At 65.5% G+C, this 110370-nt stretch carries 111 protein-coding genes, 2 tRNA genes and 1 riboswitch (1 of these 114 only partly in view); of the genes, 53 read left to right on the forward strand and 60 right to left on the reverse strand.

Annotated features, from left to right (window positions below):
- Positions 1-65: 65 nt before the first annotated feature.
- Complete coding sequence (locus CXZ10_RS21550; RefSeq protein WP_180335961.1) at positions 66-593, reverse strand: hypothetical protein; 528 nt, start codon at positions 591-593, stop codon at positions 66-68.
- A gap of 226 nt (positions 594-819) precedes the next feature.
- On the opposite strand from CXZ10_RS21550, the gene CXZ10_RS11525 reads away from it, so the two are divergent.
- Entirely contained in the window at positions 820-1941 is a 1122-nt protein-coding gene (locus CXZ10_RS11525) for an AI-2E family transporter (protein WP_180335962.1), read from the forward strand.
- 56 nt (positions 1942-1997) lie between these two features.
- On the opposite strand, the gene CXZ10_RS11530 is transcribed toward CXZ10_RS11525, so the two are convergent.
- Complete coding sequence (locus CXZ10_RS11530) at positions 1998-2501, reverse strand: sigma-70 family RNA polymerase sigma factor (RefSeq protein ID WP_101289400.1); 504 nt, start codon at positions 2499-2501, stop codon at positions 1998-2000.
- Complete coding sequence (locus CXZ10_RS11535) at positions 2498-2707, reverse strand: NepR family anti-sigma factor (RefSeq protein ID WP_101289401.1); 210 nt, start codon at positions 2705-2707, stop codon at positions 2498-2500. Before CXZ10_RS11535 ends, CXZ10_RS11530 begins: the two co-directional genes overlap by 4 nt.
- A 220-nt stretch (positions 2708-2927) precedes the next feature.
- Between CXZ10_RS11535 and CXZ10_RS11540 the strand changes: the two genes are divergently transcribed.
- Together CXZ10_RS11540 and CXZ10_RS11545 are read left to right on the forward strand one after the other, a co-directional pair.
- The gene (locus CXZ10_RS11540) at positions 2928-3731 is read left to right on the forward strand and encodes a response regulator (protein ID WP_101289403.1); all 804 of its coding nucleotides are present in this window, start codon (positions 2928-2930) and stop codon (positions 3729-3731) included.
- 56 nt (positions 3732-3787) lie between these two features.
- On the forward strand, positions 3788-5173 hold the full coding sequence (locus CXZ10_RS11545; RefSeq protein WP_143741521.1) for a sensor histidine kinase: 1386 nt from the start codon (positions 3788-3790) through the stop codon (positions 5171-5173).
- Here the strand turns inward: CXZ10_RS11545 and CXZ10_RS11550 are convergent.
- The 8 genes from CXZ10_RS11550 to CXZ10_RS11585 form a co-directional block, all read right to left on the reverse strand.
- The gene (locus CXZ10_RS11550; RefSeq protein ID WP_101289408.1) at positions 5149-6522 is read right to left on the reverse strand and encodes an FGGY-family carbohydrate kinase; all 1374 of its coding nucleotides are present in this window, start codon (positions 6520-6522) and stop codon (positions 5149-5151) included. The genes CXZ10_RS11545 and CXZ10_RS11550 overlap by 25 nt on opposite strands.
- A gap of 25 nt (positions 6523-6547) precedes the next feature.
- Entirely contained in the window at positions 6548-7564 is a 1017-nt protein-coding gene (locus CXZ10_RS11555; protein ID WP_101289410.1) for an ABC transporter permease, read from the reverse strand.
- Complete coding sequence (locus CXZ10_RS11560) at positions 7561-8541, reverse strand: ABC transporter permease (RefSeq protein ID WP_101289785.1); 981 nt, start codon at positions 8539-8541, stop codon at positions 7561-7563. Before CXZ10_RS11560 ends, CXZ10_RS11555 begins: the two co-directional genes overlap by 4 nt.
- 55 nt (positions 8542-8596) lie before the next feature.
- The gene (locus tag CXZ10_RS11565; protein WP_101289412.1) at positions 8597-10120 is read right to left on the reverse strand and encodes a sugar ABC transporter ATP-binding protein; all 1524 of its coding nucleotides are present in this window, start codon (positions 10118-10120) and stop codon (positions 8597-8599) included.
- Positions 10121-10412: 292 nt separating this feature from the next.
- Entirely contained in the window at positions 10413-11408 is a 996-nt protein-coding gene (gene rhaS / locus CXZ10_RS11570; RefSeq protein ID WP_101289414.1) for a rhamnose ABC transporter substrate-binding protein, read from the reverse strand.
- A 51-nt stretch (positions 11409-11459) separates the two neighbouring features.
- Positions 11460-12272, reverse strand: a complete 813-nt coding sequence (locus tag CXZ10_RS11575; protein WP_101289416.1) for a DeoR/GlpR family DNA-binding transcription regulator — start codon at positions 12270-12272, stop codon at positions 11460-11462.
- Positions 12273-12349: 77 nt separating this feature from the next.
- Positions 12350-13195 (reverse strand): rhamnulose-1-phosphate aldolase, encoded by an 846-nt coding sequence (gene rhaD, locus CXZ10_RS11580; protein WP_101289417.1) that lies wholly within the window; start codon positions 13193-13195, stop codon positions 12350-12352.
- A gap of 6 nt (positions 13196-13201) precedes the next feature.
- Complete coding sequence (locus CXZ10_RS11585; protein ID WP_101289419.1) at positions 13202-14470, reverse strand: L-rhamnose isomerase; 1269 nt, start codon at positions 14468-14470, stop codon at positions 13202-13204.
- A 354-nt stretch (positions 14471-14824) separates the two neighbouring features.
- Between CXZ10_RS11585 and rhaM the strand changes: the two genes are divergently transcribed.
- Positions 14825-15139 carry an L-rhamnose mutarotase gene (gene rhaM / locus CXZ10_RS11590; protein WP_101289421.1) on the forward strand — a complete coding sequence of 105 codons (315 nt, stop codon included), beginning with the start codon at positions 14825-14827 and terminating at the stop codon, positions 15137-15139.
- Positions 15140-15145: 6 nt separating this feature from the next.
- On the opposite strand, the gene CXZ10_RS11595 is transcribed toward rhaM, so the two are convergent.
- Entirely contained in the window at positions 15146-15787 is a 642-nt protein-coding gene (locus tag CXZ10_RS11595; RefSeq protein ID WP_180335963.1) for a TetR/AcrR family transcriptional regulator, read from the reverse strand.
- 120 nt (positions 15788-15907) lie between these two features.
- On the opposite strand from CXZ10_RS11595, the gene CXZ10_RS11600 reads away from it, so the two are divergent.
- The 4 genes from CXZ10_RS11600 to CXZ10_RS11615 all read left to right on the forward strand — a co-directional run bounded on the left by CXZ10_RS11600 (position 15908) and on the right by CXZ10_RS11615 (position 21060).
- Entirely contained in the window at positions 15908-16900 is a 993-nt protein-coding gene (locus CXZ10_RS11600; RefSeq protein ID WP_244617141.1) for an HlyD family secretion protein, read from the forward strand.
- A 3-nt stretch (positions 16901-16903) separates the two neighbouring features.
- Positions 16904-18103: an ABC transporter permease gene (locus tag CXZ10_RS11605; RefSeq protein ID WP_101289427.1), complete on the forward strand. Its 1200-nt coding sequence runs from the start codon at positions 16904-16906 to the stop codon at positions 18101-18103.
- The gene (locus tag CXZ10_RS11610) at positions 18100-19218 is read left to right on the forward strand and encodes an ABC transporter permease (protein ID WP_244617142.1); all 1119 of its coding nucleotides are present in this window, start codon (positions 18100-18102) and stop codon (positions 19216-19218) included. The genes CXZ10_RS11605 and CXZ10_RS11610 overlap by 4 nt, the downstream gene beginning before the upstream one ends.
- Before the next feature lie 63 nt (positions 19219-19281).
- Positions 19282-21060 (forward strand): monovalent cation:proton antiporter-2 (CPA2) family protein, encoded by a 1779-nt coding sequence (locus CXZ10_RS11615; RefSeq protein WP_101289429.1) that lies wholly within the window; start codon positions 19282-19284, stop codon positions 21058-21060.
- A 2-nt stretch (positions 21061-21062) separates the two neighbouring features.
- Here CXZ10_RS11615 and thiM read toward each other — a convergent pair whose 3' ends face one another.
- The 5 genes from thiM to tpiA form a co-directional block, all read right to left on the reverse strand.
- Positions 21063-21869 carry a hydroxyethylthiazole kinase gene (thiM, locus tag CXZ10_RS11620; protein WP_101289432.1) on the reverse strand — a complete coding sequence of 269 codons (807 nt, stop codon included), beginning with the start codon at positions 21867-21869 and terminating at the stop codon, positions 21063-21065.
- Positions 21870-21929: 60 nt separating this feature from the next.
- Positions 21930-22032: riboswitch (TPP riboswitch) on the reverse strand.
- A gap of 63 nt (positions 22033-22095) precedes the next feature.
- The gene (locus CXZ10_RS11625; protein ID WP_342212716.1) at positions 22096-23283 is read right to left on the reverse strand and encodes a molybdopterin molybdotransferase MoeA; all 1188 of its coding nucleotides are present in this window, start codon (positions 23281-23283) and stop codon (positions 22096-22098) included.
- 24 nt (positions 23284-23307) lie between these two features.
- Positions 23308-23790 carry a cyclic pyranopterin monophosphate synthase MoaC gene (moaC, locus tag CXZ10_RS11630; RefSeq protein WP_101289436.1) on the reverse strand — a complete coding sequence of 161 codons (483 nt, stop codon included), beginning with the start codon at positions 23788-23790 and terminating at the stop codon, positions 23308-23310.
- A 1-nt stretch (position 23791) separates the two neighbouring features.
- Positions 23792-25123: a dihydroorotase gene (locus CXZ10_RS11635; protein ID WP_101289439.1), complete on the reverse strand. Its 1332-nt coding sequence runs from the start codon at positions 25121-25123 to the stop codon at positions 23792-23794.
- A 295-nt stretch (positions 25124-25418) separates the two neighbouring features.
- On the reverse strand, positions 25419-26162 hold the full coding sequence (gene tpiA, locus CXZ10_RS11640; RefSeq protein ID WP_101289442.1) for a triose-phosphate isomerase: 744 nt from the start codon (positions 26160-26162) through the stop codon (positions 25419-25421).
- Between the two features lie 159 nt (positions 26163-26321).
- Here tpiA and CXZ10_RS11645 point away from each other — a divergent pair, with 159 nt between their 5' ends.
- From CXZ10_RS11645 to trpC, 4 genes are all read left to right on the forward strand, one after another.
- Positions 26322-26816 (forward strand): TIGR00645 family protein, encoded by a 495-nt coding sequence (locus tag CXZ10_RS11645; protein ID WP_101289445.1) that lies wholly within the window; start codon positions 26322-26324, stop codon positions 26814-26816.
- A 152-nt stretch (positions 26817-26968) separates the two neighbouring features.
- Positions 26969-28861, forward strand: coding sequence for a peptidylprolyl isomerase (locus tag CXZ10_RS11650; protein WP_101289447.1), 1893 nt, complete (start codon positions 26969-26971; stop codon positions 28859-28861).
- A 128-nt stretch (positions 28862-28989) separates the two neighbouring features.
- Complete coding sequence (gene trpD, locus CXZ10_RS11655) at positions 28990-30003, forward strand: anthranilate phosphoribosyltransferase (protein WP_101289449.1); 1014 nt, start codon at positions 28990-28992, stop codon at positions 30001-30003.
- A 4-nt stretch (positions 30004-30007) separates the two neighbouring features.
- The gene (gene trpC, locus CXZ10_RS11660; protein WP_101289451.1) at positions 30008-30802 is read left to right on the forward strand and encodes an indole-3-glycerol phosphate synthase TrpC; all 795 of its coding nucleotides are present in this window, start codon (positions 30008-30010) and stop codon (positions 30800-30802) included.
- A gap of 48 nt (positions 30803-30850) precedes the next feature.
- On the opposite strand, the gene CXZ10_RS11665 is transcribed toward trpC, so the two are convergent.
- Positions 30851-31288, reverse strand: a complete 438-nt coding sequence (locus CXZ10_RS11665) for a glyoxalase superfamily protein (protein WP_101289453.1) — start codon at positions 31286-31288, stop codon at positions 30851-30853.
- 244 nt (positions 31289-31532) lie between these two features.
- Complete coding sequence (gene fabI, locus CXZ10_RS11670) at positions 31533-32351, reverse strand: enoyl-ACP reductase FabI (protein WP_101289455.1); 819 nt, start codon at positions 32349-32351, stop codon at positions 31533-31535.
- Between the two features lie 151 nt (positions 32352-32502).
- On the opposite strand from fabI, the gene CXZ10_RS11675 reads away from it, so the two are divergent.
- Complete coding sequence (locus CXZ10_RS11675; protein WP_101289457.1) at positions 32503-33930, forward strand: FAD-binding oxidoreductase; 1428 nt, start codon at positions 32503-32505, stop codon at positions 33928-33930.
- Here CXZ10_RS11675 and CXZ10_RS11680 read toward each other — a convergent pair.
- The 5 genes from CXZ10_RS11680 to CXZ10_RS11700 form a co-directional block, all read right to left on the reverse strand.
- Positions 33914-34549, reverse strand: coding sequence for a hypothetical protein (locus CXZ10_RS11680; RefSeq protein ID WP_143741522.1), 636 nt, complete (start codon positions 34547-34549; stop codon positions 33914-33916). The genes CXZ10_RS11675 and CXZ10_RS11680 overlap by 17 nt on opposite strands.
- A gap of 91 nt (positions 34550-34640) precedes the next feature.
- Positions 34641-34910, reverse strand: a complete 270-nt coding sequence (locus CXZ10_RS11685; protein ID WP_244617143.1) for a hypothetical protein — start codon at positions 34908-34910, stop codon at positions 34641-34643.
- 162 nt (positions 34911-35072) lie between these two features.
- The gene (locus tag CXZ10_RS11690; RefSeq protein ID WP_180335965.1) at positions 35073-35471 is read right to left on the reverse strand and encodes a TIGR02301 family protein; all 399 of its coding nucleotides are present in this window, start codon (positions 35469-35471) and stop codon (positions 35073-35075) included.
- A gap of 68 nt (positions 35472-35539) precedes the next feature.
- The gene (locus tag CXZ10_RS11695) at positions 35540-35977 is read right to left on the reverse strand and encodes an NUDIX hydrolase (protein WP_180335966.1); all 438 of its coding nucleotides are present in this window, start codon (positions 35975-35977) and stop codon (positions 35540-35542) included.
- Between the two features lie 4 nt (positions 35978-35981).
- Positions 35982-36476, reverse strand: a complete 495-nt coding sequence (locus CXZ10_RS11700; RefSeq protein ID WP_180335967.1) for a hypothetical protein — start codon at positions 36474-36476, stop codon at positions 35982-35984.
- Positions 36477-36647: 171 nt separating this feature from the next.
- On the opposite strand from CXZ10_RS11700, the gene CXZ10_RS11705 reads away from it, so the two are divergent.
- Positions 36648-37424, forward strand: coding sequence for an SOS response-associated peptidase (locus CXZ10_RS11705; protein WP_101289466.1), 777 nt, complete (start codon positions 36648-36650; stop codon positions 37422-37424).
- A gap of 3 nt (positions 37425-37427) precedes the next feature.
- Here the strand turns inward: CXZ10_RS11705 and purN are convergent, their stop codons facing one another.
- Both purN and purM read right to left on the reverse strand, forming a co-directional pair.
- On the reverse strand, positions 37428-38078 hold the full coding sequence (purN, locus tag CXZ10_RS11710) for a phosphoribosylglycinamide formyltransferase (protein ID WP_101289469.1): 651 nt from the start codon (positions 38076-38078) through the stop codon (positions 37428-37430).
- Between the two features lie 24 nt (positions 38079-38102).
- Positions 38103-39167, reverse strand: a complete 1065-nt coding sequence (purM, locus tag CXZ10_RS11715; RefSeq protein WP_101289471.1) for a phosphoribosylformylglycinamidine cyclo-ligase — start codon at positions 39165-39167, stop codon at positions 38103-38105.
- 185 nt (positions 39168-39352) lie between these two features.
- Here purM and CXZ10_RS11720 point away from each other — a divergent pair, with 185 nt between their 5' ends.
- The 5 genes from CXZ10_RS11720 (at position 39353) to CXZ10_RS11740 (ending at position 45569) form a co-directional block, all read left to right on the forward strand.
- The gene (locus CXZ10_RS11720; protein ID WP_101289474.1) at positions 39353-39898 is read left to right on the forward strand and encodes a CDP-alcohol phosphatidyltransferase family protein; all 546 of its coding nucleotides are present in this window, start codon (positions 39353-39355) and stop codon (positions 39896-39898) included.
- Positions 39895-41016, forward strand: coding sequence for an AI-2E family transporter (locus CXZ10_RS11725; RefSeq protein WP_101289476.1), 1122 nt, complete (start codon positions 39895-39897; stop codon positions 41014-41016). The genes CXZ10_RS11720 and CXZ10_RS11725 overlap by 4 nt, the downstream gene beginning before the upstream one ends.
- Positions 41013-41696, forward strand: coding sequence for an HdaA/DnaA family protein (locus CXZ10_RS11730; RefSeq protein ID WP_101289478.1), 684 nt, complete (start codon positions 41013-41015; stop codon positions 41694-41696). Before CXZ10_RS11725 ends, CXZ10_RS11730 begins: the two co-directional genes overlap by 4 nt.
- Before the next feature lie 161 nt (positions 41697-41857).
- The gene (locus tag CXZ10_RS11735) at positions 41858-44065 is read left to right on the forward strand and encodes an RNA degradosome polyphosphate kinase (RefSeq protein WP_101289788.1); all 2208 of its coding nucleotides are present in this window, start codon (positions 41858-41860) and stop codon (positions 44063-44065) included.
- Positions 44007-45569 (forward strand): Ppx/GppA family phosphatase, encoded by a 1563-nt coding sequence (locus CXZ10_RS11740; RefSeq protein ID WP_280178918.1) that lies wholly within the window; start codon positions 44007-44009, stop codon positions 45567-45569. Before CXZ10_RS11735 ends, CXZ10_RS11740 begins: the two co-directional genes overlap by 59 nt.
- Before the next feature lie 60 nt (positions 45570-45629).
- On the opposite strand, the gene rnd is transcribed toward CXZ10_RS11740, so the two are convergent.
- Complete coding sequence (gene rnd / locus CXZ10_RS11745) at positions 45630-46778, reverse strand: ribonuclease D (protein ID WP_101289482.1); 1149 nt, start codon at positions 46776-46778, stop codon at positions 45630-45632.
- 75 nt (positions 46779-46853) lie between these two features.
- Positions 46854-48293 (reverse strand): cryptochrome/photolyase family protein, encoded by a 1440-nt coding sequence (locus CXZ10_RS11750; RefSeq protein ID WP_101289484.1) that lies wholly within the window; start codon positions 48291-48293, stop codon positions 46854-46856.
- Positions 48294-48417: 124 nt separating this feature from the next.
- On the opposite strand from CXZ10_RS11750, the gene CXZ10_RS11755 reads away from it, so the two are divergent.
- On the forward strand, positions 48418-49803 hold the full coding sequence (locus CXZ10_RS11755; RefSeq protein ID WP_244617155.1) for an L-serine ammonia-lyase: 1386 nt from the start codon (positions 48418-48420) through the stop codon (positions 49801-49803).
- A 63-nt stretch (positions 49804-49866) separates the two neighbouring features.
- Here CXZ10_RS11755 and CXZ10_RS11760 read toward each other — a convergent pair whose 3' ends face one another.
- Positions 49867-50319: a MarR family winged helix-turn-helix transcriptional regulator gene (locus tag CXZ10_RS11760; RefSeq protein WP_244617144.1), complete on the reverse strand. Its 453-nt coding sequence runs from the start codon at positions 50317-50319 to the stop codon at positions 49867-49869.
- Between the two features lie 103 nt (positions 50320-50422).
- Here CXZ10_RS11760 and CXZ10_RS11765 point away from each other — a divergent pair, with 103 nt between their 5' ends.
- Positions 50423-51367 (forward strand): quinone oxidoreductase family protein, encoded by a 945-nt coding sequence (locus CXZ10_RS11765; protein ID WP_101289488.1) that lies wholly within the window; start codon positions 50423-50425, stop codon positions 51365-51367.
- Here CXZ10_RS11765 and CXZ10_RS11770 read toward each other — a convergent pair.
- The 5 genes from CXZ10_RS11770 to CXZ10_RS11790 all read right to left on the reverse strand — a co-directional run bounded on the left by CXZ10_RS11770 (position 51357) and on the right by CXZ10_RS11790 (position 56709).
- A complete protein-coding gene (locus tag CXZ10_RS11770; protein WP_101289490.1) occupies positions 51357-52607 on the reverse strand; it encodes an FtsX-like permease family protein in 1251 nt (416 codons plus the stop codon). The two genes, CXZ10_RS11765 and CXZ10_RS11770, sit on opposite strands and share 11 nt — an antisense overlap.
- A complete protein-coding gene (locus tag CXZ10_RS11775; protein WP_101289492.1) occupies positions 52604-53290 on the reverse strand; it encodes an ABC transporter ATP-binding protein in 687 nt (228 codons plus the stop codon). The genes CXZ10_RS11770 and CXZ10_RS11775 overlap by 4 nt, the downstream gene beginning before the upstream one ends.
- A gap of 3 nt (positions 53291-53293) precedes the next feature.
- Positions 53294-53743, reverse strand: a complete 450-nt coding sequence (locus CXZ10_RS11780; protein WP_101289494.1) for a hypothetical protein — start codon at positions 53741-53743, stop codon at positions 53294-53296.
- Positions 53744-53818: 75 nt separating this feature from the next.
- Positions 53819-55561 (reverse strand): alkaline phosphatase, encoded by a 1743-nt coding sequence (locus CXZ10_RS11785; RefSeq protein ID WP_101289496.1) that lies wholly within the window; start codon positions 55559-55561, stop codon positions 53819-53821.
- Between the two features lie 176 nt (positions 55562-55737).
- Positions 55738-56709 carry an SDR family NAD(P)-dependent oxidoreductase gene (locus tag CXZ10_RS11790; RefSeq protein ID WP_101289497.1) on the reverse strand — a complete coding sequence of 324 codons (972 nt, stop codon included), beginning with the start codon at positions 56707-56709 and terminating at the stop codon, positions 55738-55740.
- A 138-nt stretch (positions 56710-56847) separates the two neighbouring features.
- Here CXZ10_RS11790 and CXZ10_RS11795 point away from each other — a divergent pair, with 138 nt between their 5' ends.
- Positions 56848-57438 carry a TetR/AcrR family transcriptional regulator gene (locus CXZ10_RS11795; RefSeq protein WP_101289499.1) on the forward strand — a complete coding sequence of 197 codons (591 nt, stop codon included), beginning with the start codon at positions 56848-56850 and terminating at the stop codon, positions 57436-57438.
- Positions 57439-57545: 107 nt separating this feature from the next.
- Here the strand turns inward: CXZ10_RS11795 and CXZ10_RS11800 are convergent, their stop codons facing one another.
- From CXZ10_RS11800 to CXZ10_RS11820, 5 genes are all read right to left on the reverse strand, one after another.
- Complete coding sequence (locus CXZ10_RS11800) at positions 57546-58628, reverse strand: ABC transporter ATP-binding protein (RefSeq protein WP_180335968.1); 1083 nt, start codon at positions 58626-58628, stop codon at positions 57546-57548.
- A gap of 5 nt (positions 58629-58633) precedes the next feature.
- Positions 58634-59548 carry a carbohydrate ABC transporter permease gene (locus CXZ10_RS11805; protein ID WP_101289503.1) on the reverse strand — a complete coding sequence of 305 codons (915 nt, stop codon included), beginning with the start codon at positions 59546-59548 and terminating at the stop codon, positions 58634-58636.
- Positions 59548-60420: a carbohydrate ABC transporter permease gene (locus tag CXZ10_RS11810; protein ID WP_101289505.1), complete on the reverse strand. Its 873-nt coding sequence runs from the start codon at positions 60418-60420 to the stop codon at positions 59548-59550. Before CXZ10_RS11810 ends, CXZ10_RS11805 begins: the two co-directional genes overlap by 1 nt.
- Positions 60421-60490: 70 nt before the next feature.
- Positions 60491-61717, reverse strand: a complete 1227-nt coding sequence (locus CXZ10_RS11815; RefSeq protein WP_101289506.1) for an ABC transporter substrate-binding protein — start codon at positions 61715-61717, stop codon at positions 60491-60493.
- Between the two features lie 117 nt (positions 61718-61834).
- The gene (locus CXZ10_RS11820; protein ID WP_101289508.1) at positions 61835-63172 is read right to left on the reverse strand and encodes a GH1 family beta-glucosidase; all 1338 of its coding nucleotides are present in this window, start codon (positions 63170-63172) and stop codon (positions 61835-61837) included.
- Between the two features lie 287 nt (positions 63173-63459).
- Here CXZ10_RS11820 and CXZ10_RS11825 point away from each other — a divergent pair, with 287 nt between their 5' ends.
- The 3 genes from CXZ10_RS11825 (at position 63460) to CXZ10_RS11835 (ending at position 65354) form a co-directional block, all read left to right on the forward strand.
- Entirely contained in the window at positions 63460-64620 is a 1161-nt protein-coding gene (locus tag CXZ10_RS11825; RefSeq protein WP_101289510.1) for an ROK family protein, read from the forward strand.
- 96 nt (positions 64621-64716) lie between these two features.
- On the forward strand, positions 64717-64974 hold the full coding sequence (locus tag CXZ10_RS11830; protein WP_101289512.1) for a type II toxin-antitoxin system Phd/YefM family antitoxin: 258 nt from the start codon (positions 64717-64719) through the stop codon (positions 64972-64974).
- Positions 64971-65354: a type II toxin-antitoxin system VapC family toxin gene (locus CXZ10_RS11835; RefSeq protein WP_101289514.1), complete on the forward strand. Its 384-nt coding sequence runs from the start codon at positions 64971-64973 to the stop codon at positions 65352-65354. Before CXZ10_RS11830 ends, CXZ10_RS11835 begins: the two co-directional genes overlap by 4 nt.
- A 103-nt stretch (positions 65355-65457) precedes the next feature.
- On the opposite strand, the gene CXZ10_RS11840 is transcribed toward CXZ10_RS11835, so the two are convergent.
- Positions 65458-65533 (reverse strand) — tRNA-Asn (locus CXZ10_RS11840).
- A 262-nt stretch (positions 65534-65795) separates the two neighbouring features.
- On the opposite strand from CXZ10_RS11840, the gene CXZ10_RS11845 reads away from it, so the two are divergent.
- From CXZ10_RS11845 to CXZ10_RS11855, 3 genes are all read left to right on the forward strand, one after another.
- Positions 65796-66050: a hypothetical protein gene (locus CXZ10_RS11845; protein WP_101289516.1), complete on the forward strand. Its 255-nt coding sequence runs from the start codon at positions 65796-65798 to the stop codon at positions 66048-66050.
- 437 nt (positions 66051-66487) lie between these two features.
- Positions 66488-66724: a hypothetical protein gene (locus tag CXZ10_RS11850; protein ID WP_180335969.1), complete on the forward strand. Its 237-nt coding sequence runs from the start codon at positions 66488-66490 to the stop codon at positions 66722-66724.
- Positions 66725-66967: 243 nt separating this feature from the next.
- Positions 66968-67041 (forward strand) — tRNA-Cys (locus tag CXZ10_RS11855).
- A gap of 59 nt (positions 67042-67100) precedes the next feature.
- Here CXZ10_RS11855 and rpiA read toward each other — a convergent pair.
- The 6 genes from rpiA to CXZ10_RS11885 form a co-directional block, all read right to left on the reverse strand.
- Entirely contained in the window at positions 67101-67826 is a 726-nt protein-coding gene (rpiA, locus tag CXZ10_RS11860) for a ribose-5-phosphate isomerase RpiA (RefSeq protein WP_101289518.1), read from the reverse strand.
- 228 nt (positions 67827-68054) lie between these two features.
- The gene (locus tag CXZ10_RS11865) at positions 68055-68816 is read right to left on the reverse strand and encodes an SDR family NAD(P)-dependent oxidoreductase (protein ID WP_101289520.1); all 762 of its coding nucleotides are present in this window, start codon (positions 68814-68816) and stop codon (positions 68055-68057) included.
- Between the two features lie 7 nt (positions 68817-68823).
- Positions 68824-69645: an ABC transporter permease gene (locus CXZ10_RS11870; RefSeq protein ID WP_101289522.1), complete on the reverse strand. Its 822-nt coding sequence runs from the start codon at positions 69643-69645 to the stop codon at positions 68824-68826.
- A complete protein-coding gene (locus CXZ10_RS11875; protein ID WP_101289524.1) occupies positions 69645-70511 on the reverse strand; it encodes an ABC transporter permease in 867 nt (288 codons plus the stop codon). Before CXZ10_RS11875 ends, CXZ10_RS11870 begins: the two co-directional genes overlap by 1 nt.
- A gap of 8 nt (positions 70512-70519) precedes the next feature.
- Entirely contained in the window at positions 70520-71683 is a 1164-nt protein-coding gene (locus tag CXZ10_RS11880) for a polyamine ABC transporter substrate-binding protein (protein WP_101289526.1), read from the reverse strand.
- Between the two features lie 42 nt (positions 71684-71725).
- Positions 71726-72796: an ABC transporter ATP-binding protein gene (locus CXZ10_RS11885; protein WP_101289528.1), complete on the reverse strand. Its 1071-nt coding sequence runs from the start codon at positions 72794-72796 to the stop codon at positions 71726-71728.
- A gap of 193 nt (positions 72797-72989) precedes the next feature.
- On the opposite strand from CXZ10_RS11885, the gene CXZ10_RS11890 reads away from it, so the two are divergent.
- The 5 genes from CXZ10_RS11890 to CXZ10_RS11910 all read left to right on the forward strand — a co-directional run bounded on the left by CXZ10_RS11890 (position 72990) and on the right by CXZ10_RS11910 (position 77645).
- Entirely contained in the window at positions 72990-73790 is an 801-nt protein-coding gene (locus CXZ10_RS11890; RefSeq protein ID WP_101289790.1) for a helix-turn-helix transcriptional regulator, read from the forward strand.
- A 238-nt stretch (positions 73791-74028) separates the two neighbouring features.
- Positions 74029-74685 carry a protein-L-isoaspartate O-methyltransferase family protein gene (locus CXZ10_RS11895; protein WP_101289530.1) on the forward strand — a complete coding sequence of 219 codons (657 nt, stop codon included), beginning with the start codon at positions 74029-74031 and terminating at the stop codon, positions 74683-74685.
- Positions 74686-74977: 292 nt separating this feature from the next.
- On the forward strand, positions 74978-76384 hold the full coding sequence (locus CXZ10_RS11900) for a TolC family outer membrane protein (RefSeq protein WP_210199912.1): 1407 nt from the start codon (positions 74978-74980) through the stop codon (positions 76382-76384).
- Positions 76385-76632: 248 nt separating this feature from the next.
- On the forward strand, positions 76633-77307 hold the full coding sequence (locus tag CXZ10_RS11905) for a PopZ family protein (RefSeq protein WP_101289532.1): 675 nt from the start codon (positions 76633-76635) through the stop codon (positions 77305-77307).
- A gap of 5 nt (positions 77308-77312) precedes the next feature.
- On the forward strand, positions 77313-77645 hold the full coding sequence (locus tag CXZ10_RS11910; RefSeq protein WP_101289534.1) for a YnfA family protein: 333 nt from the start codon (positions 77313-77315) through the stop codon (positions 77643-77645).
- Between the two features lie 21 nt (positions 77646-77666).
- Here CXZ10_RS11910 and CXZ10_RS21350 read toward each other — a convergent pair whose 3' ends face one another.
- Positions 77667-78101, reverse strand: a complete 435-nt coding sequence (locus CXZ10_RS21350) for a hypothetical protein (RefSeq protein ID WP_143741524.1) — start codon at positions 78099-78101, stop codon at positions 77667-77669.
- Between CXZ10_RS21350 and CXZ10_RS21355 the strand changes: the two genes are divergently transcribed.
- Positions 78100-78507, forward strand: coding sequence for a hypothetical protein (locus CXZ10_RS21355; protein ID WP_143741525.1), 408 nt, complete (start codon positions 78100-78102; stop codon positions 78505-78507). The genes CXZ10_RS21350 and CXZ10_RS21355 overlap by 2 nt on opposite strands.
- A gap of 33 nt (positions 78508-78540) precedes the next feature.
- On the opposite strand, the gene CXZ10_RS11920 is transcribed toward CXZ10_RS21355, so the two are convergent.
- Positions 78541-79446 (reverse strand): LysR substrate-binding domain-containing protein, encoded by a 906-nt coding sequence (locus CXZ10_RS11920; RefSeq protein WP_101289538.1) that lies wholly within the window; start codon positions 79444-79446, stop codon positions 78541-78543.
- Between the two features lie 102 nt (positions 79447-79548).
- On the opposite strand from CXZ10_RS11920, the gene CXZ10_RS11925 reads away from it, so the two are divergent.
- From CXZ10_RS11925 to CXZ10_RS11935, 3 genes are all read left to right on the forward strand, one after another.
- Entirely contained in the window at positions 79549-79779 is a 231-nt protein-coding gene (locus tag CXZ10_RS11925; RefSeq protein ID WP_101289540.1) for a hypothetical protein, read from the forward strand.
- Between the two features lie 88 nt (positions 79780-79867).
- Positions 79868-82627, forward strand: coding sequence for a valine--tRNA ligase (locus CXZ10_RS11930; protein WP_101289542.1), 2760 nt, complete (start codon positions 79868-79870; stop codon positions 82625-82627).
- Between the two features lie 156 nt (positions 82628-82783).
- Complete coding sequence (locus CXZ10_RS11935) at positions 82784-83527, forward strand: metallophosphoesterase family protein (protein WP_101289544.1); 744 nt, start codon at positions 82784-82786, stop codon at positions 83525-83527.
- A gap of 37 nt (positions 83528-83564) precedes the next feature.
- Here CXZ10_RS11935 and CXZ10_RS11940 read toward each other — a convergent pair whose 3' ends face one another.
- The 5 genes from CXZ10_RS11940 to uvrA all read right to left on the reverse strand — a co-directional run bounded on the left by CXZ10_RS11940 (position 83565) and on the right by uvrA (position 89119).
- Positions 83565-84251: a (5-formylfuran-3-yl)methyl phosphate synthase gene (locus tag CXZ10_RS11940; protein WP_101289546.1), complete on the reverse strand. Its 687-nt coding sequence runs from the start codon at positions 84249-84251 to the stop codon at positions 83565-83567.
- A 16-nt stretch (positions 84252-84267) separates the two neighbouring features.
- Positions 84268-84738 carry a 2-amino-4-hydroxy-6-hydroxymethyldihydropteridine diphosphokinase gene (gene folK, locus CXZ10_RS11945; RefSeq protein ID WP_101289548.1) on the reverse strand — a complete coding sequence of 157 codons (471 nt, stop codon included), beginning with the start codon at positions 84736-84738 and terminating at the stop codon, positions 84268-84270.
- Entirely contained in the window at positions 84731-85102 is a 372-nt protein-coding gene (gene folB / locus CXZ10_RS11950; RefSeq protein WP_101289550.1) for a dihydroneopterin aldolase, read from the reverse strand. The genes folK and folB overlap by 8 nt, the downstream gene beginning before the upstream one ends.
- Positions 85099-85917, reverse strand: coding sequence for a dihydropteroate synthase (gene folP, locus CXZ10_RS11955; RefSeq protein ID WP_101289552.1), 819 nt, complete (start codon positions 85915-85917; stop codon positions 85099-85101). The genes folB and folP overlap by 4 nt, the downstream gene beginning before the upstream one ends.
- 289 nt (positions 85918-86206) lie before the next feature.
- Entirely contained in the window at positions 86207-89119 is a 2913-nt protein-coding gene (gene uvrA, locus CXZ10_RS11960; protein WP_101289554.1) for an excinuclease ABC subunit UvrA, read from the reverse strand.
- Between the two features lie 428 nt (positions 89120-89547).
- Here uvrA and CXZ10_RS11965 point away from each other — a divergent pair, with 428 nt between their 5' ends.
- Positions 89548-90075 carry a single-stranded DNA-binding protein gene (locus tag CXZ10_RS11965; RefSeq protein ID WP_101289556.1) on the forward strand — a complete coding sequence of 176 codons (528 nt, stop codon included), beginning with the start codon at positions 89548-89550 and terminating at the stop codon, positions 90073-90075.
- Between the two features lie 159 nt (positions 90076-90234).
- Positions 90235-90744: a GNAT family N-acetyltransferase gene (locus CXZ10_RS11970; RefSeq protein WP_101289558.1), complete on the forward strand. Its 510-nt coding sequence runs from the start codon at positions 90235-90237 to the stop codon at positions 90742-90744.
- A 3-nt stretch (positions 90745-90747) separates the two neighbouring features.
- On the opposite strand, the gene CXZ10_RS11975 is transcribed toward CXZ10_RS11970, so the two are convergent.
- The gene (locus tag CXZ10_RS11975) at positions 90748-91791 is read right to left on the reverse strand and encodes a zinc-dependent alcohol dehydrogenase family protein (RefSeq protein WP_101289560.1); all 1044 of its coding nucleotides are present in this window, start codon (positions 91789-91791) and stop codon (positions 90748-90750) included.
- Between the two features lie 91 nt (positions 91792-91882).
- The gene (locus tag CXZ10_RS11980; RefSeq protein ID WP_101289562.1) at positions 91883-92251 is read right to left on the reverse strand and encodes a winged helix-turn-helix transcriptional regulator; all 369 of its coding nucleotides are present in this window, start codon (positions 92249-92251) and stop codon (positions 91883-91885) included.
- 127 nt (positions 92252-92378) lie between these two features.
- Between CXZ10_RS11980 and CXZ10_RS11985 the strand changes: the two genes are divergently transcribed.
- On the forward strand, positions 92379-93221 hold the full coding sequence (locus CXZ10_RS11985) for an SDR family oxidoreductase (protein WP_101289564.1): 843 nt from the start codon (positions 92379-92381) through the stop codon (positions 93219-93221).
- A gap of 27 nt (positions 93222-93248) precedes the next feature.
- Here the strand turns inward: CXZ10_RS11985 and CXZ10_RS11990 are convergent, their stop codons facing one another.
- The 3 genes from CXZ10_RS11990 to CXZ10_RS12000 all read right to left on the reverse strand — a co-directional run bounded on the left by CXZ10_RS11990 (position 93249) and on the right by CXZ10_RS12000 (position 95689).
- Complete coding sequence (locus tag CXZ10_RS11990; protein ID WP_101289566.1) at positions 93249-94121, reverse strand: MBL fold metallo-hydrolase; 873 nt, start codon at positions 94119-94121, stop codon at positions 93249-93251.
- A complete protein-coding gene (locus CXZ10_RS11995) occupies positions 94118-94549 on the reverse strand; it encodes a metallopeptidase family protein (protein ID WP_101289568.1) in 432 nt (143 codons plus the stop codon). The genes CXZ10_RS11990 and CXZ10_RS11995 overlap by 4 nt, the downstream gene beginning before the upstream one ends.
- Positions 94550-94627: 78 nt before the next feature.
- Entirely contained in the window at positions 94628-95689 is a 1062-nt protein-coding gene (locus tag CXZ10_RS12000) for a PA0069 family radical SAM protein (protein WP_210199913.1), read from the reverse strand.
- 317 nt (positions 95690-96006) lie between these two features.
- On the opposite strand from CXZ10_RS12000, the gene CXZ10_RS12005 reads away from it, so the two are divergent.
- The 3 genes from CXZ10_RS12005 (at position 96007) to CXZ10_RS12015 (ending at position 98649) form a co-directional block, all read left to right on the forward strand.
- Complete coding sequence (locus tag CXZ10_RS12005) at positions 96007-96708, forward strand: glycosyltransferase (RefSeq protein WP_101289572.1); 702 nt, start codon at positions 96007-96009, stop codon at positions 96706-96708.
- A gap of 99 nt (positions 96709-96807) precedes the next feature.
- Positions 96808-97314: a DUF1993 domain-containing protein gene (locus tag CXZ10_RS12010; RefSeq protein ID WP_101289574.1), complete on the forward strand. Its 507-nt coding sequence runs from the start codon at positions 96808-96810 to the stop codon at positions 97312-97314.
- A 174-nt stretch (positions 97315-97488) separates the two neighbouring features.
- The gene (locus CXZ10_RS12015; RefSeq protein WP_101289576.1) at positions 97489-98649 is read left to right on the forward strand and encodes a site-specific DNA-methyltransferase; all 1161 of its coding nucleotides are present in this window, start codon (positions 97489-97491) and stop codon (positions 98647-98649) included.
- 307 nt (positions 98650-98956) lie between these two features.
- On the opposite strand, the gene mutY is transcribed toward CXZ10_RS12015, so the two are convergent.
- Positions 98957-100030: an A/G-specific adenine glycosylase gene (gene mutY / locus CXZ10_RS12020; RefSeq protein WP_180335970.1), complete on the reverse strand. Its 1074-nt coding sequence runs from the start codon at positions 100028-100030 to the stop codon at positions 98957-98959.
- Positions 100031-100077: 47 nt separating this feature from the next.
- Here mutY and CXZ10_RS12025 point away from each other — a divergent pair, with 47 nt between their 5' ends.
- From CXZ10_RS12025 to CXZ10_RS12060, 8 genes are all read left to right on the forward strand, one after another.
- Complete coding sequence (locus CXZ10_RS12025) at positions 100078-100605, forward strand: DUF721 domain-containing protein (RefSeq protein ID WP_101289580.1); 528 nt, start codon at positions 100078-100080, stop codon at positions 100603-100605.
- A gap of 96 nt (positions 100606-100701) precedes the next feature.
- Positions 100702-101352: a DsbA family protein gene (locus CXZ10_RS12030; protein ID WP_101289582.1), complete on the forward strand. Its 651-nt coding sequence runs from the start codon at positions 100702-100704 to the stop codon at positions 101350-101352.
- A gap of 141 nt (positions 101353-101493) precedes the next feature.
- A complete protein-coding gene (locus CXZ10_RS12035) occupies positions 101494-104952 on the forward strand; it encodes a chromosome segregation SMC family protein (RefSeq protein ID WP_101289584.1) in 3459 nt (1152 codons plus the stop codon).
- Between the two features lie 247 nt (positions 104953-105199).
- Positions 105200-105574, forward strand: a complete 375-nt coding sequence (locus CXZ10_RS12040; RefSeq protein ID WP_180335971.1) for an AtpZ/AtpI family protein — start codon at positions 105200-105202, stop codon at positions 105572-105574.
- A 69-nt stretch (positions 105575-105643) separates the two neighbouring features.
- Positions 105644-106402: a F0F1 ATP synthase subunit A gene (locus CXZ10_RS12045; RefSeq protein WP_101289588.1), complete on the forward strand. Its 759-nt coding sequence runs from the start codon at positions 105644-105646 to the stop codon at positions 106400-106402.
- Between the two features lie 66 nt (positions 106403-106468).
- Positions 106469-106696: a F0F1 ATP synthase subunit C gene (locus CXZ10_RS12050; RefSeq protein ID WP_101289590.1), complete on the forward strand. Its 228-nt coding sequence runs from the start codon at positions 106469-106471 to the stop codon at positions 106694-106696.
- 141 nt (positions 106697-106837) lie between these two features.
- Positions 106838-107452 carry a F0F1 ATP synthase subunit B gene (locus tag CXZ10_RS12055; RefSeq protein ID WP_101289592.1) on the forward strand — a complete coding sequence of 205 codons (615 nt, stop codon included), beginning with the start codon at positions 106838-106840 and terminating at the stop codon, positions 107450-107452.
- Between the two features lie 11 nt (positions 107453-107463).
- Entirely contained in the window at positions 107464-107946 is a 483-nt protein-coding gene (locus CXZ10_RS12060; protein ID WP_101289594.1) for a F0F1 ATP synthase subunit B family protein, read from the forward strand.
- Positions 107947-107996: 50 nt separating this feature from the next.
- Here the strand turns inward: CXZ10_RS12060 and CXZ10_RS12065 are convergent, their stop codons facing one another.
- Positions 107997-108689 carry a ribonuclease HII gene (locus CXZ10_RS12065; RefSeq protein WP_101289596.1) on the reverse strand — a complete coding sequence of 231 codons (693 nt, stop codon included), beginning with the start codon at positions 108687-108689 and terminating at the stop codon, positions 107997-107999.
- A 146-nt stretch (positions 108690-108835) separates the two neighbouring features.
- On the opposite strand from CXZ10_RS12065, the gene aroC reads away from it, so the two are divergent.
- Together aroC and CXZ10_RS12075 are read left to right on the forward strand one after the other, a co-directional pair.
- Positions 108836-109954, forward strand: coding sequence for a chorismate synthase (gene aroC, locus CXZ10_RS12070; RefSeq protein ID WP_101289597.1), 1119 nt, complete (start codon positions 108836-108838; stop codon positions 109952-109954).
- A gap of 8 nt (positions 109955-109962) precedes the next feature.
- A protein-coding gene (locus tag CXZ10_RS12075) for a GNAT family N-acetyltransferase (protein ID WP_101289598.1) crosses the window boundary here: on the forward strand, positions 109963-110370 show its 5' portion. It continues 108 nt past the right edge of the window; 408 of the gene's 516 nt are visible here — the first part of the coding sequence; the start codon lies at positions 109963-109965; its stop codon lies beyond the right edge, outside the window.

Raw genomic sequence — 110370 nt, forward strand, 5'->3', positions numbered from 1 at the left:
GGCGGCGGCAAAGCCGCCACGCCGCTTCAGCCGAGGCATATCGATGCCGAGAAGACGCGCGAGTATCATGCCCGCGAACCACCGCGCGAGGCGAGGCCGAGCAGCAGGCCGACGCCCAGAGCGATGGCCATGGCCGTTACCGGCCGCTTCGCCGCCGCTTCGGCAATCCCATCGATGCCTTCTTTGCCGAGCGAACTTGCGCCGCTCAGGGCCGCGCCGAGATGATCGGCGGTGTCGGCACCGGTCGCCTTGACGGTTTCCACCGCTTCCGAGGCCTTGGTCCCGGTCTTGGCCGCGAACTCGTCCATGATGCGTTTCATTTGGGAAAGCGCCTCCTGCGCCGCTACCGCCACGTCACCCGCCTTGCCTGCCAGGTCGCTGCCGGCGGCGCCGAGGTCCTGCTTAATTTTCCGGGCATTTTCAGCGACGATCTTGGCGCCGGAAGGTTCGGACATGCCGAGGTCCTCGCGGACTTCGTCTGCCGTATCGGAAATGGCTGCCTTGGCCGACGAGATCGGCGGGCCAGCCTCCTTCTTGATCTTGTCGGCCGCGCCGGGACCGGTCTTCGGGGCCGAGGGGTCAGGAGTTAGCATTGGCTTTGTCCTTTCTTGTCAAAGGCTCGAGAGCGCGGGAGGCCGAGGCGTGGCCAGCCTGCTCCGATCGGGCATCCGGGGAGACAACGTCCAATGCTGCCGAGGGTTCCCAAGTTTGGCCTTGCCTTCGGTGCGAATGCGAGGAACCGGACTCTCATTGGCGCATTGTGAGGAATACTGCGCCGCGTTCGTTCGGGACGCGGCGCCCAGTCGACGGAGTACCTCCTTGAAAGACATCGCTCGCCGGACGGTCCCTGACCGGCAACTGCCTGAGGACGGGGTAGGTGAGGAAGATTCCGGCTGGCTGCAGACACGCCGGGCGCTGGCCGAGCTGTCGATCATCGGGCTGTTCGTGCTGGCCCTTCTGGTTGCCCTGCACGCCGCAGCCTCGCTGGTGGTGCCCATGGTCGCGGCGATCATCGTCGGTAGCGTCGTGGCGCATGCCGGTGATCGCGGCCAGCGCATCGGCATTTCGCCCATGGTGGCGGGACTGGCGCTGACCGCCATACTGGGCGCAGGCATGTTCCTGCTGATCGAGGTCATTGCCGAACCGATCTCGACGTTGATCGAGCGTCTGCCGCAGGTGTTGCCGCGCCTTGCGGGCGCCCTGAGCGATGTTCTCGAGCCGTTCACCACACTGCAGGCGCGGCTCACCGGCGGCAGCACCGGCCCCAATGGGGAAATGGCCAGTCTGGAGAAGATGCTGGGATCGCTGGATCTGGGGCTCGTCGCCGGCTTCCTCGGCGGTCTGACCCCGGCCTTCGGCGAGTTCCTGATCTTTCTCGCCACCCTGGTGTTCTATGTGGCTGGGCGGGCTCAGCTCCGGCGGCAGTCGATCCTTGCCTTCGTCGGCCGGGAAGAGCGCCTCGCCGCCATTCGCATCTTCAACGCCACGGAAGCGTCACTGACCCGCTACTTCGGAACCACTACCATCATTTACGCCAGTGTTGGCATTGCTACCGGCCTGATCGCCCTCACGGCCGGGCTGCCGGCGCCCATCCTCTGGGGGCTGTTCGCTTTTGCCATGAGTTTTGTGCCGTTTCTGGGACCGGCCATCGTTTCGATGGCCATCGCGTCCGGTGGCCTGCTGCTCGACCGCGACGTGTTGTCCGCCCTCTGGCCGGTCGGCGCGTTTATGGTGGTCCACCTCATCTGCGAGAACGCCGTCGTTCCGGCGGTGCTGGGGCGTCGCTTCGAGATCAACCCCTTCCTCGTTTTCGTGGCGATCATCTTCTGGACGTGGATGTGGGGCGCCATCGGCGCCATTCTGGCCGTGCCGCTGCTGCTGATCGCCCGCACCATCCGCAGCGAGCTCAAGGCCGAGACGCGAGCACCGCTGCCGTCCTGACATGTCATGGAAAGACCGGCGGAACGCACCGGTCTTTCCATCTTGTCGGAACGAGATCAGAGATCGGCGGCACTCTGGATCGCCATGAGCTGCATCAGCTTCTGGCGTGCGCGGTTGACGCGGCTCTTGATTGTGCCGACGGCACAGCCACAGATCTCGGCCGCTTCCTCGCAGGAGAAGCCCGAGGCCCCCACCAGGATGAGCGCTTCGCGCTGATCGTCCGGAAGCTTTTCCAGGGCCGCGCGAAAGTCGGCAAGGTCGAGGTGGCCGTCCTGCGCCGGCGCCGAGACCAGCCGAGCCGCCGCCTCGCCGTCGCTGTCCTGAACCTCGCGCCGCGCCTTGCGATACTGGCTGAAATAGGTGTTGCGCATGATGGTGAACAGCCAGGCCCTGAGACTGGTGCCTGGAATGAAGCTGGCATGGGCGCCCCATGCCTTCATCACCGTCTCCTGCACGAGGTCGTCGGCGTGATCGTGGCTGCCGGAGAGGGAAATGGCGAAGGCACGCAACGACGGAAGCTCCGCCAGGAGTGCGGACTTGAAGGCCGCGAGTGCTGTCATTGATCGCCACTCCCGTCGGCGCGTTCCGACAGGCCCTCTCGCTCCTTTCGTTCGGCTTTCTCGAGCTGGTCGAGCAGCAGGGTCAACTTCTCGGGAATGGGTTCGGACAGGATCGAGCCATAAAGCTTCTTGAGCTGATCACCGAGGTGGGCCTGAATCGGCGGTTCTAGGGCGGGGCGCTCCGACGTTTCTTTTTTGTCTGACATGGCAGCTCTTTCAGGACGACTCCAAGACAACAGTCCTATCGACGATCTCACGGCGAAGACTGCATATTCGCATCTTGTGCTGAACGCGGATGACAGGCTCCGGTTCCGATCCTGTTACAAAAATATCCGCTAGACGGGGAACCGGTTATCCCCTCCGACGTTTTTACGCAGGATAGCTTTCTGTAATTGATTATCCGTCCAAGCGTTGGAAAGGCTTCTCATGTCTATAACGGCCCTGATCGCCCCGCAGCTTCCCCTTCTCCGTCGCTATGCGCGGGCATTGAGTGGCAGTCAGGCGAGTGGCGACAGTCACGTCGTGGCGATGCTGGAACAACTGATTGCCGACCCGGAGGGTTTCGATCAGTCTCTCGATCCGCGTCTTGGCGTCTACAAGCTGTTCTCATCGGTCTGGAACGCCAATCCGATGAACTACATCAAGGTGGACGAGCTGAGCGAACGCCCGGCCGCCGACCGTCGCCTGGATGCCATCACGCCGCTGCCTCGGCAGGCTTTCCTCCTGACCGCCATGGAAGGGTTTTCTCCATTTGACGCCTCGCGCATTCTCGACGTTGGACCGGAGGCATTCTCCGCCCTGTTGTCGGAAGCGGCGCGGCAGATCGGCGAGCAGGTCGCCTCGCGCGTTCTCGTCATCGAGGACGAGCCGCTGATCGCCATGGATCTCGAAGGACTTGTCGAGGGATTGGGTCATACCGTGGTCGGCAACGCACGCACGCGGGACGAAGCGGTTGCCATGGCCCGTCGCGAGCGCCCGGGGCTCATCCTCGCCGATATTCGCCTGGCCGACGGCTCGTCGGGGCTCGATGCCGTCAACGACATTCTCACCAGCTTCGAGGTGCCGGTGATCTTCATCACGGCCTATCCGGAATCGCTGCTGACGGGCGAGCGACCCGAGCCGACCTTCCTGATCGCCAAACCGTTCCGCGAGGAGATGGTAAAGGCAGTGATCTCCCAAGCCTTGTTCTTCGACAAGGTCGCCTCGCTGCGACTGAAGGACAGTGCGTGACGTTGGTCGGTCACAGGTGAGCTTCCGATCGTCGTTCGTCTGACGCGGAGGGCAAGGTGCAGCCCGATGACCTCGATACACTCAGGACGCTGGCGAGAGTCATGACCGTTGCCGCCTGCGCCTCCGTGTCGGCGGGTCTCGTGACTTATCTGTTTCGCATGCGCTACCGCGCCGGCGGGCTGATGGGAACATCCGCCTTGCTGTGCATTTTTGTGCTGGCGATTGCCGTGGGCGCCATCAGCCGGCTGTTGCCTGGAGCAACCGCCGGCGGCATCCTGCTCCTGCTGGAAGCGGTGACCGCCATCGTCGCCTTCGTCGTCGGAATCGCCATATGGCCGATGATCCCGAGGCTCGTGGGGCAGCCGACGCGCCAGGAGGCCAACGAGGCCAATGCCTTGCTCATGGAAGGACAGGCAGCGAACAGACGGCTGATCGATCAGTTGAGCGACCTCAACCGCGATCTCGAAAGCCGCGTGGCCGGGCGGACCGCCGAGCTGGAAACCGTCCAGCATCGGTTCGAGATGGCGCTCGATGGCTCGGACATCTCCATTCTGGAACTCGATGCCAGACTCGTTTTCACCTGGGTCTACAACCCGCCCCGTCCACTGACCCAGGCCGACGTTCTTGGACGCCAGCCGGCGGATCTTCTGCCGCCGGTTGAGGCCGCCGAGCTCATCGCCATCGTCAGGCGCGTTCTGGCCGGCGGCGCGCCGGAACGTTTCGAGATTTCCTTCACATTGGGAGGGCGGCAGCGGTGGTTCGAGGGCTTCATTGAACCGGTGATCGTCAACGGCAGCGTCACCGGCGTGCTGACGGCGGCCATAGATGTTTCCCGATACAAGGAACATGAGCGGGAGATGCGCGACATCCTGCGTGAACTCACCCACCGCTCGAAAAATCTTCTGGCGGTGGTGCAGGGCATCGCACGGCAAAGCGCCGAGGGGTGCCCCGAGGCGGCTGGCTTTCTTGCTCCCTTTGGCGGCCGCTTGCTGGCGCTCTCTGCAGCCCACGAACTTCTGGTACAGAACGGTTGGCGCGGCATTCTGCTCGACGAGGTCGTGACGCGCGCCTGGGCCGATGTGGGGGGGACCTCGACCATCCGCGTCGACCTCGACGGTCCGCGCGTCCTGCTCGGTCCCGATGTCGCGCAGAACGTGATGCTGGGCGCCCACGAACTGGTGATGGCGGCAGCGAAACAGCCGCCGGATCGCGTATCGATATCATGGGCCATGCTGCCCGACGGCGGCTTCCGTCTGGAATGGCGCATGTTCGGCACCGAAGCCGTCGAGATCAGCGACTTCGGCCAGCGTCTGCTGCGTACCGTGCTGCCCGTCGTGCTCGATGGCGAGGTGACGGCGCTCGACATCTCCGAGGCTGGTTTTGCCTATGGGGTAAGGGGGCGGATCGGGCCGCAGCTTCAGCTCGCCCAGCGGTCCGCATAGCTCTCGAGGTCAGAGAGATCGTAGATACCGGCGACCGGTCGATCAGCCGGCAGGTCGGGGCGACCATCCCGGCCGAGTGTCAGCATGGCCGCGCCGGTCGAGGTGCCGGTGGCGCCGGCGGCCACCAGCACCGGCTGCTGGGTGAGCGACTGCAAGGCTTCGGCGAACAGCCTGTCGCGGCCGAACGGTCCTTCAAGGATGATGGGCCCGGCCGCGCCGGCAACGGCCATGGCTGACCGCGCCACCATCGCCAAATAGAGGCTGACGGCGGCGGTGCGCATGCCAGCGGCGAGCGAGGCTGGATCGGTGCTCCATCGACCCTTGCCGTCCGGAAAGGGGCCGCAGCCGGGAACGAACGTCGGGTGCACCATGACGCCTTGGTCCAGCACGGCGCGCACGTCGTCCGCGCTGGGTTTTTGGGCGCGACCTTCCGTCAATAGATCGAACTCCCGACCGCCCATGAAGCGCGCCGACGGAACTGGATTGCCGAAAGCGTCGACATTGCAGAGACCGTCACGCCGGGCGTCGAGGGAGGAGGCATTGCCGCCGACGGCGAAGATGATCACCCAGGTGCCGGTCGAGAGCACGGTGAACGGTGGTTTGCGGCTGAGAAGATGCGGCAGCAGCGATGCGTTAGAATCGTGGATGCCGCAAAAGACCGGTGTATCCGGCGAAAGGCCGGTTCGGGCGGCGATGTCCGCCGTTACCGTGCCGAGCCGGTCGAATGCGGAGCAGAGGGGAGCGAACAGCCTGTTCCAGCCTTCCGACCTGGCGAGGGAGGAATAGTCGCGCTTCTCAGGCGCCCACAGGTCGGTATGCACCCCAAGCGAGGTTCGCTCGCTTGCCAGCACGCCGGTAAATCGGAAAGCCCAGTATTGTGGGTAGGGGACGATGGCTGTCACCTTCGCGAAGCTCTCGGGAAAGGTTCTTGCCTGCCAGAAAATCTGCGCTCCGGCGTTGAGGCCGCCGGGCAGGCGCGGGGTGAAACTCTCGGCAAAGGCAGGACGAGCCTTCGCATAGGCGTCATCGAGGACGTCAGGCCCGTGGAACTCGTAATCAAGGATCGGCAGCGCCAATCGGTCGCCGGCCAGCAGCGTAAACGTGGCGCCGTGCGTGGTGAAGGAAAGGGCGTCGATCCGCTGGTCAGCCGTCGCCTCCTTCAGCGTATCGAGAAAGAAGGTCCACATGCCTTCGACGTCATAGTGGGGGTAGGGTGACGCATCGACGACGGCATTCGGTCGCGTGCGGACGAACACATCGTCGCCGGTATCGAGGTCGTGGACCACCAGCTTGACGTTGGTCTTGCCCACGTCGAGAACCGCGATGAACCTCGGCGTCGTCGGCTTCATCTTCTTCCCCTGTCTTCGACGCGCTTCAGCGCGTGGCGCGGCGGCGGTTGTTGATGCGCTGCACGACGAGCGGCAAGGCGATGACCAGGATCAGCATCAGGCCCATGAAGATGCTCATGACGATGCCGGGCACGTTCAAAAGGCCAAGGCCGAAGGTGACGAGCCCCATCACAAAGGCGGCGATCACAACGCCGAGGATGTTGCCGGTACCGCCGTTGATGCCGACGCCGCCGAGCACGGCCATGGTCACCGCGTCGAGTTCCCAGCCGACGGCGATCGACGGGCGGGTCGAACCGAGCCGCGATGTCAGCATCACCGAGGCAAGGCCGGCGGCGACGCCGGTCATCAGGAAGACGATGAACTTGATGCGCCTGACCTTGACGCCCGAGAAGCTGGCCGCCAGCGCGTTGTTGCCGACGGCGTAGACCTGGCGGCCGAAGATCGTCTTGTGCAGCACGATGCCGGCGACCACTGCCAGCCCCAGGAAGGTGACGAACTCTATCGAGAAGATCCAGAAGGCATAGCCCTGGCCGAACACGGCAAAGTCGGCCGGGTAATTCTTGTAGACCTGATCGCCGAGCACGACGTAGGCGATGCCGCGATAAAGGCTCATGGTGCCGATGGTGGCGACGATGGCCGGCAGGCCGAGCTTGGCCACCAGGACGCCATTGAACAGGCCGCAGCCAAGTCCCACGCCGAGACCTGTGAGGAACAGTACCGGCGTGCCGGCGCCTGCTTCGGCGGCGGCACCCATGGCCGTCGAGGCCAGCGCGATGATCGAAGCCACCGAGAGGTCGATCTCGCCGGTGATGATCACGAAGGTCATCGCCAGCGCCAGGATGGCCTTTTCGGTGAAGTTGAAGGTCGCGTCCGACAGATTCCACGGATCGAGGAAATAGGGCGAGGCCAACGAGTTGGCGATGGCGATGGCGATCGCCACGGTCATGAGAAGCGTCTCCCAGCTCTTCAGGGCCCGCTTGAACGGGCTGTCGAGGCGGTCGGGAATGTGGCGCGGCGTGAGGGCGGCGGATTGGTCGCTCATAGCGGAAGCTCCTTGCGGCGCAGGATGACCCGGCCCTTGACGCGCTCGCCGCGGGCATTGATGACCACGGCGGTGATGATGATCGCGCCCGAGATCGCCATCTGCCAGAAGGGCGAGATGCCGATCACCGGCAACGCATTCTTGATGATGCCGAGGAACAGTGCCCCCAGCACGACGCCGCCGACCGTGCCGACGCCGCCGATGGTCGAAACGCCGCCGATGACGCAGGCGGCGATGGTGTCGAGCTCGAAGCCGGAGGCCACGTCGACATAGGCGACGGCATAGCGCGACACCCAGAGATAGCCGCAGAGACCGGCGACCGTGCCCGACAGCACGAAGGCGAGGAAGCGCGTCTTGCCGATGTCGATGCCGGTGTAGACGGCGGCGACCGCGTTGCCGCCGGTGGCATAGAAGGCGCGACCAAGGCCGGTGCGGGTGAACAGAACGGCGGCCAGCAGGATGGCGAGGAGGCCGGCCCAGGAGAGCACGGGCAGGCCGAGGATCAGCGTGCGCGGCAGCTCCAGGAAGGCTGGCGACATCTCATGGGCGTTGACCCAGGCGCCGCCGGATTCGACGAAGGCAAGGCCGCGGAAGATGGTCATGGTGCCGAGCGTCACCACGATGGCCGGGATGTCCAGCCACCAGACCAGGAAGCCGTTGATGGCGCCGAGCAGCATGCCCATGCCCAAGGCGATCAGGATCAGGACCACGACCGGCAGGCCGGGCATCAGATGATTGAGCATGGCCACCGTCATGCCGGTCAACGCCACGTTGGCCGCCACCGACAGGTCGATCGACTTGGTCAGGATCACCGCCGACTGGCCGAGCGCCATCATGATCAGGATCGAGGTGTCGTTGAAGACACCGGCAAGGTTCTTCGGCGTCGAGAAGGCGGGGAAGCGGGCCGTGATGGCGGCGAGCAGCAGGAGACAGGCCAGCACCAGGAGCGCTTCGCGCCGCGCAAGTAGGCTGCGGATGGTGTTCATCGGAAAAGCTCCGGGGCGGGAATGGCGGGACGAACAGAGCGACAGGTCACGCGGCGGCCTCCTTGTTGCCGGTGGCGGCGCGTACCAACGTTTCCGGCGTCAGGCCCTCGCGCTCGAACACACCGGCCATCCGCCCTTCGCGCATGACAATGACGCGGTCGCTCATGCCGAGGATCTCCGGGATCTCGCTCGACACCATGATCACGGCGAGACCCTCGACGGCGAGCTGGCTCATGAAGGCGTGCACGGCGGCCTTGGAGCCGATGTCGATGCCCTTGGTCGGCTCGTCGAGGATGATCACCTTCGGTAGCGTGGCGAGCCACTTTCCGATCACCACCTTCTGCTGGTTGCCACCCGACAGCGTGCCAACCGGCTGACTGAGCGACGCCGCCCTGAGGTCGAGACGCTCGGCATACTTGCGGGCGAGGTCGAACTCCTCGGCCATGCGCAGGAAGTTGCGGCGGCTGGTGACCTTCAATGACGGCAGCGAGATGTTGGAGACGATCGACATGGCCGTGATGGCACCGTGGCGGCCGCGCTCTTCCGGCACGTAAACGATGCCGGCGTCGATGGCGTCGGACGGCGAGCGCACGGCGATCGGTCTACCTGACAGCGTGACTGTTCCGGCCGACGGACGGGTTACGCCGAACAGCGCCTGGCAGACCTCCGAGCGCCCGGCGCCGACAAGACCATAGAGTCCGAGGATCTCGCCACGCCTGAGCTCCAGCGACACCTGATCGAACTCGGTCGGGTGGCAATAGCCATCGACCTTCAGCACCACGTCGCCGATCTCGGCCGGCAGCTTGGGGAAGGCCTGTGTCACGTCGCGGCCGACCATCAGCTTGACGAGATCGTTGTGCGACACCTCGTCGAGTCGGCCGGCGCCGACCTGGCGACCGTCGCGGAACACGGCGAAATAGTCGCAGATCTGCCAGACTTCCTCGAACTTGTGGCTAATGAACAGGATGGCCTTGCCGGCCTTCTTCAACCTGTCGATGATGCCGAAAAGCTCCTCGACTTCCTTGTAGGAAAGCGCGGCCGTCGGCTCGTCCATGATGACGATGCGGGCGTCGATGGAGAGGGCGCGGGCAATCGCCACCAGATGGCGCTGGGCGATGGAGAGATCCTTGAGGCGCGTTCGCGTCGAGATCGGCGCGTCGATGCCGTGCAGGATGGCGGCAGCGCGGGCATGCATCGCCGCCCAGTCGATCAGGCCGTAGCGGTTGCGCGGCTGATGGCCGATGTAGATGTTCTCGGCCACTGTCAACTCGTCGAACAGCACCGTTTCCTGATGGATGGCGGTGATGCCGAGCTCCTGCGCCGCCTCGGCGGTCGGAAGCTCCACCGTCTTGCCGTCGATCTCGATGTTGCCGCCGTCCGGCTGGTAGATGCCGGTCAGGATCTTGACCAGCGTTGATTTGCCGGCGCCGTTCTCGCCAATAAGGGCCGTGACATGGCCGGGGCGAAGTTCCAGCGCCACGTCGGACAGCGCCTTGACGCCCGGAAAGGTCTTGGAGATGCCCGTCATCTTCAGGATGGGCTCGGTCGTGGATGTGTCCGTTGGAAGCATGACGTTGTCAGGCGCTTTGCTGCTGGAGGCTTGGGCCCCGAGGCGGGGCTAGGACTGGGCCGCGGGCGGACCCTCTTCCTGTCCCTCCCCCACAAGGGAAGGGGACCCTGCACGATCCGCCGACTGCGCCGGAGGGAAGCGCATCGGGGTGGACGACGGAGGCCGATGGAGGGAGTCCCGTTCGGCGGCGACCGGCGTCCCCTCCGCCTTGTGGGGGAGGGACAGGAAGAGGTGTCTGTTCGGATGCCGGTTCCGGACCCGAACAGAACGGGCCCGGAACACTGTTGTCAGATCAGAAGATCTTGGCGAACTCGTCGACGTTGCCGGCGTCGTAGACGAACGGGTCGGCCATCGCTGCCTCGTTGTTGGCGTCGAGCTTGATCTTGCCCATGCGGCCGATGGAGATCTCGGCGTCCGGCTTGGCTTCGGCCTTGCCGGCCTTCAGCTCATAGGCGATGTAGGTCGCCGAATAGCCGAGGTCGATCGGATTCCAGATGGCGAAGGCCTTGGACGAGCCAGCCTTGACGTGACCGGCCATCTCCGACGGCAGTCCGAGACCGGTGACGTTGACCTTGCCGACGAGGCCGGCGTCTTCAACGGCCTGGGCGGCGGCGACGATGCCGACCGACGTCGGGGCGATGATCGCCTTGAGGTTGGGATACTTGGCGATCAGGCCCTGCGTCTCGCGATAAGACTTGTCGGCGAGGTCGTCGCCGTAGACCGTGTCGACGAGGTTCACGTTGGCGTAGTTCGGCAGGACCTTCTTCATCTCCTCGATCCAGATGTTCTGATTGGTTGCCGTCGAGGCGGCCGAGAGGATGGCGACGTCGCCCTTTTCAGAACCGAGACCGTCGGAGGCCAGCTTGACGCACATGTTGCCGATCAGCGGGTTGGACGACGGGTTGAGGTGCATCAGGCGGCCTTCCGGCGCCACGCCCGAGTCCCAGGAGATGACGGTGATGCCGCGCTGCATGGCCTTCTTGAGGGCCGGCACCAGGGCGTCCTTGTCATTGGCCGAGATGGCGATGGCGTCGACCTTCTGGGCGATCAGCGAGTTGATGACGTCGATCTGTGCCTCGGCGGTCGAGGTGGTTGGACCGGTATAGATGATCTCGACGTCGCCGAGTTCCTTGGCTGCTTCCTGGGCGCCCTTGTGGGCGGCGTCGAAGAAGCCGTTGCCGAGCGTCTTAACGACCAGAGCGATCTTGACGGCTTCGGCATTGGCCGGACCGGCCATCAGGGCAATGGCGGCGGCCGTGGTAACGATCAGTTTCTTGAACAGGGTCATCTGGGTCTCCTCCCGTTTCGACCTTCCGTCGACCGCCGCCTCTTTCCTCAATCAGGCGACGGTCGGGGATTGCTGGGTGTCTTCTTTTCGGTCCGTGGACGCGACGATCAGCCCGATGCCGGCGGCTTCCACCATCCGCCGGTCGCGCTCGTCGATGCCGTCGTCCGTGATGATCGTGCTCACCCGTTCGAGCGGGCAGAGGATCAGGCTGGACCGTGTCTTGAACTTGGAACTGTCGACCAGAACGACGAGTTCGTCGGCCTGGCGCATCAGCCGCTGCTCGGACTGAATGATCAGCGAGTCCGATTCCATGATGCCGAGCGGCGACACGCCGCGGGCGCCCATGAAGAAGCGGCGGGCGTAGAAATGGCCGGTGCCATCGCTATCGAAGGGCGACAGGATGATGTTCTGCTCGCGATAGACCGCGCCGGCCGGCAGCATCACCGTGCATTTGGAATGCTTGATCAGATGCTCGGCGATCGGGAACGAGTTGGTCATCACCTGCAGGCGCATCTGCGCGAGGAAATGCACCATCGGGAAGGTGGTGGTGCCGCCGTTGATGGTGATCGCTTCGCCGTCGTGGCAAAGCTTCACCGCCTCGCGGGCAATGGCGCGCTTCTGCGCCGAGTTGACCGTTTCGTCGGCCCGGAACGACCGGGCGGCGAGAACGCCAATCTGCGGCGGGTGCAGCGCCTCGGCACCACCGCGCACTTTTTTCAGGCGGTTCTGGAGCGCCAGCGCGCTGATATCGCGGCGGATCGTCGCCTCGGAGGCGTCGGTCAGCTCGACGATATCCTGCACCGTCAGGATCGGACGTTCCTGGACGGCGGAAAGGATGATGCGATGGCGTTCGCGTTCATGCATGGTTGTCTCGGCTCCGAGGTTGGGGCTGGGACGATGGCGCGCCGGCGCCGCTGGGGCAAGCGCCGGCGCACGGGAGATCAGTCGGCGAGCCTCCAGCCGTCGAGAGCCATGGCCTCCGGCTGCGGCACCACCTTGAAGCGGGCGGCAAGGTCGATCAGATCCTGCGTCGACATGGTCTGGCGCGGTCCGCCCATCGACAGCACCTTGACCAGGATCTCGGCCGCCTTCTCGGCAGTGTCGATCAGGCCGAAGGCGTCATCGAGCGTCGGACCGACGCCGAACACGCCATGGAACGGCCAGAGCACCAGCGGCCTTTTCGCGAGCAGCCGGGCGGTGGCATCGCCCATCTGGTCGGTGCCGGGCACCAGCCAGGGCATGGTGCCGACGCCGTCGGGGAACACCACCAGGCACTCGGTGGAACCTTCCCAGAGGGCGCGCGTCACGTTGGCGTCGTTCCATTGGAGCACATAAGTCAGCGCGATCAGGTTGGTGGCGTGGCAGTGCAGCACCACGCGATCGCTGCCATTGGTGGCATTCTGCCGGGCGATATGCCCCTTGAAATGGCTGGAGAATTCCGAGGTCGGCCCGCCGCCGTCGCGATAGCCCCACAGCACTTCCAGGAAGCTGCCGTCGGCACCGACGCGCACCACGCCGAGATTGTTCTCCGGGTCGAGCTGGACGTTGCGGAAGAACTTGCCGGTGCCGGTGACGATGTAGCTCTGGCCGGCGATGGCCGGCAGCGGCTCCGTCATCGGCAGCCGGCGCGGCTCGCGGATACCGGCGAGATAGGGCGCGAGGTCGTCGTCGGTCAGGCGCAGGCTGATGTTGCCGCCGTTGCGCTCGTCCCAGCCCTTGTCCCAGCAGTCCGTCGTGGCCTTCACCATCGCCTTGACGAACCAGGAATCGATCATATTCGCAGTCATAGTGGCTCAGGACTCCCGCTTGGCGAGCACGTCGCGCTCGTAAGCCTTGACAATGTCGAACCAGGCGGCGCCGACCGGCACGTTCCGGCTTTCGCAATAGTGATCCCAGACGGCGCCCCAAGGGCTCGTCTTGTGTTCCTCGAACAGCGCCATGCGCAGCGCATAATCGCCGGACGCTTCGGCGGCCTTGAGCTTGGCCGCCGGCTCCAGCATGGCCTTCATGAGCGCCTTGCGCATGTTGCGCATGCCGATCACCCAGGCGGCGATGCGGTTGATCGACGCGTCGAAATAGTCGAGGCCGATGGCCGTGCGGTCGAGCATCTTGCCGCGCACCAGCTCGTTGGCGATGGCCTGCAGCTCGTCGTCGAACAGCACGACGTGGTCGCTGTCCCAGCGCATGGGACGCGACACGTGCAGCAGCACGCGGTCGACAAACTGGAAGACGGCCGACAGCTTGTCGGACACCACCTCGGTCGGGTGGAAATGGCCGGCGTCGAGGCAGAGCATGGTGCCGCGCGTCGCCGCGTAGCCCATGTAGAACTCGTTGGAGCCGACCGTGTACGCTTCTGCGCCGATGCCGAACAGCTTGCTTTCGACGGCGTCGTAGTGGAATGCCGTGGAGATCTTCTCCGCGATCACCTCATCGAGGGCGTCCTTCAGCGTTTCGCGCGGCCCGTAGCGGTCGAACGGATAGTCTTTCGAGCCATCGGGAATCCAGATGTTCATCACCGACGCCTTGCCGAGAGACCGGCCGAAATGCTCGGACACCTTGCGGCTGGCCTTGCAATGGTCGATCCAGAACTGGCGGATGCCGGCATCGGGATGGCTGAGCGTGCGATTGTCGGCGCTTTTAGGGTGCGAGAAGCACGACGGGTTGAAGTCGAGGCCGAGGCCGCGCTCCTTCGCCCAGTCGACCCAGCGCTGGAAGTGCCTGGGCTCGATGGCATCGCGTTCCACCTTGCGATCGGCTTCGAGGTAGAGAGCATGCAGGTTGAGCCGCTTGGCGCCGGGGATCAACGACATCGCCTTGTCGAGGTCGGCGCGCAGCTGATCGGCATTACGGGCGCGGCCGGGATAGTTGCCGGACACCTGGATGCCGCCGGTGAGCTCGCCATCGGGATTCTCGAAGCCCTTGACGTCGTCGCCCTGCCAGCAGTGCATCGACACGGGAACGGCATCGAGCTTGGCGAGAACCGCCTCGGTGTCGATGCCGTCGCGGGCAAAGTGCTCGCGGGCCAGTTCATAGGCTTTGGTGATCGGCGATTGTTCGGACATGACCGGCGGTTTCCTCCCATTGGCTCCGCTGCGAGATAACAATCATATTTCGTCATAAACGATCAAGTGTGATCATGGCTATGGGTTTCGGCCATCTCACTTGAGTCGACGGCATGGTTCACCATTTCTCTATTGAAAACATGGAAATATTCGGGAGATCCCTCAGATCTTGGCGTAGGATTGCGTATCGACAAAAGTTCTAGGGAGCAGTTGGAAACCACACCCTACTGGTCAAATGGTCGTTGTGGGATTGAAAGTGATCGGATTTGCGTAAAGTGCACACTGGAATCGACCGGATGAGATTGAATATGATCCGGTCAAGGCGCGATGCCGCGTCGGCAGGGAGGAAACACCGTGATCAGAAAAGCCTTCGTCATGTGGGTCAATCCGGACGCCCACGCCGAATACAAGCGGCGCCATGACGAGATCTGGCCGGAGCTGGCAACCGTGCTCAAGGCGCACGGGGCTCACAACTACGCCATCTATCTCGATCCGAAGACGTCGATGCTGTTTGCAACTGTCGAGATTGAATCCGAGGAACGCTGGAATGCCGTCGCCTCGACGGTTGTCTGCCAGAAGTGGTGGAAATACATGGCCGACATCATGCCGTCCAACCCGGACAACAGTCCGAGATCTTCGGACCTCCGCGAGGTGTTCTTTCTCGACTGACGACGATCAGGCGGCGAAGCCGTCCAGGAACAGGGCGACCGACGTCTTCACCCAATCCCGCCGCTCGGCCGGAGCGAATGCGTCCCTGAGGCCGAGCAGGATCTGGCGCTGTGCCTCGTTGACGGTGCCGCGCAGGAGATTCGCCGCCGTCTCGGTGTTGCCGGGTCGCAGAAAGCCGTTTCTCTGATGCTCGCGCACCCAGGCCTCGAAGGCTCCGGTGATGCGGGCCGTCGCCTGCCGATAGCTTTCCGCCAGCGCCGGCACCTGCTGCCCCTCGGCTGCGATGAGGCGGGTAAGGCGCACCGCCTCGTCCGACAGAGCCAGATCGGTGTAGCCGGAAAGCAACGCCTCAAGGCTGGCGCGCGGATCGGCCTTGGTTCCTCGCGCCGCGTCAAGGCTGCCGAACGCCGCGTCGATCCGCGCTTCCATTGCCTGCTTGAGCAGGTCCTCCTTGGCGGCGAACAGCCGGTAGAGCGTCCGTGTCGATACGCCGGCGTCGCGGGCTATGGTGTCGATGCCGGTGCGGATGTAGCCCGTCTCCAGGAAGGCGCGCGCCGCCGCCGCGATGATCAGGGCGCGCGTCTCATCCTCGCTTCGGAGCGGCGGTCGGCCGGGGCCGCGCGTAGGGACCTGATTGCTGTCGACCATGACTGTGTTCCTCTTCCTTGACACAGGGTGGCGTCCGGAAATAAAGAAAACAATGATTTTCCAAATTTTCGCAAGCCAAATCCGGCACGGATGTGGCTGCGGCCCAAAAGGATGAGATCCGTGTCTGCTTGGCGTCCCCTCGTAATTGCCGGTTTGGCCGCTGCCGGCCTTGGGCTTTCCGTCGTCTGGGCGGTCGATCATCCCGAGCCGCTGATGCTGCAAGGCGAGGTGGAGGCAACACGCGTCGATCTCGCCGCCCGCGTCGCCGGCCGCGTCGTCAGGACGCCGGTAGATATCGGCGACCGGGTTGCCGCCGGCGACTTGGTGATCGAGCTCGACAGCCCGGCTCTCAGGGCCGGGCTCGATACCTCGAAGGCGGCGCTCGCCGTCGCCAACTCCAACCGCGACCTCGCCTTCTCGACGCGGCAGGAGATGATCGACGCCCGCCGGGCCGAACGGGAGAAGGCCGAAGCCGACGTGCTCCTGGCGCAGAAGACCTATGATCGGGTCAGTCAGTTGCAGGAGCGTTCCTTTGCTTCCGAACAGGTGCTCGACGAGGCATCCAACAAGCTCAACGCGGCGCTGAAGGCCCGCGCCGCCACCGAGGCCAACCTGCAGCTCGCCATCAAGGGAAACAGTCCCGAGCAGAAGGCGGTGGCGGTGGCGCAGGTCGAGCAGGCCGCCGCCGCCGTCGCCCAGATCGAGACCGACCTTGCCGAACTCACCGTGAAGGTACCGATGGCCGGCGAGGTGACGGCGCGTACCGCCGAAATCGGCGAGCTGTTCGGCGCCGGCACGCCGCTGATCTCCATCGTCGACGTCGACAACGCCTGGTTCACCTTCAATGTGCGCGAGGATCTCCTGCATGGCCTTGCGGTGGGCGACGCGCTGAAAGTGCGTGTGCCGGCATTGGGTGGTCGCGAGATCGAGACGCATGTCACCGTCATCAACGCGCAGGGCTCCTACGCCAACTGGCGCGCCACCAAGGCGACCGGCGACTTCGACCTTCGCACTTTCGAGGTGCGGGCGCGTCCCGCCGGGCCGGTCGAGGGGCTGCGTCCCGGCATGAGCGGGCTGATCGATTGGTCCGGGCCTCGGCTGATGGATCGCTGAGCGATGGCGCGACGGGCCCATCCTGCGGCCGGCTTCCGGCGGGTTCTCCTCGCCGAGTTGCGGCAGATCGGCGCGCGGCCGGGACTGATGTTCATGCTTGCGCCGTTCCCGCTGCTGCTGTTCGTGCTGCTGGCGGCGGTGTTCCAGCTTGGCCTGCCGCGCAACCTGCCCATTGCGATTATCGATCAGGATCGCTCGACCCTGTCGCGGCAGATGGTGCGCATTGTCGATGCGACGCCGGAAGTGGCTGTCGCCTTTGAGGAGGCGACTCTGAGCGAGGGACGGCAACGTCTTCTCTCGGGGGAAGCCTATGCCGTGGTGCTGATCCCGCCCCGCACCGAGCGTGACGTGCTGGCCGGCCGCCGGCCTGAAGTGGTGCTCTTCTACAACAACCAGTACATGACGCCCGGCAGCCTCGTCGCCCGCTCGGTCGGCGGCGCCCTCGGCACGGTGGCGGCCGGCATCTCGGTCGAGGCGCGCGTCGCCCGCGGCGCCGACGTGGAAAGCGCCACTCAGGCGGTCAACCCCGTGCCGATCCGCCAGAGCGCCCTGTTCAACCCCAGCCTCGAATATGTCCAGTTCCTGCTGGCGGCGGTGATGCCGACGGTGCTTCAGATCTTCATCGGCGCCAGCGCCGCGCTGTCCTTCTCCCGCGACCGGCAGGGTATCGCCGGCCTCGGCAAGTCGCTCCGGCTCGGAGGAACCCTTGTGAGAACGGCGGTCGGCAAGCTGGCGCCGTATACGCTCGCCTATCTTCTGGTGCTCTGGGGCGCCGATGCACTGCTGTTCGGCCCGATGGGGGCTCGCTTCGGCGGCAGCCTGCCGTTTCACCTCGCCTACGGTGTCGTCTTCGTGCTGGCCTCTCAGATGCTCGGCGCCGCGGCGGCGCTTGTCGCTCGCGACACGGTGTCGGCGCTCGCCGCGGTCGGCGTCATCACCGGCCCGGCCTTCGGCTTCACCGGCCTTACCTTTCCGCGCCTCTCCATGAACGGCTTTTCGGACGTCTGGGCCGATCTGCTGCCGGTGACGCATTACCTTGAACTGCGCACCGACAACATCCTGCGCGGTGCCCCGCTTGATATTTCCGTGCCGGCTTTCCTCTGGCTGGCGGCGCTGGCCCTCGTCTATGGCGGGGTGACGCTGCTGCTCCTTTGGCGCCATGGCCGGCCAAGCCAGGTCACGGCCACGGAGGCTGGCCAATGATCGCCGCCGTCTTCCGTGAGATCGTCGCGGCCCTCCTGGCCATCTGGACCGACAAGGGCGCCCGCTCGACAATGCTGGGCGCGACGCTGTTCTTCTCGGTGTTCTTTCCGCAGCCCTACCTAAACGAGGTGGTGCGCGACATGCCCTTGGCCATCGTCGATCAGGACGGCTCGACGCTGAGCCGCGAACTGATCCGCCGCATCGACGCCGCCGACGCGGTGGCCGTCGCCCGTTACGCGCCCGATATGTCCTCGGCCCGCTTGCTGTTTCTGAAGCGCGAAGTCCATGGCATCGTTATCGTGCCGCCGCAGTTCGAGCGCGACCTGCTCGCCGGTCGTGCCGCGCCGATCGCCGCTTTTTCCGACGGCGGCTATTTCCTGCTGAACTCGGTGATGTCGTCGGCGCTGTCCAACGCGGCGCGTAGCCTCGGGGCCGAGGTGCAAGTCGGGCGGCTGACGGCGTCCGGCGTCGACATGGCCCAGGCTCTCGCGGTCGTCGAGCCGTTGCGCGTTACCACCGTGCCTCTGTTCAACCCGACCGGTGGCTATGCGAGTTTCGTCCTGCCGGCCGTCTTCGTGCTGATCCTGCAGCAGACGCTGTTGATGGGCATCGGCAACCTCAAGGCCGGCCGTCGCTCGGCCGGCGGGCTGTCGACCTTTGCCGACGCTCTTGTCTATGTCGGGCTCTACAGCCTGTGGGCCGGCGTCGTGCTGGTCCTGCTTCCCTGGGTCTATCGCCTGCCGCGCATCGGCGACGTCGCCGTCATGTATGCGGTGGTCGTGCCCTTTCTTGCCGCCGTCACGGCGATGGGTATTGCCGTAGCCCGGCTCATTCCCACCAAGGAGGGCGTGATCTTCTTTCTGGTGGTCCTGGGCATGCCGCTGTTCTTCCTGTCTGGCGTCTCCTGGCCCGCTGAGGCGATGCCATGGCTGCTGCATGCCCTGGCCTTTGCCATCCCCTCGACCACGGCGGTGCCGGCCCTGGTGCGCGTCAACCAGATGGGCGCCGATCTCCAGTCGGTCGAAGCGACGATCCTGACCCAGCTTGCCCTTTGCCTAGCCTACACGACTCTCGCCGTAACGGTGGACTGGGTGAAGAGGAAACCTTCAGCCTGACGCCGCTTGCGTGCCGGGGCCGTTTCGGACCACACTCGGAAAAACACTGAGGAGAGGTGCGATATGGCAGTGGCGGGTCTCGGGTCGACGATCGGCCCGGTGGTGGTGCTCCTCTCGGCCGGCGTCCTGGCGGTGCCGCTGTTCCGCCGCCTCGGCCTTGGCTCGGTGCTGGGTTATTTCGCGGCCGGCGCCCTGGTCGGTCCCTCGGCCTTCGGCCTGTTCTCCGATCCTGCCGCCATGCTGCACGTGTCCGAGCTCGGCGTCGTCATGTTCTTGTTCCTGATCGGTCTGGAACTGAGGCCCCAGAAGCTCTGGGCGATGCGCACCCAGATATTCGGCCTCGGCCTTGCCCAGGTGGCCGTCTGCATCGGCTTGCTGACCGCGGTCGCCATCCTCCTGTTTGGCCTCCCGCCGATTCCCGCCTTCATCGCCGGCGCCGGCTTTGTGCTGTCGTCGACCGCCGTGATCATGTCCATGCTTCAGGAGCGGGGCGAACTCGCCGGTCCCGATGGGCAGAAGGCAGTGTCGATCCTGTTGTTCGAGGACTTGTCGATCGTGCCGCTTCTCGCCCTCGTGGCGTGGCTGTCGCCGATCAGCCACGGCGACAGTGGATGGATCGGCATCGGCCTTGGCGTTGCGGCGGTGGCGGCGCTGCTCCTGGCCGGCCGCTTCCTGATCGATCCCTTCTTCGGCCTGCTGGCCCGCGCCCGCGCCCGCGAGGTGCTGACGGCCGGCGCTTTGCTGGTCGTTCTCGGCGCGGCCTTGCTGATGGAACGGGTCGGCCTCTCGATGGCCATGGGCACCTTCCTAGCCGGTGTCATGCTGTCGGGATCGAGCTATCGTCATCAGGTCGAGGCCGACGTCGAACCCTTCAAGGGCCTGTTGATGGGCCTGTTCTTCCTCGCCGTCGGCATGTCGCTCGATGTCCGCGTCGTCGTCGAGCGCTGGCCGCTGCTCATCGGCCTGCTCCTCGCCTTCGTCGTCGTGAAGGCGATCGGCATCTACGCAGTGGCGCGCCTTTTCCGCTCAAACCATCGCTCCGCCTTCCGCCGGGCGCTGATGTTTGCCCAGGGCGGCGAGTTCGCCTTCGTACTCTACACGGCGGCGGCGAGCGGTGGCGTCATTGCGCCCGAAGACGCCGCCCTGTTCTCGACGGTGATCATCCTGTCCATGGCCTTGACGCCGCTGGTGCTCGTGGTCGCCGGTCACTTCCGCCGTGAGGAGGAGAAGTCGCTCGACGGCGTCGAGGAGGCGCGCGATCTGCGCGGCAGGGTGCTGCTGATCGGCTTTGGCCGGTTCGGCCAGATCGCCGCGCAGCTGCTGCTGTCGCGCGGCGTCGACGTCTCGATGATCGAAAGTGACCCCGACCGCATCCGTGAGGCGGGCCGGTTCGGTTTCCGTGTCTTCTATGGCGACGGCACCCGGCTCGATGCGCTGGAGCATTCCGGCGCCGCCGAGGCGGAGGTGATCATGGTCTGCGTCGACGACCGCAAGGCGGCCAACCGCATCGTCGAGCTGGTCAAGGCGAACTTCCCGCTGGCCCGGCTGCTGGTGCGGGCCTACGACCGCGTCCACTCGATCGAGCTGATCCGCGCCGGCGTCGATGTGGAGGTGCGCGAGACCTTTGACGCCGCGCTGCGCATGGGCGCCGAGGGACTGCGGGCCCTTGGCTGCAGCGAGGAGCGGATGACCGAGGCACTCACCACCATCCGCCGGCTAGACGCCGAGCGGCTGCTGGCGCAAGTGCAGGGCGGCGTGATGGCCGGCCGCGAGAACCTGACGACGCGGCCGGTGCCGGAGCCCCTTACGGCGCCCCGGAAACTTGCGACCGAAGAGGCCTGATCTCAGATGGAGCGTATCGCCGCGTTGGTCTTGAGGCCTTCAAGATCCAGCGCGTAGAGTGCGTCGCAGAGCTCCTGCGGCAGGAAGCCTGGACCCTTCACCCGCTTGCCGGCAATGGCGCCGGCCGCCGCGTAGACGGCGAGCGCCGCCACCGTGCCTTCGAAGGCCGGTGCGACGGCGACGAAGGCGCCGACGAGACCGGTCAGGGAGCAGCCGAGCGCCGTCGAGAGTGGCATCAGCTCATGGCCGCCTTCGATGGCGACCGTACGGGTCCCGTCGGTGACGTAGTCGACCTCGCCGGTCACCGCAACCACCGCGCCGCTCGATTTGGCGAGCGCGACGGCGCTGTCGAGAGCGGCGTTGGAACTTGCCGAGCTGTCGACGCCCTTCGAGGCGAGGCCCGCAACACCGGAAAGCGCCATGATCTCCGAGGCGTTGCCACGGATCACCGTCGGCCCCATGGCGACGAGGTCTGCGGCCGCCGTGTTGCGAAGACGGGTCGCGCCGACAGCGACGGGGTCGAACACGATGGGCTTGCCGGCCGCCTTGTAGACGGCAGCCGCCAGCTTCATGCCGGCGATCCAGTCGGACGACAGCGTGCCGATGTTCAGCGTCAGGGCGCGGGCGATACGGCCGAAATCCTCGACCTCGTCCATGGAATGCACCATCGCCGGCGAGGCGCCGGCGGCGAGCAGCACGTTGGCGGCGATGGTCATCGCCACGAAATTGGTGATGTTGTGCACCAGTGGACGTTCGGTGCGCACCTTCTCATGAAGGGCGTGAACGTCGGCAAGCGTCAGGGTGGTCATCGCGGGCTCCTTGCGCGAAGATCGCCCGCGGACAAGAAGACGTGTGGCTGCCGGACGGGCCGGGCCGCTCGCCTCAATCCCTCCGCCGGCATGATCCGGATCAGGTTCGTGGGGTTGGATCGCTCCTCTCAGTCCGGCATGCCGGACACCCCCTTGAGACGGCGTGAGCATAGGCGGGGGAGGGGGGAAGCGCAAGAATGTCGCCCGGGATCACTTCCGGACAAACCTAAATCCTGATGATGTCGACCGCTTCCCCGATTTCCGCCGCTGGCGCGAACTCGCGTCGCACGATCAGCGCATTGGCGGCGGCGATCATCGACAACAGCGCGGAGTCCTGGTTGGCAACGGGGGTGACGATGAGCCGGCCGGCCTCGACCGAGAGACGGGCGCGCAGGAAATCGCGGCGCATGTCGTTGGCGCGGAGCGGGGCCGTGACGATGGCGGTTTCGGCCACCGGCAGCACATCGTCGCGGCCGAGCATCGCCCTGACGAGAGGCGCCAGAAACAGCAGGCCGGTGACCAGCGTCGACACCGGGTTGCCGGGCAGGCCGAGAGCATGGACGCGACCGAGACGCCCGTGCATCAGCGGCTTGCCGGGACGCATGGCGATTTTCCAGAAACCGGGTTCCATCCCCTCGGCGGCGAAGGCCGGGCGGGTGTGGTCGTGATCGCCGACCGAGACGCCGCCCATCACCACGACGACGTTGGCGCCGCCGGTCATCGCCGAGCGGATTCGGTCCCGGAGCGCCGAAAGATCGTCGGGCGCAATGCCCATGTCGATCGCCTCGCCGCCGGCATCGTCGACCAGCCTTGCGAGCGCCACCGTCGACGATGCGACAATCTGATGGGACAGGGCATTCGTGCCCGGCTTCACCAGCTCGTCGCCCGAGGCGATCAGCGCCACGCGCGGCCGCCGCCGCACCGGCAGGCGGGCATGGTTCATGGCGGCGGCGAGCCCCAGCGCACCGAAGCCGAGCCGCGTACCGGCGAAAAGCCCGGTCTCGCCCTCGATGAAGTCGGCGCCGCGCTTGCGAATATAGGCGCCGGAGGGGGCGCGCGTCGCGAAGCGGACCCGGTCGTCCTCTCGTTCGGCGTCTTCCTGGAGGGCGACCCGGTCGGCGCCTTCGGGCACCGGCGCGCCGGTGAAGATGCGCACTGCCTCGCCGGAGGCGAGCGATCGGCCGAAAGCATGGCCGGCGGCGGCTTCGCCAACGACGCTATACCAGCCGTCCGAAGCGACATCCTTGCCGAGGGCGTAGCCATCCATGGTCGAAACGTCGACCGGTGGTTGGGTGCGCAAGGCGGCGAGATCGGCGGCCAGCGTCCGCCCGCCGGCCTCGGCAAGCTCTACCCATTCCGTTTCCGTGGCGGTGACGCCGGCCAGCAGCGCCGCCTGGGCTTCGTCAACGGGCATCAGCGCCATCATGCTTCTCCGGTCCTACTTGTCCGCAAGCCAGCGGCCCGATTTGCCGCCATCCTTCTCGATAAGGCGGATGGCTTCGATGCGCACGCCCTTCTCGACGGCTTTCACCATGTCATAGACGGTGAGGCAGGCGACGGACACGGCTGTCAACGCTTCCATCTCGACGCCGGTGTTGCCGGTGCAGCGGACGATGGCGGTGATCTCGAGGCCGGGCAGGGTCGGGTCTGGCGAGATGTCGATGGCCGCCTTGCTGATCGGCAGCGGGTGGCAGAGCGGGATCAGCTCCGACGTCTTCTTGGCGGCCATGATGCCGGCGAGGCGGGCGGTGGCGATGACGTCGCCCTTCGGCGCCCGGCCATCGACGATCAGCGCCAGCGTTTCGGCCTTCATCACCACCTTGCCGCCGGCGATGGCGGTACGGGCAGTGATCGCCTTGTCGCTGACGTCGACCATGTGGGCGGCGCCCTTCTCGTCGAGGTGGCTGAGAGACTGGGTCATGTCAGGCTCCCCGCGGCAGCGCTTCAACGAAGCGCACCGGCTCGCCGGTTGACGGCGTCACGAGGTCGCCCTCCCACATCACCCTCCGGCCACGCACGACGGTGCCGACAGGCCAGCCGGTGACCTCGACGCCGTCATAAGGCGTCCAGCCGCAACGGGAGGCGATCCACTCGTTGCGAATGGTCTCACGTCGCTTCATGTCGACGATGGTGAAGTCGGCGTCGTAGCCGACGGCGATGCGGCCCTTTCGTGCCATGCCGAAAATGCGCGCCGGCCCGGCCGAGGTTAGGTCGACAAGGCGCTGCAGCGTCAGCCGGCCGGCGTTGACATGGTCGAGCATGATCGGCACCAGCGTCTGGACGCCGGTCATACCCGAGGGGCTGTCGGGGTAGGGCTTGGCCTTCTCCTCAAGGGTATGCGGCGCATGATCGGAACCGAGCACGTCGGCGATGCCTTGCGCCAGGCCCTGCCAGATCCGGTCGCGGTGGGCGGCCGAGCGGACGGGCGGGTTCATCTGCACGAGCGTTCCGAGCCGTTGATGGTCGGCCTCCGTCAGCGTCAGGTGATGCGGCGTGACTTCAACCGTGGCGACATCCTTGTGGTCTTTCAGGAAGTCCATCTCGTCGCCGGTGGAGATATGCAGCACGTGGATGCGGGCGCCCTTGTCGCGGGCGATGCGAACGAGGCGCTGGGTCGATTTCAGCGCCGCCTCAACGTCGCGCCATACGGGATGGCTCGACGGATCGCCGGCGATGCGCAGTGGTTTGCGCTCATTCAGCCGCATCTCGTCTTCCGAGTGGAAGGCGGCACGGCGGCGCGTGGCACCGAGAATGGCGGCGACGCCCTCGTCGTCGGCGACCAGCAGATCGCCGGTCGAGGAGCCCATGAACACCTTGATGCCGGCCGCGCCGGGCAGCCGTTCGAGCTCGGGAATGTCGCGCACGTTGCCATGCGTGCCGCCCACCCAGAAGGCGAAATCGCAGTGCATGCGATGGGTGCCGGCTGCCACCTTGTCGGCAAGGCGCTCGGCGGATGTCGTCAGCGGATTGGTGTTGGGCATCTCGAAGACCGCGGTCACTCCGCCCATCACGGCGGCGCGGGAACCGGTTTCGAGGTCTTCCTTGTGTGTGGCGCCGGGTTCACGGAAGTGCACCTGGCTATCGACGACGCCGGGCAGGATGGTGAGGCCGGTGCAATCGATCGTCTCGCCGGCCGATGCCCGGGAGAGGCTGCCGATCTCCGCAATTCGGCCGTCGCGCAGGCCGACGTCGCGTTCGCCGATGCCGTCGTGGTTGACGACAGTTCCGTTTCTAAGGACGGTGTCGAAAGTCATGGAGGCGTGGTCCTGTGCGAGTGGCCTGCGGCCGGCGGAAAGACCTCTTATCGGTCTTTCCCCTTATTCGCTAGATGACCCCTCTTCGCCTTCCTGGTAGGAAGACGGCGCCGCTCGCGCTCCGGCGAGACCGACCATCGATCCGGCACGCGGCCCCGAGAGGCCGGTCGTCTCGACAAGCTCTCTTCCCATTCTCGGGAAGAGCTGGAGAGGGGTGGCGGCCCGCCCTCCTGGCGGTACATGCAGTGTCAGCTCCGGCACGCCCTCGAAAGGCAGCGCGCCGGAGCCGATAGTATTACTTATAAGCGGCAGCGATGCCAAGGAAATCGCTGGCCTTCAGCGAGGCGCCGCCGACGAGCGCGCCGTTGACGTCCTCGACGGCCATCAGCTCGGCAGCGTTCGACGGCTTCACCGAACCACCGTAGAGGATGCGGATGCCATTGGCGTCGGCGCCAAAGCGCTTGACCAGTTCCTTGCGGATGAAGTTGTGCACTTCCTTGACGTCGGCGGCGGTCGGCGTCAGGCCGGTGCCGATGGCCCACACCGGCTCGTAGGCGATCACGGTGTTGGCGGCCGTCGTGCCGTCCGGCAGCGAGCCGGCGACCTGGGTGCCGACGACGTCGAGCGTCTTGCCGCCGGTACGCTCGGCATGCGTCTCACCGACGCAGACGATGGCAACGAGACCGGCGCGCCAGGCGGCTTCGGTCTTGGCCTTCACCACGGCGTCGGTCTCGGCATGGTCGGTGCGGCGCTCGGAGTGCCCGACGATGACGTAGGTGGCGCCGGCATCCTTCAGCATCTCGGCCGAGGTGTCGCCGGTGTGGGCGCCCGAAACCTTGGCATGGCAGTCCTGGCCGCCGACCGGCAGCAGGCCTTTCTGGGCAAGGGTAGCGACGAGCGTGAAGGGCGGGCAGATGGCAAGTTCGGCCTTGGCCTTGAGGGCGGCATCATAGCCGGCGGCGATCGCCTCGAATTCGGCGACAGAGGCCTTGAGGCCGTTCATTTTCCAGTTTCCGGCAACCAGCGGCTTGACCGACATGCTCTCGTTCCTTCGATATGCGTTGCGTGGGCGTGGATCATCCCGAACCGGGCCCGGCGTGACTCTCCTCGGAGCGGCCTGGAAGATGATCTTGTAGGCGAAAACCCGCAAGCGCATTTATATCCGGCGGGTGCAAAACGCTAGCAAGGGCTATTGACTATGAAGGCACTGGAGACGGTCGTTGAGCGTATCATTCTGGGAAGCCGCTGGATTCTCGTCGTCTTTCTCATCGGTCTTTCCGTGGCGCTTGCCGTCTACGGTCTGTCCTTCGGCGTCAAGCTCTGGAAGGTCATCGGCAGCGTCTTCGTCTATGACGACGCAGAGATGATTCTCGCCATGCTTGGCCTCATCGATGCAGCGCTTGTCGCGAGCCTGCTCGTCATGGTGATGATCGCTTCCTACGAAAACTTCGTCGGTCGCTTCGATGATCACGACGCCGAACTTCATTGGCTCGGAAAACTCGACAGCGGCAGCCTGAAGATCAAGGTCGCCTCCTCGATCGTTGCCATCTCCTCCATCCATCTGCTGCAGGTCTTCCTGAACGCCAGCCAATACACGGACAACCAGATCATGTGGCAGGTGATCATGCACATCACCTTCGTGGTGTCGGCGCTGATGCTCGGCGTGCTCGACAAGATCATGGCCAAGCATTGATCGAGGCCGGAATCCGGCGCTTTATCAGGCAAAACCGGCGCTTGCGGCACGGAGCCGGCGCCCCTATGATCCCGCGCGCCGAAGCGGTCCCTGCGAGACCGGTGGCGTGACTGGGATGGACGGGCGCGCGCGCCCCCGAGACGGACGACATAATGCTTGATTCAATGCGCCGCGGGGCGAACACACTGCCCGCGAAACTCTTTCTGGGCCTTTTGACGCTGTCCTTCATCGGCTGGGGCGTCGGCTCCCGGCTCGGGGCTTCGCATACCGATACGCTCGCCACGGTGGGAAACACCAAGATCACGCTCGGCGAATTCCAGCTCGCCTATCAGCGTCAGTCGCAGACGCTCGCCCGTCAGCTCGGGCAGGCGATGACGCCCGACATGGCCCGCGCCATCGGCCTGCCGCAGGGCATCCTCAGCTCGTTGATGGCCGAGGCGACCGTGGCGGACATGGCCGCCGCAACGGGGCTGGGCGTCTCCGAAGACCGTCTCGCCCAAGGCATCGCCAACGATCCGCAGTTGAGGCCGCCGGGAGCGCAGAGCTTCAATCGAGACTACTTCACCCAGCTCCTCGGTCAGTCCGGCCTCAACGAAGCGATGTTCATCGCCCAGCGCCGTACCTCGGAGCTGCAGTGGCAGTTGACGTCGGGTCTCGTTGGCGGCGTGGCTGCCCCGAAGGCCCTCGTCGGCGCCATCTATCGGCACGACAACGAGGCGCGTGACATCCGCTACCTCACCCTGGCCCGTGCCCAGGTGGAACCGATCGGCAAGCCGGCCGACGACGTGCTCGCCAAGTGGTACGACGAGAACAAGGCCAGCTTCCGGGCGCCGGAGTTCCGCACCATCGAGGTGTTTGCCCTGACCCCGGATGCCATCGCCGATCCCTCGGCGGTCACCGACGAGGAGGTTTCGCGCGAATACGAGCGGACCAAGGCCCAATATGGCGCCCCCGAGATGCGCCGCATCCAGCAGCTGTTCTACGCGAAGCCGGAAGAGGCGGCCGCCGCGGCCGAAAAACTCAAGGCGGGCACGAGCTTCGACCAGCTCATCACCGACGCTGGCGCCAAGCCGGAGGATGTGGATCTCGGTCTGCTCACCCGCGACAAGATGGCCGATCAGGCCGTCGCCGAGGCGGCTTTCGGTCTCGCGCTCAACGTCCCGAGCCAGCCGGTGACCTCCTCCTTCGGCACCGTCTTGCTGCGTGTCACCGAGATCCAGCCGGCCCACACCAAGACGCTGGCCGAGGTGGCGCCCGACATCCGCAAGGCGATCGCCACCAAGGCCGCCGAACGTTCCGTGCTGGAAACCCACGATGAGATCGAAGACGCCCTGGCCGGCGGCGCGACCTTGCAGGAGGTGGCGAACCGCTTCCGTTTGAAGCTCGTCACCGCCGAGGTGGATCCCGAGGGCAATGGCGCCGACGATCAGCCGGTGGCGGGCCTGCCCGAGCAGGCGGAGCTTCTCAAGGCCGCTTTCGCCGCCGACGAGGGCGGCGAGAACGAGCCGCTGTCGGTCAACCATGGCTTCATCTGGTACAACGTCGCCAAGGTGACGCCGGGCCGCGAGCGCCCGCTCGACGAAGTGAAGGATAAGGCGATCATCGCCTGGACCGACGCCGAGGCGCAGGTTCGCCTGACGGCCAAGGCCGAGGAGATGGCGAAGGCGCTGAAGGCCGGCACGTCGATCGACGACCTTGCCAAGACGGCGTTGGTGGAAGTGGAGACGGCGTCGGGCGTGACGCGCAAGGCTGGCGACGCCGGTTTGGGCGTTGATGGCGTGAATGCGGCTTTCGCCGGCCCCAAGGGACATGTCGCCGCCATTCCGGGGTTGGATGGCACGCGCATCGTGCTCACGGTCGCCGAGGTGGTCAACCCGCCGATGCCGGAAGGTGCGGGCGATGCGGTCGTCATCGCCGATCGGGCTGCGGCCGACATGGGGCAGGACCTTTATGCCCAGTATATCGCTGCGGCACAGGAGGAACTGGGCACCACCGTCAACCAGTCGCTGTTCAACGCGGCGGTCGGTACCAGCAACGCCAACTGAGGTGGATTCTCTGGCCTTCGGGCCAGAGTTCCGCAGTCCACGCCTGGGGGATCGGGCGTGGGCTGAGGTTTTCGGAACCGTCCGGCGATGCGTGGCAATCCGCTGGAGATCGCACAACGGGGGTAGCGATGGCCGATTTCAAGACCTTGATCGCCAAGGTAGCCTCCGGAGCCAGCCTGAGCCGGGAGGAGGCGACGGCGGCCTTCGACATCATGATGACCGGCGAGGCGACGCCGTCGCAGATCGGCGGCTTTCTGATGGCGCTCCGGGTGCGCGGGGAAACGGTCGAGGAAATCGCCGGTGCCGTGTCGTCCATGCGTTCGCGCATGCTGACGGTGGAGGCGCCCGCTGACGCGGTCGACATCGTCGGCACCGGCGGGGACGCCTCCGGCAGCCTCAACATCTCCACCGCCTCGGCCCTGGTGGCGGCCGGTGCCGGTCTCTCGGTCGCCAAGCATGGCAATCGGGCTCTGTCGTCGAAATCGGGTGCCGCCGACGTGCTGATGGCGCTCGGCGTGAAGGTCGACATCGAACCGAAGGTCATCTCAGCGTGCATTCGCCAGGCGGGGGTCGGCTTCATGTTCGCGCCGGTGCATCACTCGGCGATGAAGCATGTCGGTCCGAGCCGCGTCGAACTCGGCACGCGCACCATCTTCAACATCCTCGGCCCGCTGTCCAACCCGGCCGGCGTGCGGCGGCAGTTGGTCGGCGTCTTTGCGCGCCAATGGCTGCTGCCGGTGGCCGAAACGCTGGCTGCCCTTGGATCCGAAGCGGTGTGGGTGGTGCACGGCTCCGACGGCCTCGACGAGATGACGCTGTCCGGTCCGACCTATGTGGCGGAACTGAAGAACGGCGCGGTGCGCAGCTTCGAGGTTACTCCGGATGACGCCGGCCTGCCGCACCACTCGCCGGAAGCGGTGCGCGGCGGTTCGGCCGAGGACAACGCCCAGGCGCTCCGCGCCTTGCTCGACGGCGTGACCGGCGCCTACCGTGACACGGTGTTGCTCAACGTCGCCGCCGCCCTGATGATCGCCGAGCGGGTGCCGACGCTGAAAGACGGCGTGACGCTGGCCGCCGATGCCATCGACAGCGGTCGCGCTCGCACCGCTCTCGACCGACTGATCGCCCGTTCCAACGCCTGAGGACATGCCAGTGGCCGACATTCTCGCCCGCATCGAGGCCTACAAGCGCCAGGAGATCGCTGCTGCCGAGGCCGCGATTCCGCCTGCCGAGATCAGGGCGATGGCCGCCGATCAGGCCCCGCCGCGCGGCTTCCGGGCCGCCATCCAGAAGAAGCATGCCGAGGGGCGCTACGCGCTGATCGCCGAGATCAAGAAGGCCAGCCCGTCCAAGGGGCTCATCCGGCCGGATTTCGATCCGCCGGCCTTGGCGCGTGCCTATGAGGAGGGTGGGGCGGCCTGCCTGTCGGTGCTGACCGACGCGCCGTCCTTTCAAGGGCATCCGGATTATCTCAAGGCCGCACGCGCCGCGACGGCGCTGCCCGCGCTCCGCAAGGATTTCCTGTTTACGCCCTATCAGGTCTACGAGGCGCGCGCCTGGGGCGCCGACTGCATCCTGATCATTCTCGCCTCGGTCGATGACGACACGGCGAAACGTCTCGAGGACACCGCCTTCGAGCTCGGCATGGACGTGCTCCTCGAGGTGCATGATGCCGCCGAGCTGGAGCGGGCGCTGAAGCTGCGGTCGCCGCTTCTCGGCATCAACAACCGCAACCTCCGCACCTTTGAAACGCGGCTCGAAACGACGGAAGAGCTGGCGAAGAACGTGCCGGCCGACCGCATTCTGGTCGCCGAGTCCGGCCTGTTCACGCCGGCCGACCTTGCGCGCCTCGCGCGCGTCGGCGCCCGCACCTTCCTGATCGGCGAGAGTCTGATGCGGCAGGCCGACGTCGCGGCGGCAACCAAAGCGTTGCTTGCCTGAATCCAGGGTTCGTTCGACACGTCGAACGAACCCTGGAACAGGCTGTCGTCAGCCGGTCAGCACCATGTGCGGGCGGCCGTTCGACGTCTTGGACGGGCTGATGCCTTCCTCGTCGATGGTGGCAGTGACGCGCTTGCGGAACGCCGAGAAGCTCTCGAAGTCGACCACATCCACCGGCTCGTCGAAATCGACGGTGATGGTGTAGTAGCCCGGAACCGAGGTGGCCGCCTTCAGCGCCAGCACGGTGCCCTCGAAAGCCTTGCCGAGATAGGTTCCCTTCACCCGGTCGCCCGGGTTCCAGGCACGGCGCGGCGGCTCGTTGCCGGCCTTGGCATAGAGCGTGTTCCAGTCGGCAAAGCCATGTTGCTTGGCGATCAGTTCCAGCGACTTCGAATGGCTGATCTCGCTGCCGGCTTCGGCAAGCGAGCTTCTGAGACGGCGAGCTTGGGCTTTCAGCTCGTCGAGCGTCGGGAGTGGGGACGACATGACCGTTCTCCGTATGGCATCGGACATGACCGTAAGCAGGGTGCCCGCATTGCCGAGAGGTCTCGATGCCGTGTAACGGAAGCGATCGACGGGAACTTCACCATGGCTTGCGCCGGCGGGCGGCAGGGGTCCCTCACCCAGGGCGGTCATCTAGGAGCAGCGGTCCGACTTGTCAAGGTGGCGGCCCCCGAACGCCAAAAGGCCGGGCTTTCGGCCCGGCCTCTTTGATCTGAGTTCGGCCTGCTCAGTCCTTGACGACCGAAATGTCCGGCGCGTCCACCGCCTTCATGCCGACGGTGTGATAGCCGCTGTCGACATGCAGCACCTCGCCGGTGACGGCGCGGCTGAGATCGGACAGGAGATAGAGCGAGCTGTCACCCACCTCTTCGATGGTGACGGTACGGCGCAGCGGCGCGTTATACTCGTTCCACTTCAGGATGTAGCGGAAGTCACCGATGCCCGAGGCAGCCAGCGTCTTGATCGGACCGGCCGAAAGGGCGTTGACGCGGATGTTCTGCGGGCCGAGGTCGACGGCGAGATACTTGACCGACGCTTCCAGCGCCGCCTTGGCGACGCCCATCACGTTGTAGTTGGGCATGACCTTCTCGGCGCCGTAATAGGTCAGCGTCAGCATCGAGCCGCCGTCGGTCATCAGCTTCTCGGCGCGCCGGGCGACGGCCGTGAAGGAATAGACCGAGATCAGCATGGTCTTCTGGAAATTGCCTTCGGTGGTGTCGACGTAGCGGCCGGTCAGTTCGTCCTTGTCCGAGAAGCCGATGGCATGCACCAGGAAGTCGATCTTACCCCATTTCTCGGCAAGCGTCGCGAAGACGGCGTCGATGGTGTCGGCCTCGGCCACGTCGCAATGGCCCACCACCAGCGCGCCGAGCTCGGCGGCTAGCGGTTCGACACGCTTCCTCAGCGCATCTCCCTGATAGGTCAACGCGATCTCGGCTCCGGCGGCGTGGAGCGACTTGGCAATTCCCCAGGCGATGGAACGGTTGTTGGCCAATCCCATGATCAGGCCACGCTTGCCCGCCATCAGCCCCACAGCACCTGCCATTTTGTAACCCCGCCTAATCAAATTCGGATGTCGTGCTCGTATGACACAAGCATTATGACAATAGCAAGTCGCGGAGCGGCGCGTCGGACACCCCCTTCGTGACCGCCGCCGGCCCTCGACGGCAGGGGGTGAGGGCTGTAGGTTCCGCCGCATGAAAAGCTCGTCGACGTCCGATCTTCTCTCTCGCTTCGCCGCCCTGGTCGGCCCCGGCCACGCACTCGTGGAGGAGGCCGACAAGGCACGCTACCTTGTGGAGTGGCGCGACCTCTACAGGGGTGAAACGCCGCTCGTCCTGCGGCCGGCCAATACGGCCGAAGTCGCTGCGATCCTGCGCCTCGCCCACGAGACGAGGACGGCTATCGTGCCTCAGGGGGGCAATACCGGCCTTGTCGGCGGGCAAGTCCCCATCCCCGGACAACACGAAATTGTCGTGTCGCTGGAACGGCTTGACAAGGTGCGGTCGATCGACCCGCTGGGGAACAGCATGATCGTCGAGGCGGGTATGCCACTGGCCTCCGTGCATGCGGCGGCCGAGGCGGCGGACCGCATGTTCCCGCTGACGCTCGCTTCGCTTGGCTCATGCCAGATCGGCGGCAACATCGCCACCAACGCTGGAGGCACCGCCGTTCTCGCCTATGGCAATGCGCGCAACCTCGTGCTCGGGCTTGAGGTGGTGCTGGCCGACGGTCGCATCTGGAACGGCCTCAGACAGCTGGGCAAAGACAATGCCGGTTATGATCTGAAACAATTGTTTATCGGTTCGGAAGGCACGTTGGGTATCATCACGGCCGCCGCGCTCCGGCTCCGCCATCGCCCGCGCGGGGTGGCCGCAGCCTTCGTGTCGGTCGGGTCGCCGGCGGCGGCGCTCGGCCTGTTCGCCCGCGCCCAGGCGGCGGCGGGCTTTGGCCTCACCGGCTTCGAGCTGATGTCGGGCCTCGCCATGGAGTTCGCCCTGCGCCATATCCCCGGCGCCCGCCTGCCAACCGCTCCGGCGCCCTGGTACGTGCTGATCGAGGTGAGTTCGAGCCTGTCCGGCAGCGAGGCCGATGCGACGGTTCTCGACATTCTCACGGGCGCCACGGCGGCCGGAGAGGCGCTGGAGGCGGCCGTGGCGCAGTCGTTCACCCAGATCGACGATTTCTGGCGCCTTCGCCACGGCATGAGCGAGGTGCAGAAGCACGAGGGTGGGTCGATCAAGCACGACGTGTCCGTCCCGATCGGCGACTTGCCCGCTTTTCTCGAAGAGGCGATGGCTGCCGTGGAGGCGGCGTTTCCCGGTTGCCGGCCGGTGCCCTTTGGGCACATGGGCGACGGCAACATCCATTTCAACGTCAGTCAGCCCGTGGGCGGCGACCGTCAGGCCTTCCTCGCCCGCTGGAACGAGATGAATGCCGTCGTGCATGGCGTGGTGCGCAAGTATGACGGCTCGGTGGCCGCCGAGCACGGGATCGGCCGACTCAAGGTCGACCTGCTGGCCGAGGTGAAGCCGCCGCTCGACCTGGAGTTGATGGGGCGGCTGAAGGCTGCATTCGATCCTCTGGGCATCCTCAACCCAGGCAGGGTCATTCGCCGGCCATGAACAACAGCCAGCGCCCGTCGGCGGCGATTTCGAGGCGATAGAACTCGTAGGAGCCGACCGCCCGCATTTCCTCCATGTCGCCGGCGGTCAGCACGCGATAGGCCTCGACAAGCTGGCGGCGGTCGAGGGCATTGGGCGGCAGCTCGGCGAAATAGGGCCAGATGTAGCGGACTTGTGGCGTCCCCCCGCCCTTCACCACCCATCCAGCGTCGAGCACGTCGAGCAGGATGGCCAGCACCTCGAGCCCGGCGGTATCGCCGGAGGCCGCCTTCAGAATGTCGATCGGGTCGCCCTCGCCGGTCGGCGAGAATACCGGCGGCGGACTGGAAAGGCCGATCACCGCCCGCATCTGCGTCTCGTCGCCCGACCGGGCGGCGGCAATGATCTTCTCGCGCATGGAGGCCACGGCCGGCGGCAGCGTCGAGAGATCGTAATGCACCTCGGGAATGGCGTTGGCCGGCTCCTCGCCCGAAGGGTTCGCCGGGTCGGCCTCGGGCGGCGCGCCCAGCTCATCACCGCCGGGAATGCTGAAGCCGAAGCCATTGCCGCCCGTCGAGCGGTCCGTTTCTGGAGAGGACTGGAGCCCGAAGGCTGAGGCTGTCGGGACGGCGTACAACAACAGGCCCGCCGTGATCGCCGCTGCGAACAAAGGCGCTCCGATTGAAATCCGCATGTCTTCCCCCGACCTCGCGCGGCGGTCCCGTCCCGCCTTACTGCAGGGTGCGCAGCAGCGTGTAGCCGCCCGAGGAGATCTTCTCCGGAAGCTCGGCAACCAGCCGGGCAACGCTTTCCTCGCCGAAACACTCGACGAGTGTCGTCAGGGCGGCAAAGAGGGCGGCATGGGCAACCGCGTCGACGGGAATGCCGTCATCGTCGGCATCGTCGAAAGCGCGCTCCATGTGCGACATGGCCCGATGCTTGAAATTGTCGCTTACCGTCGCCTCGACCGGCTCCAGCAGCTCGTCCCGCATATCCGACATCGGCCCCATCCGCACCTTCGGGAATCGGCTTGCAGCACGAGAGGCCGCCAGCGATCCGCATCATCAACGAGGTCACACTATCATCGTTCGGCCAAGACGCAACGCCAACCGTTAAAGAGCGTTAACGAGTTTGAAGAACTGCGGTTAACGGATTGGTAACCATCAGCGGGCGGGCGGAAGCGGCGAATCGCCGGTCCGGCCAAAGCGTTGGTCGAGTCGATCGGAGAGCTGGGCCCCCTCAGCAAAATAGCGCTGGAGCACGCCGCGTGCCGACGCAGTACAGGTTCTGTGGGCAATCGAGAAGGTTCGTTGACCGCGATTGAAGGCTTCGACATAGGGACGGCGCGCCGGCCCCTCGAGGCCCTGGGCGTCGAGGAGGGCGGCCATCTTGGCGCGCCAGTCGGCGGCGGTGGGGCTGCCGCACAAACTGTCGAGATAGGCGGCCGCACCGAGCACTTCAGACAGGCGAAGCACATCGGCCTGATAGGGTGGGGCCGCGTCGGCGGCAAAAAGCGGCGTCGCCGAGGCAAGCGTCACGAACACGGCCAGACTCTTCAGCAAAAGACGCTCCCTGTCGCCTCGAACCTTCCGACATTGTGGACCGTCCGCCCGGACAGGGCAAGGATGCCTCACCCCTCGGCGAGGGCCTTGGTGCGATCGATGAATTCGGCGAGCTTGGGCGTGAGGCTGAGGCCGCCGAGCTCGCTCATAGGGACGAAGCGGGCAGAGAGCGCATCGGAGGCGGCCACCGGTTCGGCGTTGGCGGCTGCCGTCGCCGCGAACACGATCAGCACGTAATGGCGGAAGGTGTCGCCATCCCCGCCTGTGAGAATCACTTCATGAACCAGCGGAACGCCAGCGATGGTGATCCTGAGGCCGGTCTCCTCGAACACCTCGCGACGAGCGGCATCCTCAAGGCCCTCGCCCCATTCGAGATGGCCGCCGGGAAAGCTCCAGAGGCCGCCGGACGGATCGCCGGAGCGCTCCACCAGCAGCACCTCGCCGCCGCGCCAGACGCCGACGCTGACGCCGACACGCGGCTGACGGACGATGGAGCGGGAGGGCATGGGCTCAGTCGAACAGCGCGTCGACGGCCGACTGGGCGTCGCCGGTGTCCTCGGTGACCATGGACGCCACCGGAGACCCGTTGATGAGGCCCATGGCATGGGCGAGCAGCGGCTTGATTCGCATCTCCGACAGGTCGCTCAGCGCCTCGATCGGCAGCGCGTCCATCGGCGCCTCGACGATCATCCGCTGCAAGTCGCCCATGGCGGCGTCGATCTTGGCGACGGTATCGTCGAAGGCCCGCCGACGCTCCGGATCCGAGGCTTCATAGGCGGCGATGGCGAGGTCGCGTTCCTTGAAGTGGGACTGGCGGAAATGGTCGACATAAGAGCAGGGCTGCCAGGCGACCACGTCGGGCGCGCAGTCCGGCATCATCGGCAGCATGTCGATCAGCATCACCACTTCGTTGAAATGGTTGAGATAGTCGGTCGCGAGCCATGTATCGGGATGGATGTTGGCCGCAGCGAGCCGGTCCGGAGAGAAATCGGTCTCCGGTCTCACGAGCTCGTCCGTGCCTGCCGTGCCCCCCAATTTTTCCCCCGCCAAGAGAATTTCGCTATCTGAAACATACAGCGGTCAAGGTTGCCAAATACCTTACGCCGGCATTTGTTTCGCTATAGCCGAAACTGCTACCGTTATCTTCACAAAACAGTCGGTTATCGAGGTCGACATATGTGCGGTCGCTTTGTGCTCATCGAGTCTCTCAGGATGATGCAAAACCTGTTCGGGTTTCCTCCTCCCCCAGGTTTTGACAAGCGCCTTCTCGACATGGGGCACCGCTACAATATCGCGCCGACGCAGCCCATCGCGGTTGTCGATGCCGGCCTCGACGGAACCCGGCATGCGCACCTCGTGCGTTGGGGACTCATCCCGTCCTGGACGAAGGACGCCAAGACGCAGTCGCTGCTGTTCAACGCCCGCTCGGAAACGGCTGCCGACAAGCCATCCTTCCGCAACGCGATGCGTCATCGCCGCTGCCTCGTTCCCGCCTCCGGCTTCTATGAGTGGCGGCGGATGGGAACGGCCAAGATGCCTTACTACATTCGCCCCCGCGACGGCTCGACCATGGCCTTTGCCGGCCTCTCCGAAACCTGGCTAGGCCCTGACGGCAGCGAGATCGACACCGGTGCCATCCTCACTACCGCGGCCAACAGGTTGATGTCCGTGCTGCACGACCGCATGCCCGTCATCCTTGATCCCCGGGATTGGGATGAATGGCTCGACTGCGGCAACCGCCGCCCTAGCGACGTCGCCCATCTGCTACGGCCGGCGGCCGACGAACTCCTGGAAGCCGTTCCGGTCAGCGAGCGGGCCAACAGCGTCGCCAACGATGACGAGGCGCTGATCGCGCCGCTCGCCGAACCGCTGACCGTCGACGCAGAACCCTCAGAGACACAGACCGGTCCGGCTCCGGACGACGAACCGCCGGCGCAAGGCAATCTGTTCTGACCGTTACCGCGCAGAGAAAAGCCGGGCCGTCTCGTCGACGGCATCCGCCGCGATGTCCACGGTCTCGCCGTTGACTGTTGCCTTGCCTTCGGCGATCAGCCGCAGGGCCAGCGGATAGAGCCGGTGCTCGGCCGTCAGCAGGCGGGCGGCAAGACTATCCGGCGTGTCGCCGGAGAGCACCGGTATCGCCGCTTGGGCGACGATCGGCCCGACATCCATCTCGGCTCGCACGAAATGCACCGTGCAACCGGTCAGCTTGACGCCGTCCGCCAGCGCCCGCTCGTGGGTATGCAGCCCCTTGTAGGAGGGCAGCAGAGACGGATGGATGTTGATCAGCCGGTTGTGCCAGCGCTCGATGAAGGCGGGCGAGACGATGCGCATGAAGCCGGCGAGGCAGACGAAGTCAACGGCGTGGGCGACGAGCGCCTCGGTCACCGCCGCCTCGAACTCGGCCTTTGAAGTATACGCCTTGTGATCGATCAGCAGGGCGGGAATGCCGCGCTCGCGGGCGAACTCGAGCCCCTTGGCGTCAGGCCGGTTGGAGAGGACGCAGCAAACCTCGGCCGGAAAGGCCGGGTCCCGCGCCGCCTCGACCAGCGCCGCCATGTTGGACCCGCGTCCCGAAATCAGAATGCCGACCTTGAGCTTGCCCATCACGCGTCCCACTCGTCCTTCTTTTCAAAGCGCCAGCGCGCCCTCGAACAGCGTGCGCGGTCCCTCGGGGTCGGCGACCATCTCGCCGAACCGGACGACGGTCTCTCCGGCCGCTGTAAGCGCGGTGGCGACGCGGTCGGCATCCTCGGGGGCAACGACGGCGATCATGCCGATACCGCAGTTGAAGGTGCGAACCAGCTCCGCCTGATCGAGCCCGCCGACCTTGGCCAGCCAGCCGAACACCTTGGGTACCTTGACCGCCGAAAGGTCGACGCGCGCCGACAGCCCCTCCGGCAGGACGCGCGGAATGTTATCGACGAAGCCGCCGCCGGTGATATGGGCCAGCGCCTTGATGGCGCCGGTCTCCTTCTGGACGGTGAGGATCGGCTTCACATAGATGCGGGTCGGCACCGTCAGCGCCGCGCCGAGCGTCTCGTCCGCCGAGAAGGGCGAAGGATCGGCATAGGAGAGGCCGGACAGCTCGACGATCTTCCGGACCAGCGAGAAGCCGTTGGAATGAACGCCGGAGGACGCGATGCCCAAGATGACGTCGCCCGCCTGCACGGTGTTGCGGGGCAGCACGCCGTCGCGCTCCACGGCGCCGACGGCAAAGCCGGCGAGGTCATAGTCGCCGTCCTTGTACATGCCGGGCATCTCCGCCGTTTCGCCGCCGATCAGCGCGCAGCCGGCCATCTTGCATCCCTCGGCGATGCCGGCCACCACTTCGGTCGCGGTATCGACCGAAAGACGGCCGGTGGCGAAGTAATCGAGGAAGAACAGCGGCTCGGCGCCCTGGACCACCAGGTCGTTGACGCTCATCGCCACGAGGTCGATGCCGACGAAGCCGTGGATGCCTGCCTCGATCGCCACGGCCAGCTTGGTGCCGACGCCGTCGTTGGCCGCCACAAGCACCGGGTCGCGGAATTTGCAGGCGGCAAGGTCGAACAGGCCGCCGAAGCCGCCGATATCGGCATCGGCGCCAATTCGCCGCGTCGCCTTGACCAGCGGCTTGATGCGGTCGACGAGAGCGTTTCCGGCGTCGATGTCGACGCCAGCATCGCGATAGGTGAGCCCGTTCTTGCCGTTCATGGAGCCACGCGCCTCCGCTTCATTGGATATCCGGCAAGAAGCCGAAACGGCGCAAAATGACAAGTCCAAACTGCGCCTTTCCCGCCTCTCATGACCTGAAAACCGCAGACTTGGCCGGAGGTCGGTCTTGGAAAGCGCAGCGACGATGCTCAAATGATCGGGACGATCTTCAGCCGGGGACGCTCTTGACCATACCCAATCTCATTACGCTGGCCCGCCTGGTTGCTGTTCCCGCTGTGATCCTGCTACTGCTCGACGGTGATTTCGGCTGGGCCTTCGCCGTCTTTGTGATTGCCGGCATTTCCGACGGTGTCGATGGCGCCATCGCCCGTCACGTGCCGGGGCAGGCGAGCGAGCTCGGCCGCCTACTCGATCCGGTGGCCGACAAGGCGTTGCTGGTGTCCATCTTCGTGGTGTTGGCGGCCACCGGTCATGCGCCGATGTGGCTCACCGTGCTTGTCGTCAGCCGCGACGTGCTGATCGTCGGCGGCGTCATTCTCTCCTGGCTGGCCTCCAAGCCGGTGCCGATCGTGCCGCTCTTGATCTCTAAGGCCAACACGGCGGCTCAGATCCTCTATGCCGCCCTGTTGCTCGGTGCGCTCGGCCTGGCATGGCAGTTGGAGCCGCTTGTGGATATCATGGGCTGGCTCGTGGCGGCCTTGACCCTTGTCTCGGCTGCCGCCTACGTCAGGGGCTGGCTTGCATTCATGCAAGGTGAGGGTGGCGCGTGAAGCTCAGGAATACGGTTCTCTTCTGGACGGGCGCGGCCTTGGCCTTCGGCCTGCTGCTTTATGTCTTCTCCTCGATCCTGCTGCCGTTTGTCGCGGGCATGGCGCTCGCCTATCTGCTCGATCCGGTTGCCGACCGTCTGGAACGCCTCGGTCTATCGCGAACGCTGGCCACGGCGCTGATCCTCGTCCTGTTCGTCCTCCTGGCGCTGCTGGCGCTGATGATCATCGTCCCCGTTCTGGGCAGCCAGCTTCAGGGCCTGATCACCAACATGCCGGCCTATCTCGACGCCGCCCAGCGCTGGTTGAGCCACGAGGCGGGAACGCGCCTGTTCCGGGCGTTGCGCATCTCGGCGACTGACATCCGCGGCTCGCTCGGCGCTCTCTTCAGCAACGGCTCGGCGATCATGACCACGCTGCTGTCGTCGGTGTGGAACGGCGGCCAGACCCTGATTTCCATCATTTCGCTTCTGGTGGTCACGCCGGTCGTTGCCTTCTACATGCTGCTCGACTGGGATCGCATGGTCGCAACCGTTGACGACAACCTGCCGCGCCATCACCGCGAGACGATCCGGGCTCTGGCGCGGGAGATGAACGCCGGCGTCGCCAACTTCGTGCGCGGGCAGGTGTCGGTGTCGGCCTTGCTCGGCCTTTTCTATGCGGTGTCACTGTCGCTGGCCGGTCTGTCCTTCGGCCTGCTGATCGGCCTTGTCGCCGGTCTCATCAGCTTCATTCCCTACCTGGGCTCGATCGTTGGCGGCGGCCTTGCCATCGGCGTGGCGCTTTATCAATTCTGGCCGGACTGGACGTGGATCGCCGTCATTGCCGGCATCTTCGCCGCCGGCCAGTTCATCGAGGGCAACATCCTCCAGCCTAAGCTGATCGGATCGTCGGTCGGTCTGCACCCGGTTTGGCTGATGTTCGCCCTGTTCGCCTTCGGCACGCTGTTCGGCTTCGTCGGCCTTCTGGTCGCCGTGCCGGCCGCCGCTTCGGTGGCCGTGCTGGTCCGCTTCGCCTTCGCAAAATACCGGGAAAGCGCCTTCTACAGCCTCGACCCTTGCAGCCCCACCCATCCCGTGGCAGGCGAGATCGTCGTTCCACCCAAGGACGCAACGCCATGAGCCGCTCCAGACCGCGCCAGTTGCCGCTCACCATGCCGCATCAGGCCGCCATGAGCCGCGAGGACTTCGTGGTCGGCGAGGGCAATCGCGAGGCGGCCGCCTTCATCGACGCCTGGCCCGACTGGCCGGCTTCGGTGGTGCTGCTGATCGGCCCGAACGGCTCGGGAAAGTCGCATCTCGTCAACATCTGGGCGACGAAGAGCCGCGCTGCCGTCGTCGCGGCCGCCGATCTCGCGTCCGCCGACCCTACGGTTCTCGTCGGTACCGGCGCCGTCGCGGTGGAGGATGCCGACGATCCGGCCCTCGACGAGAAGGCGCTGTTCCATCTGCTCAATGCGGCACGCGGCCGCGGCGCCTCGGTACTGATCACCGCCCACGCCGTGCCCTCGGTGTGGGGCGTGACGCTGCCCGATCTTCTGTCGCGTCTCCGCGCCGCCCAACCGGCCTTCCTCGGACCGCCAGATGACGCCTTGCTGGAAAAGGTGATTATCAAGCTGCTCGCCGACCGTCAGCTTGCCATCGATGCCGGCGTGCTCGACTATATCCTGCTGCGCATGGAGCGGTCCTGTGCCGCCGCCTGCGAACTCGTCGAGGCGCTCGACCGGGAATCGCTGGCCCGCGGCCGCCGCATCACCAAGGCGATCGCCGCCGAGGTGCTGGCGCCCGAGGGTGAAGCGTGAGCTCCACTTGCGCCGTCACGAAGGCGTCATCGAGATCGCCTGAGGCCGTAGACAAACTGTCACATAGCTGGTGCATGGATCAGGACCGTGGGCTAGACTGACCGCCGGTGGTCGGTCTGCCCGGAGCCGGGGTGCAGCCCCGCGAGCGTGAGGTCGTGGAGATGAGCGAGACGGAAGCTGCCGTGAGCGAGATGATCGAGGCCGAAGCCGAGGCCCTACCGGCGATGACCCTGGACTCGCCCGAGCGGTTCGTGAACCGTGAAATCTCCTGGCTGGGCTTCAACCGCCGCGTTCTGGAAGAATCGCAGAACGCCAGCCATCCGCTCCTGGAACGGCTTCGCTTCCTGTCGATCTCGGCTGCCAATCTCGATGAGTTCTTCATGGTGCGTTTCGCCGGCATCAAGGGCCAGGTGCGCGAGCGCGTCACCACCCGATCCGATGACGGCCTGACGCCATCCGAGCAGATGGCGGTGATCTCCGAGGCTGCGGCCCGTCTCGCCGACGCCCAGCAGGCCCGCTGGCGCGACCTGCGCACCGAAATCCAGAAGGCCGGCATCCTCCTCGTCGATCCCGACAAGCTCAAGGGCGGCGACGAGGTCTGGCTCGAGGACTATTTCCTGTCGTCCATCTTCCCGGTGCTGACTCCGCTTGCCGTCGACCCGGCGCATCCCTTCCCCTTCATTCCCAACCTCGGTTTCTCGATCGTCCTCGATCTCGTCAGGGTGCGCGGCAACGAGAGCATGGTGGCCCTCATCCGAATGGCCGCCAAGATCGACCGTTTCGTTCGCCTGCCCGACGATGGCGCCCATCCCGGCGTGACGCGCTTCATCCTGCTGGAGCAGGTGGTGACGATGTTCATCGGCCGCCTGTTCCCGGGCTACACCGTGCGCGGGCAGGGCAGCTTCCGCATCCTGCGCGACAGCGACCTTGAAGTGGAAGAAGAGGCCGAGGATCTGGTTCGCCTGTTCGAGAGCGCCCTGAAACGCCGCCGCAAGGGGCTGGTCATCCGCGCCGAGTTCGAGCGCTCGACGCCGGTGGCGCTACGCCAGTTGGTCACCGAGGCTGTCGGCTGCATGCCTGACGAGGTCCAGCTCCTCGACGAGCTGCTTGCCCTCAACGATCTCAGCCAGCTCGTCAGTCTCGACCGGCCAGATCTCAAGTTCGAGCCCTACGCGCCCCGCTATCCCGAGCGCATTCGCGAGCATGCCGGCGATGCCTTCGCCGCCATTCGCCAGAAGGACCTCATCGTCCACCACCCTTACGAGTCCTTCGACGTGGTGGTGCAGTTCCTGCGGCAGGCGGCGGCCGATCCCGAGGTCGTCGCCATCAAGCAGACGCTCTACCGCACCTCCAACGACAGCCCGATCGTCCGCGCGCTGATCGAGGCGGCGGAGGCGGGCAAGTCGGTGACGGCGCTGGTCGAGCTCAAGGCGCGCTTCGACGAGGAGGCCAACATCCGCTGGGCGCGCGATCTCGAACGCGCCGGCGTGCAGGTGGTCTTCGGCTTCTTCGAGCTGAAGACCCATGCCAAGATGTCGCTGGTGGTGCGCCGTGAAGGGCAGCAGCTCACGTCCTACTGCCACCTCGGAACCGGCAACTACCATCCGATCACCGCCAAGATCTACACCGACCTCAGCTACTTCACGGCCAACAAGACCATCGCCCAGGACGTGGCGCGCATCTTCAACTTCATCACCGGCTATGCCGAGCCGCAGTCGCTCAACGCGCTGGCCATGAGCCCGCTGACGTTGAGGAAGACCATCATCGACTGCATCGGCCAGGAGATCGACCACGCGCGGGCCGGCCGCCCCGGCCAGATCTGGATGAAGATGAACTCGCTGGTCGACGCCGACATCATCGACGCGCTTTATGAGGCGAGCCAGGCCGGCGTGTCGATCGATCTGGTCGTGCGCGGCATCTGCTGCCTCAGACCGGGGATTCCCGGCTTCTCCGACAATATCCGCGTCAAGTCGATCGTCGGCCGTTTCCTGGAGCACAGCCGAATTTTCTGCTTCGGCAACGGCCAGCCATTGCCTAACCCACGCGCCACGGTCTACATCGGGTCCGCCGACATGATGCCGCGCAACCTCGACCGCCGCGTCGAGGTGCTGGTGCCCCTGACAACGGAGACCGTGCACGCCCAGGCCGTCGACCAGATCATGGTGGCCAACCTCCGCGACAACCAGCAGAGCTGGCGTTTGTTGCCGGATGGTAGCCACGAACGCATCGTGCCGGAGCCGGGCGAAGAGCCCTTCAACGCGCACCGCTACTTCATGACCCATCCATCTCTATCGGGACGTGGACACTCGCTTGAAAAAGACGCACCCAAGTCTATTGCCGGACGGAACGAAAAGCACCTGTCGATGTGAGGCCCCCGGGCGTCTGCCCGGTCATGGCCCGGTATCGGTCATCGACATCGGCTCCAACTCCGTCCGCCTTGTCGTCTACGAGCGCCTCTCGCGGGCGCCGACCATGCTGTTCAACGAAAAGATGCTGGCCGGCCTCGGCAAGGGGCTGGCGGCGACCGGCCGGATGAACCAGGAATCGGTGGATCAGGCGCTGGCCGCCATCCGCCGCTTCAAGCTCCTGGCCGAGCAGAGCGGCTCGGTGGAGACCTATATCCTGGCTACCGCCGCCGCTCGCGACGCGGCCAACGGCCCCGAGTTTCTGGCCGCCGTCGAAGAGATCTGCGGCGTCGAGGTCCATTTGCTGTCAGGCTCCGACGAGGCTCGGCTGTCGGCGCTGGGCGTCATGTCGGGCATGAACCGGCCGGAAGGCATCGTCGGCGATCTCGGCGGCGGCAGCCTGGAGCTCATCCGTATCGAGAACGGCGCGGTCGGTAACGGCCGCACCTATCCGCTCGGCGGCATCCGCCTGCTGGAAGCCTCGGAAGGCTCGATCCGCAAGGCCGAGAAGATCGTCGCCGACGCGCTTGAGCCGGCCATCGTGCAGATGCCCTGTGCCGGGCTGCCCTTCTTCGCGGTGGGTGGCACCTGGCGCTCGCTGGCGCTTCTCCACATGTACGAGACGGGCTATCCGCTGCATGTCATGCACAACTACGCGATCCCGGCCGAGGAAGCGCTGGAGTTCGCCCGGGTGGTCGCCCGCCGCGATACCGATAGCATCGACCAGATCGACGTGGTCTCAAGGTCCCGCCGGGGGCTGCTGCCCTATGGCGCCCTCGTGCTCGAACAGGTGATCCGGGCGATCCGCCCCTCGCACGTGGTGATTTCCGCTCTCGGCGTGCGCGAAGGCTATCTCTATGAGCGTCTCACCGCCGAGGAGCGCGCCAAGGACCCGCTTATCGAGGCGGCGTCCGAACTCAACTGGGTCCGCTCGCGTTCGCCGCGCCATGCCAAGGAGCTCGTCTCCTGGTCGGAAGCGGCTTTCTCGCTGCTCGGCATCGAGGAGACCGAGGACGAGAGGCGGCTGCGGACGGCGGCCTGCCTCGTCTCCGATATCGGCTGGCGCGCCCATCCTGACTATCGCGGCGAGCAGAGCCTCGGCATCCTGTCCAACGCCGCCTTCGTGGGCATTGATCACCCCGGCCGGGCCTATCTGGCGCTCGCGGTCTTCTACCGCCATGTCGGGCTGATCGATGATGCCGTGTCGCCGCGCATTCGCGAACTGGCCTCGACCCGGCTCAAGGAGCGGGCGCGGACGCTGGGTGCCGTGCTGCGCGTCGCCTATCTGGTCACAGCGTCCATGCCCGACGTGCTGCCGCGCACCAAGCTGTCGACCGACGGCGATCGGCTGGTTCTCAACCTTCCCGGCGATCTCGGCGATCTCTCGGGCGATCGGCTTCTGAAGCGTGTCGTTCAGCTCGCCAAGGTGGGCGGCCTCAAGGACGGCGTGATCCGCATCGCCGGATAATCAAGGCGCGAAGGGCACCCACCGGGGTGCCCTTTCTCTCTGGGAAAGCCGGTCGACAGCTTACCGGTCGATGGCGATGATCTTCTTGCCATCGAAGGTGATGGCGAGCCGGCCGCGCTTCAGCTTGAGGGCCAGTTCGCCGAACATCTCCCGTCGCCAGCCACGCATGGCCGGCACGTCGGCCTCGTCGGACACGGCGATGTCCTCGAGGTCGTCGGTTGTGGCGATCACCTTGGCGGCAACGCCCTCGGCTTCCGACACCAGTTTCAGGAGCACCTTCATCAGGTCGACGGCGGCGCCGGTGCCTTCCGGCATCTGGCGGTGACGCGGCAACTTCGGCCAGTCTTCCTTGGGCGTCTCAAGGGCGCGGCGCACTGCGGCGAGGATTTCCTCGCCTGAGCGCGAGCGCTCCCAGCCCTTCGGGATGGTGCGGAGCTGGCCCAGCGCCTCGGCGGTGGTCGGCGCTTGCGTGGCGACCTCATAGATGCAGTCGTCCTTGATGACGCGCGACCGCGGCACGTCGCGGCCCTGCGCCTCGCGCTCGCGCCAGGCGGCCACTTCCTTCAGAATGATCAGCTCGCGCGGCTTCTTGACGCGCATCTTGAGCCGCTGCCACGCCTCGTCGGGGTCGGTGCGGTAGGTGTCCTCGGAGGTAAGCACCCGCATTTCCTCGGCCACCCAGTCGGTGCGGCCGGCTTTCGCGAGATTGTCCCGGAGGTGGAGATAGACGTCGCGGAGATGGGTGACGTCGGCCTCTGCATAGTCGACCTGGCTTTGGCTGAGCGGCCGGCGCGACCAATCGGTGAAGCGGTTCGACTTGTCGAGCACGACGCCGGTCACCCGCGACACCAACTGGTCGTAGGAGATGGAATCGCCGAAGCCGCAGACCATCGCCGCCACCTGCGTGTCGAACAAGGGCACCGGCACGAAGCCGCCGAGGTGCCAGACGATCTCGATGTCCTGCCGGGCTGCGTGGAAGACCTTCAGCACCGCCTCATTGCGCATCAGCTCAAAGAAGGGGGCAAGGTCGAGGCCGGGCGCCAGCGCATCGACCACGAACACCTGTTCGGGACTGGCGAGCTGCACGACGCACAGCTTCGGCCAGAAGGTGCTTTCCCGGAGAAATTCGGTATCGACGGTGACGAAGTCGAAACGGGCGAGATGAGCGCAGGCCTCGGCGAGCGCGGAAGTGGTGGTGATCATCGACATGAGCACCGTCTATAGCGCAGGCCGAGTGCTTTGTCGCCCGCTCAGCCTTACGAAATGCACCCGATCCCCGAGGCATTATCGGCGCTCCGCAAAGGCGGCGAGAGCCCGTTTTCGCCCTTCGTCGTGGTCGACGATCGGCGGTGGGTAGAGGAGAGGGTCCGGGCGCAACAGCGGTGGGGCCTCCCAGGGGCGGTGCAGGAGACGATCCGGCAGCTGGGCGAGTTCCGGCACGAAGCGGCGGACGTAGCCGCCGCCAGGGTCGAACTTCTCGCCCTGTGTGATCGGGTTGAAAACGCGGAAATAGGGCGCGGCATCGGCGCCGGTTCCCGCCACCCACTGCCAGCCGAAGGGATTGGAGGCAAGGTCGGCGTCGACGAGCGTGTCCCAGAACCATTGCTCGCCCAGGCGCCAGTGGATCAGCAGATGCTTGACGAGGAAGGAGGCGGTGATCATGCGCACGCGGTTGTGCATGGAGCCGGTTTGCCAGAGTTCGCGCATACCGGCGTCAACGATGGGGTAGCCGGTATGACCTGTCGTCCAGGCGCTCAGGGCTACGGCGTCCTCTTGCCAGGCAAATCGCTCGAAGCCGGTTTGGAAGTTGCGGGTTGCGAGGTCCGGGAACACGGACAGCAGATGCCAGGCGAACTCCCGCCAGCCAACTTCGGCCAGGAACTTCTCAGCTGCCTCGACCGGTGTCGATCCGGAGTCCTGTGCCTTCATCACCTCGTGGGCAACGCGCGCGACGGCGATCTCGCCGAAGCGCAGATGCGGCGACAGACGGGATGAGGCGCCGGCGGCCGGAACGTCGCGCTCCGCGGCATAGCGGGAGAGGCCGTCGTCAAGGAAAGCGACAAGCCGCGCCTTGGCGCCGGCCTCGCCCGGCGTCCAGCTTTCGGCAAGTCCAGCCGACCAATCGGGCCGTGTGGGATGGAGGTCGAACGAAGCAAGCGGTTCGGAGGCAACCGCCGTCTTGAAGAATGCAATGGTCTCCGGTCGCCGGCGAAGCTGGGCTTTGGGCGCGAGATGCGGCCGATGTGCCCTCCAGAATGGCGTGAAGACGCGGAAGGGGCCGCCCGTCTTGGTCTGGATCGCGCCCGGCTCGAACAGCAGCCACGCCGCGTGGCTCACTACGGCGACACCTCGCTGGCGTAGCATGGCGGTCAAGGTGTCATCAACATCGCTGCCCGCTTGATCATAACGGCGGTTGAAGTGCAGGGCGGTGGCGCCGACGCTTGCGGCAACCTCGGGCAGGATGCGGCGCGGATCGCCGCGTCTCAGGATCAGCTGGCCGCCGAGGCGGTTGAGATCGCGGTCGAGAGACGCAAGGCTCTTGTCGAGCCACCAACGGCTGGCGCCGCCGAGCGGCCGTCGCTCCGTGTCCTCTTCGAGCACGAATAGACACAGCACCGGCTGGCCCGACGTGACTGCCGCGTCGAGCGCCGGGTGGTCGGCGAGCCGCAGATCATCGCGGAACCACACGATCACCGGTACCGAGCCACTTATCTCCGTGCTCATGTCACTTCCTTTTGGTCGCTCTTGCCAGCCGGCCGAAAACCACCCCATATGGCCAAGAATATCCGTGCGTCACAAGGCGCCCAACGGAGGAGATCGCCGGGCCTTGCTCTCGCCATCCGACATTCTGCCGGTCGCAGCCGATGATCGCCCGCCGGCGGCCTTCGGCGAGTTGTTCAAGATCGGCATCGGCCCGTCGTCATCGCATACCGTCGGGCCGATGCGGGCGGCGTTTGTCTTCATGCAGGATTTGCAGCCGAGACTGTCCGAGGTTGCCCGCATCACCGCTACCGCCTTTGGTTCGCTCGCCTGGACGGGCAAGGGGCACGCCACCGACAAGGCTCTGATCCTCGGCCTCGCCGGTTTTCGCCCCGACGACATCGATCCCGATCTCGCTGACGACAGGCTGGCCGACATCGTCGCGGCACGGTGCCTGACCCTTGCCGGCGGCCGGCAGATTGGCTTCGACCCCGATCGCGACATTGTCTTCGACTGTGTGGCGACCTTCGAGCGCCATCCCAACGCCATGCGGTTTGTCGCCCATGACGCGTCCGGTGCCGAGCTCCTGTCGGAAGTCTGGTATTCGGTTGGCGGTGGTTTCGTGGTGCGCGAGGGCGAGTCGGAGGGAGACGCCGGCAAGACGCCGCTGCCTTGGCGCTACGGCACCGCCGCGGAACTGCTGGCGCTGTCAGCGGCCACCGGTCGTTCCATCGCCGATATCGCTCTGGATAACGAGCGGGCGCGCAAGCCGGACGAGGATTGCCTTTCCGCTGTCGATCGCATCGCCGAGGCCATGTTCGCCTGCATTGACCGCGGGCTCGCGCGCGATGGCGAACTCACGGGCGGCCTCGGCGTGCGCCGGCGGGCGCGCCAGCTTTATGAGCGCATCCAGGCGCGCGAAGCCGGCAACGACCGTTCGCCGATGGTGGTGATGGACTACGTCTCCTGCTTTGCCATCGCCGTCAACGAGGAGAATGCCGCCGGCGGCCGCATCGTCACCGCTCCGACCAACGGCGCTGCCGGCGTGGTGCCGGCCGTGCTCCGTTACTATCGTGATTTCTGTGGCGGCGAGCCAGACGATCTGCGCCGCTTCCTGCTGACGGCCGCGGCCATCGGCGGCCTCATCAAGCGCAACGCATCGATCTCCGGCGCCGAAGTCGGCTGCCAGGGCGAGGTGGGGTCGGCGGCGGCCATGGCGGCGGCCGGCCTCTGCGCTGCGCTTGGCGGCACACCGGCTCAGGTGGAGAATGCCGCCGAGATCGCCATCGAGCATCACCTCGGCATGACCTGCGATCCGGTTGGCGGTCTCGTGCAGATCCCCTGCATCGAGCGCAACGCCTTCGGGGCCATCAAGGCCATCAACGCCGCCTCATTGGCGCTGGCCGGCGACGGCCGTCACGTCGTGAGCCTCGACGCCGCCCTCGAGACCATGCGCCAGACCGGCCTCGACATGCAGTCGAAATACAAGGAAACCTCGCTCGGCGGCCTCGCGGTCAACGTCACCGCCTGCTGATCACCGTTGGCGGGCCGGTCTGTTCCTCGAAGTCGATAGAGGGTGGTGGGTTTGCTGAACCCATCATGATTTCGGATCGGCACCAGGAATCTCTTCCATGATGGTGTCGGCGAACTTGCGCATCAGCCGCACGAGGTCGTCGAACTCTTCGCGTGTCCAGTTCCGGAGCGCCTCCCGGCCGATGCGCTCGCGCGCCGCGTCGAGCAGATCGGTTGTGGCCTTGCCTTTCTCCGTCACCACCGCCTCGTGGACCCGCCGGTCGGTGGCGCTGGGCTGCCGCATCACCAGACCGAGGCTTTCAAGCTTGGCCACCTGCCGGCTCACGGTGGTGTAGTCGCGGCCGGATCGCTCGGCGAGATCGACGACGCCGATCGGCCCGAAGCGCTCGATGCCGACCAATAGCGGAAACAGCGCCCGATCGAGTGGAATGCCGGCTTCGCTGATCAGCGCGTCGTCGCGCTGCGGCCGGTTCATGACGCCGATGATGTCGAGCAGGGCGACATGCAACTGGCGCATCTTTTCTGAATTAAGTGTATTTTGCACTCTTTTCTTGACCGCCTTCGCCGGATTGGATATATGCGCATTATACACATAACTGAAGGACGGAAGGAATACCGACATGAAGGCCGCCATCGTCCGAGCCCCTGGGGTCGCGCCCGTCTACGGTGACTTTGCCGAACCGCAGCCGACCGACGACCTGATCCGGGTGACGGTCGTTGCCGCCGCGCTCAGCCACGTGACCCGCGCCCGTGCAACTGGGCGCCATTACAGCTCGTCGGGGGACTTTCCCTTCGTCCCCGGCATCGACGGCGTCGGCCTTGCTGACGATGGCCGCCAGGTCTACTTCGCCATGCCCGAGGCACCGCACGGCGCGCTGGCCGAGCAGACCCTGGTGCGGGCCGACCGCTGCATCGACCTGCCCGACGGCCTCGACGCCACGATGGCCGCGGCGATCGCCAACCCCGGCATGTCGTCCTGGGCGGCGCTGACCGAACGGGCCAAGTTGAAGCCGGGCGAGACGGTGCTGGTCAACGGCGCGACCGGCGCCTCCGGACGCCTGGCGGTCAAGATCGCGCGGCACCTCGGCGCGGCAAGGGTGATCGCCACCGGTCGCAACGCCGCGGTGCTCGCCGAGGTCGGGGCTGACGAGGCCATTGTTCTGGAAGGCGAAGCCGACGCACTGGAGCGCCGCTTCATGGCGGTCTTTGCCGAGGGCGTCGACGTGGTGGTCGACTATCTCTGGGGCATGAGCGCCGAGCGACTGCTGATCGCCGCCGCCAAGGCCGGCCGCGACGCTGCGCCGCTCCGCTTCGTCGAAGTGGGATCGATGAGCGGCGAGACCATCACCCTGCCGAGCGCCGTGTTGCGCGCTTCGGCCATCGAGCTGATGGGCAGCGGCGTCGGCTCGGTCCCCCTCGACCGGATGATGGTGGCCGCGAGAGACCTTCTGCGCGAGGCGGTGCCGGTCGGGTTGACCATTCCCGTCCGGCAGGTGCCGCTGTGGGTCGTCGAGCAGGCTTGGGCTGCACCGGATGACGGCCGCCGTGTCGTCTTCACCCCCTGAGCGCTTCCACCGGCGACTGGCGATAGGCGAGGGCGGCCGGCAGGGCCGCCATCAACGCCGCGATGGCGAGAAACGCTACCGCCAGCATGGCATCGGCGGACGTGAACTCCACCGACAGGCGCACGCCGCTTTGGGCGGTGAACAGCCCGGCGAGGACGCTCGCCGCGCCATAGCCCAGGCCGAAGCCTGCGCCGACACCGACTGCCACGAGGAGCAACAGCTCCAGCCAGACGATGCCGAACACGGCGAGACGAGGCGCGCCGAAAGCTCTGAGAGCGCCGATCTGCTTTCGCCGCTGGGCGATATGAATGACGACGATCAGCATCAGGGCTGCGGCCACAAGCGCCTGTGCGCCGTAGGCGATATACATCAGCACGGCCCGCGCATCGCCCAGCGTCGCGTAGAGCCCGGTCAGCACCTCGGCCGGGAAGACGGCGCGCGTTCCGTCCTCGGTGCGATAGGCTTGCCGCAGCGCATAGGCATCGGCGATGGTCTTTGGCTTCACCAACACGGCCGGCAGGCCGGGCACGTCGTGGTCGAAGCGCTCGTCGAGCGGCGCGTCGGCGTCGATATGGCCGTGGTCGTGGTGGTCCTCGCCAGCCTCGTCCTCATGCTCCTCGCCTTCGTGTTGCTCCTCACCGAGACCATGGACATGCCAGACCGCCTGGATGGGCACGAGGATGGCCCGGTCCCAGGCCGTGCCTGTCGGCTGAAGCTTGCCGACCACGTGATAGGCGCTGTCCGCATGCGTCTCGCCGCCTTCGCCGGCCGTGCCGTGCATCGGGTTCACTTCGGCGCCGATCGGAAGGTCGACGCCCGAGCCGACAACCGCCTCGCCCTCATGGGCGAACATCTCGCCCGCGATGAACCCGGTCGTGGTGCCTGAGATCAGCGCCGTGGTGGTACCGACGATCGGGTAACCCTTGAAGTTGTCGCCGAAGCCGATCGGTGCCGCCCAGGCGACGCGCGGGTCGGCGACGAGCTTGGTCAGCACCTCGCCGGGCATCAGCGGCAACGCCGCTGGCTGGAGGAAGACGGACGACAGAACGAGCTGTGTTTCCGAGCCCGGCGCACCGATGATGAGATCGAACTTGTCGGCAGCACGTGCCGAACCAAGGCGCAGCGCGCGCTCCTGCAACGTCACGGCGACACCGAGCGCAGTGGCGAGCGCCACCAGCAGCACGATCACCAGCGAAGCGGCCCAGAGGCGACGCAGATCGGCAAAGACGAAGCGGATCACGGCGAAACCTCCTCGGCGGTATCGGCGACGACCTGACCGGTGGCGAGGCGGATGCGCCGGTCGAGCCGCTCGGTCAGCCGCTCGTCGTGGCTGATGACGATCAGCGTGGCGCCTTCCTGGTCGGCGAGTTCGATGAGCAGTCGGCCGACTTCGGCGCCGGCTTCCGCGTCGAGGCTGGCGGTGGGTTCGTCGGCGATGATCACGCCGGGTCGGCGCAAGAGGGCGCGCGCCACCGCGACACGCTGCATCTCGCCGCGCGACATGGTTTCGACCGGTTGGCTGGGCCGCGTCAGGCCGACGCGGGCAAGAAGCTCGTGGGCGCGGGCCTTGACCTCCGCCGTGACGGCGCGGGCGAGCCGGGCCGGCAGCAGTACGTTGTCGATGGCGGCGAGACCGGGAAACAGGTGAAACTCCTGCATGACCAGGCCGACGTTCGCGGCGCGCCAGCGGTCGCGACGGCTTTCCGACAGTGTGGTGATGTCGGTGTCGCGCCAACGGATCGCGCCGCTGTCCGGCCGCTCAAGGCCCGAGACGAGGTTGACGAAGGTGCTCTTGCCCGAACCGGATGCACCGGTGACGGCAAGCCGGCCGCCGGCCGGAATTGCCAGCTCATCGATGGAGAGCACCGGCTGGGCGAGGCCTGGGAAGGAGATGGAGACACCCGAAAGGGCAAGCGGCAGCATGGCTCACACTGTCTCGAAGGAGGAGTGGACAAGGCGCAGAAGGCTGACGAAGCCGGTCTCGGGATCGGTCCAGGAGCCGACCTCCAGCATGCCAGTCACCTCGATCAGCCTGGATGGCGGCACGAAAGTGGTCTTCTCGTCGATGTAGACGACCACGATGTTGCTCGGCCAGTCGGCGTCCGAGGAACAGAAGGGGCAGAGCGCCATCGGGATTTCGGTCAGCACGAAGAACGTCGCTTCTGCCTTGAGCGGCGGCGCCATGAAACCCCGCATCGACACCGTCTTGCCGTCGAGCGCCTTCACCTTGTCGGAAAAGGCGAGGCCGAGCACGCTGACCTTGCCGTAGAGCTCGTCGAGGGTCAGCCTATCGCCCGCCTCGGCGGCACCGACACACGAGAGGGCAGCGAGCCCGGCGAGGAAGGTCCGGCGACTGACCGCCGCTATCTGCGCCATGAAGATCTCCGCGTGCACAAAAACTGCGGGCCGGACGGCCGTCGACCGCCCGGCCCGCGATGATCAGGTGGGGGCTTACTGCTTCACGCCGAGGGCGAGCGTGTCGGCGAGCACCTTGTAGACGTCGCTTTCTTCCATGTAGCCCTTGAACTCGTCGGCGCCGGGGCCGGCGGCCTGCAGCACGACGTCGTCAACGGTGTGGGTGCCGGTCGACTCGTCCTTCGGCAGGTTACCTTCGACGAAGATGGCGCCCGGAACATCCTTGTACTTGTCGTTGGCGACATACTCGCCCTTCTCGTTCTTCACCGCCGGCTCGAACGGCCCGTCGAGCTTCGGGTTGAAGGTCTCGTAGTGGTCCGGGTAGTTCGAGACGAACATGGCAAGGCGACGGCCGGCGTCGATCTTGTCGGGGTAGCCGTCCTTGTTCTCGTCCGTATAGGTCGGGAAGCCGGCGTTGGAACCGACCTGGAACTTCTCGCGACCTTCCTTGCCGATGGTGTCGTCGATGATACCGACGATCGACACGCCGTGGGTATGGTCGCCGGTGACGACGATCAGCGTGTCGGGATTCTTGGCCTGGAACTCGCGGGCCAGCGCAACCGTCTGGTCGAACTCGATGGTGTCGAACACGGCGCGCTCCATGTCGAGCGGATGGCTGGCCTTGTCGATGCAGGAGGCCTCGACCATCAGGAAGAAGCCCTCGGGATTCTTGGAGAGGTTGTCGAGGGCGACCTTGGTCATCTCGACCAGACCCGGCTGATTCGGGAACTTCTCGACGCTGCCCTTCTTGAGCTGCATGCGATCGAGGGCATAGTCCATGTTGCCGGTGTGGAACAGGCCGAGCAGCTTGTCCGAGCCGGCAGCCGTGGCAAGTTCGGCCTTGTCGGTGGCGAGCTTGTAGCCGGCCTCCTGGAACAGCTTGATATAGTCCTTGTCGTCCTTGCGCTTGGAGCCCGGCACGTCCTTCGACAGGAAGTAGGCCGAGCCGCCGCCCAGCACCACTTCCGGCTTGACGTCGTAGAGCATGCCGACGATGTCGGCCTTGTCGTCGCGCTTGCGGGTATGGGCGACCACCGCGGCAGGGGTGGCGTCTTCGACTTCCGACGTCACCACGAGGCCGATCGACTTCTTGGTGGTGCGGCGCAGCGCTTCGGCGATGGTCTCCACCCGCGGATCGTCCTGCGTCGGCGGCGTGCGGTCGGCGTAGACGCCGAGGGCGTTGATCGCCGTCTTGTGGCCGGTCATGTAGGCCGACATGGTGTTGGCCGAGTCGGTGTTGATGGCGTTGGTGGCCGAAGTGCCGATGAAGGCCATGTGGTCGAGGTCGTCCATGGCGAGGCGGCCGTTGGCCTTGCCCTCGGTCATGCCCTTGGCCATCAGGCGGGCGGCGGTGCGATGGGCGACGGAGAGGCCGTCGCCGAGCAGGAAGATGATGTTCTTGGCCTTGGGGGCCTCGGGCGTGGCGTAGACGTCCCAGGTGACCGACTTCTTCTCGTCGCCCGCCGAGACTTCCACCGTGTAGGCGCCGGCCTTGTCGATCTTCACGCCGCGCAGCAGCACGGCCGAACCGAGGGCAGCGTCGTCCTTGCCCTTCTCGGAGGCGATGAACTCCACGTCGCCGCCGAGCGCCGCCTTGTAGTCGGCGCCGTTGACGGCGATCTTGACGTCCTCGGCCTTCACCGAGCCGTCGAACTCGACCTTGAAGTCAAAGGGAGAGCCGGCAAGGATGGTCGCCCGGTCGAGCGGAAAGACGGTGGCCGCACCGGCCGTGCCGATCAGAGCGGTACTGGCGGCGAGCGCCAGAAGAAGAGTGTGCATGAATCTGCCCCTTGGAAATTGGATCGCGTCGAAAAGCGCGCGGCCCTTGGTAGGCAGGGGGCATGAAGCAAACATGACGGCCAGATGAATGCTGCGTGAACGTAAATACTTGATAAGTTTGGAAAAGTTATAAGGTACTGAGTGCCGGCCGGGCGTGTGCCCGGCCGGAAGATGGATCAAAAACGCTCGCCGACCAGTTCCTCGCTTTTGCTCCACAGCGCCTTGGCGCGATCGGGGTCAAGCGCGTAGGAGCGGACGCCCTCGGCAACTGGGTTGATCAGGCCGTCGGTAACCTCTGAAACATGGCAGTTCTCGCAATAGCGACCACCGATTTCCTCGGCATCGGCGACAATGCCCGCCCAGACCGATGTGGCGGCGCCTTGCGGAATGGTCTTCCACTTGTAGGGCGGCTTGCCCTCGGCGGCGAGGTCGGCGTTGATGCGCTCGATCATCGCCTTCAGCGTGTCGAGGCCGATATGTCGACCGAGCTCGGTGTTGATGCCGCCCGGATGCAGCGCGGTGGCGCGCACGCCGCGCGCCCTGTGACGGCGATCGAATTCCACCGCGAACAGGATGTTGGAGGTCTTCGAGCGACCGTAAGCGACCCACGGATCGTAGGGCGTGCGCTCGAAGTTCGGATCGTCGAGGTCGACGTCGGCGAAGCGATGGCCGGAGGAAGCGACGTTGACGAGCCGGCCGCCCGGCGCGATCAGCCCGGCGATGCGGTTGACGAACAGGAAGTGGCCGAGGTGGTTGGTGCCGAACTGCGTCTCGAAGCCGTCGGCGGTGTGGCCGAACGGTGCGGCCATGACGCCGGCGTTGGCGATGACGACATCGAACGCCCTGTTATCGGCAATGAGCTTGTCGGTGGCTGCGCGAATGCTGGCGAACGAGGCGAGGTCGAGTTCGATCAGCTCGAAGTTGCCTTTGCCTTGCGTGATGGCGGCGCGCACCGGCGCCGTTGCTGCCTCGGCCTTCTTGAGGTCGCGTGCCGCCCCGACCACCGAGGCGCCGTGAGCCACCAGTGCGCGCGCGGTCTCGACGCCGAGGCCGGCGGACACGCCGGTGATGAGAATACGCTTGCCGGAAAGATCGACCCCGGCGAGCACATCGTCGGTGGTGGAGGTTGCTCCGAATTTTGCGGTCATATCTGTCTCCATGTGCCGAGATCACCCCGCAAAACCGGGCGAACCATTGCTCGTCAGCCAGTTCTGATATAAAAGAGGAGGGCATCTCCGTTTTTAAATACGGAGGCACCCTCCGTTTATCAAGAGGTTCACGCGGACGTGATCGACAGCGCCGAAAAGCCAACCCGCAAGCCACGCGCCGACGCCGAGCGCAACCGTTTCAGGCTGATCGACGCCGCCAAGGCGGTGTTCGCCGAAAGGGGAGGGGCTACCAGCCTTGAGGAAGTGGCGAGAAGGGCGGGGGTCGGCATCGGCACGCTCTACCGGCATTTCCCGACGCGCGACGCCTTGATCGAGGCGGTCTATCGCAACGAAAGCGAACAGTTGGTCCGGGCGGCCTCGGAGCTTGCCGCCAGCCGGTCACCGGTCGAGGCGCTGAGAGAATGGATGCGCCTCTTCTTCCGCTACATGTCCATCAAGAACGGCATGATGGAACTCTTGGATTCGCTTGCCGACGGCAAGTCATCGCTCTATGCCGCGTCCGGCGCCGCCACCAAGCAGACGATCGACCGTCTGGTGGGCAACGCCGTCGCCGCCGGTGACATCGGCATCGATACCGAGCCGATCGATCTGCTGCGGGCGCTCGCCGGCATGGTCCAGTTCAGCGGCGGGCGTGACAACGAGGAGGCTGCGGCCGCCGCCATCATCGACATCATGATTTCCGGCCTGCAGGCGAAGCGGCCAAGCTGACCGCGGCTAAAGCAACTCCAGCAAAAGTGGGAACCGGTTTTCCGTCCGGAGTTGCGTGAAAACAAAAGATTAGAGCATGTTGGCGAACCAGAGTTCGCCAACATGCTCTAGATGCGCCGCTCGGTTTGGGCGTCGAATACCGACAAGCGACCGAGATCGAAGCCGACGGTGACGGGCTCTCCGAGCTTGGGCAGCATGTCCGTGGGGAACTTGCCGACGATCTCCTCTCCGCCCATTGCCAGCACCACGAGATTGTCCGAGCCGGTGTGCTCGATCAGCGTCGGCTTGAGCGTCAGAACAAAGGCTTCGCTGCCGGTCACCGGCTGGATGGACTCGGGGCGCAGGCCGACCACCACCGCCTGTCCATTGGCGGGCGCTGTCTCGAAGGCATAACCATCGAGCGGTATCGTCGCGGCACCGACATCGGCCGATACGCGATTGCCGTCGACACGGAGATGTCCCTTCATGAAGTTCATGCCGGGATTGCCGAGGAAGTCGGCGACGAACAGGTTGACCGGCCGATGATAGACTTCCTCCGGCTTGCCGACCTGCTGGATCTCGCCGGCCTTCATCACCACCATGCGCGTTGCAAGCGTCATCGCCTCGAGCTGGTCGTGGGTGACGTAGATCGCCGTCGTGCCCAGCGACTGGTGCAGCTTCTTGATCTCGGTGCGCATGCTGGCGCGCAGCTTGGCGTCGAGATTGGAGAGCGGCTCGTCGAAGAGAAACACCTTGGGATCGCGCACCAGGGCCCGGCCGATGGCGACGCGCTGCCGCTGGCCGCCGGACAGCTGGCTCGGCCGCCGGTCCAGCAGGTGGTCGATGTGCAGCATGCGCGCCTTCTCCTCGACCAGCGGCCGGATCTCGGCCATCGGCTTGCCGCGCATCCTGAGGCCGAACTCCATGTTGCTGCGCACGCTCATGGTCGGATAGAGCGCGTAGGACTGAAACACCATGGCGATATCGCGGTCCTTGGGCTCGACGTCGGTGACGTCCCGGCCGCCGATCTCGATCGCTCCCGAGCTCAACCGATCAAGGCCCGCGACGATGTGCAGCAGGGTGGACTTGCCGCAGCCCGACGGCCCCAGGAGCACGATGAACTCGCCGCGCTCGATTTCGAGGTTGATGTCCTTCAGCACCCTCAGCGAACCGTAGTTCTTGTTGCAGTTGGAAATCCGGATGTCGATCATGACGGTCAACCCTTGACGGCCCCGGCGGTCATGCCACGCAGGAAGTAGCGGCCGAGCAGGATGTAGAGGATGAGGGTGGGGGCGGCGGCGATCACCGTCGCGGCCATGTGGACGTTGTATTCCTTCACCCCGAAGTTGGAGTTGACGAGGTTGTTGAGGGCCACCGTCATCGGCGCGCTCGACGGGTTGGAGAAGGAGACGGCGAACAGGAAGTCGTTCCAGATGCCGGTGAACTGCAGGATCAGCGCCACCACGATCACCGAGGGCGACAGCGGCAAGACGATGCGGAAGAAGATCCAGAAGAAGCCGGCGCCGTCGATGCGCGCCGCCTTGATCAGGTCGTTGGGCACCGACAGGAAGAAGTTGCGGAACAGCATGGTGGTGATGGGGATGCCGTAGATCACGTGGATCAGGACAAGGCCCTCCACCGAGCCGAACAGGCCGAGCGTGCGGAGCGTCACGGCGACCGGCGCCAGCACCACCTGGAACGGCACGAAGTTGCCGGCGACCAGCGCGGCGAACACGAAGCGGGCGCCCGGAAACGGCCATTTGGCCAGCGCATAGCCGTTGATGGCGCCGATCATCACCGAGATCAGAACGGCAGGGATGGTCATCACCATCGAGTTGCCGAAATAGCCCTTGAGGCCGCCGCAGGTGATGCCGATGCAGGCTTCGCCCCAAGCGGTCACCCAGGCCTGGGCCGTCGGCTCGTGCGGGAGCGACATCAACCCGCCCGACTGGATCTCCGGCATCGTCTTGAAGGACGTGCTGAGCAGGATGTAGAGCGGCCCGGCGAAGAAGAAGGCGACGAGGGCAAGCAGAAGGTAAAGCACCGTCCGTTTCAGGATGGCTTTACTGCGCCGGGATGTCAGCCAGCCGGACCGGGCGGGCCGGGGCATTGCGTCTGTCGGGGCCGACATCAGGCGCGCTCCCTCGTTTCAGCGTAGAGATAGGGGATCAGGATCGCCAGCACGGTGCAGAGCATCACCACGGCCGAGGCGGCCGACAGGCCGAGATTGGTGCGGCGGAAGGCCATGTCGAACATGAACACCGACGGCAGATCGGACGATACGCCGGGGCCGCCGTTGGTCAGCGCCACCACGAGGTCGAAGGCCCGGACGATCGACAGCGACAAGAGCACGACGACGGTGAGGAACACCGGCGCCAGCATCGGGATGACGATGAAGACGTAGACCCGCCAGGCCGGAATGCCGTCGACCGCCGCCGCTTTCCAGATGTCCTCATCGATGCCGCGCAGGCCGGCGAGGAACAGCGCCATGACGAGGCCGCAGCCCTGCCAGAAGGCGGCCACTACCAGCGCCCAGATGACGGTGTCCGGGTTGGTCAGCCAGTCGAGGCGGAAGCTCGTGAACCCGAGCTGATGCACCATCACCTCGATGCCCAAGGTCGGGTTGAGCAGCCACTGCCAGATGATGCCGGTCACCACGAAGGACATCGCCATCGGATACATGACGATCGACCGAAAGAAGCTTTCGGCCCGGATGCGCTGGTCGATCAGGATGGCGATCACGAGGCCGAGCGAAATGGTGACGAGCAGGAACAGCCCGCCGAACAGGAACATGTTGGTGAAGGCGACATGCCAGCGCGGCGTATGGAACAGACGCCAGTATTGTTCCAGCCCGACGAAATTGTCGAAGCGCGGGAAGGCCTTGCTGTTGGTGGTGGAGACAGCGGCCGTATAGGCGATGAAGCCATAGAGAAAGATCGCGATCAGCGCCAGGGACGGCGACAGGGCGATCTGCGACACGTGCCGCTGGAGAAATCTGCGCATGATCGGGGCCTTCGCTTCGCGGATCGGAGGCGGGCCGGCGGAGATCCGCCGGCCCGTCTTGTCGATGCTGTCAGCGGGTTGCCGCCACGGCGTCGGCCATGGCGGTCATGCCTTCCTCAGGCGTCATGTTGCTGTGCAGGAAGGTGGTCATCTGGTCGACCAGCGCGCCGATGCCGGTGGCGTCGGTCACGTTGTCGGGCACCAGGAACAGGTGACCTTCCGCCGCCTCGCCCATGGCGATCTGGGCGCAGGCGTCGAAGCCGGTCTTGTCGACGTCGAGACGCGGCGGGATCGAGCCCTTGCGCAGGCTGAACTCCTTCTGCACCACTGGGTCCATGATGGTCGTGGCCAGCGCCAGTTGGGCCTCGCGCGCCGCCGGGTCCTTGACGGCGGTCATGGCGAAGGCGTCGGTGCCGAACACCAGCGTCTTGCCGCCGGCCGGGAACACCTCGCAGGCAATGTCCTTGCCCGGAACCTTGTTCGCGGCCACGAACTCGCCCTTCAGCCAGTCGCCCATGATCATGTAGGCCGCCTTGCCGCTGATCAGCATGCCGCCGGTGATGTTCCAGTCACGGCTCGGGCTGCCGGGGTCGACGAGGTCGCGCACCTTGGCGAAGGTCTGGAAGGCCTTCAACATCTCCGGGCTGCGCAGCGCGGCGTCGTCGAGGTCGTAGGTGACCTTGGTCAGGAAATCGCGGCCGCCGACGTCGATCAGGATGCTCTCGAAGACGAAGATTTCCTGCCAGGACTGGCCGCCGAGAGCCAGCGGGATATAACCCTTGGCGCGGATCTTGTCGGCCGAAGCGATCAGCTCGTCCCAGGTCTTCGGCATGGCAATGCCGACATCGTCGAGCACCGCCTGGTTGCCCCACAGCCAGTTGTGGCCATGGATGCTCATCGGCGCCGTGACATACTTGCCCTCGAACTTGGCGTTGTCGGCGATCACCTTGGGCAGGAGCTTGTCCCAGTCCTTGGCCGCCGCGTCGATGTCGTTGAGCTGGCCTTCCTCGGCCAGCGCCATCAGCGGGGCGCCCACCTGCCACTGCATGGACGTCGGCGGATCACCGCCGAGGATCCGGGTGCGCGCCACCATGCGGGCCGCTTCGCCGCCGGCCACCGGATTGTCCTTCCAGGTGTTGCCGGTCTTCTCATAGGCTTCGACCAGGATCTTCAGCGCCGCTGCCTCACCGCCGGTGGTCCACCAATGGATCACTTCGGCGGTTCCGGCGAACACCGGCGTGGTCGTCGTCAGGGCGAAGGCCATCGCCGAGCCCAGCACTCCAAGCTTGGTAAGCATTTCTCTCCTCCTTCATCGCGGCCCGACACTCCCTTCGGACCCCTCCAAAACACTCATTGATATCGGCCGCCAAAACGCAGCCCGATGGAACGAAAACGCCGTGACTTCCGTCTCCGGTCACCCCTTCAGAAAATCGGTGAACCAGCGACCGCTGTCCTTCATGGTCCGCTTCTGGGTGGGGAAATCGACGTGAACCAGGCCGAAGCGCTTGGAATAGCCTTCCGCCCATTCAAAGTTGTCGAGCAGGCTCCAGACGAAATAGCCGGTGAGGTCGACGCCGCCGTCCATCGCGGCTTTCAGTGCGTCGATGTGCCGGTGGATGTAGACGGCCCGACGCTCGTCGTGGATCGCGCCATCCGCGCTGACCTCGTCGGGATAGGTGGCGCCATTCTCGGTGATGGCGATGGGCACCGGCTGATAGTCGCGTTTGACGCGCAGGAGCAGCTCGGTCAGTCCCTCGGGATAGACTTCCCAGCCGAAGCCGGTGACGTCGGTTGCGTCCGGCTCGACGACGCGGGACCGCATTGGCCCGCCCTTGGGATCGTTGGCGACGATCTCGCGGAAATAGTAGTTGATGCCGAGGAAGTCGGTCTTGCCGGCGATGGTCGCGAGATCTCCCTCGACGATATCGGGCGCGGCGGTGCCGAGCTCGCGCAGCACGTCCTCCGGGTAGCCGCGACCATGCAACGGATCGAGGAACCAGCGGTTTCTGAGACCGTCATGACGGATGGCAGCCAAGTGATCGGCCTCGGAGTCCGATGCGGTGTGGATCGGGTGCAGGCTGAGCGCGATGCCGCATTGGGCGGCGGCGACATTGGCGCGGAGCACCGGCAGCGCCAGGCCATGCGACAGGAGAACGTGGTGGGTGGCCTGCATGGCCGCGGCAAGATCGCGTTTGCCGGGGGCGAACTCGCCCTCGTAATAGCCTTTGATGGTGCTGCACCAGGGCTCGTTATGGGTGATCCAGCGCTTGACCCGGTCGCCGAGACGGCGGGACACCACATCGGCAAAATCGGCGAAGGCCAGGGCAGTCTCGCGGCGTGGCCAGCCGCCGGCATCCTCGAGTGGCTGCGGCAGGTCCCAGTGGTAAAGCGTCAGCCAGGGCTCGACGCCGCGTTCGAGAAGGCCGTCGACGAGGCGATCATAGAAGACGAGGCCGGCCTCGTTCACAGCGCCGGTTCCGGTCGGCAGAATGCGCGGCCAGGACACCGAGAAGCGATAGGCTCCGACGCCGAGCGCCTTGATGAGATCGAGGTCTTCTTCGAGATGATGATAGTGGTCGCAGGCGAGCGTCGGCCTGTCGCCATTCCGGATGCGCCCGGGTTCGGCGGCAAAGCTGTCCCAGACCGACGCACGGCGACCGTCGATGTCCGACGCGCCCTCGATCTGCAAGGCGGATGTGGACACGCCCCATCTGAAATCCCCGGGAAACTGCGCGCGAGTGGAACGAGGCATTCTGACAACCGCCGTTGATGACTGGGTACATTTCAATTAATTAAATGAAATGCAGAGTGAGTCAAGGCGGATAATTTTGCACACCGAAATTTATTCACCGGAACCAGCCGTCTCTTGGAAGTGAGGGCGAATCTTCCCTGTTTCTGCGGCCATCCAGCCTGTTGATAGAGCTGAGGAACCGATGTTGATGCCATCAGGAAACCTCCGGGCTGTTGAAATGGTCAGGTTTTCATTTCTATAAATGAAACGAACCGAGCGAGCCTGCTCTTCGTAACGGAAGCGTCCCCATGCCCTCCCTGAAGGGAAATCAGAGCACGTCGCGTACTCTCAACCGATTGTTGCTCCTCAATCATTTGCGGCGGCATGGACCTACGGCGCGTTCGGACATCGCGGCGGCGACCGGCCTCAGTCCGGCAGCGATCTCCTATGTGTCGTCCGAACTCCTGGAACAGCAGGTCATCACCGAGCGCGACGCGGTGGCCGACGGCGGCCGGCGGCGGATGACGCGGCTCGACCTCAACTACGCCGGCCACGTGTCGCTGGGCGTCAAGCTGATGGAACACAGCCTCAGGGCAACGCTCACCGATCTCGGCACCAACGTCGTCGACACGCTGACGGCAGAGGTCGACGCGCGCTCGCCAGACGCGGTGGCGAGGGCAACCGCCGACGCGCTCGAACAGCTGCTCGGTCGCTCCGGACAGGACAAGCGACGCCTGATCGGCATCGGCCTTGCCATGCCCGGCCAGCACGACGCCGAGCGTGGCATCTGCCTGCGCTGCGACCGGTTCGGCTGGAAGGATGTGCCGATCGCCGCGCTGATCGCCGAACTCGCCGGCGCGCCCGTATGGGTCGACAATGACGTCAACGCCTTCGCGCTTGCCGAGCACCTGTTCGGGGCTGGACGGCAGGCGTCGTCTCTCGCCGTGTTTTCCTTCGGTCGCGGCATCGGTGCGGCGATGATCGTCGACGGCCAGCTCCTGCGCGGCCGTTACGGCGGTGCCGGCGAGATCGGCCATCTCGCCGTGGTCGAGGACGGCCCGCGCTGCGAGTGCGGCCGGCTCGGCTGCCTGGAGGCGGTGACCTCCCTGCCGGCCATCCTGAACGCCTACCGCATCATCAGGCCGTCCAGCCGGTCGATCGATCCCGCGGGCCTTGCCGTTTTGGCGGGGGAGGGCGATCCGGTGGCGCGCGAGATCCTCGATACCGCCGGCCGTCGGCTCGGCGCGGCGGCGGCGACTTTTGCCAGCCTGTTCGATCCGGAAACCATGGTGATCGGCGGCGAAGGCGTGCTGTTCGGCCCGGCACTGCTCGACCCGTTGGTCGCTACGCTCAAGGACAAGAACTTCCAGCGCAACACCGAGATCTTCGTCGAGTTCTGGAATGACGACGCCTGGGCACGCGGCGCCGCCGCGCTCGCCATCGACAGCTTCTTCTCGCTTCCGTCGTGAACCTGATCCGATTTGGCTTCCACCCCTCCCTGATTGAAATGGACCATATGATGGTCTAATTTCGGAGTCTAGGCAGGCTTGAAAGGGTGCATCGTCATGCGGATATCGGTTACGGAAGCCAAGGGGCAACTGACGGAGTTGATGCGGCGTGCCGAGCAGGGGGACGAGATCATTCTGACCCGACATGGCCGACCCGCCGTGCAGTTGGTTCCCGTCAGGCCAGTAGCCGGCGCGAAATCTCGCAAGGCGCTGCTTGATGCGGTCCGTGCCTCCGCCGCAACCAAGGCGACTGCTGGCCCAGTCGCCGCGCGCAGCCAGGATTTTCTCTACGATGAGAACGGTCTTCCCCGATGATCGCGGTCGATACGTCTGCGCTGATGGCGATTCTGTTGGGCGAGCCGGAAGCGGACACCTGCGCGGCAGCGCTTGAGGTCGAAGACCGTCTCCTCATTTCCGCGGGCACGTTGGCAGAGGCGCTGATTGTCAGCGGCCGGCGCAATGTCGGCGAGGAAATGTCCCGGTTGATCGACGGGCTTGGGTTCGAGATTGTCAGCGTGACGGCCGCGTCGGCACGTCGTGTCGCCGAGGCATATGAGAAATGGGGAAAGGGCCTCCACTCGGCTGGCCTGAATTTTGGCGATTGCTTCGCCTACGAAGTGGCGAACGAGTATGGGTGCCCGCTACTTTACGTCGGCAACGACTTTCGGCAAACCGACGTAAGGCCAGCTTTCTAGCGGAGCGCCAAGCCACGTTCTTCGCAAAGCGTCAAACGGGCACGAGCGGCGCATCATATGCGCAGAGCCTGTTGTCAATCCATTGATTTTCCTGGGAAACCGATGGCTCCGCGAGTAGGACTCGAACCTACGACCCGGTGATTAACAGTCACCTGCTCTACCAACTGAGCTATCGCGGAACAGCTTCGGTGGCGGTGCGTATAACAAAGCTGTTCCGGTTTGCAAAGCCCCTTCGGCAAGGAAAATGCGACGACAGTGCGAAAAGGCCGAATGAGGTGGCATTGCGAGAGCTAACAGTATGGCACGGAAAGACTTTTTTATTCGCCGGGCCAGTGTTTTCCCGCACGTCCGGAGCGACGGCCTTTGAAATGCCAACGGCACTTTCCTATCTGTCCGGGGCCGGTTTTCCGCCGGCGGCACGACGATGAGGAAAGGCTGTTCATGTCGAGGGTGAGGCTCTGGGGGCGGACGTTGAGGCTGCCGAGAAACCGTCCTCTCCGCATCGGCATGGGCTTTGGCTTTATTGCCTTGGGGCTTGTCGGCTTTCTACCCATCGTCGGCTTCTGGATGCTTCCGGTCGGCCTTGCCATCCTCTCTGTGGATTCACCGCTCGCCCGCCGGATCAGGCGACGTGCCGAAGTTTGGGTGTTGCGCCGCTATCATCGCTGGAGAGGAGATGACGCTGGGTCGGCCTAGGGAGATCTCGCGAAGACGGCCTAGGGCTTCCGCGGAATCAGTTCACGCGAATGTGCCCGACTTTGATATTTCGTTCCTGGAGTGCCGCACCCACTTGTGGCAGGTTGAATGCAGGACAGGTGCGATGGGATCGCAACCTCGCCAGAATACGACAAAAGCCGAATCGGACGGCGTCATATTTCGGTCGTTGTTGATCACTATCGGTTGCCCCAGAGAGAAATGCTCTCTCGTTCTTGGAAAGGAGGTCAAAAATGACAAACATTTCGCACACGCGGATCGCGCGGACGAATGTATGCCGTTCGACGATCCTTCCCAATCATCTTGGCTCGAAACGCCAATGGCGAATGTGTCTTTGCTAAGCAACTGACACCTTTCACGAAAAACGTAGTCGACAGGATGATGGTCTCGCCCCAGGCGCAAGGCCAGGAGAGCATATTATGTCCAAGCCAATCGTTATCGAAGTGGCCGGAAAGGCCGTTGCCGTTGCCGCCCCCGCGGGCGATCAGGTGCGTTTTGTTGCCGTCAAGTATGACGTCTGGGATCTCGACGGCGAGCTTTTCGGCTCGGTCGCCGAGGCCGAGCGGGCGGCCGCGCGCCACCTCGCCGGCAGGGATACCCCGGAGCAGCCATTCAGTCGCGGCGGCTTCCCTCCCGAGTTGGCGGTCGCCGTCTGAATGAAGGCCACCTCCAACTCCGGATCTCTCAGCAAATGGACCGTTGCCGGCCGCCCCGACCGGCAGCGGTTCGATGATTGAGCTGCGCCTTGCGAAGCGCAGTCCCTAGACGCAATCTCTTGCGGTCAGTAATCGACCAGTCCTAGGCAGTCAGGTAATCCGCCCAAGGCGTTCGGTGCGATGGATTTTCGCTGTGACCCCTTGTCTATGCAGCCGCGCTCGCTTATGAACCCATCTCCGTGAGGCCACGTGGCGGAGTGGTGACGCAGCGGATTGCAAATCCGTGTACGGGGGTTCGATTCCCTCCGTGGCCTCCAGATCCTTTTCCTATGCCAGACAGTCCCACAGCGCCTCCGGTAGGTTGGAGATGCTTGGTTCATGGCTGCTGCCCGGACCCCCCATGGCCTCGCTGGAGATGGCGTATCCCGTCGTTTCCCGCCACGACCAGATCGGACGCGATGCCGATGAAGAGCCCGTGTCCGATGATCCCGGCGCGCGCTTCGAGCTTGCCGGCCAGTTCCAAGGGATTGTTGATCGGGCCGAATCGACTGTCGAGGATGAGGTTGCCCTGATCGGTGCGGAAAAGACCGCCGTTGCCGGGTCGGGGCGTGACGGCCGCACCGAGGCTTTCCAGGAAGCGCACCTGTGACCGCCAGCCGAACTCGAGCACCTCTACCGGCAACGGCCAGTGCGTGCCGAGCCGAGGCGACAGCTTGCCCTCATCCACGACGATGACTTCCAGGCGGCTGGCCTCAGCCACGATCTTCTCGCGAAGCAAGGCGCCGCCGCCACCCTTGATCAGATCCATCGCCGGATCGACCTCGTCGGCGCCATCAATGGTGATATCGATCTCGCGCGGAATGTCATCCGCCAGCATGGGAATGCCCAGCGCGCGAGCGGTGTCGTCGGTGGCGCGCGACGTTGCGATGGCCACGATGCCCTGGAGATCGCCGGTTTGAAGTCGAACCGCGATCTTGCGCGTGGCAAAGATCGCCGTCGATCCTGTGCCAAGACCGACCACCATGCCGGATTGCACCAGCGAGGCCGCGTGCTCTCCGGCCTGTTGTTTGAAGCGGGCCTCGGGGTTGGCCTGAGGGGGCATCACCAGATCTCCCGGCACCTGTTCGCCACGCTGCCGCTGGTTCGCCACGCTGCCGCTGGTTCGCCAACTCTAGCCTGGAGCGCAGCCCCGCGTCAGCATGGCGCGAAAGGGCCCAAGTTCCAAACGGCACGGTGAGAACATTGCCCGTACCCTTACTTGGTTGGCAAGAAGGCTCACTGCGAGGGGAGACAGCCCGCAGCCGCATATCGGAGGAAGCGCGGTGGAGGGTCAGACGACGGTTTCGCCGCCGTCGACGACCAGGATCTGGCCGGTCATGTAGGAGGAACGGTCGGAGACCAGGAACAGGATCGGTTCGGCGATTTCATCGACCGAAGCCCAGCGTCCGAGCGGTACCTGATTGGCCACATAGCTCTCGATGGCCTTGCGGCCGCCCATCTGGGCGATGAAGGGTTCGTTGAAGGGCGTGTCCACCCAGCCGGGGCAGATGGCATTGATGCGGATGCCGAACTTGGCATAGTCGCCGGCCATCTGGCGCGTCATGGCGATCACGGCGTGCTTGCTGGTGGTGTAGGCGACCATTTCTCGGTCGTAGAGCACGCCCGAGCTCGAGGAGGTGTTGAGAATCACCCCCATGCCCTGGGCGAGCATGATCGGCAACGCGTAGCGTATTCCCATGAAGACGGCCCGGACGTTGAGCGCCCAGGAGCGATCGAAGCCCGCGACCTCGACACTCTCGGCGGTGCCGGCCACCTGGGCTCCGGCGTGATTGTGCAAGATGTCGATCCGGCCATGCCGTTCGGCAACGATGTTGATCGCCCGGCCCAGAGCCTCATCATCAGTGACGTCGACGACATGGGGCTCGGCCCTGCCGCCGGCCCGTTCGATCATCTCGACGGTCGCAGAGGCGCCGGCGGCATCGCTATCGAACACGGCGACGATGGCGCCCTCGCGGGCCATGATGGCGGCGCCGGCGCGACCGATGCCCGACCCCGCGCCGGTGACGATGGCAACGCGGTTTTTCAGAATCATGCGGGTATCACTCCGAAGGGGCGGGGCGCGGTCGGTCGCGCATCAGGAAACGGGAGAGCAGGATCAGCAGGAGCGAGGCCGTCAGCACCAGCGTGGCGATGGCGTTGATCTCCGGCGTCACGCCGCGGCGGATCGAGGCGAAGATGTAGATCGGCAGCGTGGTCTTCGAGCCGGCGACGAAGAAGGCGATGATGAAGTCGTCGAAGGAGAAGGTGAAAGCCAGAAGGAAGCCTGAGAGGATCGCCGGCAGGATCTGGGGCAATACGACCAGGCGGAAGGTGTTGAAGGGCGTCGCGTAGAGGTCGGCCGAGGCCTCGACGATATCGCGGCCGAGCGTGGCGATGCGGGCGCGGACGATCATCGTGACCAGCGCCATCGAGAACAGCCCGTGGGCGGCGATGATCGAGCCGTAGCCGAAGCCGAACTGCGGAGGATTGTCAGACGGCCAGAGGGCGGTGACGATTGGATTGAGCAGTGCGAAGAGTTGCACCAAAGCCACCAGCGTCGCGATGCCGATGACCACGCCCGGCACGACGATGGCGGCGGCGAGGAGGCCGTCGAACAGCATCCGGCCGCGCTTGCCGAGGCGTTCCAGCCCCATGGCGGCCATGGTGCCGTAGATGGCTGCGAGGCCGGCCGAGATGAAGGCCACCATCAGGCTGTTTTGGAGCGCCTGGATGAGGAAGGTGTTGGACAGCGCCTTGCCGTACCACTCCACCGAAAAGCCCGTGAAGTCGGAGGCGTTTCGGCCGGCGTTGAACGACAAGAGCACCACCAGGGCGATCGGCGCGTAGAGGAACAGATAGACGGCGGTGACGAAGGCGCGCATCAGACGAGATCCACCTGTCGGGTGCCGGCAAAGCGCCAGGCAAGGCGCATGGCCAGCGTGATGATCAGGACAACGACGGAAACCAGCGTGACGGCGATGGCCGAACCGTAGGGCCAGTTGCGCGATTGCAGAAAGAGGTCGACCAGCGCGTTGCCGATGAAGAATACCTTGCCGCCGCCGAGCAGTTGCGGGATCAGGTACTCGCCGAGCAGCAGGATGGTGACCAGCGCCACGCCGGTGGCGACGCCGGGCAGTGACAGCGGCAGCGTGATGTTGAAGAAGCTGCGCACCGGCGACGCGCCGAGATCGGCCGAGGCCTCGAGGAGGCGGCGATCAAGCTTTTCGAGGCTGACATAGATCGGCATGATCATCAGCGGCAGGTAGCCGTAGACGATGCCGAGCAGTACGGCGCCGGGGGTGTTGAGGAGGCGCACGTCCGGCAGGCCGATCAGGGCGAGAAGATTGGGCAGGCCTCGGGCGCCGAGAATGAAGATCCAGGCATAGGTGCGCACCAAGAGACTGGTCCAGAACGGCACCACCACCAGCGACACCAACAGCATGCGAAAGCGAGTCGGGGCCCTGATCGCCAGGTAATAGGCCGTCGGATAGGCGACCAGCAGGCAGAGGATCGCCCCGACGGGGGCGAGCAGCATGGTGTTCCAGAAGGCCGTGGCGCGCGCTGGCAGGTTCATGAACTGCGCGAAGGTGAAGGCAGCCTGATAGCCACCCTCCGGTGCCCGTTCGCCCACCGAAAACACCAGGATGGCGATGAAGGGCAAAACCAGGAAAATGGAGAGCCAGGCCGCGGACGGTCCGACCAGCAGCGCCGTGACCAGGCGTTTCCGGGTTGCGAGCGTCATCGCCATCATGAGCCTCACGCCGCCTTGAAGCGCGCCATCAGTTCGGCACGGTTGGGGTCGGTCAACGTCACAGCGGCGCCGAACTCCAGCGGCGTCAGCGCGGCTTCGTCCGGATAGACGATCTTGTTGCCGGTGATGTCGACCGGCAGCAGGGCCAGCACGCGGCTGTCCGTGGTCGGCGCGCCGTTGGCGATGTGTTCCTTGACGGCGTTTTCCGGCGTCATCAGGTAGTTGAGGAGAGCATAGGCGGCGGGCTTGTTGGCCGCGCTCTTCGGTATGGCGTAGAAATCGGTCCAGATCTCTCCGCCGTCCTTGCCGAGCACGTAGATGATCTCCGGCATGTCACGGGCGAGCTGGGCGCCATCATTGGTCCAGCACATGGTCATCCAGGCATCGGTGGAGCGCATGGCCGGCTGGTAGTCGGAGTTGATGCCGTAGAGATGCGGCTTCAGCTTGATCAACAGCTCCTCGGCCTTGGCCAGCTCTTCGCTCTTGATCGAGTTGAAAGAATAGCCGAGCGACACCAGCGCGCTGCCGATGGTGGTGAGCTGGTAATCGTGCACCATGGCGCGGCCGTCGGCTTCGGTCATGGCCACTTCGAAATATTGCTTCCAACTGGAAATCGGCGTCTTCACCTTGGAGGTGTTGATCGACATGCCCGTGGTGCCCCAGTTCTTGGGCAGCGCGTAGGTGACGCCATCAACCGTGCCTTCGTGGGTGAAGCGCTGGGACTCGGAGGCGGACGAGAAGGCTGGGAGCTTGCTCATGTCGAGCGGGTCGATGAGCTTCAGCTTGGAATAGGTGGAGATGGTGTAGTTGGTCGGAACGAACAGGTCCCAGCCGGTACCGCCGGCCTGCAGCTTGGCCAGCATTTCCTCATTGGAGCCGAAGACGTTGACCTCGACGGCGACGCCGGTCGCCTTGGTGAAGTTCTCGAAGGTGGCGGGGTCATGGTAGTTCGGCCAGGTGGCAAGCGACATCTGGGTGCCGAGGTCGCCGGCGAAGGCTTCGGCATTGAAGGCGCCCGGCAGGCCGCGGCTCATGACGGACGCAGCGAGGCCGAGGCCGGTGACACCGAGGAAATGCCGCCGCGTGACGGAGCCACGCTTGAGGCGCATGAACTCGTCGGTGAGGGCGCTGACACTGATGGGTAGATTGTCTTTGTAGCTTTTCGACATGACACCGGTTCCCCTTATGGTTTGTTCGTGTCGCTAGACGTCTCAGGCTGGGTAAAGACGGATGGCCTCGCTGATGTAGTCGATCGAAACAGCTTCTCCCGGTTCGATCAGATCGTTGGCGTCGAGGCCGTGGCGTTCGGCGGAGATCAGGAACTCGCCGACGCCGGCAACGGCAACCGAATACTCGGCGAGCGAGCCGAGGAAGATGCGGTGGGTCACGTGCCCGACAAGCGGCCCGTCGCCGGTGCCCACGCGGGCGATGCGCATGGCTTCCGGCCGCAACGCCAGCACCGCCGGGCCGCGCTCGGGTCCGGCAAAGGGAAGGGTTGCACCGTTGCCGAGGCGGAGAATGCCGGGCTCGGCGGTCACGGTCATCTTGTTGGTCTTGCCCACGAAATCGGCGACGAACAGGTCGGCCGGCCGATCGTAGACTTCCTGGGGGCGGGCGAACTGGCGGATGCGGCCGGCGCTCATGACGCAGACGAGATCGCTCATCGACAGCGCTTCCTCCTGGTCGTGGGTCACCAGGAGGAAAGTGATGCCGAGATCGCGCTGCAGGCTCTGCAGCTCCATCTGCATGTCGGTTCTGAGCTTGCGGTCAAGCGCGGCGAGCGGCTCGTCGAGCAACAGCACCTTGGGCTTGTTGACGATGGCTCGCGCCAGCGCCACGCGCTGTTGCTGACCGCCGGACAACTCATGGATCCGCCGCCGCCCGAAGCCTGACAGCCTCACCATTTCCAATGCGGCGCCGACGCGCCTTGAGATCTCGTCCGAGGCGATGCGCGGCCTTTGCTGGCGCAGGCCGTAGGCGACGTTGTTCTCGACGTCGAGATGCGGGAACAGCGCGTAGTGCTGGAACACCATGTTGACCGGCCGCCGATAGGCCGGCAGGTCGTTCACCCTGGTCTCTCCGATATAGACGTCGCCCTCGCTCGGCTGCTCGAAGCCGCCGATCATGCGCAGGCAGGTGGTCTTGCCACAGCCCGACGGGCCGAGCAGCGCGACGAAGGCGCCTTTGGGCACGGCGAGATTGATGTCGGTGACGGCCGTGACGTCGCCATAGCGCTTCGTCACCGACCGAAATTCAATGTCATGAAGATCGGAAGCGGACACAGTTGATCCCTGCGGTTTGGACGGAGGCGGGCCTGTTGGCCTCTATACTCCATCAACCTCAGGGGTAGCGTCACAGGAACTTCGCCCAAGGTATATACCCCAAAAGAGGTATTTCCACGTAGGTGGCCGGAAGCGAGGAGTATATCGTCCCGGTTGCCGGAATCGGGTTCGATGGTCTGTCAGGGGGTAGATGGTGGCTGTCGACGTGAATGCTCTGTTTGCCAGCCTGATGCCGGTTGTTGAACGGCGCCCGTTGTCCGAGCGCGAGACGGGAGCCGTCTTTCGCGGCCTGATGAAATCGCTGGTGCATTTCGACAACGCGGTGGGCTTCGTCTACCGGGGCGAGGAACGGCCGATCGATTTCTACGACACGTTCGATGCCGAGAAATACGACATCCACGTCACCGTCTACCAGGCCGGCGCCTTCCTGCTCGATCCCTTCTATCACGCCACCCGGGCCGGGCGTTCGGGCTTCTTCCGCATGCGCGAGCTGGCCCCGGACCGTTTCTTCGTCAGCGAATACTACCGGACTTATTATGGTGAGACGCGGCTTGCCGAAGAGGTGGGCTTCTTCGTGCCGATGACCGGCGGCGTGGGCGTGGTTCTATCGCTGATGCGGCTCGAGCAGAGCGGCGCGTTCTCTCCGGCTGACATCAAGATGCTGCGAAGTGCCGCCCCCCTGGTTCTGGCGCTGGTGAGGAGCGGTCTCGGCGACATCGGCGCCCGCCTCGCTCGCTCTCCAGTCGAGTCGCCTACGCCATTCGGCGAGGCGAGCGCAGCCTCCGACGTCTGGTCGCGCCTCGGCCTCACCGATCGCGAGGCGACGATCGTCGATCTGGTGCTTCAGGGCCATTCATCGGAAGCGATCGGCCTCAGGCTCGGCATTTCCACCGGCACCGTGAAAGTGCACCGCCGCAACGTCTACCGCAAACTCGACATCTCCTCGCAAACCCAGTTGCTGTCGCTTTATCTCGGCAATCTCGAACGATCCTGAGCGGGCCATGACCGGCATCGTGCCGCGGGCATGTGCTTAGGAGCGATCTCTCAGGCTCTCTTGACAGGGCTAACCCGAGTTTTCGGCCGGCCCAGATTTGTGTCGTTGGTTGCTTTGGATGTATGAGCATGTGCGTTTTATCCCGGCACTCCGCAAAGCTGCGTAGAAGCCCTTGTTTCGGAAGAGGGGGGCGGCTATTGGAGGAGCCGGTAGAATTCCGGCAGGGGACTTGCGATCGATGATCGATTTTCCGGCGTTGCGCACCAAGATGGTCGACGGTCAGGTCAGGCCGAACGATGTCACCGATCTCCGCATCATTGACGCGATGGGCGAGGTGCCGCGTGAGAACTTCGTGCCGGACGACCAGAAGCCCTTCGCCTATCTCGATCGTGATCTGCCGCTCGGCAATGGGCGCGCCGCCCGCGTCCTGATCCAGCCGATGGTGCTGGCGCGGATGCTGCAGTACGCGGCAATCAAGCCGACCGACAAGGTGCTGGAAGTCGGCAGCGGGTCCGGCTATGGCGCCGCCGTGATGGCCCGTCTCGCAGGGTCGGTGGTCGCGCTGGAGCAGGATGGCGACCTCGCGGCCCTGGCTCGCCGGCAGCTTTCCGGTCTTGCCAATGTCGCCGTCGTCGAGGCCTCGCTTGCGAAGGGAGTGCCGGATGCCGCGCCCTTCGACGTCATCATCTTCAACGGCGCCGTCGTCACCTTCCCCGAGACGATCGCCGGCCAACTGACCAAGGGCGGACGTTTGCTTCTCGTCGAGGAGGGCGGAAGCGCGCCGTGGGTCAAGCTCTACACCCGGAGCGACACCGGCGTTTCCGGCCGGGCCCTGTTCAATGCATCGGCTCCGGTGCTGCCGGGATTTGAGGCGGTCGAAACTTTCGCCTTTTAGCTTCACTGTAACGGTACGTTCTACACGACTGTTCCCTTCCGGCGGCCAGCGTAAAGCTGGACGGTTGGTCTTGCGCGACCTCTGTGATTTCTGTGCATCGATTTGACTGAATTTGCCGCTGCGTCGCCGGCCGCGCTTCCGTTCGCTCGCTCATCGGCTATAGTCCGTCGCCGTATGATTAACGGTTTCTTAGCAAATGTGGCAATCTCACGGCTTTCTCGCGAAGGCGTGAGAAGACCGGGCAGCAATCGTTGGCTATATGGCCTTGGTAGCGATGAACATGAGGTGTGTCGTGGCGTTCCGTCCCTCTTTGTATCTTTCGGCCGCCGTCGGCCTCTTTGTTGCCATGTCCGGCGTCGCCTCGGCGGAAACGTTGCAGGAAGCGATGAGCGCGGCCTATGCCAACAATCCCTCGCTCAACGCGGCGCGGGCGGGAACCCGAGCCGTCGACGAGAACGTGCCCCAGGCGCTATCCGGCTATCGGCCTACTATCAACGGCCAGATTTCAGCTAGCGTTACCACTACCGATACCCGTGCTCGCTTCAATTCGAACTGGGCCAGCACCTATACCGACACTGGTGCCGTGCAGGGCCAGATCCAGATCGTTCAGCCCCTCTACATGGGTGGACGGATCGACAACGGCGTCAAACGGGCGGAATCGGCGGTAAAGGCCTCGCGCGAGCAGTTGCGCAACACCGAGCAGACCACCCTGCTCGACACGGCATCCGCCTATATGAACGTCATCCTCTCGGGTCAGGTGCTGGAGCTGCGTCGTTCCAACGTCGCCTTCCTGCAGGAACAGGTGCGGGCCGCCAACGACCGATTCTCGGTGGGCGAGGGCACGCGTACCGACGTGTCGCAGGCCCAGGCCGCCCTGGCCGCTGCGACGTCGGCGGTCAGTTCGGCGCAGGCCGACCTGCTCACTGCGCGGGCCAATTACGTCAAGGTGGTGGGCCATGAGCCCAAGGGGCTGCGCTCGCCCGGCCCGATCACCAAGCTGCTGCCGGCCAAACTGTCGGCGGCGATCGATGCCTCGCGCACCGAACATCCGATGATACGGGCGGCGATCCACAACGCCGATACCGCCTCCTACAATGTCGAGATCCAGGAAGGTGCTCTGCTGCCGAGCTTCGTTCTTCAGGGAACGGTGAGCAGCGCCTTCGTCGGCAACGGTTCCGCTGATGGGAGCACGCCGGAGCGGGCGCGCACGCTGGAAGGGTCGGTCGCCGCCGTGCTGTCCATCCCCATCTACCAGGGCGGCGCCGAATACGCGACCGTCCGCCAGGCCAAGGAAGAGCTCGGTCAGGCCAAGCTGCAGATCGATGTGGCGCGCATGTCCGTGGATGCTGCCCTCGCCCAGGCCTGGAGCGCACTTGAATCGGCAAGGGCTCAGATCGTCGCCGCCGAGGCTTCGGTGACCGCAAGCCGTCTGGCGCTCGAAGGCGTCGTCGAAGAGCAGAAGGTCGGCCAAAGGACGACGCTCGACGTCCTCAATGCCCAGAGCTCGCTGATCGATGCCCGGTTGGCGGAAGTCGGCGCCCAGGCGCAGTTCGTGGTGGCGAGCTACAGCGTGGCCGCCGCCATGGGGCGCCTCGACCGCGAACGGCTTGGCCTCAAGGTGTCGGCTTACAAGCCCGAACACCATTATGAGCAGGTCCGCGACAAGTGGATCGGGCTGCGCACGCCGGATGGCCGCTGACCTTCAAACGGCCGGGTGCCGGGGATAACCGCCTCATTTCCGGCGCAAACCGTTTTCAGCAGCGTTAACTAATCTATACTTCGGGTGTCGAATCAGGCTTGTCGCTGGTGCCTTGTCGCCACGCTTGTCGGGATTCCGGTTCTTCGTCCAAGGGAGGGCGAGACTGGTTGATCTCGGGCGCTAGGCTCAGGCAAGCTGTGAACGATCGTGTAGCAGGTGGTGGGGCGACCCGCTCGGAGTAGAGACCAATGGCCAAGGCAGCTGCGTCCGCCGAACCTTCAATGGAAGAGATCCTGGCTTCCATCCGGCGGATCATTGCCGACGAACCCGACGGCAAGGAAGCGGCGGCGCCCAAATCCGCTCCGGCCAAGGCGGCTGCTCCCAAACCGGAGGTCGAGACCATGGCCAAGCCGGCACTCGATGACGAGCACATCTCCGAGGAGGATCTCGACAAGCTGTTCGCCCAGTCCGGTGATGACGAGGACGAGCCGGAGATGGACGTCGACGATGCCGACGACGGGGAGGAGCCGGAAGTGCTCGACCTCGCCGATGTCGCGACCGTCGACGAGGCCGAGCCGCTGGATCTGGTCGAAGGATTGAAGGACGACGAAGCGGAGGTTGCCTTCGCCGAGCCGACCGAGGAGCCGCCGCGTCGGTCCGACTCCTCAAGAGCGGAAGCGCCGCGCGGCCGTTCGGCGCCGGAAGGCGAGGATCCGCTGGTTTCGGCCGCCGCCAGTGCCGCCGTGCAATCCGCTTTCGGCCAACTGAGCCATACGGTGCTGGCCGCCAACGCACGGACGCTCGACGATCTCGTCAAGGAAATGCTGCGGCCGATGCTACGCGCTTGGCTCGACGAGAACTTGCCGGTGATCGTCGAACGACTGGTACGGGCCGAGATCGAGCGCGTGTCGCGCGGACGCTGAATGGCGTGAGATCCATCCTCCTCCAGTTTCTTGCCGCCTCTTTCGAGATCGCCGGTTGCTTTGCCTTCTGGGCATGGCTGCGCTTGGGCAAGTCCGCGCTCTGGACATTGCCCGGCACGCTGTCGTTGATCCTGTTTGCCTTCGTGTTGACACGCATCGACAGCGTCGCCGCTGGACGCGCCTTCGCGGCCTATGGCGGCGTCTATATCGCCGCCTCGCTCGTCTGGCTTTGGGCGGTCGAGCGACAGGCGCCCGACCGCTGGGATCTGACAGGGGCGGCCATCTGTCTTGTCGGTGCGGCGATCATTCTTCTCGGGCCGCGCGCTACGGCCGGCTGAGGAACGTTTTTATCCCGTCGGTCAGGCAGCGACACCGGCCGAATAGCTGACCGAGGCGCTGTTGGCGACGCTGGCGTAGAGGCTGCTCACCGCCTGGGCCAGGCCGCTGCCACTACTGGCGTTGCCGAAGCTATAGGGCATGTTCGCCTGCGGTGCGTCTGACGCGGATGCCGACTGGCTCTGGCCGCCGGTCGTGGTCACGCTGGTCGAACCATCCGAGTAGGTGACCGTGATGGTGGTGCTGCCATCCGGATTGTCGAGATAGGTCGTGCTGACGACTTCCTTGCTTTCGCTGGTGCCGGATGCGCCGGATGTGCCGCCGGACGACGAGGTGTCGCCCGACGCCGACGTACCGGCATCGGTCGAGGCCGTCGTGCCGGTCGACGCCGTCGCCTCGCTACTCGAAGCGGTCTCTTCCGTCGTCATCTCCAGCGGCGGTGGGGGCGGCGGCGCCATGGCCGCCGTTGTCTCATCGACCGATGAAGCGGCGGTCGTGCTGTCGGTCGAGGATGCGGTTGACGACGCATCCGAAGAAAGCGGCGGAGGCGGTGTCGTCATCGAGCCATCGCTCTCGCCCGTCTGCTCCTGGAGCGACAGGAGAGCCGATTGCAGACCGCCGTCGAGTGCGGAAAAGGCACTGTTCGACGAGACCGTGCCGGTCGTCGCACCGCCGTCCTGGCTGCTGGAAGGCGATGATGGCGCGAAGGATGCCGTTGCCGACGTTGCCTTACTGCTCGAAGATCCAAAAAGCGCCGCAAGATTGCTCGCATTACCGGTCAAAGCGGAAAGGGATGACATCTGCTGCCTCCGGGAAATTCCCTCTGCAGCTTTAGACGTACGTCTCTCCGGAACCAGGCGCTGAAATCTCACAAAAAAATGGTTAACGAACTGAATTTCACAGCGGATGCTTTTCGATATCCTCAAGCAGCCAATCGCGGAAGGCCCGGATTTTCGGCTGATTGCGCCGGCTTTCGGGATAAATCAGCCAATAGCCGGAGCCATCACTGCACACGAGGTCGAACGGCATGATCAGCCGACCGCTCGCCAGTTCCTCTCGGTAAAAGGCCGGCGTCAGGATGCCTACGCCATGCCCGGCGATGGCCGAACTTGCTTCAAGCGCTTGCGATCCGAACAAGTTGCGGGGCCTGCCGTCGAGATCAGCGTCGGGCACACCCGCAGCGTCGAACCAGCGCCGCCACCACGGATCGCCTGGATCAATGAGCTTGCACTTGAGGAGATCGCGGGGGGTATCGAGAGGCTTGACCCATTCAAGTAGTGACGGACTAAGCATGGGCGCAAAGTCGAGGTCCATCACATGGTGGCTGACGAGGCCGGGCCAAGCGCCTGGACCGCCTCTGCCTGCTCGAATGGCGACATCCCCCGGGTCGCGATTGAACTCCATCAGCGTGGTATCGGTTATGAGCCGCACCGCGATATGCGGCGCGCCGAGCTGGAAGTTGCCGATCCGACGTGCGAGCCAGTGAGCGGCAAACGTTGCTGTCGTGTTGATCGTGAGCTGGTCATTGGCCGCTGCTCGCGCTGTTACCATCGCTTCTTCGAGCAGGGCAAAGGCCTCGCTCACCTTTGGCATCAAGCGCTCGCCCGCCTCGGTCAGCTCGATACGCCGGGGCAAACGACGAAACAGCAGTTCGCCCAGCACGCCTTCCAGCAGCTTCACCTGATAGCTCACCGCCGTCTGCGTCATGCCGAGTTCTTCGCCGGCCCGAGTGAAGCTCATGAGACGCGCCACCGCCTCGAACACCCGGAGCGCATTGAGCGGCATCTGGCGACCCAGCTTCATGGATAAGCCCTCTTTATGGGTGTAGGCGAAGGTTCGATTGGAAATATTCGGCTTTCTGGCCGAGATTGCCCTTGTCGCATCAACGGATCAAGGGAAACGACGATGACTTGCGTGGATCACACCGTGGTCCGGCGCGGCCTTGGGCGCGCCGTTTTTCTTTCGGCGCCCGCCGTGCTGGCAGGTGCATTTGCCGCCCTTGCCCGATGGCGGGGTGCCAACATCGAAGACCTCAACGAGCACATGTTGCGCGACATCGGCGTCATGGACGGTCGCGCGACAGAGGCAGGGATGCGCCGGGCAGCGGATCGCCGGTACGAACTCGACCGGTTTTGACGGCGGAAAGGGCGCTTCTTGTTGATTTTCGGGGGCGTAGCGGCTAACCGTCGCTCACCCCAAGACGACAGGAAAAAGACGTCGGATCATGCTGGAAAAGACATTTGAAGCGGCGGACGTCGAGCCGCGCATCGCCAAGGCCTGGGAAGATGCGCGGGCGTTCGCCGCCGGCGCCGGCAAGCAGCCGGGCAAGGACACCTTCACCATCGTCATTCCGCCGCCGAACGTCACCGGCTCGCTGCACATGGGCCACGCGCTCAACAACACGCTGCAGGACATTCTGGTGCGCCTGCAGCGCATGCGCGGCCTCGACGTGCTCTGGCAGCCCGGCCTCGACCACGCCGGCATCGCCACGCAGATGGTGGTGGAGCGCCAACTGGCCGAGAGGCAAGTTCATCGCCGCCAGATCGGCCGCGAGGAGTTCGTCAAGCGCGTCTGGGAGTGGAAGGCCGAGTCCGGCGGCACCATCGTCGGCCAGTTGAAGCGCCTCGGTGCTTCCTGCGACTGGTCGCGCGAGCGCTTCACCATGGACGCCGGTCTTTCCAAGGCCGTGCTGAAGGTGTTCGTCCAGCTCTATCGCGAAGGGCTGATCTACAAGGACAAGCGCCTCGTCAACTGGGACCCCAAGCTGCTCACCGCCATCTCCGACCTCGAGGTCGTGCAGACCGAGGTGAAGGGCAACCTCTGGCATTTCCGCTATCCGCTGGAGGGGGGCGCCACCTATCAATATCCGATCGCCTTCGACGAGGCCGGCAAGCCGACCGAGTTCGAGACGCGCGACTATATCGTCATCGCCACCACCCGCCCCGAGACCATGCTGGGCGACACGGCCGTGGCCGTGCATCCCACCGATGAGCGCTACAAGGCGATCGTCGGCAAGAAGGTGAAGCTGCCGCTGGTCGGCCGCCTGATCCCCATCGTCGCCGACGAATACTCCGACCCCACCAAGGGCACCGGCGCTGTGAAGATCACCCCGGCGCACGACTTCAACGACTTCGAGGTCGGCAGGCGGCATGGCCTGAAACCGATCAGCGTCCTCGACGTCGAGGCGGCGGTGACGCTGAAGGGCAATGCCGATTTCATCGAGGGTGTCGCGCCCTCCGCCGAACTCGACCAGACCATCGAGAGCCTGCACGGCGGGGATCGCTTCGAGGCGCGCAAGCAGGTTGTGGCGGCCTTCGAGGCGGCGGGCCTGCTCGACAAGATCGAGCCGCATGTCCATCAGGTGCCGCATGGCGACCGCGGCGGCGTGCCGATCGAGCCCTTCCTGACCGACCAGTGGTATGTCAACGCCAAGGTGCTGGCCGAGCCGGCGCTCGCCTCCGTCAAGGAAGGCCGCACCAGCTTCGTGCCGAAGAACTGGGAAAAGACCTATTACGACTGGATGGAGAACATCCAGCCCTGGTGCATCTCGCGCCAGCTCTGGTGGGGACACCAGATCCCGGCCTGGTACGGTCCTGATGGAAAGGTGTTCGTCGCCGAGAGCGAGGCCGCCGCTGCCGAGGAAGCCAAGGCTCACTACGGCAAGGCGGTCGAACTGAAGCGCGACGAGGACGTGCTCGACACCTGGTTCTCGTCGGCCCTCTGGCCCTTCTCGACGCTGGGCTGGCCGGACGAGACGCCGGAGCTCAAGCGCTACTATCCGACCAACGTGCTGATCACCGGCTTCGACATCATCTTCTTCTGGGTCGCCCGGATGATGATGATGGGCAAGCACTTCATGGGCACCGAGCCCTTCAAGGACGTCTACATCCACGCCCTCGTCCGCGACGAGAAGGGCGCCAAGATGTCGAAGTCCAAGGGCAACGTCATCGATCCGCTCAACCTGATCGACGAGTTCGGCGCCGACGCCCTGCGCTTCACGCTGGCCGCCATGGCCGCCCAGGGCCGCGACATCAAGCTCGCCACCAGCCGCGTCGGCGGTTACCGCAACTTCGCGACCAAGCTGTGGAACGCCGTCCGCTTCTCGGAGATGAACGGTTGCGTCCGTGTTGCTGGCTTCGATCCCGACAAGGTGACCGAGACGCTCAACCGCTGGATCGTCACCGAAGTGCGCAAGACGCAGGCTGAGGTGTCGGAAGCGCTCGACGCCTATCGCTTCAACGACGCGGCCGGCGCCATCTATCGCTTCGTCTGGAACTCCTTCTGCGACTGGTATCTGGAGTTCACCAAGCCGGTGCTGACCGGCGACGACGGTTCGGCCAAGGATGAGACGCGGGCCACCTGTGCCTGGGTGATCGACGAGATCCTGAAGATGCTGCACCCCTTCATGCCCTTCATCACCGAGGAACTCTGGGCCAAGACCGGCGAAGCCGGCCCGGCCCGCGACAACCTTCTGGTACTGACCGCCTGGCCGGAAGGCAGCCGCGAGACGACGGACGCCGCCGACGAGATCAACTGGCTGATCGACGTCATCACCGAGATCCGCTCGGTGCGCGCCGAGATGAACGTGGCGCCGGCAACGCTCTTGCCGCTGGTGCTGGTCGGGGCGTCGGACAAGGTGAAGGGGTGGCTCTCCACCCATACGCCGGCCATCCTGCGCCTTGCCCGCGTATCGGAAGTATCGACCGCCGATGCAGCGCCGGGCCAGTCGGCCCAGATCGTCACGGCCGACGGCGTCATCGCCCTGCCGCTCTCGGGTGTGGTCGATCTCGACGGCGAACGTGCCCGCCTCGGCAAGGAAGAGACCAAGCTGATCGGCGAGATCGAGCGCATCGACAAGAAGCTCGGCAACGCCGCCTTCGTCGCCAAGGCTCCGGAAGAGGTGGTCGAGGAGGAGAAGGCCAAGCGCGACGGTTATGCCGAGCGGCTCGCCAAGGTGCGCGAGGCGTTGGCGCGACTGGCCTGAGACCCGATATTCTTCGGGATGAAGTTGGGCTTCGCGGTTTGCCGCGAGGCCCTTTTGATTCAAGGAGCCTGCCTGCCCCAGACGTTTCGCCAAGCGAAGCGTTGGAGAGACGGCCGAAATCCGCTAAGCCTTGTCGAAAGCTCACGGACGACCCTCATGCGTATCGCCATTCTCTCCGACATTCACGGCAATGCCGACGCGCTCACGGCGGTGCTCGACGATCTGGCCCGCCGGTCGGTGGATGCTACGGTCTGTCTCGGCGATCATCTGTCGGGGCCGCTCGAGGCGCGACGCACGGCCGACATGTTGATGGCCTCGCCGATTTCCTGCATCGCCGGCAATCATGACCGGGCGCTGGTGACCACGCCGCGATCCGAGATGGGGCTGTCGGATGGCCACGCTTATGATCAACTGTCCGGTGCGCACATCGCCTGGCTGAAGGGACTACCCGCCTCGCTGTCGGTCGGGCCGGTGATCGCCTGGCACGGCACACCGGCCTCGGATGCCGAGTACTGGCTGGAAACCGTGGAGGGCGGCCGCATGCGGCTCGCCGAACGCGATGTCGTGGAGACCAGGGCGCAAACGTCTTGGTCGGTTGGTCCGACAAGCCTGCTTCTCTGCGGCCATACCCATATGCCGCGTGTCGTCCGCTTGAAGTCGGGCGCCATTGTCGTCAATCCCGGCAGCGTCGGGTTGCAGGGCTATACTGACGACGCGCCCTTGCACATCATGCAGGTTGGTGCGCCGGAAGCCCGCTACGCCATTGCCGAGAGACGCCGCGCCGGCTGGGCCGTGGTGCATTATGCGGTGCCCTACGACACGACGAACGTCGTCCGTCTCGCCCGCGAAGCGGGTCGACTGGAATGGGCCTCGGCACTCGAGAGCGGCTGGATCGCCTGACCTTCGCCAGCTCTGATTTCACCCACGCGGAAAATTCTCACGACTCATCGGGTGCCGGCCGGACAGAGTGGATGGCGAAGGCGGCAGCCACGGCGCGAATGCGCGCCGGATCGAGGGGCTTTGCCGGATCTTCATCTTCCGAGACGGCGGCACGAAAACCGAGATGATCGGGCCGGAGCGGCAGCAGCGTGCCGACATCGACGACGCGCAGGCCGCCGGACAGGGCCACCGATAGTTTTGACCGGCGCGCGGCGGCGATGAACCGGGCGATATCTGCGATCTTGACGGCCTTGGTCAGCCCATCGGATGTCTCGGGCGCCGAAAGCCAGACGCCGGAGAAGCCGGCAATGGCCGCGACCGGCAGAAGCTCGAAGTCCGGCCCCGCCTCGGGTGGAAAGGCGGCAATCAACCTGACGGTGGAGGCCAGGGAACGGCCGACTTGCGACAGCAGCGCCGCACCGGCGTCGCCACCCGGCACCGGCAGGACCAGCGCGGTGACGGCGGTCGCGGCGAGCTCGGCAAGACCGTCGGACGAAAGGTCTCCTGCGGCAGCCACCACCTCGGTCTGCTCGCCGGCGGCTGCCAGAATGGCCCGCACGTCGGAAAGCGGAAGAGGAGACGGCGATCCCCCCGCATTGCCGGCCGCGAAGATCGTCGTCACGCCGGAGACAACGGCGGCTCGCGCCTCGTCAGCGGTGGTGACGGTCACCTGAAGAGCGGTCATGGCGGGCCTCCGCGTGTCAGAGCTTCTCGATGGGATCGTTGGCGAATCGGGCTGCCAGGTCGGCAACGGTCCTGTCGCCAATCAAGAGGTCCGGCGCGATCTCGGCAAGGGGAATCAGGACGAAACCACGTTCATGGGCGTGGCGATGGGGCAGCGTCAGCTCCGGGGTGTCCATGCGCACGTTGTCGTAGGCGATGAGGTCGATGTCGATGAGGCGCGGCCCCCAGCGCTCATGGCGCACGCGGCCGAGCTGCCGCTCCACGTCGAGGCAGATCTCGAGCAGCTTGAGCGGGGGATGGACTGTCTCCACGACGGCCGAGACATTGGTGAAATCCGGCTGGTCGGTCTTGCCCCATGGGCGGGTGCGGTAGTCCGACGAACGGGCGACCACGCGCGCGCCGGTCGCTTCCAGATGGCGCAACGCATCGGCTATGGTGGCGCGTACGTCGCCGATGTTGCCGCCGAGGCTGAGCGCCGCCCTAGCCATCGGCCCGGCTCCGGGTGATTTCCACCGACACGGTGTCGAGCACGTGCGGCACCGGTGCCGACGGCTTGTCGATGAGGACGGTGATCGCCTCGACGAGCGGGAAGGTGGCGAGGATGTCGGTGGCGATCGCCTCGGCCAGCGCTTCCAGAAGGTTGAAGCGGCGCGTCGTGGCGATGCCGACCGCGACCTCGGCCATGTCGGCATAGGATACCGATCTCGTCAGGTCGTCGCTGGTGCCGGCGGCGCGCGTGTCGACCGCTGCATCCAGCGAGATGAAGAAGCGCTGGCCGATCGCCGCCTCTTCCGGAAGCACGCCATGGCGGGCGAAGACGGCGAGCCGGTGGACACGAATATGATCGGTCATCGCATCTCCCTCCTGATGGCGTCGGCGACGGCGGCGGCGTCGCGGTGGGCGGCGACGTCATGCACCCGGACGATATCGGCCCCAGCCAGGATGGCGGCGACATTGGAGGCGACGGTGCCGTGAAGTCGCTCGGAGACCGGCCGGTCGGCGCCGATCAGCGCGCCGATCATCCGCTTGCGCGAGGTGCCCATCAGAACCGGATGGCCGAGCGCCTTGAGCTCGCCGACGCGGGCGACTGCCTGAAGGTTCTGGTCGAAGGTCTTGCCGAAGCCGACGCCGGGGTCGAGGATGACATGGTCGTCGGGAATGCCCGCCTTGCGGGCGATGGCGAGCGAGCGCCCGAAGAAGGCCTTCATGTCCTCGATGATGTCGATCTCCGGATCGATGCCCGTCCGGTTATGCATGACGATCACCACCGCGCCATGGGCGGCGGCGGCCGATGCGATGTCCGGTTCGCGCTGCAGGCCCCAGACGTCATTGACGATGACCGCTCCGGCCTTGAGCGCCGCCTCGGCTGTCGCCGCCTTGTAGGTGTCGATGGAAACAGGCGGGAAGCTTCCGGCGGTGAGGCGCTCGATCACCGGCACCACGCGGGCGATCTCTTCTTCTGCCGGCACCTCGGTGGCGCCCGGCCGCGTCGACTCGCCGCCCAGATCGAGAATGTCGGCTCCCTCGTCGGCCATGCGGCGGGCGTGGTCCAGGGCGGCGTCCATGGAGGTATAGCGGCCGCCGTCGGAAAAGCTGTCGGGCGTGACGTTGAGGATGCCCATCACTAGCGTGCGCTTGCCGAGGTCGGGCAGAAGGGAAAAGACCATGGGCGTGCTCGCACCTGGATGTCGGGTCTCTGAGGTAGCCCGCGCGCCGGTCGCTGGCAAGCGGCTGTTCGACCATGGCACCTGAAGCGCTTCATCCTGAATCTGAATGTGAGGATCTAGCCGCTTGAATCGATGCGCGAGGTCTATAAAATGCGTTATAAATCAATATATTAACAGAAGTTCCTGACTCTCTTGCGGAATCTCGCCCGCAGCGGCGCGATTACCTTAAGCGCCCCAAGTTCCGCCGGCGAGCCGATGGCCGGCCGACGGAACGGATTCGCCATGCCGCTCACTCCGCCGCGTTGCGGCGTTGTGGGCGGCGGTCGAGCAGGTCGCGCAGATAGCGGCCCGTATAGCTCGCATCCACCTTCATCACCTCTTCCGGCGTGCCGGCCGCGACGATGCGGCCGCCGCCGTCACCCCCTTCGGGGCCGAGGTCGACCACCCAGTCGGCGGTTTTGATCACCTCGAGATTATGCTCGATGATGACCACCGTGTTGCCCTGCTCGACCAGCTCGTGCAGCATTTCGAGAAGCTTGGCCACGTCGTGGAAGTGAAGGCCGGTGGTCGGCTCGTCGAGGATGTAGAGCGTGCGGCCGGTCGCCCGGCGCGACAGCTCCTTGGCGAGCTTGACGCGCTGCGCCTCGCCACCCGAAAGGGTCGTCGCCTGCTGACCGACCTTGACATAGCCGAGACCGACATCGCGCAAGGCGTTCATCCTGTCGCGGATGGCCGGCACCGCCTGGAAGAAGTCGCAGGCCTCTTCCACCGTCATGTCGAGCACGTCGGCGATCGACTTGCCCTTGAAGTGGACTTCCAGCGTCTCGCGATTGTAGCGGTGGCCTTTGCAGACGTCGCAGGTGACGTAGACGTCCGGCAGGAAATGCATCTCGATCTTGATGACGCCGTCGCCCTGGCAGGCCTCGCAGCGGCCGCCCTTGACGTTGAAGGAGAAGCGGCCGGGGCCATAGCCGCGCGCCTTGGCTTCCGGCAGACCGGCGAACCAATCGCGGATCGGCGTGAAGGCGCCGGTGTAGGTGGCCGGGTTGGAGCGCGGCGTGCGCCCGATCGGCGACTGGTCGATGTCGATCACCTTGTCGAGCAGCTCCAGCCCTTCGATGCGGTCATGCGCCGCCGCCTGCTCGCGGGCGCCATTGAGCCGCCGCGCCGCCGCCTTGAACAGCGTGTCGATGAGCAGCGTCGACTTGCCGCCGCCCGACACGCCGGTGACGCAGGTGAACAGGCCGATGGGGATGTCGGCGGTAACGTCCTTGAGGTTGTTGGCGCGCGCGCCGACGACACGGATGTACTTGTTCTTCTGCGCCTTGCGGCGCTTGTCCGGCAGGGGGATGGCGAGCGCACCCGAGAGATACTGGCCGGTGAGGCTGGCCGGGTCGGCCATGATCTCGGCCGGAGTGCCTTCCGAGACGATCTTGCCGCCATGCACACCGGCACCCGGCCCGATGTCCAGCACATAGTCGGCGGCGAGGATGGCGTCCTCGTCGTGTTCGACCACGATCACCGTGTTGCCGAGGTCGCGCAGGTGCTTCAGAGTCTCGATCAGCTTGTCGTTGTCGCGCTGATGCAGGCCGATGGACGGCTCGTCGAGCACGTAGAGCACGCCGGTAAGGCCGGAGCCGATCTGGCTGGCCAGACGAATGCGCTGGCTCTCGCCGCCCGACAGCGTGCCGGACGAGCGCGACAGCGTCAGATACTCGAGGCCGACGTTGTTAAGGAAGCGCAGCCGCTCGCGGATTTCCTTGAGAATGCGGACGGCGATCTCGTTCTGCTTGGCGGTCAGCTTCTCGGGCAGGGAGGAAAACCAGGTGCCTGCCTCGCGGATCGACATCTGCGTCACCTGGCCGATGTGCAGGCTGGCAATCTTCACGGCCAGCGCTTCCGGCTTCAGGCGATAGCCGTTGCAGGTCTCGCAAGGATGGTCCGACTGGAAGCGGCCCAGCTCCTCGCGCACCATGTCGGAATCGGTCTCCTTCCAGCGCCGCTCGATATTGCCGACCACACCCTCGAACGGCTTCTTGGTGGTGTAGGTCCGGAGGCCGTCGTCATAGGTGAAGGCGATTTCCTCGCCGTCAGACCCCAGCAGAATGACGTCGCGCACCTTCTGCGGCAGGTCCTTCCAGGGCGTCGTCATCGACGCCTTGAAGTGACGGCAGATCGCCTCGAGCGTCTGCGCGTAATAGGGCGAGGAGGCGCCGGTCTTCGCCCAGGGCAGAATGCAGCCGCCGCGCAAGCTGAGGCTATCGTCCGGCACCACGAGGTCGGCCTCGAACTTCAGCTCGGTGCCGAGGCCGTCGCACTTGGGGCAGGCGCCGAACGGATTGTTGAAGGAGAAGAGGCGCGGCTCGATCTCGGGAATGGTGAAGCCGCTGACCGGGCAGGCGAACTTCTCCGAGAAGGTGATGCGGCGCGGCTCGCTCTCGCCGTCCTCCAAGTTGGCGAACTCCAGCACGGCGATACCGTCGGCAAGCCCGAGCGCCGTCTGGAAGCTGTCGGCGAGGCGGGAGGCGAGGTCCGCCTTGACCACGATACGGTCGACGACGATATCGATGTCGTGCTTGATCTTCTTGTCGAGCGCCGGCACTTCCTCGATCGGATAGAAGCTGCCGTCGACCTTGACGCGCTGGAAGCCCTTCTTCTGAAGGTCGGCGAACTCCTTGCGATACTCGCCCTTGCGGCCGCGGATCATCGGCGCCAGCAGATACAGGCGGGTGCCCTCGGGCAGTTCCAGCGTCCGGTCGACCATCTGGCTGATGGTCTGGCTCTCGATCGGCAGGCCGGTGGCCGGCGAATAGGGAATGCCGACGCGCGCGAACAACAGGCGCATGTAGTCGTAGATTTCGGTGACGGTGCCCACCGTCGAGCGCGGGTTGCGCGAGGTGGTCTTCTGCTCGATGGAGATGGCGGGCGACAGGCCGTCGATCTGGTCGACGTCCGGCTTCTGCATCATGTCGAGGAACTGCCGGGCGTAGGCCGAGAGACTCTCGACATAGCGGCGCTGTCCCTCGGCATAGATCGTGTCGAAGGCGAGCGACGATTTGCCCGAGCCGGAGAGGCCGGTCATGACGATCAGGCTGTCGCGCGGCAGGTCGACGTCGATGTTCTTGAGATTGTGCTCGCGCGCGCCGCGCACCGAGAGGGAGCGCCGGGCCTGATCGAAAATGCTGGTCGGCTTGTTCGGCATGTCAGTCGTCGTCCTTGTCGCGGTTCCCGGAAGGGCGGGAAGCGGGAAATGTCTTGCCCAAAGCTCGTGAACCGGGCGGCCGGAGGGCTCGCCAAGCTAGTCCGGGTCTGCTGTCGCATCCTGTCAGGATCGGCCGGAGACCTGCAAGGCGCCGGCACGCGCTGCAGCCATGCCGCCGGATCCAATGAAGAAACGCGGAAGCCTCGAAATTCGGTTGCGGCATCCTTGCGAAACGTCTAGAACGTATCAGGAACACGTGATCGGCGCCAGCCCTTTTCTCACTGTGGAAAAGGATGCAGGGCCGCCGGGCCCGGGGTATCGCAGGGTCGGTGCCGGCGTTAACGTGCTGCCATATTGCCGGGCGAAGCCCCGGCCGGTCCGACGCGTCGACATCGGGCCGAGGGTAGCGAGTTTGAAGGAAGATAGCCATGGCAGGCAGCGTCAACAAGGTCATCCTGATCGGCAATCTCGGGCGTGACCCCGAGGTGCGGCGGATGGGATCGGGCGATGCCGTGGTCAACCTGCGCATCGCCACGTCTGAAAACTGGCGCGACCGCCAGAGCGGTGAGCGCAAGGAGCGCACCGAGTGGCACTCGGTGGTGATCTTCAACGAGAACCTCGCCAAGGTCGCCGAGCAGTATCTGAAGAAGGGCTCCAAGGTCTACATCGAGGGCCAGCTTCAGACGCGCAAGTGGACCGATCAGTCCGGCCAGGAGCGCTATACCACTGAGGTCGTGCTCCAGCGTTTCCGTGGCGAGCTGACCATTCTCGACAGCCGTGGCGAAGGCGGCGGTCGCGGCGAGGGCGACTTCGGCGGTGACGCCGGTTCGGATTACGGCTCCTCCGGTCCGATGGACCGTGCTCCGGCCCGGTCCGGCGGCGGTGGCCGTGGCCAGGGCGGCGGCGCTCCGGCCTCCAACTTCTCGTCCGACCTCGACGACGACATTCCGTTCTGAGGATCACGGGTGAAGTCTCCCCTTCTTTTCCGATCGGACACTGCGGGTTGAGCCGCGCCCGGACGTCTTGGTCCGGGTTCGGCTCGTTCCGACGCATCGCTGGCGCCTGGTTGCCCTTGCGGCATCGCGCCGTGTTGTCCTGCTTTCGGAAAAGAAGAAATGAGCTTTTTGATCCGCATTGAAGCGGCGGCCGATCGTGCCGCCATCGGCGAACTCACCGCTGCCGCCTTCCTGACGGCCGCTCACGCCAGCGGTACCGAGGCGGCGATCGTTCGCGACCTTCGCGCCGCCGGCGCATTGGGTTTGTCGCTTGTCGCCGTTGACCCTGCGTCTGAGGAAATCGTCGGCCACGTCGGCTTTTCGCCCGTCGAGACGGATATGCCCGGCCGCTGGTTCGGCCTGGGGCCGCTATCCGTTGCGCCGGCCCGGCAGCGTAGCGGGATCGGTTCGGCGCTTGTCCGGGCCGGCCTGGAACGCCTCGCTGAAACGGAAGCGGCCGGCGTCGTCCTGGTCGGCGATCCGGCCTATTACGGCCGCCTGGGCTTTGCTGCCCGAACAGGGCTTGCCTGCGAGGGCGTGCCCGACCCCTACGTGCAGGCAATGGCCTTCAGGGAACCGCCGGTCTGGCGTCCCATCGCCTTCCACCCGGCGTTCTTCACCGCGAAATAGCCATCACTCAAAGCGGGTGATGACGTTGATGCCGGTCTCCTGAGACCGGTCCATTCCGATAAGCAAGTCAACCGCCTCGTCGAGCCCGACGTGGCGGTTGACCAGTTTCTGCGGTTCAAGCTTGCCGGCGGCGATCATCGCGAGCATGTCGTCATAGCGCCAGGCCTGCATGCCGTGGCTGCCGTAGACCTCGAGTTCCCAGCCGATGATGCGGGCCATGGGGATCGGTGCCTCCACGTCATCGCCCAGCATCAGGCCCACCTGCACGTGACGACCGCGCCGCTTGAGCCCGAGGATGGAGTTGCGCGCCGTCACCCGGTGGCCAAGCGCGTCGATGGAAAGATGCGCGCCGCCGCCGGTCAGGTCGCGGATGGCGCCGGCAACGTCCGGTGTCGTCTTGCCGTTGATCACCGCTGCCGCGCCGATCGTCTTGGCAAAGGCCAGCTTGTCGTCGGCGATATCAACGGCGATCACGTTGGCGCCCATCGCCGCGGCGATCATGATGGCCGAAAGGCCGACGCCGCCGCAGCCGTGCACGGCCACCCACTCGCCGCCGCGCACCCGGCCCTGGTCGACCACCGCCCGGAACGAGGTGGCGAAGCGGCAGCCGAGGCTGGCCGCCGTCGGAAAGTCGATGTCGTCGGGCAGCACTACCACGTTGTCGTCGGCATTATGGACGCCGACATATTCGGCGAACGATCCCCAATGGGTGAAGCCGGGCTGCGTCTGGTTGCGGCAGACCTGCTGGTTGCCCGAGCCGCATTCCGGGCAGCCGCCGCAGCCGGCGACGAAGGGCATGGTGACGCGATCGCCGATCCGGAAGCGGCGAACGTCGCGGCCGACGGCAACGACGCGGCCGGCGAACTCGTGGCCGGGGACATGCGGCAGGGCGATGTCGGGATCGTGGCCCATCCAGCCGTGCCAGTCGGAGCGGCAGATGCCGGACGCCTCCACCTTCAGCACCAGACCGTGCGGCTCCGGAGTGGGATCGGGCAGGGTGCGGATCTCCGGCCGCTGGCCGAACAACTCGTAGAACATGGCGCGCATCTGAATCTCCCGACAATCGACCGCTGTCCGGCGATAGCACGGACCGGATGGGCAAAAAAGCGTGAGATTGCCGATGCCTGCCGCCAGCGCGTCAGCCAGTCAGGGCTGCGTCATAGGCGGCCTGGGCGGAGAGAACCGCGGCCATGTTGCGCTCAGCCCAGTGGGCGAAGGCGGCCACCGTCTCGGTCAGCGTGCGTCCGAGTGGGGTCAGCGCATAATCGACGCTGACCGGAACGGTTGGGCGGACGCTGCGTTCTATGAGGCCGTCGCGTTCCAACCGCTTCAGCGTCTGCGACAGCACCTTCTGCGACAGCCCGCGGATGTCGCGCCGAAGCTGGTTGAAGCGCACCGGGCCGCCCTGCAGCCGGTCGAGCACTAAAAGCGCCCATTTATCGGCCAACCGATCGAGTACCATGCGCGTGGGACAGCGATCGTCGAAGACGTCGTAGGCGAGAGTCATCGGTGTTCTCCAGGCGGTTTCCCTCGGGAAACCTGGTCACTGGAAACTGCCTTCTTCCGTGGGTTTCCAGGATTGACTATGTTCCGAATCGAAACGTGGTTTCCGGAAGATACTAGGGAGTTTCGATATGGCAGGCAAGATTCTGATTCTCGGCGCCACCGGCAACGTCGGGCGTCCGCTCGTCCAGGCGCTGATGGCCCGCGGTGAGGCCATCAAGGCGGCGTCACGCAACGGCAAGCCGGTGGACGGGGCCGAAGGCGTCGCCTTCGACGTGGCCGACCCCATGACCTTCCCCCATGCCTTCGAGGGCGTCGATCGCGCTTTCGTCATGCTGCCGGGCGGCTACACGGAGGCCAAGGCGCTGCTGCTGCCGGTCATCGAGGCAGCGGCGACCCGAGGCGTCAAGGTGGTCCTGCTGTCGGTTCTCGGCGCCGATGCCGACGACACCATTCCCTACCGTCAGGCTGAGCTCGCCCTCGAAAAGTCCGGCGTGCGCTGGGTGGTGCTGCGCCCCAATTGGTTCACCGACAACTTCATCAACTACTGGAAGCCCGGCATCGACGCGGCGGGCGTCATCGCGCTGCCGGCCGCCGACGGCAAGTCCAGCTTCATCGACGTGCGCGACATCGCCGATAGCGCTGCTGCCGCCCTGACCACCGACCGCTTCGACAACAAGGCGTTCAATCTCACCGGTCCGGAAGCCATCGGTTATGCCGAGGCCGCCGCCTTGATTTCCGAGGCTGCCGGCAAGCCGGTCGCCTACCACGCGGTCGACGATGATACCTTCGTCGGCAATCTCGTCGGCGCCGGTGTCCCCGAGGTCTACGCCCGCTTCCTTGCCTCGATCTTCTATCCGGTACGCGAGGGCTGGACGGCCGTCATCACCGACGATGTCAGGACGCTGACCGGCCACCCGGCGCGTCGGGTTGCCGACTGGGTGAAGGAGAACGCCGCCGCCTTCAAGGGCTGAGCAAGCGACAGTCACGGCGGTAGGGCCTCAGAGCCCAACCGCCGCGAGCGCCTTGAGGTTGGCCCGGTGCACCGCCTCGTATGGTTCGAAGTAGCCGATGCGGCCGGCCTCGACATCAGCTGCGACGAAGGCGGACAGGGGCGTGCCGTCGCGCCCTTCGCCAGCCAGAAGCCGCCGGAGATAGTCCCGGTTGGCGGTAACGATGCCGGCATCGTAGCCGCCCGCGGCAATGCGGTCGGGATCGCCATGGGCCGGCAGGATGCGCCGGACGGGCAGGGCGGCGAGCCGCCCCAGCTCGGCGATGTGTTTCGGCGTTTCCGCCGCCTCGGAAACATAGGTGACCGTATCCTCGACGACATCGCCGGCGAGCAGCAGGCCGGCGTTGGGCAGCCGCAGCACGACGCCGTCGGCGCTGTGAATGGTGAAATGCATGGCCTCGATACTGCGACCGCCGACGGTGAGCGTCAGCCCGTCGTCGAAGACCTCGGTCGGCATGACCAGCGGCCGGATCGGCGGATCGCCGCCTTCGAGCTTGCCGCGATTGGCGGCCAGCGCTGCGCGCGTCAGGCGGTGGGCGACGATCGGCCCATCGGCGAACACGGCATTGCCGGCAACGTGGTCGTCGTGCCAGTGGCTGAGCACCAGCGTGAATCGGCTGACGCCGCGCTCCTCGAGATGACGCCGGACGGCGCGGGCATGATCGAGCGAGATGTGGCTGTCGAAGACGATCGCCTCGTTGCCGCCAACCACCGCATAGGAGGCGATGCCGAGGCTATAGGCGCCGTCGTCGAGCCAGTTTTCGGCGGCCGAGTGCAGCCGGGCACCGGGGATGCGTCCGTCGTAATAGGCGAAGACGCCCGGTGACGGTTCGAGGATGCGGAGAGTGCCGGTATCGGTCACGGTTCGCGGTCCTCGATGCCATACATGTCGTCGTCACTGAGGCCGAAATGATGGCCGATCTCGTGGACCAGAACATGGGTGACGATGTCACCCAGCGTTTCCTCATGCTCGGCCCAATAGTCGAGGATGGGGCGGCGGTAGAGCCAGACGCGGTTGGGCAGACGGCCCGTCTCGGGCACGGACGCATCATGGGCGACGCCTATGCCGGAGAACAGGCCCAGGATGTCGAAATCGCTTTCGAGCTCCATCTCCTTGACGACATCCTCGTCGGGAAAGTCGGAAACGCGGATCTCGATCTCGCCGGTCATCGCCCGGAAGTCGGCGGGAAGGGCGGCATAGGCTTCGGCCGCCATTGCCTCGAAGTCGTCGAGCTCCGGCGCCTTGAGGTCTTTCCAGTCGACTTTCCTGCTTCCGCCGAACAGTCCCATCACCGCTCTCCCCTTCATCTTCCATCAGGCTTCAGAAGTGTCGGTGGCGAGGGTGAGCGTCAAGGGGGAGGCGGTCTTTCAGAACAGGCTGAGCTGGACGCCGCCGTTGCCGGGCTTCAGGAACTTCTCCGTGTCGAGCTTCACCCGATGCTTGTTGAGGCCGAGCCGCTTGGCGGCCAGCTCGAACCTCCGGCCGATCTGCCAGGCGTAGGGACCGGTGCCGCGCATGCGCTTGCCCCATTCGGCGTCATAGTCCTTGCCGCCGCGCATCGACTTCAACACGTTCATGACGTGCCGATAGCGGTCGGGCATCTCCCGCAGCAGGAACTCCCGGAAGATCTCCGACACTTCGAGCGGCAGGCGCAGCAGCACGTAGCCGGCCTCACGGGCGCCGAAGGTGTGGGCGGCCTCGAGGATGCGCTCGATCTCGCTGTCGGTGACCGCCGGAATGACCGGCGCCATCATGACGCCCACCGGAATGCCGGCCTCGGTGAGCTTCTGGATCGCCTCGAGGCGCCGCTGCGGGCTGGAAGCGCGCGGCTCCATCGCCCGCGCCAGGCGGCGATCGAGGGTGGTGATCGAGATCGCCACCTTGACGAGCCCTTGTTCAGCCATCGGCTTGAGAATGTCGAGATCGCGCAGGACCAGCGCCGACTTGGTGATGATCAGCGCCGGATGCTGCGTCTTCGCAAGAACTTCCAGCACGCGCCGGGTGATCTTCTGCTCCTTCTCGATCGGCTGGTAGGCGTCGGTAGCCGTGCCGATGGCGATCACCTTCGGCTGGTAGGATGGCGCGCCAAGCTGGCGCTCCAGCACCTCGGCGGCGTTGGTCTTGGCGTAGAGCTGGCTCTCGAAGTCGAGGCCCGGCGACAGGCCGAGATAGGCATGGTTCGGCCGGGCATAGCAGTAGACGCAACCGTGCTCACAACCTCGATAGGGGTTGAGCGAGCGATCGAAGGCGATGTCCGGGCTGTCGTTGCGGGTGATGATCGTCCGCGCCGGCTCGACCTGCACCGTGGTCTTGAAGGGCGGCAGCTCGTCGCTGTCGCTCCAGCCGTCGTCGAAGACGGTTCGAGCATAGGCTTCGAACCGGCCCGAAGGATTGATACCGGCACCCCGGCCGCGCCGGCGCCCGGCCATGACTGCCGTGTCGGCGATCTGCGATGCCGGAGTAGGCTCTAGAGCATTCGCCGACCAGATCGAAGCATCTGGTCGCCGAGCGAATGCTCCAGATTCATTTGCTGGAGCAGCCGCTTTTCGATCAGGTTGATTCAACCTGATCGGCGGGTGCTCTGGGGGGGGGCGATATGCGATGTTCATGGTTTGATCTTATGCTGGAATGAGAACAGGTCAAGAACATTCTCGTGCTGTCCTCTTCTGGAATGCATGTAGGAGCGATTGTCCGTCCGCGTTAGGACGGGCTCGCGCTTCCTAGGAAAACCCGCTAGAACGAAAGTATGATCTCAGTCGTCATACCGACCCAAAACAGCGAGGAAGCCCTCGTTCGCACGCTCTCGACGCTGGTCACCGGCGCCGCCGACGGCACGGTGCGCGAGGTGGTGGTGGTCGACGGAGGCTCGGACGACCAAACGCGCCTCGTCGCCGAGGGAACGGGTTGCGACCTGATTTCCGGAGCCGGCGGCGCCTGGGCGCGCTGTGCCATCGGGGCGGCTGCCGCCCAGCGCGGCGAGTTCCTGATGTTCCTGCGCCCCGGCGTGTTGCTCGATCCCGGCTGGGAGAGCGATTTCCAGGCGGCGGCCGAGCGCCGTCTCCGGCATGGCGACAGCCGTTTCGCAGCCGTCTTCCGTCTTGCCTCCGACGACGATACGCTCGGTGGCAGTCTCAAGCACTACCTGCAGCGCCTGTTCGGCCGCTGCGCCGGCGTGACGCACCCCGATCAAGGCCTGATTATTTCTCGCAGCTATTTCCGCGAACTCGGCGGCTTCGGCCGGCGCGACGGCCTGGCCGGCGCCGATCTCGTCCGCCGTATCGGGCGTCGCCGTCTCGTCCGCCTGAGGGCGCCGGCGGTCCGGGTAATCGCCGACAGCCAGGGCGACACGATCAGCAGCGGTGGCGCCCTCGGCGCGCTGGCCACCCTGTTGCTCGCCGTCCGCCTGCCGGTCCGCCTGGTCGCCGGCCTCACCGGCCGGCGGAGCTAACCCCTCTCCGAGAGTTGACTGGCTCGGGTTGTGTGCGCTCGCTATGACCATGCGGTGCAGGGAGGGAGCCTGGAAGCCTCCCGCAGGCAAGAGGAATCCATGACCATCACGCTTCACGCCATCTCGGCGCCCGTCTTCACGGCCCGTCTCAAATCGCTGGTTCATCTTCTGAAGATCGGTGAAGCCGAAGCATCAGCGCGCGGCCTTTCCGAGGACGAGGTGCTGGGTGCCCGGCTCGCTCCGGACATGTTCGAGCTGAAGCGCCAGGTGCAGATCGCCACCGATCACGCCAAGGGGGCGATGGCGCGCCTGGGTGGGCTCGATATCCCCTCCTTCCCCGACACCGAGCAGACCTTTGCCGATCTCTACGCCCGCATCGACAAGACACTCGCTTTCGTTGCATCGGTGCCGGCCGCAGCCGTCGACGGACGGGAGGAGGCGATGGTCACGCTGAAGCTCCGCCAGGAAACCATGGAGCTCAGGGCGATCGATTACCTTCAGGGCTACGCATTTCCCAACTTCTATTTTCATGTGACCACCGCCTACGACATCCTGCGCCATCTCGGCATGCCCTTGGGCAAGCGCGATTTTCTCTGGCGGGAATGAGGCTGGTCGGCGCCTTCGCCCCGCCTCGCTTTCATGGTTAACAAACCATTGAAATAATTAATCAATGACGGCTCTCGTCGTTTAACTCCGAATTTACCCTGCCGGGAGGAGATTGGTTTCCGGCAGGGGCGTGAAGACCCCCTCCTGTTTGTTTTGCGTCGGAGTGGGAGAGCCATGAGTGTACTGCGTCAGCGGGCGGCCGCGTCGTCGTCCGAGGTTTCTCTCCACTCCCCTGCCGCGTCTTCGGCGCCCGACTGGCTCGACAGCGTCATCGTCGGCGATTGCGTCGCCGCTCTGGAGCGCCTGCCGAAGGCCTCCGTCGATCTGATTTTTGCTGATCCGCCCTACAACCTGCAGCTCGGCGGCGATCTCACCCGCCCCGACCAGTCGAAGGTCGATGCCGTCGACGACGACTGGGACCGTTTCGACAGCTTCGAGGCCTATGACGCCTTCACGCGCGCCTGGCTGCTCGCCTGCCGTCGGGTGCTGAAGCCGACCGGCACCATCTGGGTGATCGGCTCCTATCACAACATCTTCCGCGTTGGTTCGATCATGCAGGATCTCGGCTTCTGGGTCCTCAACGACATCATCTGGCGCAAGGCCAACCCGATGCCCAACTTCAAGGGCAAGCGTTTCACCAACGCGCACGAGACCCTGATCTGGGCGTCGCGCGACCGGGAGGCCAAGGGCATCACCTTCAATTACGAGGCCATGAAGGCCTTCAACGACGATCTCCAGATGCGCTCGGACTGGCTGCTGCCGATCTGCACCGGCGGCGAGCGGCTGAAGACGGCCGATGGCGACAAGGTGCACCCGACGCAGAAGCCGGAGGCGCTGCTCTGGCGCGTGCTGACCTCCTCATCGAAGCCCGGCGACGTCGTGCTCGACCCGTTCCTCGGCACCGGAACCTCGGCGGCCGTTGCCAAACGGCTCGGTCGGCATTTCGTCGGTGTCGAACGGGACAGCACCTATGCCGATTATGCCAGGGAACGGATCGCCTCGGTCGAGCGCGCGCCCGACGATGGCCTCGCGGTTGTCATGCCGAAGCGTGCCGAACCCCGTGTTCCCTTCGGCTCGTTGATCGAAGCCGGCCTGATCCGTCCGGGCGACCGGCTCTGCGATGCCCGTCGCCGGCATGTCGCCACGGTGCGGGCCGATGGATCCATCGCCGCCGGCATTGTCACCGGCTCGATCCACAAGGTGGGGGCATCGGTGCAGGGGCTCGAAGCCTGCAACGGATGGACCTACTGGCACGTCGAGAAACAGGGTGCGCTGGTGCTGATTGACGAGTTGCGCGGCCGCGTCCGCAGCGAACTGGCCGCAGCCGGCGCCTGACGAACTGACATTACCGACATAAAAGAAGGCTCTCCGAACCGATCGGAGAGCCATTTCTTTACTCGGCGTTCGTTTTTCAAACCCGTGCCGTTCGGCATGCGGAGTTGGCCTAGCGTTAAAATCCCTGTCGCTCGACCGTCTGCGCCGGGTTAGCCCAACCCGCCGCTGGCCGACCAAATGACTGTCGGGCCACGCCCCAATGCCAGGGATTATCGCACCTTCCTCGTTAACCACCAAGTAACCCACGATACGACGATGGTCGTAACTAATTGCAACAATTCAATCATAGATTGATTTATGGCGATTTCTAGAGGGAGCGTCGCGTTCTTCGTGCCGACCGGCCCGTCGCGGCCTCGACCACCTTGCGCATGACGGTCGGCAAAGCCTCGCCCGCCACCGCGGCAGCGTCGAGCCAGAAGCAGTCGTCGGGCGGCGGCCGGTCGCCAACGTCGGCCGCCTTGACCGAAAGAATCAGGTGAAAGTGGGTGAAGGTGTGCTCGATCTCGCCGACGCTTTTCCAGCCGGCCTGGAAGGGCGCGGCAACCTCGGGCGCCGCCCCTTCCCGCCAGTCGCTGCCGGGCACCTCCAGCATGCCGCCGAGCAACCCCTTGTCGGGGCGGCGGCGCACCAGGATTGCCCCGTCATGCCGGCGGGCAACGAAAGAGATGCCGTAACGCGTCGGCCGTTCGGCCTTGGCCTTGCGGCGCGGCAGGGTTTCGGCGTCGCCGCGTTGGCGGGCGAGACAGGACTCCGACCACGGACAGAGGGCGCAGGCCGGCCGCTTCGGCGTGCAGATGGTGGCGCCGAGATCCATCATCGCCTGCGCGAAATCGCCCGGGCGTTTCTGCGGTGTCAGCGTCGCCGTCAGGCGGCGGATCTCCGGCTTGACGTCGGGCAGTGGCGTCTCCAGCGCGAAGAGGCGCGCCACCACCCGCTCGACGTTGCCGTCGACCACGGCGGCCGGCACGTCGAAGGCGATGGCGGCGATCGCCGCCGCCGTATAGGGACCGATGCCGGGCAGGGCGGCGAGGCCCTCCAGCGTATCCGGAAAGCGACCGTCATGGTGGCGCGCCACCGCCTCGGCGCAGGCCTTGAGGTTGCGGGCGCGCGAATAGTAGCCAAGACCCGCCCAGGCGGCCATCACCTCGTCGCGCGGCGCGGCGGCGAGCGCCGGCAAGCTCGGCCAACGCTCCAGAAAGTCGAGAAAATAGCCTTTGACGGCGGCGACCGTCGTCTGCTGCAACATCACCTCGGATAGCCAGATCCGATAGGGATCGGGCAATATGCCGAGCTTTCGATCCTCCGGGGACACCCGCCACGGCAGCCGGCGGGCATGGACGTCGTACCAGTCGAGAAGGGCGGTGGCGGACGGCGCCGGCATATGGGATAACCTGACTTGAGAACGGAACGCAGGAGGTTCCATAGCAGATGGCGCGCGTCAAAAAACCGGCTTTCGTCTACAAGGGGGTGCGGCCGCTCGCTGACATCATCGCCGTGCCGCTCAGCGCCGCCTGCCGCAAGCGCGGCTTTGCCACGCTCGACCTCGTCGCCCATTGGCCGGATATCGTCGGTCCCGCCTATGCCGAAACGACGGCACCCGACCAGCTTACTTGGCCGCGTCGACCGAAAGGGCTGATCGACGAGGAGGAGCACGAACCGGCTGTTCTGACCGTGCGCTGCTCTGGTGCGGCCGCCATGCGCCTGACGCTGGAGGCGCCTCAACTGATCGAGCGCATCAACACCTTCTTCGGCTATCGCCTCGTCGGCCGTCTGAAGCCGCTGCAATTGCCGCCGGTCAAGGTCGGACCGCGCCCCCGGCCACGGCTGGCGCAGCTTTCTCCTGAGGCAGAGACCAAGGTGCGGACGCTGGCCGCCGGCATTGCCGATGACGGCCTGAAGGCGGCAGTGGAGCGCCTGGGCCGGGCGGTCAGCGGCGACAGTCGCGGTCGCCGGTAGAACGAAAAATCGCCCACACTTTCAAATGACGCGGCCTTGCCATAATTTGCCGCCAATGACGGACCCGGTAGGGCCGGTTATCCGAAAGGGAACGACATGTTGACTCGCCGCCGCTTCCTCATGACCACAGCAATCGCCGCGGCCGGGTTTGCCGCCGTGGCCTCCTTCCCCGGACTGGCCTTGGCCCAGGAACCGGCGGCCACCGTCGACGAGGCCGAGCTGATGAAGCCCGGCGCGCTGCCCGACATGGCGCTCGGTAATCCCGACGCCAAGGTGAAGATCGTCGAATATATGTCGATGACCTGCAGCCACTGCGCCGACTTCCACAACAAGACCTTCGACGAGATCAAGACCAAGTATATCGATACCGGCAAGGTCTACTTCGTGATCCGCGAGTTCCCGCTGGATCCGCTGGCGGCGGCCGGCTTCATGCTGGCGCGCAACGCGCCGGGCGGCAAGTATTTCGAGGTGGTGTCCTACCTCTTCAAGACCCAGCGCGAATGGGCCTTCGTCGACGATCCGCTGTCCGGGCTGCGCAATGTCTCCAAGCAGTTCGGTTACTCGCCCGCCACCTTCGAGGCGACGCTGACCGATCAGAAGCTGCTCGAGGATCTCAACGCGACGCGCACGCGCGGCGGCGACGAGTTCGGCATTACGGGAACGCCGACCTTCTTCATCAATGGCAAGCGGGAAGTTGGCTTCATGTCGGTCGAGGAGATGTCGGCCAAGATCGATCCGCTGCTCTGATTCTCAACTGGTGATAACCGCCGGATATCAACAGGGCCGCGACGCCCGCCTCTTGCCGGGGTGGCGTCGCGGCCTTCATGATATGGTGGTCCATGGTACGGTCACACTCTATGACTAGGGTGCTGCCGAAGCGGATCGCCAATGCAGTTCGAGCGGCTGAAGATACAGGGCTTCAAGTCCTTCGTTGATTTCTCCGAGTTCGTCATCGAACCCGGCCTGACCGGCGTGGTTGGACCGAACGGCTGCGGCAAGTCCAACCTTGTCGAGGCCATGCGCTGGGTGATGGGCGAAAGCTCCTACAAGGCGATGCGTGCCTCCGGCATGGACGACGTCATTTTCTCGGGCTCGGGCAAGCGGCCGGCCCGCAACGCCGCCGAAGTGACGCTGGTGCTGCGGAACGACCAGCGCACCGCGCCGCCCGCCTTCAATGAGGCCGACCTCCTGGAGGTGACCCGACGCATTGAGCGTCAGGCCGGTTCCTCCTATCGCATCAACGGCAAGGACGTGCGCGCCCGTGACGTGCAACTGCTGTTCGCCGACGCCTCCACCGGCGCCCGCTCGCCGGCCATGGTGCGGCAGGGACAGATCGGCGAGCTGATCGCCGCCAAGCCGACACAGCGCCGCACCATCCTCGAGGAAGCGGCCGGCATCTCCGGCCTGCATTCCCGTCGGCACGACGCCGAGTTGCGCCTCAAGGGCGCCGAGACCAATCTCACGCGCATGGAAGACGTGCTGCGGGAGATCGAGGCGCGGCTCGAGGGGTTGCGCAAGCAGGCAAGGCAGGCCGCGCGTTATCGCAATCTTTCGGCCGACATCCGCAAGGCCGAAGCCATCGTCGCCTTCCTGCGCGTGAGCGACCTGATGACCCAGGTCGAGGACGCCGAGGCGCAGATGACGGACAGCTTCGGCGCCGTCGCCGACGCCCAGGCCGCCCAGACCGAGGCCGTTCGCCGGCAGGCGATCATCGCCCACGAGTTGCCCGGCCTGCGCGACCGGGCCGTGGAGACGGCGGCGGCCTTGCAGCGCCTCCGGATCGCACTTGCCGAGTCGGAAGCCGAGGAACGGCGCGCCCGCGAACGGTTGGCCGAGCTCACCCGCCGCGCCGAGGAGATCGCCCGCGACCGCGCTCGCGAGGCGGCACTGGTGGCCGAAAACGACGAACGTCTGGCCGCCCTCGCCGACGAGGCGGAAACGCTGGCCGGTGAGGAACTCGGCGAGGAGGAGCGGCGGGCCGAGGCGGAGGCTCTGGCCTCCGACATCGCAGCGCGACTTGCCGACATCGACGCCGAACTCTCCGCCGCCACTTCAGCCGAGGCCGAAGCGGCCGCGCTGAAGGGGGCGCTCGAACGTGAAATCCGCGAGGCCGGCCTGCGCCTCGACCGTCTCCTCCGTGATCTGGAGGCTGCCGACGCCGAGTTGGCCGAGCTGGACGAGCGGCTCGATGCCGACGACGCCATTGCCTCGGCGCGCGAGGAGATCGAACTGGCCACTGCCTCGGTGTTCGAGGCCGAGACGGCTGCCGTCGACGCCGAGGCTGGCCGCCGTGCCGCCGAGGAGGAGCGCCTCGCGGCCACGGGACCGCTTGCCGAAGCGGAACGCGAACTCCAGAAGCTCGACACTGAGGCGCGCACGCTGGCGAAGATGCTGGACATCGAGCACGGCCAACTGTTCCCGCCGCTGGTCGATCGTCTGACGCCGCAGAAGGGCTTCGAGACGGCACTGGCTGCCGCCCTCGGCGAAGACATCGAGGCGCCAATCGACGATCGCGCCCCGGCCCATTGGACGATGCCCGGCGACGGCGGCGCCGACCCGACGCTTCCCGACGGCGTGCCGTCGCTTGCCAAGTTCGTCGAGGGCCCGGATCTCATTGCCCGCCGCCTTCGCCAGATCGGTGTCGTCAAGGCCGAGGATGCGGCGCGGCTGCAGCCGCTGCTCGCCGCGGGGCAGATGCTGGTGACGCTCGAAGGCGCGCTCTGGCGCTGGGACGGCTACTCCGCTGCCGCCGATGCGCCGACCGTCGCCGCCCGCCGGCTCGCCGCCCGCAATCGGCTTGCCGAGATCGACGCGTTGCGCGAAACGGCGGGAGAGTTGTGCGCCGCTCGTCGTCAGGTGCTCGACGGCGCCGAGGCGCGGCTGCGTGAAGCCGAGGCCGAGGAGCGCGCCGCCCGTGAAGCGGTCAAGGCCGCCGAGCGTGCCGCGTCCGTCGCCCGTGACCAACTGCTCGTGGCCGAGCGAGCGCTAGCCGAAACCGTCGCACGCCGCGCTGCTGCCGGTGCGCAACGCGAGCGCCTTGCTTCCGATGCGGAGGACCTCGCCGCCCGCAAGGCCGAGGCCGAGGAACGGCAGGCCGGACTTCCCGACGCCTCCGAGCTGACGGCTCGCGTCCAGAACCTCCGGAACGAAGCGGCCGATACCCGCGCCCGCTTCTCGGAAGCGCGGGCCGCCGTCGACATGATCCGCCGCGAAGGCGAGCTGCGCAAACGCCGCATGGAGGCGATCGAGCGTGAGCGGGCCGGCTGGGGCGATCGCGTGCGTCATGCGGCGGCCCATCTCGAAGAGTTGGACGCCCGCCTCGCCCAGGTCGAAGACGAGCGGGCCGAGCTGATCGACCGCCCCGACGAAATCGTCGAGGCCCGCCGGGGGCTGATGCGGGCGATCGCGGCGGCCGAGGCCGCCAGCACCGAGGCATCCGATCGCCTTCGCGAGGGCGAGACGCAGGCCGGTGAGGCCGATCGCGCTGCCGCCGAGGCGCTGGCGCGCCTATCCACCATTCGCGAAGGGCGGGTGCGCGCCGAGGAGCGGCTTGCCGCCGCCAAGCAGCGGCTGGAGGAATATGCCGGCGAGATCCGTGACCGCTTCGACGCGCCGCTCTACGCCCTGCGCCAGCTCGCCGAGATCGACGAGGCGGCGCCGCTCCCCGATCTTGCCGGCGTGGAGGTCCGCCTCGAACGGCTGAAGGTCGAGCGCGACAAGCTCGGCGGCGTCAATCTGCAGGCCGAGGCCGAACAGGCCGAACTGGAAGAACGGCTGGATACGCTGGTCAACGAGCGTGAGGATCTGATCGAAGCGATCCGCCGGCTGCGCCAAGGCATCCAGAACCTGAACCGCGAGGCCCGCGAGCGCCTGCTCAACGCCTTCGGCATCGTCAACGCCCATTTCCAGCGCTTGTTCGTCCATCTGTTCGGCGGCGGCACGGCCGAACTGCAACTCGTCGACGCCGAAGACCCGCTGGAGGCCGGCCTTGAGATCCTTGCCCGCCCGCCGGGCAAGAAGCCACAGACCATGACGCTGCTCTCCGGCGGCGAGCAGGCGCTGACGGCCATGGCGCTGATCTTCGCCGTCTTCCTCACCAACCCCGCGCCGATCTGCGTGCTCGACGAGGTGGACGCGCCGCTCGATGACGCCAACGTCGAGCGCTATTGCGACCTTCTGGAAGAGATGGCCCGTTCCACCGAAACCCGTTTCGTGGTCATCACCCACAACCCGATCACCATGGCGCGCATGAACCGGCTGTTCGGCGTCACCATGGCCGAGCGCGGCGTGTCGCAACTGGTCTCGGTCGACCTCGAAACCGCCGAATCCTTCCGCGAGGCGAGTTGAGGCAGCGCCGGCTTTCGATGACATGTTGCGAGGCGTTGGCACCTTAATCGATTACGCCCGCCTCGACTAAGGTCGTAGTCTGTGAAAGCCTATGGTCTCATTGCCGAAAATGGCATATAAATCAATGAAATGAATGGGCCTCGGCCAATCTTGACAGGCATCCGTGTGAACACTATGGTGCCGGCCAAATCAGGGAATACCCCGATCTTGCAGGGCCTTGGCGACTGCGTTCTCAAGGATGCCGTCTATGGGTCAGGATGATGAGCGGCCAGACGAAGCCGGTAGCGATCCCCGCCTGAAGGCGTTGGGGGAGAAGCTGGCCGAAGCGCGGCGGGTTCCGTCCGAACCGGAAGGCGGCGTTTCGCAGTCGTCCGGGCTGTCCGGTTTTGGGCAGGCGATGAAGGTCGGGTCGGAGTTCGTGGCAGGTGTGATCGTTGGCGTCGTGATTGGCTACACGATCGATCGGCTGTTCGGAACCAGTCCTTGGGGCATGATCGTGTTCCTGCTGCTGGGCTTTGCCGCCGGTACGCTGAACGTGATGCGTGCGGCCGGCGTGGCAAAGGACCCGTTTGTTTCCGGGGCGAAGAAGTCGCCGGACCGGAACAAGGACGGCGGAAACTGAGTTTGAACGGCTGGGCGGGCTGGCCCGGAGCCGTAGTACGGGCGAGATCGAGCGAGGGAGCTCCTCAAGGTGGCTGACGTAAGAACCGATCCCATCCATCAGTTCGGCATCCAGAAGCTGGTGGACATCAACATCGACGGCTACGACGTCTCCTTCACCAACTCCTCGCTGTTCATGGTCCTGACGCTGGCTGCCATCGCGCTGGTGCTGCTGTGGGGCAGTTCGTCCCGCGCCGTGGTGCCGGGCCGGGCGCAGACGGTGGCCGAGCTGTCCTATGAGTTCGTCGCCAACACGCTGAGGACCGCAGCCGGCGAAGGCGGCATGCGCTTCATGCCCTTGGTGTTCTCGCTGTTCATGTTCGTGCTGACGGCCAACATCTTCGGCATGGTGCCCTATTTCTTCACGGTTACCTCGCACATCATCGTCACGGCCGCGCTGGCGCTGCTCGTCATCTTCACGGTGACCATCTACGGCTTCTACAAGAACGGCACCCATTTCCTGAAGCTGTTCGTGCCCTCGGGCGTCCCGGCGGCGATCGTGCCGCTGGTCACGCTGATCGAGATCATTTCCTTCCTGTCGCGGCCGCTGAGCCTCGCCGTTCGTCTCTTCGCCAACATGCTGGCCGGTCACATCACCCTCAAGGTGTTCGCGGGCTTCGTGGTGACGCTGACCAGCCTCGGCGCCTTCGGCTTCCTCGGAGCGCTGCTGCCGTTGGTCATGGTCGTGGCGCTGACCGCCCTCGAATTCCTGGTGGCTTTCCTCCAGGCCTACGTCTTCACGATCCTCACCTGCATGTACCTCAACGACGCCCTGCATCCGGGGCACTGAGGCCGGATCGACGAAGTTCACCCATCGAAAACCATCTCAGGTCTTTGTTTCTCAAGGAGCGTTACAATGGAAGCTGAAGCCGCGAAGTTCATCGGCGCTGGCCTTTCGACCATCGGCATCGCCGGTGCCGCCATCGGCCTCGGCAGCATTTTCGGCAACTACCTGTCGAGTGCCGTCCGCAATCCCTCGGCCGCCGACGGCCAGTTCGGTCGCCTCATCCTCGGCTTCGCCGTGACGGAAGCGCTCGGCATCTTCTCGCTGCTGATCGCCCTGCTGCTGCTGTTCGCCGTCTGATCGAAGAGCAGAAGCGGGCCTTCGGGCCCGCCGCATGCCGCCGGCCGGTCTCCGGCCGGCCGTGATGAGCCGGCGCCTCACGAGGTGGATTCTGCCTCGGGGCGCCGCTTGGTCATCATTATCCATGGAGCCTGAGCGTCGATGAGCTGGTTCATCAGCCAAGCCAACGCACAAGAGTCGCCGGTCGTTCCGGCGGAGGACGGCCACGCGCCGACGGAGGCCGCCGGTACCACGGTGGCGCACGAGGGCGGCGAGCATGGCGGAACCTTTCCGCCGTTCGATCCCTCGACCTTCCCCTCGCAGCTGTTCTGGCTGGCCATCGTCTTCATCGCGCTCTACCTTCTGATGGCCAAGAAGGTCATTCCGCAGATTGGCGGCATTCTTGAGGCGCGCGCCGCCAAGATTGCCGGCGATCTCGTCGAGGCCGAGAAGGCCAAGGCGGAGACGGACGCTGCCATCGTCTCCTATGAGGCGTCGCTGGCTGCCGCCCGCAACAAGGCCAACGCCATCGCCCACGAGACGCGCAGTAAGGTCGCTCACGAAATCGACGCCCGGCGCCATGCCGCCGAGGCGCAACTCGCGGGCAAGCTGGCCGACACCGAGAAGCACATCGCCGACGTCAAGAGAATTGCGCTCGAGCATGTGTCGACGATCGCCACCGAGACGACCGAAGCCGTCGTCGAGGCGCTGGTCGGCAAGGTCGGGCGTGACGAAGCCGCTGCAGCCGTCGCCGCCGTGTCGGTCGGCAAGCACTGAGGAGAGGCCCGATGTTCGACAACACAACCTGGGCCTTTGTCGGTCTCGTCCTGTTCTTTGTCGTGATCGCCTATTTTGGCGTGTTCGGCATGGTTGGCCGCATGCTCGACAAGCGGGCAGAAGAGGTCACCGCCGAACTCGACGCGGCGCAGCGCCTGCGCAAGGAGGCGGAAGCCCTCCTCGCCGAGTATCAGCAGAAGCGCATAGTCGCCGAGCAGGATGCCGCTGAGATCATCGCGCATGCCGAGGCCGAGGCCAAGCGCATGACGGCCGATGCCGAGGTGGCGCTCAAGGAGCTGATCGAGCAGCGCACGCGCACCGTCGAGGCCAAGATCGCCCATGCCGAGGCTGCGGCCGTCGCCGAAGTGCGGGCCGTTGCCATCGACATGGCCATTGCCGCCTCCAAGCGCCTGCTGGCCGAAAAGGTTCAGGGCGACGTCGCCGCCGACCTGATCTCCAAGGGCGTCGACGAAGTGAAGGCCCGGTTCAGCTGAGCCGTTGCCACCGAGATCGACCGGAATGAGGGGCCTTCACGGCCCCTTTTTCATGACTGCCCACCGGCCAGCCGCGATTCGATGCAGTCGCGAACCGGCCGGAAGCTGCGCCGGTGGATCGGCGTCGGCCCGAGTTCGCTCAGCGCCTTGAGGTGCTGGGCCGAACCATAGCCGACGTTGGTCTCGAAGCCATAGCCGGGAAACTCGGCCGCATGGAGCGCCATCATGCGGTCGCGCATCACCTTGGCGACGATCGAGGCCGCGGCAATGGCGGCGCATCGAGCATCGCCCTTGACGATGGCCGCGCCGCGATAACCGGCGGCGGTCAGCGCGGCGGGCACGTCCCGCCCGTCGACCAGCACGCCCACCGGCTGCTCGGCCAGCGACCGCACCGCCCGGTCCATCGCCCAGAGATTGGCGGCGAGAATGTTCATGGCATCGATGCGGGCCGCCGATGCCGAGGCGACGGCGACGATATGATCGCGGCAGATCGCCTCATACATCCTCTCGCGCACATCCGCTCGGAGCTGCTTGGAATCGGTGAGCCCGTCGGGCAGTGGCGCGTCGGTGAGAATGACCGCAGCGGTGACCACCGGGCCAGCCAGCGGGCCTCGCCCGACCTCGTCCACCCCGGCGACGGGGCCGCCCCAGCGGCGCGCGAAATCCTGTTCCATGCGGCGGTCGCAAGCCTCCTCGATGAGGCCGGTCAGAAGATCGGGAGGGGGGGAGGCGATGCGTGGCATGAATCTGGTCTAAGGGAACGAATCAACGGGCAAACCATGATACGGCAGATTGGCTAGGTCACGGCCATTTGACGTCGGCGTCGGCGCCCCATAAGAGAAATCCCAGACTGTCGCGGCCGCCGCCGCTTATCAATCCGGACAACTCGATGTCGCACAACAGCTTCGGGCATCTCTTCCGCATCACTACCTGGGGCGAGAGCCACGGCCCGGCCCTCGGCGTCGTCGTCGATGGCTGCCCGCCGGGGCTGCCGCTGACGGCCGAGTTCATCCAGACCTTTCTTGATCGGCGCAAGCCCGGCCAGTCGCGTTTTGTGACGCAGCGGCGCGAGGACGACCTTGTCGAGATCCTTTCCGGCGTGTTCGAGGACGACCGCACCGGCGGCCCGGTGACCACCGGGACGCCGATCTCGCTCCTCATCCGCAACACCGACCAGCGGTCCAAGGATTACGGCGATATTCGCGACAAGTACCGGCCCGGTCACGCCGACGTCGCCTATGATCTCAAATACGGCGTCCGTGATTATCGCGGCGGCGGCCGCTCGTCGGCGCGCGAGACGGCGGCGCGCGTCGCCGCCGGCGCTGTCGCCCGCAAGGTCATCGAGGGCGTGACCATTCGCGGCGCCCTGGTCCAGATCGGCAAGGAAAAGATCGATCGCACCAACTGGGACTGGAGCGCCGTCGACGACAATCCCTTCTTCTGCCCGGACCGCGAGGCCGTGCCGCGCTTCGAGGCCTATCTCGACCGGGTGCGCAAGGCCGGCTCGTCGGTTGGCGCGGTGATCGAACTGGTGGCCGAGGGCGTGCCGGCCGGCTGGGGCGCGCCGATCTACGGCAAGCTCGATCAGGATCTCGCCTCGGCGCTGATGTCGATCAACGCGGTGAAGGGCGTCGAGATCGGCGAGGGCTTTGCCGCCGCCGAACTCACCGGCGAGGAGAACGCCGACGAGATGCGCATGGGAAACGACGGCGCCATCCTGCACACGTCGAACCACGCCGGCGGCATCCTCGGTGGCATCTCCACCGGCCAGCCTGTGGTGGCGCGTTTTGCCGTCAAGCCCACCTCGTCGATCCTGACCGACCGTCGCTCGGTATCGGCGTCCGGCGAGGACGTGGATGTCATGACGCGCGGCCGTCACGACCCCTGCGTCGGCATTCGCGCCGTGCCAGTGGGCGAGGCGATGATGGCTCTGGTGCTCGCCGACCACAAGCTGCGCCACCGCGCCCAGACCGGTCGCGACGGTGCGGCTGCCTTCCCGCTACGCTGACATCTCGCATGGTCGCGGCATCGATCGTTCTCGCGCCGCTTCACCCGGAAAGCGACCTCCGGGCCGTCGAGGCGGTCTATCGCCGCGCCAGCGATTATCTGGCACTGGAAAGCGGCCTGACGCCCGACGCGGCCGCTCGCGCCTTTTTCGAGGAAAGGCCGCCGACAGGCGACGACGCGCCTCTGAAGTTCGGCGTTGCCGACGACACCGGCGGCCTCGTCGCCATCGGCGATCTGGCCTTCGGCTATCCTGAACCGACAGACGCCTGTCTCGGTCTGCTCCTCCTTGTGCCGACGGTGCGCGGCGAAGGCCTGGGGCAGGCGATTCTCGGCGAAGTGAAGCGGCTTGCGAGCGCGCGTGGCGCCCTTCGTTTGCTGCTCGGCGTTCTCGACGCCAACGAGCGGGCGCGAGCCTTC

Source organism: Pleomorphomonas diazotrophica, assembly GCF_002844595.1.
GTDB lineage: Bacteria > Pseudomonadota > Alphaproteobacteria > Rhizobiales > Pleomorphomonadaceae > Pleomorphomonas > Pleomorphomonas diazotrophica.

Excerpts from the sequence above, each read along its gene's own strand:
- CXZ10_RS21550 (WP_180335961.1), bottom strand. The coding sequence starts at position 593 with ATGCTAACTCCTGACCCCTCGGCCCCGAAGACCGGTCCCGGCGCGGCC.
- CXZ10_RS11530 (WP_101289400.1), bottom strand. The coding sequence starts at position 2,501 with ATGACAGCACTCGCGGCCTTCAAGTCCGCACTCCTGGCGGAGCTTCCG.
- CXZ10_RS11535 (WP_101289401.1), bottom strand. The coding sequence starts at position 2,707 with ATGTCAGACAAAAAAGAAACGTCGGAGCGCCCCGCCCTAGAACCGCCG.
- CXZ10_RS11540 (WP_101289403.1), top strand. The coding sequence starts at position 2,928 with ATGTCTATAACGGCCCTGATCGCCCCGCAGCTTCCCCTTCTCCGTCGC.
- CXZ10_RS11550 (WP_101289408.1), bottom strand. The coding sequence starts at position 6,522 with ATGAAGCCGACGACGCCGAGGTTCATCGCGGTTCTCGACGTGGGCAAG.
- CXZ10_RS11555 (WP_101289410.1), bottom strand. The coding sequence starts at position 7,564 with ATGAGCGACCAATCCGCCGCCCTCACGCCGCGCCACATTCCCGACCGC.
- CXZ10_RS11565 (WP_101289412.1), bottom strand. The coding sequence starts at position 10,120 with ATGCTTCCAACGGACACATCCACGACCGAGCCCATCCTGAAGATGACG.
- rhaS (WP_101289414.1), bottom strand. The coding sequence starts at position 11,408 with ATGACCCTGTTCAAGAAACTGATCGTTACCACGGCCGCCGCCATTGCC.
- CXZ10_RS11575 (WP_101289416.1), bottom strand. The coding sequence starts at position 12,272 with ATGCATGAACGCGAACGCCATCGCATCATCCTTTCCGCCGTCCAGGAA.
- rhaD (WP_101289417.1), bottom strand. The coding sequence starts at position 13,195 with ATGACTGCGAATATGATCGATTCCTGGTTCGTCAAGGCGATGGTGAAG.
- CXZ10_RS11585 (WP_101289419.1), bottom strand. The coding sequence starts at position 14,470 with ATGTCCGAACAATCGCCGATCACCAAAGCCTATGAACTGGCCCGCGAG.
- CXZ10_RS11595 (WP_180335963.1), bottom strand. The coding sequence starts at position 15,787 with ATGGTCGACAGCAATCAGGTCCCTACGCGCGGCCCCGGCCGACCGCCG.
- CXZ10_RS11605 (WP_101289427.1), top strand. The coding sequence starts at position 16,904 with ATGGCGCGACGGGCCCATCCTGCGGCCGGCTTCCGGCGGGTTCTCCTC.
- CXZ10_RS11610 (WP_244617142.1), top strand. The coding sequence starts at position 18,100 with ATGATCGCCGCCGTCTTCCGTGAGATCGTCGCGGCCCTCCTGGCCATC.
- CXZ10_RS11615 (WP_101289429.1), top strand. The coding sequence starts at position 19,282 with ATGGCAGTGGCGGGTCTCGGGTCGACGATCGGCCCGGTGGTGGTGCTC.
- thiM (WP_101289432.1), bottom strand. The coding sequence starts at position 21,869 with ATGACCACCCTGACGCTTGCCGACGTTCACGCCCTTCATGAGAAGGTG.
- CXZ10_RS11625 (WP_342212716.1), bottom strand. The coding sequence starts at position 23,283 with ATGCCCGTTGACGAAGCCCAGGCGGCGCTGCTGGCCGGCGTCACCGCC.
- moaC (WP_101289436.1), bottom strand. The coding sequence starts at position 23,790 with ATGACCCAGTCTCTCAGCCACCTCGACGAGAAGGGCGCCGCCCACATG.
- CXZ10_RS11635 (WP_101289439.1), bottom strand. The coding sequence starts at position 25,123 with ATGACTTTCGACACCGTCCTTAGAAACGGAACTGTCGTCAACCACGAC.
- tpiA (WP_101289442.1), bottom strand. The coding sequence starts at position 26,162 with ATGTCGGTCAAGCCGCTGGTTGCCGGAAACTGGAAAATGAACGGCCTC.
- CXZ10_RS11645 (WP_101289445.1), top strand. The coding sequence starts at position 26,322 with ATGAAGGCACTGGAGACGGTCGTTGAGCGTATCATTCTGGGAAGCCGC.
- CXZ10_RS11650 (WP_101289447.1), top strand. The coding sequence starts at position 26,969 with ATGCTTGATTCAATGCGCCGCGGGGCGAACACACTGCCCGCGAAACTC.
- trpD (WP_101289449.1), top strand. The coding sequence starts at position 28,990 with ATGGCCGATTTCAAGACCTTGATCGCCAAGGTAGCCTCCGGAGCCAGC.
- trpC (WP_101289451.1), top strand. The coding sequence starts at position 30,008 with ATGCCAGTGGCCGACATTCTCGCCCGCATCGAGGCCTACAAGCGCCAG.
- CXZ10_RS11665 (WP_101289453.1), bottom strand. The coding sequence starts at position 31,288 with ATGTCGTCCCCACTCCCGACGCTCGACGAGCTGAAAGCCCAAGCTCGC.
- fabI (WP_101289455.1), bottom strand. The coding sequence starts at position 32,351 with ATGGCAGGTGCTGTGGGGCTGATGGCGGGCAAGCGTGGCCTGATCATG.
- CXZ10_RS11675 (WP_101289457.1), top strand. The coding sequence starts at position 32,503 with ATGAAAAGCTCGTCGACGTCCGATCTTCTCTCTCGCTTCGCCGCCCTG.
- CXZ10_RS11685 (WP_244617143.1), bottom strand. The coding sequence starts at position 34,910 with ATGTCGGATATGCGGGACGAGCTGCTGGAGCCGGTCGAGGCGACGGTA.
- CXZ10_RS11695 (WP_180335966.1), bottom strand. The coding sequence starts at position 35,977 with ATGCCCTCCCGCTCCATCGTCCGTCAGCCGCGTGTCGGCGTCAGCGTC.
- CXZ10_RS11705 (WP_101289466.1), top strand. The coding sequence starts at position 36,648 with ATGTGCGGTCGCTTTGTGCTCATCGAGTCTCTCAGGATGATGCAAAAC.
- purN (WP_101289469.1), bottom strand. The coding sequence starts at position 38,078 with ATGGGCAAGCTCAAGGTCGGCATTCTGATTTCGGGACGCGGGTCCAAC.
- purM (WP_101289471.1), bottom strand. The coding sequence starts at position 39,167 with ATGAACGGCAAGAACGGGCTCACCTATCGCGATGCTGGCGTCGACATC.
- CXZ10_RS11730 (WP_101289478.1), top strand. The coding sequence starts at position 41,013 with ATGAGCCGCTCCAGACCGCGCCAGTTGCCGCTCACCATGCCGCATCAG.
- CXZ10_RS11735 (WP_101289788.1), top strand. The coding sequence starts at position 41,858 with ATGAGCGAGACGGAAGCTGCCGTGAGCGAGATGATCGAGGCCGAAGCC.
- rnd (WP_101289482.1), bottom strand. The coding sequence starts at position 46,778 with ATGTCGATGATCACCACCACTTCCGCGCTCGCCGAGGCCTGCGCTCAT.
- CXZ10_RS11750 (WP_101289484.1), bottom strand. The coding sequence starts at position 48,293 with ATGAGCACGGAGATAAGTGGCTCGGTACCGGTGATCGTGTGGTTCCGC.
- CXZ10_RS11760 (WP_244617144.1), bottom strand. The coding sequence starts at position 50,319 with ATGCGCCAGTTGCATGTCGCCCTGCTCGACATCATCGGCGTCATGAAC.
- CXZ10_RS11765 (WP_101289488.1), top strand. The coding sequence starts at position 50,423 with ATGAAGGCCGCCATCGTCCGAGCCCCTGGGGTCGCGCCCGTCTACGGT.
- CXZ10_RS11775 (WP_101289492.1), bottom strand. The coding sequence starts at position 53,290 with ATGCTGCCGCTTGCCCTTTCGGGTGTCTCCATCTCCTTCCCAGGCCTC.
- CXZ10_RS11780 (WP_101289494.1), bottom strand. The coding sequence starts at position 53,743 with ATGGCGCAGATAGCGGCGGTCAGTCGCCGGACCTTCCTCGCCGGGCTC.
- CXZ10_RS11785 (WP_101289496.1), bottom strand. The coding sequence starts at position 55,561 with ATGCACACTCTTCTTCTGGCGCTCGCCGCCAGTACCGCTCTGATCGGC.
- CXZ10_RS11790 (WP_101289497.1), bottom strand. The coding sequence starts at position 56,709 with ATGACCGCAAAATTCGGAGCAACCTCCACCACCGACGATGTGCTCGCC.
- CXZ10_RS11800 (WP_180335968.1), bottom strand. The coding sequence starts at position 58,628 with ATGATCGACATCCGGATTTCCAACTGCAACAAGAACTACGGTTCGCTG.
- CXZ10_RS11805 (WP_101289503.1), bottom strand. The coding sequence starts at position 59,548 with ATGTCGGCCCCGACAGACGCAATGCCCCGGCCCGCCCGGTCCGGCTGG.
- CXZ10_RS11810 (WP_101289505.1), bottom strand. The coding sequence starts at position 60,420 with ATGCGCAGATTTCTCCAGCGGCACGTGTCGCAGATCGCCCTGTCGCCG.
- CXZ10_RS11815 (WP_101289506.1), bottom strand. The coding sequence starts at position 61,717 with ATGCTTACCAAGCTTGGAGTGCTGGGCTCGGCGATGGCCTTCGCCCTG.
- CXZ10_RS11820 (WP_101289508.1), bottom strand. The coding sequence starts at position 63,172 with ATGCCTCGTTCCACTCGCGCGCAGTTTCCCGGGGATTTCAGATGGGGC.
- CXZ10_RS11825 (WP_101289510.1), top strand. The coding sequence starts at position 63,460 with ATGCCCTCCCTGAAGGGAAATCAGAGCACGTCGCGTACTCTCAACCGA.
- CXZ10_RS11830 (WP_101289512.1), top strand. The coding sequence starts at position 64,717 with ATGCGGATATCGGTTACGGAAGCCAAGGGGCAACTGACGGAGTTGATG.
- CXZ10_RS11835 (WP_101289514.1), top strand. The coding sequence starts at position 64,971 with ATGATCGCGGTCGATACGTCTGCGCTGATGGCGATTCTGTTGGGCGAG.
- CXZ10_RS11845 (WP_101289516.1), top strand. The coding sequence starts at position 65,796 with ATGTCGAGGGTGAGGCTCTGGGGGCGGACGTTGAGGCTGCCGAGAAAC.
- CXZ10_RS11850 (WP_180335969.1), top strand. The coding sequence starts at position 66,488 with ATGTCCAAGCCAATCGTTATCGAAGTGGCCGGAAAGGCCGTTGCCGTT.
- rpiA (WP_101289518.1), bottom strand. The coding sequence starts at position 67,826 with ATGCCCCCTCAGGCCAACCCCGAGGCCCGCTTCAAACAACAGGCCGGA.
- CXZ10_RS11865 (WP_101289520.1), bottom strand. The coding sequence starts at position 68,816 with ATGATTCTGAAAAACCGCGTTGCCATCGTCACCGGCGCGGGGTCGGGC.
- CXZ10_RS11870 (WP_101289522.1), bottom strand. The coding sequence starts at position 69,645 with ATGCGCGCCTTCGTCACCGCCGTCTATCTGTTCCTCTACGCGCCGATC.
- CXZ10_RS11875 (WP_101289524.1), bottom strand. The coding sequence starts at position 70,511 with ATGGCGATGACGCTCGCAACCCGGAAACGCCTGGTCACGGCGCTGCTG.
- CXZ10_RS11880 (WP_101289526.1), bottom strand. The coding sequence starts at position 71,683 with ATGTCGAAAAGCTACAAAGACAATCTACCCATCAGTGTCAGCGCCCTC.
- CXZ10_RS11895 (WP_101289530.1), top strand. The coding sequence starts at position 74,029 with ATGATCGATTTTCCGGCGTTGCGCACCAAGATGGTCGACGGTCAGGTC.
- CXZ10_RS11905 (WP_101289532.1), top strand. The coding sequence starts at position 76,633 with ATGGCCAAGGCAGCTGCGTCCGCCGAACCTTCAATGGAAGAGATCCTG.
- CXZ10_RS21355 (WP_143741525.1), top strand. The coding sequence starts at position 78,100 with ATGGCCGCCGTTGTCTCATCGACCGATGAAGCGGCGGTCGTGCTGTCG.
- CXZ10_RS21350 (WP_143741524.1), bottom strand. The coding sequence starts at position 78,101 with ATGGCGCCGCCGCCCCCACCGCCGCTGGAGATGACGACGGAAGAGACC.
- CXZ10_RS11920 (WP_101289538.1), bottom strand. The coding sequence starts at position 79,446 with ATGAAGCTGGGTCGCCAGATGCCGCTCAATGCGCTCCGGGTGTTCGAG.
- CXZ10_RS11925 (WP_101289540.1), top strand. The coding sequence starts at position 79,549 with ATGACTTGCGTGGATCACACCGTGGTCCGGCGCGGCCTTGGGCGCGCC.
- CXZ10_RS11930 (WP_101289542.1), top strand. The coding sequence starts at position 79,868 with ATGCTGGAAAAGACATTTGAAGCGGCGGACGTCGAGCCGCGCATCGCC.
- CXZ10_RS11935 (WP_101289544.1), top strand. The coding sequence starts at position 82,784 with ATGCGTATCGCCATTCTCTCCGACATTCACGGCAATGCCGACGCGCTC.
- CXZ10_RS11940 (WP_101289546.1), bottom strand. The coding sequence starts at position 84,251 with ATGACCGCTCTTCAGGTGACCGTCACCACCGCTGACGAGGCGCGAGCC.
- folK (WP_101289548.1), bottom strand. The coding sequence starts at position 84,738 with ATGGCTAGGGCGGCGCTCAGCCTCGGCGGCAACATCGGCGACGTACGC.
- folB (WP_101289550.1), bottom strand. The coding sequence starts at position 85,102 with ATGACCGATCATATTCGTGTCCACCGGCTCGCCGTCTTCGCCCGCCAT.
- folP (WP_101289552.1), bottom strand. The coding sequence starts at position 85,917 with ATGGTCTTTTCCCTTCTGCCCGACCTCGGCAAGCGCACGCTAGTGATG.
- uvrA (WP_101289554.1), bottom strand. The coding sequence starts at position 89,119 with ATGCCGAACAAGCCGACCAGCATTTTCGATCAGGCCCGGCGCTCCCTC.
- CXZ10_RS11965 (WP_101289556.1), top strand. The coding sequence starts at position 89,548 with ATGGCAGGCAGCGTCAACAAGGTCATCCTGATCGGCAATCTCGGGCGT.
- CXZ10_RS11970 (WP_101289558.1), top strand. The coding sequence starts at position 90,235 with ATGAGCTTTTTGATCCGCATTGAAGCGGCGGCCGATCGTGCCGCCATC.
- CXZ10_RS11975 (WP_101289560.1), bottom strand. The coding sequence starts at position 91,791 with ATGCGCGCCATGTTCTACGAGTTGTTCGGCCAGCGGCCGGAGATCCGC.
- CXZ10_RS11980 (WP_101289562.1), bottom strand. The coding sequence starts at position 92,251 with ATGACTCTCGCCTACGACGTCTTCGACGATCGCTGTCCCACGCGCATG.
- CXZ10_RS11985 (WP_101289564.1), top strand. The coding sequence starts at position 92,379 with ATGGCAGGCAAGATTCTGATTCTCGGCGCCACCGGCAACGTCGGGCGT.
- CXZ10_RS11995 (WP_101289568.1), bottom strand. The coding sequence starts at position 94,549 with ATGGGACTGTTCGGCGGAAGCAGGAAAGTCGACTGGAAAGACCTCAAG.
- CXZ10_RS12000 (WP_210199913.1), bottom strand. The coding sequence starts at position 95,689 with ATGGCCGGGCGCCGGCGCGGCCGGGGTGCCGGTATCAATCCTTCGGGC.
- CXZ10_RS12005 (WP_101289572.1), top strand. The coding sequence starts at position 96,007 with ATGATCTCAGTCGTCATACCGACCCAAAACAGCGAGGAAGCCCTCGTT.
- CXZ10_RS12010 (WP_101289574.1), top strand. The coding sequence starts at position 96,808 with ATGACCATCACGCTTCACGCCATCTCGGCGCCCGTCTTCACGGCCCGT.
- CXZ10_RS12015 (WP_101289576.1), top strand. The coding sequence starts at position 97,489 with ATGAGTGTACTGCGTCAGCGGGCGGCCGCGTCGTCGTCCGAGGTTTCT.
- mutY (WP_180335970.1), bottom strand. The coding sequence starts at position 100,030 with ATGCCGGCGCCGTCCGCCACCGCCCTTCTCGACTGGTACGACGTCCAT.
- CXZ10_RS12025 (WP_101289580.1), top strand. The coding sequence starts at position 100,078 with ATGGCGCGCGTCAAAAAACCGGCTTTCGTCTACAAGGGGGTGCGGCCG.
- CXZ10_RS12030 (WP_101289582.1), top strand. The coding sequence starts at position 100,702 with ATGTTGACTCGCCGCCGCTTCCTCATGACCACAGCAATCGCCGCGGCC.
- CXZ10_RS12035 (WP_101289584.1), top strand. The coding sequence starts at position 101,494 with ATGCAGTTCGAGCGGCTGAAGATACAGGGCTTCAAGTCCTTCGTTGAT.
- CXZ10_RS12040 (WP_180335971.1), top strand. The coding sequence starts at position 105,200 with ATGGGTCAGGATGATGAGCGGCCAGACGAAGCCGGTAGCGATCCCCGC.
- CXZ10_RS12050 (WP_101289590.1), top strand. The coding sequence starts at position 106,469 with ATGGAAGCTGAAGCCGCGAAGTTCATCGGCGCTGGCCTTTCGACCATC.
- CXZ10_RS12055 (WP_101289592.1), top strand. The coding sequence starts at position 106,838 with ATGAGCTGGTTCATCAGCCAAGCCAACGCACAAGAGTCGCCGGTCGTT.
- CXZ10_RS12060 (WP_101289594.1), top strand. The coding sequence starts at position 107,464 with ATGTTCGACAACACAACCTGGGCCTTTGTCGGTCTCGTCCTGTTCTTT.
- CXZ10_RS12065 (WP_101289596.1), bottom strand. The coding sequence starts at position 108,689 with ATGCCACGCATCGCCTCCCCCCCTCCCGATCTTCTGACCGGCCTCATC.
- aroC (WP_101289597.1), top strand. The coding sequence starts at position 108,836 with ATGTCGCACAACAGCTTCGGGCATCTCTTCCGCATCACTACCTGGGGC.